Genomic DNA, 88,610 nt, shown 5'->3' with positions numbered 1-88,610 from the left:
CTACAACAACACTGTCAAAGACCTTTTTGCATTTTATTTACTTTTTTCCATCATCTTGCCTCTTGTTTGCGACAATTGTGCCGTAAACCCCGCAGAAAAGGGGGACTTTCTTGAAAAACAGAATCGGGTAAACATTGACAGGAATCCATAAATACATCACCTTGTCCCAGCAGAGTATTGAGATTCTATATAACAACAACATCGAATACGGCCGTATGTCGTCACGGATTCCGGAGCACTACGTGTGAAGAATAGATTCCACACACCTACTTTTATGGTTAATGCAGCACTCGGAGGCAGCCTTTCGATTCTCGCCCTTGGCGGAATCTATTTCTGGCTTTCCAGTAGTACCCCTATAGAAGAGCAGGTTACAAACCAATCAAAAGCAGCCTCTGTTGAAATGGGTAAAGATGGATCCATCATTGCCAATGCCAACACGCAAGAAATCACCGTTGCATCACCAGAAGTTGTCGCAACTCTAAAAACGGATTTGCTGACAAGTGAGTATATAGCTGTTGGGGCCGTTCCGACGGAAACTGCTGCTGATATACTGGAACCCAGTGATATCGAAAAGATGGTAACCGTTTCCCACGGTGATACACTCATGAGCTTGCTGGTTGCCGCAGGTGCAACCCGCTCTGAAGCACATGGTGCCATCACAGCCCTGACTGATGTCTATTCTCCACGGAAGATCAGACCCGGACTTGATATTGCCCTTACCTTCGCGCATCCATCAGACCCGACGGTTAAAAAGCCTGTGGTCGAAGAAAAAGAGCGTGATGTCGGACCTTTACGCGCTATGCAGTTTCAGCCAAGCGTTGAGCGCATTGTAAAAGTCAGCACCACCGAAGGCGAAGACAGTACATATATCGCGGAAGAAATCCAACGTCCCCTGACCATGAAGATGGCGCGTAGTGCAAACGAGATTACAAGTAGTCTCTATCTTGCAGCCACGAACGTTGACGTCCCCAACGACATCATGATCAAGATGATCAGGGCCTATAGCTTTGATGTCGATTTCCAGCGCGAGATTCAAAAGGGCGATAGCTTCGAGGTCGTTTACGAAGCCTACTACGATGAAGACGGTAATCTCGCTCGCACAGGTGACATGCTTTATGGCAAGCTGAACCTATCTGGCGACGATTTGCAGCTGTATCGATTCACGCCTTCTAGTGGCTTTACTGATTACTTTAACGAAAAAGGCCAGTCAGCAAAGAAAGCCCTGATGAGAACACCTGTCGATGGTGCGCGCCTTTCCAGCCGCTTTGGTAAACGCAAACATCCGGTTCTTGGCTATACCAAGATGCATAAAGGTGTGGATTTTGCAGCCCCGCGCGGCACACCAATTTATGCAGCCGGTGATGGCGTTATTCTTCGGGCGAACCGTTTTAGCAGTTTTGGTAACTACGTAAAAATTCGTCATCACAGCGGCTATGAAACAGCCTACGCCCACATGAAAGGCTTTGCGAAAGGGATTCGTAAATCCAAACGTGTCCGTCAGGGACAGGTAATCGGCTATGTCGGCACAACAGGTCGCTCTACCGGACCGCACCTTCACTACGAAGTGCTATTCAATGGTCGTCAGGTTAATCCACTGGGTGTGAAACTGCCCGCAGGTGAAAAGTTAAAGAAAGCTGACCTTAAGAAGTTCAAGGGTGAAAAAGCCAAGATCAATAAGATGATTAAAGATCTAAAACACCCCGCAGCTATTGCAAAGCTTGAAACAAACTGATCAGGATTCCTTATCCCAAAACAGAAAAGGACCGCTTGTTGGATCAAGCGGTCCTTTTTTATTCATTCCGTTAAAAGATCAAACGGATCAGAGAAACGGTAATATATTAGGTAACTCTATTAGGTAACTGCAAGCTTTCTGCCGTTGATTGTCAGCACGTCATCCTCAGCAGAAATATTTAACTGCTCGCCATCATGGATGGCTCCCTCCAGAAGCAATGAAGCTAATGGGTTCTGTAACTCACGCTGAATCACACGCTTAAGAGGACGCGCTCCATAAACAGGATCATAGCCTTTTTCTGCAAACCACTCAGTAGCTTCATCATCTAGTTTTGCCTTTATATCCCGGTCTGCCAAAAGCTTTTGCAGTCGGCCGAACTGAATATCAACAATAGAGCTCATGTGACGACGCTCCAAACGATGGAACAGAAGGACTTCGTCCAGACGGTTCAGGAATTCAGGCCGGAAAGAAGCGCGGACGACTTCCATCACCTGCTCACGAACAGCAGAACTGTCTTCGCCATCTGGTTGATTCGCCAAGACTTCCGATCCTAGATTAGAGGTCATGATGATCAAGGTATTGCTAAAATCAACCGTGCGTCCCTGCCCATCTGTCAAACGTCCGTCATCAAGTACTTGTAAAAGCACATTGAAAACATCCGGATGAGCTTTTTCAACCTCATCAAACAACACCACCTGATAAGGACGCCTGCGCACTGCTTCGGTTAAGGCACCACCCTCTTCATAACCAACGTATCCTGGCGGCGCACCAATCATGCGAGAGACAGCATGCTTTTCCATGTATTCTGACATATCCAGACGAACCATCGCCGTCTCGTCATCAAACAGGAATGATGCCAAAGTTTTCGTTAGCTCTGTTTTCCCGACGCCTGTCGGTCCCAAGAAAAGGAAAGAGCCAATAGGACGACTGGGATCCTGAAGACCAGATCTGGAACGTCGAACGGCATTAGAAATAGCAACAATCGCTTCATCCTGTCCGATTACACGTTTTCTAAGAAGATCTTCCATCTGAAGAAGCTTCTCTCTTTCACCTTCCAGCATCTTATCGACAGGAATACCTGTCCAACGGGAGACCACCCCAGCAATCGCATCTTCACGGACTTCTTCGTTCAGCATGTGACTATCACCAGCTTCTTCAGCCTGAACCAAAGCCCTTTCCAATTCGGGTAATCGCCCGTACTTCAACTCACCGGCTTTTTCCAAACGGCCATCTCGCTCAGCTTGTTCAAGTTCTATACGCGCCTGTTCAAGCTCTTCCTTGATCTTCTGCGCTCCAGCAAGCTTGTCTTTTTCCGATTTCCATTGGCTGGTAAGCGTGTTGCTTTTCTCTTCCAGTTCAGCAATTTCAAACTTTAACTTGTCGAGGCGATCTTTGGCGCCTTTATCGCTTTCTTTCTGCAGGGCCGACTGCTCGATCTTCAGCTGAATCAGCTTGCGATCCATCTCGTCAATCTCTTCCGGCTTGGAATCCACCTCCATCCGTAGGCGACTAGCCGCCTCGTCAACTAAATCAATCGCCTTATCCGGCAAGAATCGATCCGTTATGTAGCGATTCGAAAGTGAGGCCGCCGCAACCAGAGCCGAATCTGTAATTCGAACACCGTGGTGCAGTTCGTATTTCTCTTTCAATCCACGCAAAATCGAAATTGTATCTTCAACATTTGGTTCTTCAACAACAACGGACTGAAAGCGTCGCGCTAATGCTGCGTCCTTTTCAATATACTTACGGTATTCATCAAGGGTTGTAGCCCCCACACAATGCAGCTCTCCCCGTGCCAAAGCGGGTTTTAGCATATTGGAAGCATCCATTGCCCCATCTGTTTTCCCCGCACCAACCAGGGTATGAAGCTCATCAATAAAGACGATGATTTCCCCGCTTGCTTCGGTTACCTCTTGCAAAACAGCTTTCAAGCGCTCTTCAAATTCTCCGCGGTATTTCGCACCAGCGACCATTGCCCCCAGATCAAGTGACATAAGCTGCTTGTTCCTGAGGCTTTCGGGCACATCACCATTCACGATCCGAAGAGCAAGCCCTTCGATGATTGCCGTTTTACCAACACCAGGTTCACCAATCAGAACTGGATTATTCTTGGTACGTCTTGAAAGCACCTGAATTGTGCGACGAATCTCTTCCTCGCGCCCAATCACGGGATCAAGCTTTCCTTCCCGTGCCATGTTAGTCAGATCTTGTGCATACTTTTTCAAGGCCTCATAACTGTCTTCTGCAGAAGCAGATTGAGCAGTTCGTCCTTTGCGTAAATCATTTATGGCTGCATTGAGGTTTTGCGCCGTAAGGCCTGCACTTTTAAGAATTTTGCCGGATTCTGCCTCTTTGGATAGCGCGAGTGCAATTAAAAGCCGTTCGACAGTGACATAGTTATCACCGGCTTTTTTTGCGATCTGCTCTGCCTGTTCAAAGACACGTGCTGTTTCAGGTGCAAGATATACCTGTCCAACATCCTGGCCACTCACTTTTGGTAACTTCGCCAATGCACGGTCAATATCTTCCCGCGCCTTGGTCGGGTTTCCACCTGCAGCAGTGATTAGATTTGCAGCAAGACCCTCAGAATCGTCCAACATCACCTTAAGCATGTGTTCCGGTGTCAACCGCTGATGATCGCTACGATGCGCTAGTCCTTGCGCAGCCTGAATAAAACCTTGGGTTCTTTCAGTGTAACTATTTAAATTCATACTCTTAAAGCCCTCTCCGCTATGCCTGCATCTGCAGCACACAACCGTTGATGCCAATCCACCCATCACCCACAATAGTAGCATGATGGAACTCTGACGCTGATCAATATCACCCGTCACCCAATATATGTGCATCAGATCTGATGGATACAAGGATCTTCTTTTGGGATTTTTAAGAGATACATCCCTGAAATGGAAAGCTTTTTAAGCCACCCCATCGCATGAGCAGATTCGTTAAAACTAGACAAAAAAAACCCTGCCCGAAGGCAGGGTTGGGAAATCCCATAGTTACGTCAGGAGAGATGAGTACATACCCAGAAGGAGCACAAACCAATACGTTTTGGCGATATTCGCCGAAGAGGCTGTGTTGTCTTCCTCGGTAGGAACTACAAGAAGGAAGTTAGCTCACGAAAAAACATTATGCAACTGAAAATCATTCTCATTTAAAAAAATTTTTATTTATTTTCAGTTAGTAAATTCCCCACCTACTGTTTAATGATCATTATTCGCGACAATAATTGGCTTAAAAGCAGGGGGCAGATTGGTAAAACCATTAAAGGCTTGAAAAATAATCTATAGCCAACACAATAGAAAAAAATCGGGGAAAAAGATGTCTGCATTCATCAAATCAATCTACCGCTATCCTGTTAAGGGTCTTAGTGCGGAAGAACTGGACCAGGTAACGGTCAAAGCGAGTAAACTTTTTCCTTACGACAGACGATTCGCCATCGCTCATGGCACAACTGAATTCCCTGATGGCCCCACATGGCTTTCAAAAAAACACTTTGTGATGTTAGCAAAAAACCCAAAGCTCGCTCAGTTAACATCAGAATTTGACGAAAACACCGAAATACTCACTCTCTTGCGCAAAGGCAAAAGAGTATCCAGGGGAAAATTAACCGACCAAACCGGCTGCATGCTATTGGAACAGTTTCTGGCCAGTTTTCTTGAACCTGATGTTCGTGGCGCACCAAAGATCGTGGAAAACAATACCAATGCGTTTACAGACATTCCTGACTTACAGATTTCTCTTATTAACATCGAAAGTGTTAAAGATCTTGAGCGTGTTGTCAGAAATTCTGTTGACCCCATGCGGTTTAGAGGAAACCTCTACATCCAAGGACTTAAGGCATGGGAAGAAAATAACTGGATCGGGAAAGAAATCAGAGTTGGCGACATCACTCTGGCGATTAAATCCCACATCGGACGCTGTTCGGCTACCAATGTAAACCTGGATACAGCTGATGTTGATCTTAATATACCCAAAAGCCTCCAAGCAGGTTTCGGCCACAGAAATATGGGCATTTATGCCAGTGTGAAAACAGGTGGTCTTATACAAAAAAATGCACCAGTGACGATTGGCTAAGCGCAATCAAATCAACTGGTGCATAATATTATACTAAGCGAATGATAAAACAGTCAGACAGTTAAATCAAAACTAAGCTGTTTCGGTCGTGTCTTTTACAATCGGATTTTTACGAGGACGTCCTCTTGGGCGAGGCGTTTTCACTTCGCCAGTCTCGGTATCAGCCGTTTTCCGTGTACGAGTTCTCCGTTTTGGCTTCTCAGCAGGCGCCTCTTCTGTTCCTAAAGGCAACTCAACAACAGCAGGGGCTGCCTCAGCAGGAGCCTCATTTGTTTTAATCTCGAGCGGAGCCTTCTCTGAAGGCTTTGTTTCAGATTTGGTTTCGTCGGAAGCCTCATATCGAGGGCGACGTGTCCGGACTCTGCCTCTTGGTGCAGGCTTGGAACTTTCTTCTTCAGTCGCCGGACTTTCGTCATTCAATACGATTGCTGGCGGAACATCTGCTTCGTTCTCAGCAGAAATGTTCCCATCAACAGCTTTCCCATCATCATCCTGCGCATTTCGCGCACTTCTATTCCGGTAATTGTTATCAGGCTGATTATTACGGCCTGAATTAGGATCCGTTGAATCATTAATGACACGGAAATAATGTTCTGCAAACTGATAGAAGGATTCCGCGGCTACGCGATCTCCACCGACAGCAGCATCACGTGCCATCTGAAGATACTTTTCCTTTAACTGTGAGGCGTTTCCACGGATACGTCCCCCAGGTCCATTACTATCGAAGACACCATTACGTGATTGCTGTGGTTTCCGATTATTATTATTTGACCGGCCACGCGGGCGACGGTTCGAATTGTTTGAATTTTGCTGTCTCATCATTCGCAAGCTAAATTAAATGCTAAATCGTGGGTATCGACAAACGTCACGAGCTTTAAACCCTGACGACGTGTATATCAAATTGTCGGCAAATACCCCCGGGGCACCCCACGCCCCTGCTTATTGTTACACCGTAAAGCTATATCCCGAGCTTTCCAAGCCCTAAATGTGAATTTTATATTATTTATTAAATGCTTTTGCGTCCCACACAGGCTCTGGAGATCCCGCCAAGGTCCTTTTTTGGGGGATAAATCACAAGTCCGGCACCAGACATTAAAGCATTGATACCGTCGGCTTGTCCTTGCCCGGCCTCGATGACAAGCAAACCATCTTCGCCCAAGATTGCTTCAGCTTGAGGAATTAAATCTTCATAATCTTTCATCCCGTTATTGTCCGCAAAAAGAGCTAAGTCGGGGTCATAGTTTAAGACTTCAGGCGACAGAGCCATCTTTTCATCGAAGCCGATATAGGGAGGATTGGATATAATAATATCCCAATCACCCACCAATCCTTCACACCAATCCCCTGCTTGAAAGCTTACTCGGTCAGATAAACCAAGAGAAACAGCATTTTCTTTTGCGACGGCAAGTGCTTTGTCACTGATATCAACACCCAGCCCCTGAGCTGCACGAAACTCACTCAAGAGAGCAAGCAAAAGGCAACCTGTTCCAGTACCCAAATCAAGAATCTTAATTGCTTTTGTAGTATCCGGTACGCTTTCGAGAACAGCCTCGATGAGAGTTTCACTGTCCGGACGAGGATCCAACGTATCATGGGAAACCCTAAAATTAAGGCTCCAGAATTCTTTACGCCCTATGATCTTAGACACAGGTTCATGCTTTAATCTCTTATCAATCATCGACTGAAAATGATCGAACTCTTTATCATTCAGAACTTTCTCTGGATAGCCAAAGAGATAAGACGTTTCCTTAGAAATAGCCTCTGCGAGTAATAAGCGAACATCTAAGCGAGCGTTATCAATCCCTGCCGCAGATAACTGCGCACCTCCAAGCTGTAAGCAATCGGCAATCGTCTTAGGATTTTCCGCCATGGAAGAAGTCATTTTGAAAACTGATCAATCTTTTAAACGTGGACCAAGATCACTGTATTTCGGCAAGGCGTTCAGCCTGATCTTCAGCGATAAGTGCATTAATCACTTCATCAAGCGCTTCACCTGCAATTACCTTATCCAATTTATAAAGTGTCAGGTTAATCCTGTGATCCGTTACCCGACCTTGGGGGAAATTATAAGTTCTGATTCTTTCAGAACGATCACCACTCCCGACCTGTGACTTACGGTTTGCTGCCTGTTCTTGTTCCTGTTCCTGACGCTGATTATCATAAATCTGGGTCAACAACATTTTCATCGCCTGCTCTTTATTCTTATGCTGAGAGCGACCATCCTGACATTGAACAACAACACCCGTTGGAACGTGTGTTATACGCACAGCAGAATCCGTCGTATTAACATGCTGTCCACCAGCACCCTGTGCACGATAGGTATCAATACGCAAATCCGCCGGATTGATTTCAACATCAACTTCCTGCGCTTCAGGCATCACCGCAACTGTCGCCGCTGACGTATGAATACGCCCACCAGATTCAGTTACCGGCACCCGTTGAACTCGATGCACACCAGATTCAAATTTCAGATTAGAGAACACGCCTGTGCCGGTAATCAAGGCTGTCGCTTCCTTGACTCCACCAATTCCATTTTCTGAATAGTCCAACGCCTCAAAGCGCCAACCAGATGCTTCTGCATAACGTTGATACATTCTGAATAGCTCAGATGCAAAAAGGCCAGCTTCATCGCCACCGGTTCCGGCACGTACTTCGAGAATGGCATTACGCTCGCCGTCCAAATCTTTGGGAAGCAGCATAATTTGTACCTGTTGTTCCATCTCAGGTAACTTTTGCTTCAGCTCCAGGAATTCTTCCTGCGCAAGCTCACGCATTTCGGTATCCCCATCAGGATCACTTAACATCTCAGCCAAGTCAGCCATCTCAGTTTGCAGGGCACGCAGTTCCTGAACCGTCTCAACAACAGATGTTAGTTCGGATAATTCCCGTAATAGCTTGGTATATTCATTAGACCCAGGATCCTGATGAGTAGAAATAACCGCATTTAGTTCGTCATATCGGGCAACAACAGCATCTAGCTTTTCATCGAACTTCACGTTCAGTCCTCTTTTCCATCATTCTCTAAGAGTTCACAGCTTCCTGTGGACTCATCATTTTCTTTACCATTATCAGGTAGAGCAGTCTCTATACCAAAAAACCGATAAAGCAATTGTTCCAACTGCACATGTCCATCGGGGTCTTCCCTGGCAATCTCTTTTAAGACCACCTGAGGATTATGCAATAGCCGATTAATCAACAACCGGGTTGCAGCATCCGCATTTTCGCCAGCTTCAAGCAAAACGTGTGATCGTAGTGTTTCAAAATGTTTGCGAATAACGGCAATGGCAGGAACGGCCTGCCTTTCTGCTTTTGCCCGGATGAAAGCTTGCATTTCATCACCAAGCACCTTCCACGCCGCCATCATTGCAGCTTCGCGGTGAACTTTACCCTGCTTGGCGACGCTTTCAAGATCATCAAGATTATAGGAATAAGCGCCATCCAGATCATTCACATCCGGGGCAATATCCCGTGCGGCTGTGGTATCAATAAAGAAAACGGGTTTCCGCTTTCTTTTACGAAGAGCACCGCCAACATTCAGCGTTGAAAGAATGTGGTCACCACCGCCATATGCAGACAAAACAATGTCGCTTCTGAAAATCAGATCATCCAGCTGGTTCCAAGGACAAACCTCCCCTCCGAGGCGAAAGCTTGCCGTTTGACTGCGTCCGATTTTGGGGTGCGTGATGACAAGGTTACCAATACCGACGCCTTTGAATTCCTGACAGAGCAATTCCCCGACTTCACCACTACCGATTAAAGAAACCGTGCATCTTGTCAAATCACCATGAATACCGCGGGCAACCTGTAAGGCCGAAGATGCGAGAGAAATTGGTTGTTGCGCAATTGTCGTTTCAGTTCGGACACGCTTTGCAGAAACAAGGCTGGCATCAAATACGCTATCAAGAAAACTATCCGTTAACCCCAAGCTTTTAGAGACACGATGACATTCTTTCACCTGCCCTAAAATTTGCGGCTCTCCGACAATGAGACTATCCAGTGATGCCGCAACAGCAAAAAGGTGGCGTAAAGCATCAAATCCCGTGTGCTGATAGCTCTGTTTCTGAAATGTCTCCAGATCGACATTAGCTTCTTGCGCGATTATATTTTGATAAAAATCAATATCTTCGTTTCCGAGTTGGCCTAGAACAAAGTCAAATCGTTCACAGGTTGCAATCAAGACAACGCTTCGTTTGTCATCGCTCTTTAATTTATCAAGGATCGATGAATAATCCGGTTCTTCAACAAAAAGAGTATCGCGCAAACGTCGCCCTGCTGTCCTTGCGCTGACACCAATAATCGCCAGCTGATCAAACTGATCAGAGCGTTCGATCAAAGGGTGCTCAGGTATAAAGGGCGGAACTGAATTCATACGTTATCACGATTGTAAGCAAGAGAGGTCATTTTAGGCCTCTTTTGCCGGATCTGTACAGTTCAGCGATAAACCGTCAGCTTGTTAGCCAAAACATCAAGCTTAACAAGTTCTTGCTCACCGCTTGAAAGATCACGAAGCGTTACAGAATTCGCAGCCAGTTCATCATCCCCCATAATAATCGCAGCACAGGCATTTTGTTTATTAGCCCTGTTCAAACGCTTTTTAAGGTTGCCACTAAATCCAACTTCGACACGATATGCCGCATACCTGAGTTCATCAGCCAGAGTTTGCGCCCTTGCTTCTGCGGCTTCCCCCATAGGAATAATAACAACTGGCTTCGGCTCGGTGACCTGACGTGTCATCAACATAGCCAAACGCTCAATGCCCGAGGCCCAACCAACACCCGGGGTTGTTGGACCGCCCATGGTTTTGATCAATCCATCATAGCGACCACCGGCCAGAACAGTACCCTGAGCCCCTAGTGCCGACGTAGTAAATTCGAAAGCAGTGTGACAGTAATAATCCAACCCCCGTACAAGACGCGGGTTTATTTCATAAGAAATACCCAATGCATCCAGACCATTTTTGACCTGTGCAAAAAAATCTTTGCTCAAATCATTGAGATAGTCAGAGAAAACAGGCGCATCTACCACAAGCTTTTTATCACCTTCGTCTTTTGAATCCAGAATCCGCAGTGGGTTTTTCTCTAGTCGGCTCAGGCTATCTTCCGAAAGCTGATCTTTGAACGCAGAGAAGTATTCAATCAACGCGGTACGATAAGCCTGACGACTTTCAACATCCCCAAGTGTATTGAGCTCCAGCGTCGTATTCTCATAGACGCCAAGTTCTTTAAGAAAATGCACGCCAAGAGAAATAATCTCGACATCCCCTTGTGGCTTATCAACGCCCAGAAGTTCGACACCAGCCTGATGGAATTGTCTCTGTCTACCCTTTTGCGGGCGCTCATGGCGAAACATTGGGCCGCCATAAAAGAACTTAACGGGCAACTGTTGGCTTAGTCCGTTGGACATAAAAGCACGGGCAACACCTGCGGTATTTTCCGGGCGCAGTGTAATTTCATCCCCGCCCTTGGTGGCGAAGGTATACATCTCTTTGGTGACAACATCAGAAGTATCACCCAAGGTACGCTTGAAGACTTCTGTTTTTTCAAAAATAGGCGTAATAATTTCGTCGTACCCGAAACGATTGGCAATCTCGCGCCCGATATTCAACACTTCGCGATGTCGACGCATATCGTCGCCAAAAAGGTCATGCGTACCGCGAACAGGTTGCAGAGAAGACATCGTTAGGGTTCTCCTGAAAGAAACAAAAAAGAATATGGGTTAAGAATAACCGGAATGGTTATAGGGAATAGCCTTTTAAAAGTACATAGCCACGATAGCGAGCCACATACTTTTATAAAGGCTTTGTAGAGAAAATGATTAGTGACCCATCTGCTGTGGTGTTTCGCCCCGGGCAATTGCGTCTTCGATTTCCGCCGCCTTGGTTTCGATCATCCCCACTAAATGATCAACAATGCTTTTATCTTTCAGTCGATGGTCAGGCATACCAGCCACATAGATCTGATGGGTTCCTTTACCGCCACCAGTCAGACCAATATCGGTCATGGTTGCTTCGCCGGGGCCGTTAACCACACAGCCAATAACTGAAACAGTCATTGGTGTCGTAATGTGGCTCAGTCTTTCTTCCAAGACAGAAACCGTACTGATCACATCAAATTGCTGACGGGCACAGGACGGACAGGAAATAACATTCACTCCACGGTGTCTTAGGCCCAGAGATTTCAGAATATCAAAACCAACTTTAATTTCTTCAACCGGATCGGCAGACAGAGAAACACGCAACGTATCGCCGATACCCGACCACAAAAGACTTCCCAAACCAATAGACGATTTAATCGTTCCCGTGCGAAGACCGCCAGCCTCTGTGACACCAATATGCAATGGATAATCACACACTTCGCCTAATTGCATATAGGCAGCAACGGCCATGAAAACGTCTGAAGCTTTACAGGAGATTTTGAACTCTCTAAAATCAAGATCTTCCAGAATACGGATATGACCAAGGGCTGATTCCACCATAGCATCCGGACAGGGTTCGCCGAAACGATCCAATAAATGCTTTTCCAAAGATCCGGCATTCACACCGATACGCATGGAACAGCCATGATCTTTGGCAGCACTAACCACTTCCAGCACTTTTTCGCGCTTGCCAATGTTCCCCGGATTAATCCGTAAACATGCTGCACCAGATTCTGCGGCCTCTATCGCGCGTTTATAATGGAAATGAATATCTGCAACAATCGGCACTGAGACTTCTTTGACAATTTCCTTTAAAGCTCTGGACGATTCTTCATCCGGACAGGATACACGAACGATATCTGCCCCAGCTTCTTCCATTGCCTGAATCTGTTCAACAGTCGCTTTCACGTCTGTCGTCAAGGTGTTTGTCATTGATTGAACAGTAATGGGGGCGTCTCCGCCAACGGGAACATTACCAACCATTACCTGTCGTGATTTCCGGCGAACAATGTCTCGCCAAGGACGTATACTCATCAAACTCTCTCTGTGCCCTAAAAAAGCAAAGGAAACATGCGCTTTCTTGAACGATAATTCAAGCTGAAACCCCTTATGTGATACCACCTATTCAAACGCACAATAGTGACAGAAAAAAGAAAAGGCGCAGTTTCACAACTGCGCCTTTAAACCAAAAGTGAATAACCTTCTGAAACAGAATGTTTTTATTCTGCTGTAATTGACTCCAATAGTCCTTCTTCCGAAAGCACAATATCCCTTCGAACAGCCCCGAGAGAACCGAGTTTAGGCAGATCATTACCGTTCAATTTAATGGTGATACCACCGGCATTCCCCGTGGCCATGACCAAATCATCCCGTTTAGGCACATTATAAACCGATCCGGCTCTGAGAACTCGGCTGAAGATCGCCTCACCTGATCCATTCACAATATGCATCCATGTATCGCGTTCTGCGTGGATAGAGATCGGTGAATCCTCGACTTCATCACCAAAGACTTCCGGTTCTGGTGGTGGTGGTGGTGTTACAGCCGCCACTGATGTTTCGGCTGATACCTGATCAGCTTCGGACGTATTCTCATTCGCAATATCTTCAGATGTTAAATCTTCAGCCGCAATGTCTGAAACAGCCACATCCCCCTGCTCAGCATTCCCCGTTAAGGAGACTTCAGGCACTTCGGGAACCGTTTGCGGTTGTGTTTCAACTGCAACAGCCTCGGGAACTGTGGTGGTCGAGACTACTTCTGGTGTTTCTGGCACACTTTGGCTTTGAACTTCCGAAGCATCGTTCGTCACCGCTTCTTCTGAAGTTGAACTATCACTATCCTGAACGCTGTTAACTGATGCAGCATCAATGGTCGCTACACTACTTTCAACATCGCTATCGGCTTCAGAAGCGCTCTCTTCAGCAGTAGAAGCAACATCAACCGTGTCTGTTGCAGATACATTTTCATCAACAGGATCTTCAACTGCAGTATCCGCTTTATTCTCTGACAGGAAAGGGACCCATTCAGATATATCCACATCGAAACGGGATATTGCGGTCCATCCGCCATAAGCGACACCAAGCAGAACGATAGACATCAAAAGAATAGCCAACCCAGGAGTCTTGCTTTCTGGGACCGGCGTTGGAAAAACTAATTGCTTCCGATCACCATAATTTTGAACTTCCTGTTTGAACTGTCGAACAATTTCGTCTTTATCAAGGTTCAGATACCCCGCATAGGTCCGCACAAAACCATATGCATAGGTGTCTCCCGGTAAGCTGGCGAAATCGCCACGTTCAATCGCTTCCAGAAATACATATCTGATACGAAGAATATTCGCGACAGAACGCAAATCCTGTCCGCGTTTTTCCCGGCCAGTACGAAGGATTTCCGCAACAGTTATCGTTGGCTGGTTATTTTCCGAGGTATCTACCCCGGATGTATTTTCCCGTGATTCCGGCATCGCTTCCACAATCCCCTCCCTGCAAGCTGTGACCATCGCTTAGTATTAAGCGCTAGTCACCTGTGGCGCGTAGGGGAAAGTTGTAACAAATTCAGTAACAAACAACAAATAAATCTATTTTAAATCACAACGCTTGCCGTTTTGGCATAGTTCTCTAATTCACTACGAACACTGTGGTCCGGTCTCTCCAACAAGCCCGTTACGAACTGTTTGATGCTATCCACATCCAGCGAGCGCACCATTTTTTTAGCACCAGGCACCTGTTGTGCAGGCATCGATAGAGATTTAAAACCACATCCAATAAGCGCCATAGCTTCTATCGGCTGTCCCGCCATATCACCACAAAGGGACAGATCAACACCTGCCCGATGTGTTGTTTCTGCGATATTTTGCATCATTTTAAGTACGCCAGGATTCAATGCATCATATCGGCGTGCCAATCGCGTATTGCCTCGATCCGTAGCAAAAACAAACTGCAACAGATCATTACTACCAACAGAAAGAAAGTCGACCTCTTGGCATAGAGGAGCTAACTGCCAAATCAAGGCTGGAACTTCCAACATCGCTCCTACCCTTATTTTTTCAGGCAAGACACCACCAATGGTTTTCTCTCGTTCCAATTCTCTATCCAGCAGTGCACGCGCAGCTTTAAATTCTGCTGTTTCGGATATCATAGGAAACATCACATCAAGTCGACGTCCCGCACAGGCACGAATAAGAGCACGCAACTGCTGGCGTAACAAAGCCGGGCGATCAAGACCGATGCGAATAGCACGCCATCCCATAGCCGGGTTTTCCTCGGCCACGCTTGACCAATAAGGAAGAACTTTATCCCCCCCAACATCCAGTGTTCGGAAGACAACCGATTTTCCTTCGGCCCGGTCCATCGCCTTGCGATACAATTCGGCTTGTTCAGCGACATCTGGGAAAGACTTGCGCACCATAAAAGGGACTTCGGTCCGGTACAACCCAACACCATCTGCACCTGCGGCATGCATGTGCGGCAAATCCATCAACAAGCCAACATTAACATTCAGGGATATACGTTGGTTATCCAAGCTAATAGGGGCGAGTTCCTGGCCAGCAGAAACTTCTGCCCATCGGAGTTTCTTATCCTTAACACTCGTCCGTAAGGTCCTGAGTACATCATCTTTTGGACGCGCAAAGACTTGATCATGCGATGCATCAAGAACAACCATGTCTCCTTCACGAATGCGGGTCAATACATCCCGACACCGTCCAATAATGGGAAGCTCCAGGGCCTGAGCAACCAAAGCAACATGCGCTGTTGGAGAGCCTTCTTCCAGAACAACGCCTTTAAGACGATCCCAATCATAATCAAGAAGTTCCGCCGGACCAAGCGTACGCGCCAGAAGAATAAATTCATCAGGCAATTCGGGCTTGTCTTCGTCCAAATCAAGCAGGTGGTGCAAAAGACGATTGGCAAGATCATCCAAATCAGCCAGGCGTTCCCTCAGATAAGGATCGCTGATCTTGCTCATCCGTGAGCGGGTTTCATTTTGAATTTTCTGAACTGCAGCCTCTGCAGTCATTCCCCCGACACGAATTGCCTCGGTGATTTTACCGACCCACCCCCTGTCTTCAGCAAACATCCGATAGGTTTCAAGGACCTCGCGCTGTTCCCCCATCGCGGCAATATCGGTTCTGGTGAGCATCTCATCTATTGATGAGCGCATTCCCTTGACGGTTTGTTCCAGTCGTTCAACTTCTTCGTCGATATCATCAGCAATAATACGGTTGATGACGATACCACGGTTATGAAAAACCGCCTGACCTATACCCATGCCTTCGTTAAGGCAAAGACCTTTGATTCTATCAGGTTTCTCTAACTCTTCCTTCGAACTCTCAGCTTCAAGCGCCGAGACAGAAAGGGCCCCTCCTGCAATAAGCTCAGCCAGAACCATCGCGATTGTTTCCAGGGCTTCAACTTCTTCTTCATCGTAGTGGCGGTGGGTAACATTCTGAACAGCTATAACGCCCAGAACACGCCCGCTTCGCAGGATTGGCACCCCCAACATGGATTGGTAAGGCTCTTCACCTGTCTCAGGACGGTAGGCAAAATTAGGATGACGCGGCGCATCAGAAACAGCCATGGGCAAGGCCAGTGCAGCACACTGCCCGACGATACCTTCACCTTTGTGCAAACGTGTTTGATAAACGGCTTCGGGCTTCAGGCCCATAGTCGCCGCAAGTTCTAGATACTCACCGCGACGCATCACGTAGATAGAGCACACTTCTGCGTTCATATCCCGCGCAATCAGATTAACCGTTTGCGCCAGGCGTTCCTGATTGGTGGACTTGCCCTTCATCTGATCACGCAAGAGCTTCAACAAACGACGTGAACCACCCCAAGCCGATGTTTTGTCATTCTTGCCTGTCATCAGATCCAGCGTCCTCGCAACCAGTGAAAAATTCAGGTTCTTATAAATATTGGGTTATTAGCCCAGAGCCAATAGCCCGGCGCCAATAACCCAACAAAATAAATCCTATGTCGGTTTTAAAGTACTGCTTATCTATGAAAACCGATTACAGAATTAATACTATAATATTAATCTTCTGAATCAAGGCCGTATGCAGTGTGCAGGCTACGCAAAGCCAGCTCTGTATATTCTTCGGCAACCAATACAGAAATTTTAATTTCAGATGTCGAAATCACTTCGATGTTGATCCCCTTCTCAGCCAAGGCAGAGAACATTTTCTGGGCAACACCCGCATGAGAGCGCATACCAACACCAATAACAGAGATCTTAGCAACAGCGGGATCTGAATCCAGACTGTCATATTTCAATCCGTTGCTGCTGTCTTCCAGAACTTTAATAGCTCTATCCAGTTCGGCCTTGGCAACGGTAAAGGTCATGTCCGTGGTTTTTTTATCGGCAGATATATTTTGAACAATCATGTCCACATTAATCGCATTATCTGTCAAAGGACCAAAAATGCTTGCCGCAACACCCGGCGTATCTCTTACGCTACGGAGTGTAATTTTCGCTTCATCACGATTATAGGCGATGCCACTTACGATTGCCTGTTCCACGATTTCTTCCTCGTCTACAACTAAAGTTCCGGGCTTGTCTTCGAAGCTGGAAAGAACTTGAACGCGCACCCCGTGCTTCATGGCCATTTCGACCGAGCGGGTCTGCAAAACTTTTGCCCCCTGGGAAGCAAGCTCTAACATTTCCTCATAGGTGATCTTTTCCATCTTACGAGCTTTGGTCACAATACGAGGATCAGTCGTATAAATACCATCAACGTCCGTATAGATGTCGCAACGATCCGCTTTTAAAGCCGCCGCAATCGCCACCGCCGAAGTATCAGATCCACCACGGCCCAATGTGGAAATTCGACCATCAGGCCCAACACCTTGGAAACCGGCAAAGACAGCAACCTGACCTTCCCCAAAGCGACGAATAATATCGTCGACCTCAATTCGCTCAATACGGGCACTACCATGTGCCGCATTGGTCACAATCGGGCTTTGCCAACCAAGCCAGGACCGGGCATTAATTCCCATATCCTGTAACACGATAGAAAGTAAGCCTGATGTCACCTGCTCGCCAGATGATACAACTGTATCATACTCGCGCAGATCATAGAGCGAACCAGCATCTTGAACATAACTGACTAGCTGGTTGGTCACACCAGCCATTGCGGATACAACTACCGCAACCTCGTTTCCCGCCTCAACCTCTCGCTTAACACGCTTTGCAGCGTTGCGAATTCGGTCAAGATCAGCAACCGAGGTGCCACCGAATTTCATAACGACTCGGGCCATCGGAACTCATCCTGTGAGGAAAATATATATTTAATCGCACTGCCCCGAAAAACGACTTTCAAACGGTTGCTCTCTGGGCTCGACATATCCATACTCTGCACGGCACAGTGACGCAAGAAAATGCGTGCGAAAAACGAATGCAATCACACATGTAAAATGTAAAACAGTATAGATGTGTTGATAAATTTTTCGTCCCTTTATCCAGGTGACGACAACGAAGAAGATGGTAAGAAAACACAATGAACGCAGTTCAAGCTCCCGAAAAAGATGAAGCATCCGGCATCACCGTTGACCCGCAGGAAATATCAAAATTCGCAGCAATGGCAGATGAGTGGTGGGATCCTTTGGGCAAGTTCAAGCCGCTTCATCAGTTAAACCCCGTCCGCATTAGCTATATTCGCGATCACCTCGCAAAGAAACATGATCGCGACATCACGGGCCTCACCCCACTCAAAGGGCTTAGTATTCTAGACATTGGGTGTGGCGGCGGCTTGTTATCAGAACCACTTACACGGCTCGGAGCAAAAGTCACAAGTATCGACGCATCACATAGAAACATCGAAATCGCCCAAATCCATGCAGAAGAAAGCGGCCTTGAAATGGATTATCGCCATATGACAGCGGAAGAGCTTGTTGAACAAGGCGCTCAATTCGATGCGGTGATCAACATGGAAGTTATCGAGCACGTCGCAGATGTCGAAGCCTATAGTCGGGATTGCGCAGCTCTGGTAAAACCTGGTGGCACTATGTTTGGCTCGACTTTGAACCGCACCAAAAAATCATACCTTCTTGCTATTGTTGGCGCGGAATACCTGTTGCGCTGGGTTCCACGTGGCACCCATGAATGGAACAAATTTCTGCGCCCATCAGAATTTGTCGATCTGCTGCGTCGCAATGGGCTAGAGACTGAAGATTTGATGGGTATCGTTTACAACCCAATGCAGGATAAATGGCATCAGGATGCCAGAGACCTAGATGTGAACTACATGCTGATTGCCGAAAAGCCACAATAGAAATTCAATCGAAGTTCATTTAAAAATAAGCTTTCAGAATCGAAAATGTTAGATTTGGCGTTGAGAATAGTTGCTTACAGTTAGCGCTATCAAGCGTCGGCTTTTTGCTTCCAGGGAATCGATGAAAAAGCCACACCTTCGTCCTTCAGGCTTTTGGCATCTGCTTCACTGGCCTCGCCATAAATGTTTTTCTTATCTGATTCGCCGTAATGAATTTTTCGGGCTTCGTTGGCAAAATCTTTTCCGACATAGTCAAAATTACTCTCAATAGCTTTTTGTGCATCGGATAAAAACTTCTGAGCTTTGGCAAGTTCTGTTTTCGAAACCTGCTTCTTCTCACTATTGGCGAGACTGACATTCGGTGCCATCAAAGCTTTTTTGACTTCTTTAGAAGAACAGTTGGGGCACAGAACAATCCCCTTTTCGGATTGATCCTTAAAGGCTGCATTATCTTTAAACCAAGCTTCAAAAACGTGATCGTTTTCGCATTTCAAATCGAAAAGAATCATTCTAATCCTGCTTTATCCATACTTTTCCTCGTGCACGGGATATGGTTATGACCGATGAGATCTGCAATGGTCAAGCCTCTGATACCAGAAGTTATTGCCTTTAAAAGTATCTGCCAGTACTGAATATAACCAGTGCTCAATATAATACGATACTCTTTAACAGATTGTTTCACTGCATAGGCCCCAAAAGGGCATAGGATCAAAAGGGCAAAAGTTATGAGCGAACCATCTTCGTGGGTACTTAAACATGCAGGATATATTCCCGAAGATAGCGATGTGTTGGATCTTGCCTGTGGTGCAGGACGACATGCACGCCTTTTTTTAATGTCTGGGCACTACGTAACTGCAATCGATAAAGACACTAATGCCCTTAATGATCTTGAAAACTTTCCCGGGGTCGAGATTATTCAAACTGATCTGGAAGACGGCAGTCCCTTTCCTCTATTGAAGAAGAAATTTGGTGGTATCATTGTTACCAACTACCTTTATCGCCCTCTCCTGCCTCTACTCCCCGAGTTATTGGCAGCTGGTGGCGTTTTGATTTATGAGACATTCATGATCGGAAATGAAAAGTTCGGACGCCCCAAAAATCCAGATTTTCTTTTAAGACCTCAGGAACTTCTGGACCAATATCACCCAAGTCTAAGAGTTCAAAGCTACGAAGAAACAACGATCACAGAGCCTAACCCTGCCGTAGTTCAGCGTATCTGCGCTGTGAACGCCCACTAAGTTTCCTGTGAATTCGCGTGAATATAGAGGAGAGTTTGAATTCGAGAGAGAGAAAGAAACTGTTCGCTGCAATCTGCTACTAACTAGAACTTAACTCAGAGAAAACTCTCTATCGTGATGTATCGAAGGCACCATCTCTCGGGCTTGTTTCACCCGATCAAGGTCAATGTCAGCAACGACAATCCCGGGTTGATCACCTCCATCCGCAAGGATTTCCCCCCAAGGGGCAATAATAAGGGAATGACCATATGTTTCCCGCCCCTCGGCATGAACTCCACATTGGCCGGCTGCAATAACAAAGCAACCGTTTTCAATTGCCCGCGCCTTTAAGAGCGTATGCCAATGGGCTTCACCTGTGAATTTAGTAAACGCCGCCGGAGCCGTAAGAATCATTGCGCCTTTTTTAGCCTGAGCCCGGAACAGATAGGGGAAGCGAACATCATAGCAAATCCCCATCCCCAGTTCGCCCCAAGGTAATTTGGCAACAACAGCTTTTTCGCCCGGCTTAAAGGTCGCTGATTCCCGATAGGATTGACCATCGGGAATGACTACATCAAACATATGTATTTTGTCATATCGTGCCGCAATTTCCCCTTTTGGTGAAAAGAGAAGTGCGCGATTAGCAGCCCGCGTTTCTTCAGTACCAACAATCAAAGAACCAATGTGCAACCAGATCCCAAGCTCAGCAGCAAGTGCTGAAAAAGCCTTCACCGAAGGATGCTCACTTTCGGGTAATGCTTTTTCAAGTGTAAGCTTTTTATCAGGTTCCATCATCGTCGTACATTCAGGGGTTTGAATGTACTCAGCACCTAAGGCATGGGCCCGACGAATTAAATCACAAGCAGTTACCAGTGTTACTTCATCGTTCCGATCAGCCGTTAGTTGCACACAAGCTGCTTTGAATTTATTCAAGAGGCAATCCTGCTTTCCAATTTAGTGTCCAGTTTTCCAGCACTTTCCAGTGCCATCAGCTCATCACAGCCGCCAATATGTTCACCATCAATAAAAATTTGTGGTACAGACGTACGCCCACCAGCTTTCTCAATCATTTCTGGCTTACGGCGTGGTTCCATCATCACGTCGATCTCATTAAACGCAACACCTTTACTTTTCAGCAGCTTTTTTGCACGTACGCAGTAAGGGCAAAGCATACTGGAATAAACAACAACTTCAGCCATAAAGAACATTCCTAATTTCGCTGTGTTTACATAAAGCAGGTACTTCATAACGAAGCCTGCGAGTAACTCTATTTAGGGCACTTACTAACAAATTACAGTATCTGGCAATAAAATTTTACCGCTCTATCCCTATCACTCTTTTGTTACCCGGGCTAAAACGATGGCACTGACAGAGGCTACGCCACTCTTTTTAAGTACCCGAGCACACGCGTCCAAAGTCGCACCGGTAGTATAGACGTCATCGATCAAGATCACATTTTTCCCATCAACATCCTTTTCAAACTTCTTGTTCAGGACAAAAGCATTACGAACATTTCGCCAGCGCCCCGTCATCGAAAACTGCCCCTGTGAAGATGTGTTTTTTGTTCTAAGAAGTAAGCTGGGGACATGTCTTTTACGATGAAGCCGTGCCAAGCCGTGCGCCAATAAAGCCGACTGGTTGTATCGACGTCTCAATAAACGCCTTCGATGAAGAGGTACAGGTGCAATAATATCTGCATTACCCAACGTTTCATGACCACAGGATGACAACCATCGAGTAAAAAGAGCTGTTAAATGCGTTTTGTCGGCGTGTTTGAACCCGATGATCATATCTTTGCTGTGTACATTATAGATTAATGCTGCCCGACACTTGTCGAAAGATTTAGGCGAATGAAGACATTCTCCACAAAGCATTTCACCCCCATGGGACAGCTCAAACGGATAACCACATGAGTGACAACAAGTTCCGGAAATAAACGTCAGATCCTTCCAACAATCAGAACAAATACCCGTATTATCCCATATGGCATCACCACAGTTCCCACAAACGGGCGGAAATAGATAATTTATGCCTTTGGTTAAAAGGTTTGGCACCACTTCCTTCATCATACGCATAACGCTATGCTAATTGATCTGGTCATCAAGAAGCAATCTGCTATAACCAGAAAAATATCTCGTGCTTATTGGGTTCAGTCATGACCGACATTTATATTTTTGATCGTAAATCGGTAAATCAGCATCATAAACGCGCCAAAGCCCAAATCGAAAAGCATGATTTTCTCTTCAGGGAAATCGCTGATCGACTTGGTGATCGACTTATGGATATTGCCCGTGACTTCCCCAAAGCCCTTGATCTCGGCTCTAACCACCACATCCTAAAAGAAACTCTTGGTTCCAGAGGCGGAATACAAGATTTTACTACAGCTAAATTTTGCCCCGAAGAATACCCCAAGCTCTCAGAGTCAAAATCTTCGGCAAAAGACACCGAATCATCTAAGGCCATAGAAATCATAGCAGAGATAATACCTGTGGCCTCTCGATCTTATGACCTAATCATCAGTAATCTATGTCTTCACTGGGTCAACGATTTACCCGGAATTCTCCTTCAAGCACATCAATGCTTGAAAGCAGACGGGTTATTTATGGCTTCCATGATTGGCGGGGAAACTCTGAAAGAGTTACGTGCATGTCTTATGGAAGCAGAAATGGATATCCAAGGTGGTGTCAGCCCCAGAGTATCTCCGCTTATTGATGTCAAAGATGCAGGGGCTCTACTCCAACGAGCTGGTTTTGCCTTACCCGTTTCCGATTTCGACCGCCTAGAAGTCAGTTACGCCAACGCATTTGATTTAATGAAAGAATTACGGGGCATGGGTGAAACCAATGCCATTCATAACAGAACGAAAGCCTTCACCCGCAAGGAAACACTTTTAAGAGCGGCCCAACTTTATCAGGAGAAATTTTCAGATTCAGAAGGCAGAATTAATGCCACTTTTGATATTGTATATCTCGCAGGTTGGGCACCGCACACATCCCAACAAAAACCACTGAGGCCCGGTAGTGCAGTTGAACGTCTTTCAGATTTTTTGAATACTGAAGAAACCAAGCTTACTTAAAATCCAGGCGAACCTAAAACCCAAGCTTATTTGTAATTAGTTAGATCGCCTCACCAAGAAATGTTTCGACACCTCTTGGTTGGTCTGATGTAGCTGCATTTCTAAAGTAAATAAGAATATAAACCCGAATCGCTGCCGTCAGCGAAGAGTCTTCTTTTGCTTCGTCAATCTGTGTACAAAGCTCACCAATCGGACAGTTCTCGCGCACACAAATTTCAAAAAGCGCTTCCCACATATCCGGTTCCAGACGTAAAGAGGTTCTTCGCCCTTTCAACGTGATATTACGGTTTACCAGTGTCGACATTAACCCCAATTGCGTCAGTGTTTTGCACCCGGACGCACCCCTCAAAAAGATGCCTGTTATTCCCCTTGCAATCCAGAAATCAGACTCAATAATTAGCAAGCGAGACTCGTCACTGGAACTACGATGATAGAGTCTATAGTAAATCACGTAACAATGCCACCAAAGGCTCGTCCGCTGGTGGCATCGGATAATCACGTAATCGCACGGGACGGGCCCAAGCAAACTCCTGCCCCTCAAGTGCTGTAATATTCCCTTCCCAAATACGACACACAAATAATGGCATCAACAAGTGAAAATCATCATAGCTATGTGAGGCAAAAGCAATAGGAGCGAGACAGGACGACCGTGTGTCGATACCAAGTTCTTCTTTCAACTCGCGAACCAATGCCTGTTCCGGGGTTTCACCCGGATCAACTTTTCCCCCGGGAAATTCCCACAAACCAGCCATAGACTTGCCCTCAGGGCGCTGTGCAAGCAGAACCCGGCCATCACTATCAACCAAAGCCGCAGCGGCGACGAGCACAATAGGCTTGGCTGCCTCGTGCCTTTTTTCAGCGGCCCAACACCCCTGTTCTTCTTCAGAAGAATTCATAAAAATATTTCCTGAGACTTTTATTTGATTATCATATCCCGATTAAAATCGTGATTAACTGCGATAATCTGCATTGATTTCGATATAGCCGTGGGTCAAATCACAGGTCCAGACAGTCGCCTGTCCATCAGCAATACCCACATCAACAGCAATAGAGATCTCCTGACCCTTCATGTGTTTGGCCACAGGCTCCTCGTCAAACCCCTCGACCCGTTGGCCATCTTTTGCAATCGTAACGCCACCCATAGCAACGGAAAGCTTGTCGCGATCTGCTCGCTCACCCGACTTACCGACAGCCATGACAACCCGTCCCCAGTTGGCATCTTCGCCAGCAACAGCTGTTTTAACCAGAGGAGAGTTTGCGATGGCTAATCCAACACGACGTGCAGCCTGATCAGTTTCCGCCCCGGTTACAGCAATAGAAATAAACTTACTCGCGCCTTCACCATCCCGAACGACCTGATGTGCCAAATTCTTTAGGGCTTTATTCAAAGCCTGAATAAAATCAGCAAGTTCTGGTGCGTTAATATCGTTGTACAGTGTGTTCCCTGCTTTTCCTGTCGCACAGAGCAGGACGGTATCACTGGTCGAAGTGTCGCTATCAACTGTAATTGAATTAAACGATAAATCCGCGCCACTTGAGATTAAATTTTGAACCATCGCCGGAGACAAAGCTGCATCCGTCGCAACGAAACTTAACATAGTTGCCATATCAGGGGCAATCATTCCTGATCCTTTGGCAATACCATTAATAGTGACAACTTTACCGTCAATCTGAGTTTTGATTGTTGCCCCTTTGGCAAAAGTATCTGTCGTCATGATGGCTTCGGCAGCCCCCTGCCAGTTATTAGAACAGAGGTCTGTTTTCATATCCCCTAAAGCTGACGTTATTTTTTCATCGGGTAACGGTTCGCCAATAACACCTGTTGAAGCAACAAAGACTGCATTCTCAGGACATTTCAATTCTCTGGCTGTTGCCTCCACGGTCCGAGCAACAGATGCCGTTCCCAGTCGTCCGGTAAAGGCATTTGCATTACCAGAGTTAACAACAATCGCCCTTGCCTCTCCCGATTTCAAATGATCACGACAGCACTCAACAGGCGCAGAACAGGTAAGAGAACGCGTCAAAACGCCACCGATTGTTGTTCCTTTGTCAAAGCTCATCAAAAGAACATCCGTACGACCCTCGTATTTCACGCCGCAAGCTTTTGTAGACAGCTTCACCCCATCAATTTCGGGCATTTCCGGAAAACTCGACGGAGCGAGCGGAGATTTTTGAAGTTCCATTACACAAATCCTACCTATTACAGCCACAAACAGCCTTCATAAAAAAGCCCGGTTAAACCGGGCTTTTTTACATTATTCGCTGGCAGGTTTTTTTTCACCTTCTGGCTTTTCTTCATTTTCTGCCGGCGCGGCCTCTTCGGCCTCAGCACCAATTATTTCAATCTCTACCCCATTTTTGAGGTTCTCGACAATACTTTCATAGGCACTTCTTGAAAGTTCAGAACGAAGCTGACCATCGAGCTGTTCTTTTGTTGGTTGTTCAGAATCTCGTTCTGCATCAACTTTAATAACATGCCATCCAAATCTGGTTTGAACAGGCGCAATAGTATGTTCACCAACTTTCATGCCAAATGCAGCATCTGAGAAAGGCTTAACCATCTGCTCTGCTTGGAAGAAGCCTAAGTCGCCACCACCTGGACCACTTGGGCCGGTAGAATGTTCTTTGGCTAAAGTGGCAAAATCAGCGCCTTCATCAAGCTGTTTGATCAGATCTTTTCCAGTCTCTTCCTTTTCAACAAGAATGTGTCGGGCAGAAACTTCACGAACCGGAGGGTTTGCAATCAGATAGTCCTGATATGCTTTTTCAACGGCTTCGTCGGTGACTTCTTTCTCAAGAGCTCTGTTCAAGAAAATCTCAACCAGAATTCTCTCTTTAACGTCACGCACACGCTTTTGAACTTCAGGGTCATTTCCCAAACCGCTCGTTGTCGCTTCTTTTGTGATCAATTTCAAATCAACCACCTGTCCAACAAGCTCAGGTAAAATAAGATCGATCTGTTCCTGAGGGATGTTTGGAATGCTTTCAGCAAACTTCACAACTTCTGAGCGGCGAATTTCAACATCACCAACTTTGGCCATGACCGGATCATCTCCAGCAGGAGCATCTGATGCAACCTCAGCAGCCTGATCACCACCAAGGAAAGGTAGTGTTCCTCCTTTTATTCCATAGGAATAACCAGCATACGCTGCACCAGCGAGGGCAACGATACCAACAAGAGGAAAGATAATCTGTTTTGCAGACATATAGAGATAACTCCTTATTCATTACATTTGGAAGGTAGCCTTTTACGACCATTCCCTTTTAATCGATCAGCACCAAATCCCATGACTGTGTCAAGAGAAAGGCGATATGAACATTTTAATTAGTTCGCCAGTTAATCAGTTGGCCCATAATCAGTTAGCGGGAAAAACGGATATATCCGCATCTTTTCTTAAATCCCGAACCATACGCGTAACCAACTCACGACTTACTTGATCTTTGATTTCTGCGCGCATAGATTCGAAAGTAGGTTGTTTCACATCCCGCTTATCTTCCAGTTTGATGACATGCCAGCCAAAATCTGTAGCAACGGGTGCTTTTGTATAAGTTCCTGGTGCCAGAGAAAAAGCAGCTGACGCAAACTCGGGATCCATATCCTTCCGTTTGAACCACCCCAAGTCCCCACCCTTCTCAGCAGAAGGGCCTTTGGAAAACTTCTTTGCCAGTAAATGAAATTCAGCGCCATTATCCAAAGCAATAACCAAAGCCAGAGCTTCGTTCCGCGTTTCCACCAGGATATGGCGCGCCCGAATTTCTGCATTTACAACATTTTCTCTGAGCAAGGCAAAATACCTGTCTTTTAACATACTCTCGGTAATCATTTCGTCGAGCTGCTGTTCAAGATAGGCGTCCCGGATGATTTTCTCTTCCGCCAGAGCGAGCTTTCTTTTCACTTCTTCTTTTTCATCCATATCAGCATCGGCACCAGCATGTGCCAAAAGCTTCAGATCGATGGCACGATCAAGTAGGATCGGAAACATTGTTTCAAGCTGCCCCTGATACTGTTCAGGTAATTTTTTTGCAGCCTGCGTTATATCCTGCCAATAGATTTCATCGCCCTCGACAACAGCCACAACAGGGTTCTCCTGCGCCAAGCGGTCCAGTTCACCTTCGGTTTTGGTCAGGGATAATTTGTTTTTATCAACAGAAGCCGTTGGGATATTCTCTTGAGCATCGGTACCTGTTGGTGACGTTTTTTGTAAAACGGGCTCAGTTGATAAGTCTTCAACAACAATGCCGCTTTCAGGCTTTTTTTGCACCTCTTCGGTAAATCCGGGAGGTGGCGCCAGCCCGTCCCGTTCTTGCCCGGGAATGACTTCAACAACCGGAACTTCTTCAGAGGCGTCCTTAACTGGTTCAACTGGTGTTGCCTGAATTACAGGATCATTAATCGCTGGACCGTTATCTACTGGCGTGCTCTCGTCAGAATCAGGAACAACAACATTATTATCCTGTGTTGTTTCCGATGGTTTTTCTTTCTGAACGTCATTAATTCCAGGAACTTCGTCTTCATCATCTCCAAAGAGGAACTTCAAAAGCTTTCCACCACTTTCGCGTTGCTCTTTTTTCCAGTCTTCTTCTGCGTTCTGTTGTGCCGTACCCTCTTGCACGAAACCTGCCGCTATCAAGACAGTGGAAAAGATAATAACTTTACAAAAATTCATTTAAACTCTGGCTCCGGCTCAGAAGAAATAAAAAGTTCACTCTTACTACAACAAAGTCACTACAACCTAAAGCGAGTATCAATGAAATACACATATTCGATGATTACGGACTATCAAAGCAACGTTACTACGTTATTTTCCAGCAATTGAATCCAGCTTCACATTGACATCAGCCAGCCTGCGCCCTATGTCTCACATTGACTTTTTATAACCAAATCTTGAACTGCGTTTTCACGCAAGGGGTACTCAATGCTCGGTGCGCTTGTGAAGCGGATGTTTGGCTCTGCCAATGACCGTTACCTAAAAGGCCTTAACTCTATTGTCTTGTCTATCAACAGCTTTGAAGCAGAGCTGGAAAAACTGTCTGACGACGATATCAAAGGACAAACAGAAAAGTTTCGTAATCGCCTGAAGCAAGGAGAAACACTCGACGATATTTTGCCGGAAGCATTTGCGACCGTCCGTGAAGCATCTCGCAGAACTCTTGGTTTGAGACACTTTGACGTTCAGATGATGGGCGGTATCGTCCTTCATCGTGGCATGATCAGTGAAATGGCAACGGGTGAAGGTAAAACACTTGTTGCGACCTTGCCTGTTTACTTGAACGCAATCGAAGGCAAAGGTGTTCACGTCGTCACGGTCAACGATTACCTTGCCAAACGTGATGCCGAGTGGATGGGTCAAATCTATCGTTTTCTGGGGATGACCGTTGGCTGTGTATTCCCGGGTCAGGGCGAAGAAGAGCGTGCGTTTGCCTACAATTGTGACATTACCTATGCCACAAACAATGAACTCGGATTTGATTACCTTCGTGACAACATGAAGTTTGAAATCGACCAGATGGTTCAAAGAGAATTCAATTATGCCATCGTCGATGAAGTAGATTCAATCCTTATTGATGAAGCCAGAACACCGCTTATTATATCTGGCCCCGCAGAAAACTCATCAGAGAGCTATATTACGATAAACAAATATGTGCCTTTACTAACAGAAGAGCACTATGAACTTGATGAGAAGACACGTTCTGTAACATTGACTGACGAGGGTGTTGACTTCATAGAGAAAAAGCTCATGGATGATGGAGTCATGCAAGGCTCTCTTTATGAGATCGAAAATGTCAGCACACTGCACCACATCAATCAGGCCCTGAAAGCGCACAAACTATTCCAGCGCGATAAAGATTACATCGTCAAAGACAATAAAGTTGTTATCATTGACGAATTCACGGGTCGCATGATGGAAGGGCGTCGTTTCTCAGAAGGCCTGCATCAGGCACTTGAAGCGAAAGAAAACGCTGAGATCCAAAACGAAAATCAGACGTTAGCATCGATCACCTTCCAGAATTACTTCCGACTTTACCCCAAATTGGCCGGGATGACTGGTACAGCGATGACAGAAGCGGAAGAATTTTCGGCTATCTACTCGCTTGACGTTATTTCCATGACAACCAACCTACCTTGCATTCGTATTGACCATGATGATGAAGTCTATCGCACAGGTCAGGAACGTGATGCGGCAATTATCAAGCAGATCAAAGAATGCCACGAACGCCAGCAACCTGTCCTCGTTGGTACGGTTACGATTGAGAAATCAGAATACCTTGCTACTTTGCTCCAAAAAGAGAAAATTGAGCACAAGGTTCTAAACGCACGTTACCACGAACAAGAAGCCATGATTGTTGCACAGGCGGGCTCACCTGGTGCCGTAACAATTGCAACAAACATGGCGGGTCGCGGAACAGACATTAAACTGGGCGGTAACGAAGAGATGCGCATAGAGCATGAAACGCTCGGCATATCTGACGAAACCCAGAAGCAAGCTAAAGCCGCTAAAATATCCGCAGAAGTAGCTGTGAACAAAGAGATTGTGAATAAGGCTGGCGGCCTGTTTATGATCGGTAGTGAACGCCATGAAAGCCGTCGTATCGACAATCAGCTTCGCGGACGTTCCGGTCGACAATCAGATCCCGGTGCGTCCAAATTCTTCCTCAGCCTCGAAGATGACCTGATGCGTATCTTTGGATCTGAACGTATGGATTCAATGCTCCAGAAGCTCGGTCTTGAAGATGGTGAAGCTATTATTCATCCATGGGTGAATAAAGCGCTGGAAAAAGCACAGAAAAAAGTTGAAGCCAGAAACTTTGAAATTCGTAAGAACATCCTCAAATTTGATGATGTGATGAATGATCAGCGTAAGGTTATTTACGAACAACGCAAAGAAGTTATGTCCGCAGAAGAAGTTAAGGACACCGTGGCTTCCATGCGTCATGAGGTTCTCGAAGACCTTGTGACACGGACAATTCCAGCTAATGCCTATGCTGAACAATGGGAATTGGATAGCCTGCACGAAGAGTGTATGCGCCTTGTTGCCATGGATCTGCCCGTTAAAGATTGGGCGGAAGAAGAAGGTATCGCCGATCAGGAAATTCTGGATCGCATTCTTCAAGCCAGTAACGAGAAAATGGCCGCAAAGACGGCTAATTACGGCCCGGATGTAATGCGTTCGCTTGAAAAACAGTTGCTCCTTATGGTCCTCGACAAGCAATGGAAAGAGCATCTGCTGTCCCTTGATCACCTTAAACAAGCTGTTGGCTTGCGTGCTTACGGGCAGAAAAATCCGCTTGATGAGTACAAGCGTGAAGCTTTTGAAATGTTTGAATCTATGCTCGATTCTGTACGTGATGAGCTAACAATGCTGATGCATCGCTTCGAACTACAAACACCGGAAAATGCAACAGTGCCACGCCAAGAGCAAGAGATGCACGAGTCCAGACAGGACCCGGCACAGACAACTGGCTCAACAACAGTGCAGGCAAAAGAGTTTGATCAAAACGATCCTTCTACCTGGGGGAAAACCAGCCGTAACGCGGCATGTCCATGTGGATCAGGCAAAAAATACAAACATTGCCATGGAAAATTAAACTAAAACTAAGCTAGTCGATTAAACGATTTAACTCATAAATAAAGGCGGCTCTTTGGCCGCCTTTATTATTTTCGAGTACTCTGCCACCTACAGAAAATCAGAATTTCCCATCATAGGACTCACGCTCTATATGAGCAGCAATCAAGGTAAATTTTTCACCCACAAAAGCCGTACTCAAGGCTGTTTGCAATTCTTCACGATTTCGAGCATTGATACCAACGCCCCCCATGGCATTGGCCAAGGCCGCAAAATCAGTGCCACCAAAATCCACAGCAAGGTTTTCCCTGCCACTTCCGCGCTGCTTCAATTCAATCAAAGCAAGCGATGCATCCACAAAGACAACGACTACAACAGGCAATTTCAAATCTCTCAGCGTCGATAACTCACCGAGAATCATCTCTAGCCCTGCGTCGCCGGTAAAAGCAACCACAGGCAAATCAGGTGATGCAACTTTAGCCCCCATAGCTAAGGGCAAAGCACAGCCCATCGTGCATAAACCGCTGGATTGAATAAGAGTATGGGGCTCCCGACAGATCCATTGCTGACTTTGCAAAATTCTATGAGCCCCAGAATCCACTGACGCAAGCCCATGATCAGGCAAAGCCTTACGTACTTCATCGACAATGGCAGATGGTCCCCACTCTTCGTCCCGGGGGAATGCAGCGACAATCTCTTCTTTAGCCTTCGCAAAATCACCATTACCCCAAACAGCACCAAGTTCCAATCCCTGATCTAGGGCCTGTAGCGCAGGAGCCAAAGAACCGACAAAGGTACAGCTAGCCCGATGCATACCATGCAAATTCGACTCAAGCGTAAATTCGGCAATAAACTGTCTTTCAGGTTGCCAGACATCCTGCCACCCATGGCGCATTTCAATTGGGTCATAACCAATCAAAAGAATGCAATCACTTTTCTCGATCAAGGGCAGAACTGTCTTATCTGCTTTCGGGGAAAGTCCCGCACCACCAAGAGAAAGAGGGTGATCATCAGGAACAACTCCTTTCGCCTTATAGGTAGCAACAGATGGAATACCATGTTTGAGAAGGAAGTCTTTTACGTCCGCCTCACAACCCTCGCTAAGGATCTCCAACCCTAAAACCGCCAAAGGTCTTTCTGACTTGGATAAACACTCTCTCAGGTCGGCAAAGTCGGCATTCTCGGCAGGCACTGTTGGCAGATACTTCGGTTGCCATAATTTAGGAATCGCACTCTGTACTTTAGCGGCTAAAGAAATCGGCACATCAATGTGCACGGGTCCGGGACGGCCTGACTGTGCCAAAGACAAGGCTTTATCGACAACACGGTCAACCGCCCCATCCACGAGGGTAAAGCTGCCCTTCACGACAGGTTCCAGTGCCTTGCTGTGATCAAAAACCTGATGAGTGTAGCTTGCCATATCATACTCATCGACCCGTCCCGTCAAAAAGATCAACGGCACTCGATCCTGATGTGCATTAGCAATAACGTTAAAAGCATTGGCCATGCCCGGTCCCAGCGTCGCAAAAAGAACGCCTGGCGCACCCGTGCGATGATAGGTTCCTTCAGCCATAAAGCCTGCACCATTTTCATGCTTGGTTAGGACGATCTCAAGGCCTGCGCGATCAAGTGCATGCATGACACTTAAAACTTCGCCACCCGGTATGCCAAATGCATGGCGGCACCCCGCATCAAAAAGGCGTTGGGCAAGAATATCAGCGGTCGTCAAGCTCATGGTGGCTTCTCTCAAATTAATCATTACACACAACACTAACTACTCCCTCCTAAGAGAGAGTTACTTAAAACCAGATGTTTAGCTGTATATTAGCCCTTAAACTTTAAAGCTTGGGACTATGCTCAACAACTGATCGAAGATCGTCTATGGAAGATTTACCAGAAGAACGAGCTACATAGCCATCCCTTGTCTGGGGAAACTTACGATTTAACAAATCAGAAGCGATCACATTTCTGAGAACCTGTGCCGTTCCCCCACCAATAGTAAACATACGCGCATCACGGACCATGCGTTCCACCGGATTGCGTCTGGAATAACCAGCAGCACCATGCATCTGTAACGCATTATTTGTCACAGTAACGGCCATTTCAGACGTAAAGAGCTTTGCCTGTGCAGCCTTCGTTTTGTCCGGGAAACCTTCCCCGGAAACCGCTTCATTTATCAACGCTCTTGCCGCACTAATTTGTACAGACATATCAGCAAGCATCCATTGTAACCCCTGAAACTCGCAGATCGGGCGGCCAAATTGTTCTCGATTTTGAATGAAATCTTCGGCCTGTTCGTAGGCCCCAACCGCAATCCCAAGTGCAACCGCAGCAGCCCCGACACGCTGTCCGTTATAGGCCGTCATTAAATCACCAAAGCCTTTACGAAGGCCGGAAGGAGGTTGCAACATCATATCAGATGGTACGTGTAGATCTTTCAAATGAACTTCGGTTTCGGGAATTCCTCGCAATCCCATCGTTGGCTCTCGCCGTCCTATTGACAGCCCTTCAGCACCTGGTTCGCCCCGCACCACAAGAAAACTAGCAATACCTTGCGGTTCTTCGTCTTCATAGACACGTGCAAAGATAAGGTGTAGTCGCGAAACGCCTCCACCGGTAATCCAGTGTTTTGTACCGTTTAGGACATAGCCATTACCCACTTTATCAGCACGCGTGGTCATTTCAGTGGCTGCCGAACCACTTTCAGGCTCAGTAATACAAATCGCAGGTTTGTCACCATCAAGCACCAGCTCCGCAGCAAGCTTCTTCTGCTTTTCCGTGCCATAGGCCATAATTGCGCCGATGGCCCCCATGTTTGCTTCAACGGCGATGCGCCCTGTGACACCACAAGCCTTGGCGACTTCTTCGACCAACACGACAGCTTCCCGATAACCTGCCCCGGCACCACCGTAAGCCTTGGGAATTGTCATCCCCATGAAACCAGCATCCCGTAAAGCAAAGCAATTTTCCCAGGGATACATCTCAGCAGAATCAATTGATGCAGCCCGAGGCGTAAAAACGTCCTGTGCCAAACTTCGGGCACGCTGCCGAATATCTTCAATCGTAAACAGACGAGATTTCTCTGTCTTATCAGAAGCTTCCGAAGCATCTAGTCGATCAAGATTTGCTAGCATTTAGTTTCTCCATTTGGCCTCATCAGGCAACAGGACATGTGTTATTCACAGATTTTATTATCTCGCGCTTGCCTTCTTCAAATCAAACGAATTAAAATAACTTCTTACTTCAATTATTTTGATGTTATTTATGGGTATTCGCCAACTACGCACTTTGATAGAAATTTCTGAAACCGGTAGCTTTCAGGCCGCAGCAGAAAAGCTGGGTTTAACCCATTCAGCCATCAGCATGCAGATAAAATCGTTGGAGGATGAATTACAGACCGAGCTTTTTGATCGGACGCGACGCCCCCCTGACCTTAACCCAACGGGCCTTCGATTGTTGGGAAAGGCCCAGGAAATTATCAACCTATATGATTCCTTATCAGAAGCAGGATCCAAAGCCGGCGATCTATCTGGCCTTTTGAGATTAGGAGCCATCCCCAGCGCAACATCGTCCTTTTTACCAGAGGTCCTTGCTCGACTTGGACAAGAACATCCACGCTTGCATGTACGGCTAGAAAGTGGATTGAGTACAGAACTAACTCGTGAGCTGATACAGGGAAAGCTGGATTGCATCATTATCACCGAGGTTCAACGTCTGGACGAAGCATTGAAATCAACAAAGCTGAGGGAAGAACGCCTTGTTGTTATTGCCCAGAAAAATATTGAAAATGAAAAGATCGCCAAAACTAAAGATGGTGACATCGCACTCTTAAGCCAACTTCCCTTTGTACGTTTCAATCATCTGACAGGCGTTGGTCGCGTTATCGAACAGAGCCTCAAAAACAGAGGTGCAAATTTAAGAGAGGCCATGGAACTTGATTCCCTGGAAGCGATCCAGCGCATGGTGGCAAAGGGGCTTGGTGCTGCGATTGTGCCCGAAAACAGCCTCGAAAACAGAACAAATTTGCTGGTTCGTCCCTTTGGAAAACCAAGCTCAACACGAATAGTCTCCCTTGTTGAGAAACATCGCGGGCAACGCCCGGATCTGACAGGTATTCTCGCAACAACACTAAAAGAAGTCCTGAGCACCTAATTCAAAAAATCGGTACCAAGTCATTATAATAAATGGACCTACTAGAACAAAAAATTGGCCCTATCCTGCGATATGTAATCATCGACTTTAAAAGATTACATCAGGAAAGATGAAATAAAGCGCAATAATGCGTATGGAGCCAAAGAAAATGTCCCCGGATACAGCCGCGACGACACCGAATCTACAAACCAAACCCAGTGTTTGCCCTCTCGACTGCCCAGATACCTGTAGTCTGTCCGTCGTTACAGACGGAAAACATATCATTCAGGTCCGCGGATCTGATGCGAACCCATACACCGCTGGCGCCATCTGCAAAAAAGTATCCAATTACTACCCTGATTTCATCCATGGAGAAGGCCGTTTAACACAACCTCTTTTGCGAACTGGCCCCAGAGGGTCATTGGAATATAAGGCCATTAGCTGGGAAGAAGCCTTTGACCATATATACAACGGCATAAACTCTGCCATTGGAAAGTATGGCCCTCAATCCGTGCTCCCCCTCAACTATTCAGGTCCTCACGGGCAGCTCGCTGGCGGATCGATGGATTATCGCTTCTTTCATAAATTAGGCGCAACCCAACTCGACAGAGGCCCTCTTTGTGGGGCAGTGCGGGGAACCGCTTACACCAGCCTATTCGGCAGTGCCCCCGGCATGGAACCGGAACAAGCGGGTAAATCTGATCTGATTGTTGTTGCAAGTAATAACGTTACGGTTTCCAACCTACACTTAGCAAGGATCATTAAAGCTGCCAAAAAGAATGGCGCAAAGCTGATCGTTATTGATCCAAAGAAAATCAAGATTGCCGAACAGGCCGATCTCTATATTCAGATCAAACCAGGCACCGATATCGTTCTCTTTTTAGCATTGGCTGCTGAACTGGAAAAGTGTTCAGCACTAGACACCGATTTCATCAATCGCTGGGTCTATGGAATAGAAGAATATCTACAGGCCGCAAAAAAATACTCCTTGGACGATGCCGCAAGAATTTGCGAAGTCCCCTTGGAACAAATCCAAGAGTTTTTGAGCACTTACACCGCAGCGAACAATGTTTCCATGTCGGTTGGTAACGGTGCAGAACGCGGACATTCAGGCGGATCTTCTATCCGTGCGGCAATGGCCCTACAAGTTATAACAGGAAACATGGGCCGGGCCGGGGCTGGTGTCATTGCCAAACAAGGCTTCGCATTTCCAGCCACTCCAAACAAACTCAGACGCCCGGATCTGATGCCCGAAGGGGTCAGAATGCTCAATATTGTCGATGTTGCCAAACACATACTAGACGATAATCTGGCGCCACCGATCAAAGCGGTCTTTATCTATAACCACAATCCGGTTTGTACCCATCCGGATCAAAATAGAATGCGCCGGGCTCTCAGTCGGGAAGATGTTTTTATCGTCGGATGTGATGTCGTGATGAACGACAGCATGACCTATGCTGATATTATTCTACCAGCATCAAGCCATTTCGAGTCTCCGGATATCTATGCCGCCTATGGTCAGGCCCATCTTCAAAGAGCTGAACCTGTTATCCCTGCTGTGGGGAACTCTCTGCCCAATACCGAAATTTTCCGGCGGCTGGCTGCGCGGTTTGGATTTAACGACGACCTCTTTAAAACAGATGATTATCAACTGATGGATGAAGCCTACGATCCCAAAGCACCACAGATGAAGGGCCTTCGCCCCAGTGAAGTACCTCTTGATCGATCTTTGCCCATGCTGGCTGAAAACGATCAGGAACTTATCATGTGCAAAACAGTCTTTCCGGCAACAAAAACAGGCAAAATAGAGCTCTACTCTGAAGATATGGAACAACAGTTTGGATACGGTCTTCCCCGTTATGAAGAAGTCACACAGAACCTTCCCTTTGCCTTGATCTCCCCGTCATCCAGTAAGCGGACAAACGCAACCTTTGGTGGTCACAAAGACTCAATCGCCATAGAGCAACTTGAAATTCACCCCCAAGATGCTCAGGCAAAGGGGATTACCAATAATTCAAAGGTCAGAATATGGAATGCCTTGGGGGAAGTTATTCTCTTGGCCAAAGTTACCGACAAGGTCAAACCCGGCGTTTTCTATTCGCCGAAAGGAACCTGGCTAAAGTCCAGTGATTCCAAGCAGACCGTAAATGCCTTGATCAATTCTGAGATACGAACAGATATCATGTCCGGCGCCTGTTATAACGATACTTTCGTTGACATCGCTCCGGCTTAAAATTTTTCCATAAATCAAGCTCTTCCAACCACAAAAAAGGCCGCTGCAAAGCGGCCTTTAACGTAATCATCTTCAAGTATCAGAGACCTTTTTGGCCCATCTCCAAGAATTTATCCCGGCGCTTCTGGCGAAGCTCAGCCCCACCGAACTGAGATAGTTCTTGCAGATGCTTTTCGATGCTATCGCCCAACGCGGTCATGCATACGTCTTTTGCACGATGCGCACCGCCCATTGGCTCCGCAATAATTTCATCAATAACACCAAGTGTTGCCAGATCTTGAGCTGTCAGTTTAAGAGCTTCGGCAGCTTCTTTGGCCTGATCCCCAGAACGCCAAAGAATTGAAGCACATCCTTCAGGTGAAATTACTGAATAGATTGAGTGTTCAAGCATTAGCACTGTGTTTGCAGCAGCCAAGGCAATCGCTCCTCCAGATCCACCTTCGCCGATAACAGCAGAAACAAGTGGAACCTTAATCGCAAGGCATTTTTCGATACTCCGCGCAATCGCTTCGGACTGGCCGCGCTCTTCCGCGCCAACACCAGGATAGGCACCGGCCGTATCAACCAAAGTGATGACAGGAAGGTCAAAGCGCTCTGCCATGTCCATTAAACGTTGCGCTTTACGATAGCCTTCTGGACGTGCCATGCCAAAATTGTGCTTCACGCGACTGTGCATGTCAGCGCCTTTTTCCTGACCAATCACAACAACGGATTGACCACGAAAACGCCCTAAGCCACCCAGAATGGCGAAATCTTCGGCAAACGCCCGATCCCCTGCCAAGGGTGTATAGTCTTCGATTAACGCCTCGATATAGTCCTTGCAATGAGGACGATCAGGATGGCGTGCAACAAGTGTTTTTTGCCACGGGCTCAGCTTAGCGTAAGTTTGGCGCAACAGCTTGTCAGCCTTCGCTTCCAACTTGGAAACTTCTTCAGCAATGTTCACATCACTGCTGCTGTCAGACAGGTGCCGCAAGCCTTCAATTTTACCAGCAAGCTCAGCAATCGGTTTTTCGAAATCTAGGAAATTTTGCATAAGGCGTTGTCTATCACATCGTGAAAATCAGTCAACAAATATAGTCGTCGCATAGTACCTTTCAAGCGTACAATTTCAAGTTTTAGCTTTATTTTGATTACATGAAGTGTTCCCTGCCCAGCATGGCTAAGAGCCATAATAAAAAAGGCCGGCTATTTTTGAAGCCGGCCTACACAAAAAAATCAACCTTTGTTATCAAGTATTAACCATCAGACACAGCATCCGCCTGGGCAATCTCTTTTGCTTTTTCAACCATTACACTTGCCTGACGAATAGAGGCAATATCAATCAACCGTCCATCTAAAGAAACGGCACCTTTGCCTTCACGTTGCGCCTGTTCCATGGCTTCGAGAATACGATTGGCTTTATTCACTTCTGCTTCTGATGGGCTGTTCACCTCATTCGCAATCCCAATCTGGTTTGGATGTATGGCCCACTTTCCTTCACAGCCGAGAATTGTCGCTCTGTTTGCCTGGGCGCGATATCCTTCCGGATCAGAAAAATCGCCAAAAGGGCCATCAATAGCACGAAGACCGTTCGCACGTGCAGCAACAACCATCCGTGCTATCGCATAATGCCACATATCTCCCCAGTGAAAATCTCTCGGTGTATCACCATCGATATCCGTTAAAACACCATACATCGGATTGGGTCCACCGATACCTGTCGTCCTGGCTTTTGTTGATGCCGCATAGTCCGCGACACCAAAATGCAGACTTTCATTCCGTTTCGAAGCTGCAGCGATTTCATGGATATTTTGCATGCCGAGAGCCGTTTCAATAATCATTTCAAAACCAACGACTTTCTTGCGCCCTTTGGCTGTTTCAACCTGGGTACAAAGCATATCAAGTGCATAGATATCCGCCGCGGTTCCTACCTTGGGAATCATGAACAGATCCAGTCTATCGCCAGCCTGTTCAAGCACATCAATCACATCCCGATACATATAGGGCGTATCCAGACCATTAACACGAACCGACAGAGTTTTATTCCCCCAATCGATATCGTTTATCGCCTCAATAACATTTTTACGCGCCTGTTCTTTATCATCTGGCGCAACGGCATCTTCCAAATCCAAAAAAATCACATCGGCTTTGGATGCTGCCGCTTTTTCAAACAATACGGGATTACTTCCCGGTACAGCCAGCTCACTACGATTGAGGCGTGAAGTGGTTTCTTCTGGAATTGTAAAGCTCATGTCTTACTCCCTGGGGTTCCGGTTAGCTTTTAAAGGACAGCCAACTCTTATTGTGCACCGCAACATAAACTGTGCTCTCACAAATTAATTCTGTCAACCTCAAGAAAAAATTTGTCTTGTAGAGAAGTACGCAAACACCGCTAGGAAACCATCACAGGTTAAGAAAAGAACCTCGTAGCTCTGATGATTTTCAATTGAGCGAGAGATCAGGGTTTTGGGGACAAAGGATGCTTTTCAAACACAAACTTTTGCAAACGCTCTTGCAAAACATGTGTATAGATCTGTGTTGTTGAAATATCTGAATGGCCTAGCATTTTTTGAACAGACCTCAAATCAGCACCGTTTTCCAACAAATGAGTAGCAAACGCGTGGCGTAAAACGTGTGGAGACACCTTGGACGGCATGACCCCGCCCTGTATCGCCAACTCTTTCAGAAGCTGGCCGACGCGATGGCGTGTCAGGTAACCACTCTTCCCCCGTGAAGGGAAAACCCATCCCGCATCTTTGGTCTTATCCCGCTCCAAATTAGGTAGAAAGTTGTTCCTGACCAGAAGATACCGATCCAATGCCTCACGTGCCTGGGGACTAAGCGGCACAAGCCGTTCTTTGTTCCCCTTACCCATTACAGTCAAAATACGCGGGTCACGCTGTGTTTGTGATACCTTCAAAGACACGAGCTCACTTACTCGCATCCCTGTAGCATAGAGCAATTCGATCAAAGCACACAGACGCAGGCCTTCGTCTGTGGAATTTTCTTGCGCAGCTTTTAGCAGCGCATCTGTATCTTCAACAGAAAGAAACTTTGGCAAAGATTGCGCCATACGTGGAGAGCTGATTTCCGCAATAGGGTTATCTTGCCTGATCCCTTCTTCCATAAGGAATAGATAGAACTGCTTCAAAGAAGACAAATGACGTGCCTGTGTTCGGGCACTAAGGCCTTCTGTAGTAAGATCAGCCAAATAGTTGCGAATATCCGACGCCTCAACATCTGTCAGTTCTTTTCGACCTCCTGACAAGAAGTCCTCAAAACGCTCCAGATCTCGCGCGTAAGATTCCAACGTATTCTGACTGGCACCGCGTTCTGCAGACATCATTTCCAGAAAGATGGGAATTCGGGATGAGCTAATCATCAATCATCTGCCATCAATCACCAGGCATCAATTGCCCACATGAATCAAATACCGCTGAGAACAGTAGCTTCAATTGCCAGTGAGCGAGCCTCAGTTTGCAAACCAACAGAATAGAGTGCTTCAACAACGCTCCCAAGCGCAAGGCTGTGCGTATTACCTGGCCCCTGTTCACCCAGGATGATCAGACTAAGCAAAACAACTTCAGCAAGGCGTCCCCCATTCTGCGCATCTTTTAATGCATAGAGCAAAGCAGCTGATGGCGCTAAACCTGGTGAGGCAATTTCCATAGAAGCAAGCTCTCCCCAACTCAAACGGGTTTCCTCGCCCAATGCCTGCATACAGGATCTTAACATTACCAACTGTTGGTTCAGGACTTCAGGTCCCAGGCCGCTTTGAGCAGATGCCCATCCTTTTAAGGTTCCGTATCTTTCACCACCTTCCATTCCAGAAAGTCGAGCGTACGGCCAAAGGGAGGTCAAATTTGCTGCAGCGGTTTCTTCGCTCAACATATATTGACGCGCCAAAAGCAGCCATGCATTAGCCCGTTCGTATTGTCCTGCCAGATAAAGTATTCGCCCAGCAGGTAATGCAAACCATGTCAGATCGGCAGAGTGCGGAATCTCAGCTACCAGGTCGGCAACAACGCGTGACATCAGAATACCCATGCCATCTGTCTCTGCCTGATCAAGAGCAGCTTTCACAATCTCGGCTCTTGCAGCAGGTACAGTCTGTAATTGTGTAGCCTGAAGGAATAAAGCACGTAATTCCGGGCCTTCGTGTTTTATTTGCCCACCAACAACACCATCAAGCTCAGCCGGTTCAAAAGCGTAACGACTATAAAGATCAACCAGAGCATTAGGAGACAGAGCACCGCTTCTTACAGCAACTTCAGCAGCATAAACACGTCTATCCAAAGGGTAGCTTTCTGTCGAGATCAAAGCTCTGCGAACTCCTGGATCGAGAAAATCATCAAGATCAGCAGGAAGTTGAGTTGCTGAAAGCGCAGCCAGCGCCCAGTGAATGGGTTCAACACGCCCAGCACTTTTGCCGGATAATTTGATGTTTGCACCAGACGCAGCAAGAGCAAGTTCTTCAAAAAGCGGGTCTGTTGCGTCACCTGTTTCTCTCAGTAAATCCAAACCTAAAAGAGCCTGATCAACTTGTTTTTGCAGAAAGTGGCAATAGACCATACCACGTGTCCAATAGCTGTCCTTACCTGTGGCGGACATTCCCTGAATAACCTGACAGGCATCACCATTTTTTCCGGTCATCAAAAGACTGTCGCTTCGATAACGCGCCTGTTGTTCGCTATCGGAACGTGTCGGTATACGTTGAAACAGATTATCAAGTTCAGTGTAAGCACCAAGCTCAGCCAACTTTTCCAGGCGAAGGGACAGAAGGCTTTGTTCACTCTGCAGAGGCTTATCATCCAATGGGCGTCCGGCACTCGATAACAACAGTCTCTTTGCCAGATTGTTTCCAACCGCAGAATGATAGCTCACAGGCATTTGCGTAATCAGGGCAAAAACGTCCTGCAACGAGCTCTGCCGCCACATGTCATACCCAAATCCACCTTGCCCGAGGCTAAGGGTTCCGATGCTGTCCAAATCGAGACCACCGAGACTATCAACCTGTATCCCGCCAGAGCTAATCGGCGAGGCAGGAGTCTCGGTTAAAGGTTCTCCTGTTATCGATTGGTTTGTTGTCGGTTGCTGCGGGATCAATTGCGTCTGGGCATAGGCGGAAGTGCCGCCCCCGGCAAAAAGAGCCGCCATGGAAAGCCTTAAGACAGTTCCCACGAGTGCAGATTTAGATAACTGAAACGACATCTTATTTGGTGAGGCGATCATTGGGAATGACCTTTTCCACATTGGCAGAAGGCGCGGGAATATCCCACGTCAAAAGGAAAACTCCCCCTGCGAGTAAAGCACCGATCAGGATAACAAAGACAAAAAGGCCGAATTTCTTCATGGAGCGTAAGCTTTACTCTATCTGTTTGGGTCAATAAGCTATTCATAACACCATATATCTATCACTAGAGTATGGCGAGATTGGGACAGTCTAAAACCCGGTTTTGTATCTGTAAACAATCTGTTGAGGTCCGCCCCCTTTTATTTGGCACCTCAATGGGCTGACAGTCCCTCTGTATGACCATCAACCGTCAAAACCTGACCTGAAATTTTATTTCCCTTCGGGGAGGACGCAAAGAGAATCATATTTGCAATATCTAGGGGTGAAACAAAAGTCCTCATGGATGTCTGTTTTTCAAACTGTCCACGCACCACATCAGCAGAAATATTTTGCGCCTGAGCAGATGCCTCAATCACCCGATCCATGCGCGGACCAGACACAGATCCCGGGGCAATTGCATTGACTCTAATGCCATAGGGTCCAAGCTCCATCGCCATTGTCTTGGTAATACCAACGACAGCCCATTTTGCCGCGGCATAAGGTGTTCGATAAGGAAAACCGAACAATCCTCCGGTCGAAGACAAGTTAAATATTGAACCGCTTTTTTGTTTTTTCATCAAGGGGATGGCTTCACGGGAAAAGAGAAACTGCGAATCAATATTTACAGAAATGCACTTTTGCCAAGCACCATAGTCCAGTGTTTCCAGCTCGCCTGTCGGTCCAGCAATGCCAGCATTATTAACCAACACATCCAAGCCATTGAAAGTTGCTTTCAATTCAGCAAACAAGGCCTTCACACCTTGCTCGTCCGTGACATCAAGTAAGCTTTTCGTTAGTTGCCCAACAGTCTCTGAACTCTTCTCGAAAGGAAAATCATCCAACGCCTTTTGATCAATATCACAAACGTGGACATCAGCCCCTTCACGAAGGAAAGCCTCGGCTGTCGCTCGACCAAGTCCAGCGCCCCCTGCCGTAATCAGCACACGATACCCCTGAAGATTTAAGTCCATCCCACAAGTCCTTCCAAGCTCTATCTCCTAAAAATAACCTTAGAGAACCAAAAGAAATGCACCATACATCTTTACTGAATTTAGATACAATATACGTCAGAAAAGTGTCTCTAACCTTCACAACCAGCCAATGCTTTAACAATAAACCGGGCCATTGCCCTAGCTGAACAAGCGCGACTTGAATAGGCCGCGACATAAGTACTTAAATCAGGATAAGATCTCAGTTCATAATCACTTCGAAGAGCACAAACAACCATCTTACCTTTGGTAATTTCGATAAGTTTACTCAATCGTTCTTCTTGAAGATCAACGTCATAATCCATACCGGGAAGCGGATAATCTTCGCTCACACCAATTACGATATCCTCCTTATCTATACTTTGCTCTCCAGCAAGAAGACCTTGAAAATCTATCTCTGATAAAATTTCGATATCTACAGAGGTATTTTTGAGTTCTTCGCATAGCACATCAAAAGCCGCCTGCGGATCATTAGGTCCGATACCACGCGTACTAACGACCATTTGATGTGCCTCAGCACCACTAAGGCCAATCAGCTTCACTTTGCTTTTAAACGCGTCCTTAAAAGGAATAAGGTTGTCTCGGTCACGAACAACACGAATAGCTTTTTCTGCGGCAAGATCAGCAAGATTACGATGTTTTTCAGTTGAGATATCGCTGAAGTCCGTTTCGCTGCGTCTTGTATTCCTTGCCAGTTGAATCCGGAGGCAAAAAATTCTCTCCAAAGCATTTTCAACAATATCAAGTGCAAGGTCACCTTCCTCAACGGCCTGTAGCACACCGTCAATAGTCGCCATCTGCTTGGCGACATAATTTGCTGCATCGTGCTCGTAATGCTCTTCTGACAGCATGATAATATCGCAACCAGCTTTCAGGGCCAAAATAGCAGATTGAGCCGGGTCATAGTTCTTTCGCATCCCCCACATATTCATACTGTCCGTTACAATCACACCCTGAAAACCCATTTGCTCACGCAATAAGTCATTCATAATTTTCGGGGAAAGAGTTGCGGGAAAATCAGGATCAATTTGTGGAAAGTTAATGTGTGAGGTCATAATCATTGGCAATCCGGCATCGATCGCTGCCTGAAAAGGAACAAGATCCTGATCTTGTAAATACACCAGACTTCTGTCAACTGTTGGCAGTAGCCGATGACTATCCTCACTTGTATCGCCATGTCCGGGAAAATGTTTGCCACAACATACGATGTGATTCTTCAAAGCACCTTCAACTGCTGCTTTGACATGTCGGGCAACCCTGTCACGATCTTCGCCAAACGAACGCGTTCCAATGATCGGATTATCAGGATTACTGTTAATATCAGCACAGGGTGACAAGATTACATTATACCCGCACGCCATCATTTCCCGTGCGTAAACACCATAAATTTCGCGCGTGAGAGACCTATCATCCGCCGATCCCAAAGCCAAATTTCCCGGACCAGTCGTGGTTTCGGATACAGCAACGCCCCATGCACCTTCCTGATCCACGCCAAAAATCAACGGTAGATCCAGTCTTGTTGAACTTGCCGTATCTTGCAGGGTTTTTGTCAAGTTCTTAGCTTCAGATACTGTTTCAGCATTATCCTGCGAGATGTAAAATCCAGATACATAACGCTCCTGAACAAGCTGCTTGGCATAGATGAGATCTTTGCCCCCAAATGCCAACATAAAAAGCTGACCGACCTTTTGTTCCAGCGTAAGCTTCGCTATTAACCCACGCGCATCCGCACGTGCATTTCCCATTACACACATTATCCTTTTACCTTCTATTTTTGCGGCCTGATATTTTTACGGTCAGAACAAACTAAAAGCGCAAAATGCCCTGCCACAAACACATGCAAAACAGTGCTTTAACACACCTAATCAAGCTGCCCGCTTTGCTCCGGTGATCAACCCAACAAGATCATCTGGCGTTATATCCTCAATCCGTACATTTGCTGCAGCACGTCCATGACGCAAAACCACTGCACGGTGGCAAACCTCCATAACATGTTGAATATTATGACTGATCAAAAGCACAGAGATACCTTGTGAACTAATCAACTTGATCAGGTTATTCACTTGAGCTGCCTGTTCGACCCCCAGTGCTGCCGTTGGCTCATCCATAATCACAATATCTGCCCCCCAATTCACAGCACGGGCAATAGATACTGCTTGACGTTGTCCACCGGACAGATTTTTGATTTCTTCCCTGAAAGACGGAATTCGGGAATTAAGGCGCTTCAAAGCAATTTCGCTTTGGCGGCTCATCTCTTTATGGTTCAACCATCCGAAAAACTTCAAAATAGGATTGGATGAAAGAATTTCGCGGTTCAAAAATAAGTTTTTTGAGACATCAAAGTTCGGAATAACAGCCAGGTCCTGAAATACCGTTTCGATACCTTGATCCCGTGCATCCTGCGGCGATTTGATATCGACTTCCTGTCCATTAATCAGAATCTCGCCCTTATCCTGAGGATGCACCCCGGATATACAACGAACCAACGTCGATTTACCGGCACCGTTATCGCCAAGAAGCCCAACAACTTCGCCCTTAAGGATCGAAAAACTCACCCCCTTCAAGGCTTGTACACCGCCAAAGGATTTGTGAACTTCTCTCACTTCCAGGGCATTATCCGGCACATGATATTCAGCAGTCATCTTCTGTCCTCCTTAACACCAATGGCCACAGCCACAATCAGAATAAGGCCCCTTGCAATGATCTGCTCGTTTGTCGAGAAGCCCCATAAAATCAGACCATTATTGATAACACCCATAAGCCATGAGCCAACCACAGCCCCAGCAACGGATGCACGTCCACCAAAAAGGCTTGTGCCGCCAATCGCGACTGCAGCAATAACTGTCAGAAGATCTGCCTCTCCAAGACTATATCTCGCCCCATGCAACCGTCCGGCATAGAGCATTCCGGCCATAGCAGCGGCTCCGCCAGCAATAACCATTGCTGTAATTTTGACTTTCACAACATTGATGCCCAAAGCACGGGATGCCGTCGGGTTCCCGCCTACGGCCAACAGATGACTGCCAAACCTGGTTTTAGAGAGAAATATCCACCCCAGAATAAGCGCCAGCAAGGTCCAGATAAACATAACCGACACTGGGCCAAAGCTTCCCGAACCAAAGATATAGGTGAAACTATCGTTCGTAATCGGAATTGATTCAAGATTGGTTAGTACACGCGCAACCCCCGAAATTACGCCCATTGATCCGAGCGTAATAAGCAGTGAAGACACTTTGAGCCATTCGGTAAGGACGCCATTGATTAATCCAACAAGCAATCCCGAACTCAAGCCCGCGAACACAGCCACAGGCCACGGCACCACATCTACGAGTAATCCACAGACAAGCGCAGACAAAGCCACAACAGATCCGACGGAAAGATCAATGTGTCCCACAGCCAAAGCAAATGTCATCCCCACCGCCATAACGGTGATGGGCGTTGTCTGGCGTATGATGTTCATAAAGTTTGGCGTCGACAGAAATGCCGTTTCAGACAGAACGACGGCAAAAAACGCAATCACAAGTATCAACGCGTAATAGACAAAATACTCGCGGTTAAGAATTTTATGAAACACCGGAGATCGTGTTTCAGACAGAAAAGTCATATCAATACCTTAGCTAAGGCCTCATAAATTCAAAGTAACAAAGATAATCACCAAAGAAGCAATGCTTTGTCGCTCACCCCTTATCAACCAGAGAATTATATCGAAAAGATCTGAAAGATAAAAAGAGAGGAATGGACAATGATATCATCACCCATTCCCCAGAGGATAAGTGATCTTTAACGATAAGCGGTTTCGCAACTACTGCCCTTCAACTACTGTAGGGCGTCACTTAATTTTTTTGGGATCGGACGGCGCAAAGATTTCTCCCAGGTTATAGCCAGGTTGTCTTTGGTCACCTTGTCATAGCCAACCACAGAAAACGCAGGAGACTCTTTGTCCAAAAGCCCATAAACACCGAGCATTGCCATCGCTTGGCCGATTTCATAAGGCCTGTCGGCAACCGTACCATACATGTTACCCTGCTTGATCATGTCCAACGCATTGTTTTGCCCCAGATCGTGCGTGATAACCTTGACATCACTCCGGCCCTGCGCTCGCAATGCTTCAATCACACCTTCAGCAGCAACATCCCAGGCAACATAAATCCCCTTGAGGTCAGGGTTCTGTAGAACCATTGCTGAGGCCAGTTCAAATGTTTGTCCTTCTTCGGTGAAGCCTTTTTCCGAAACAATCTCTACATCTGCATGCTTTTCCTGAATAGCAGTTCGAAAAGCATTGTCTCGATTATTGGTGATGAAATAACTGGCGTCATGATAAATGAAACCGATCTTGCCAGCACCGCCAATTGCATCGCTCATCATTTCAGCCGCAGCAACACCCATACCGTACATATCGTCGGTCACTATGCCAGTATATTCAACATTGGGTTTATAGCCTGCAATTGGATTAGAAAGCAGAACAAGTTCAGTTCCCTTATCCACAGCCGGCTTGAACGCTGCGCCGCCACTTACCGGATCAACAACCAGTGTCAGAATAATATCTGGGTTCAAGGCAAGGACATTTTCAACATCACTCGCCTGTCGTGCGGAATCAAATTGCGCATCCGTTGTCGCAACAACCTCAATGCCCAATTCTTCAAACTTTGCCTTCGCCCCCTCTGTAACAGCATTAACCCAATCACCCGAAGCATGCCAGACTAGTGCAGCCTTGTAGTTCTTGCCTTTAATCGCAGCGACTTCATCTGAAGTAACCGCGATATTACTTGCGGGTTGGGCGGGATTTCCATTTGGACCTTCAGGTGATTTTGCTAAATCAATCCTTTCAAGTGGTCCTGCCTGTGCTGCTGAAATACCAACGGTAATCCCCGCTGCAAGTAAAGAAGTCCAAGTTAAAACTTTAATTTCTTTCACACCAAACACGTTCAGTCTCCCATTTGCTTATTATTTGTTTCATTTAATGGTATTAGAAAATTTATATTTGTCAAATATTTTGACTAATCATTATTAACCAAACAATATCAATAAATTAAAGTTTTAAATTTGCTATTGTCATTTTACTCAGTAGATTGAAACAATCATTTTACAAACAAGGCATTTAGCTTCATGCCCCCAAAAGGGACCAATCTAGAACAGACAAAAGCACACAACCTACGCCTGGCTTTAAGTGAAATACTTTCCAGTGATGAAATCTCGCGCGCAGATATTGCCAAGCGTACTGGCCTAACACGCCAGACGATTTCTAACTTGGTCGAAAAACTCCTTGAAACAGGCTTGGTAACAGAAGGCAATTACAAAAAAGGTGGTACCGGAAAACCATCACGGATACTCCAAATATCATCGTCAGCGGCCTTTAGTATCGGCATTCGGATTGAGATCAACAAAATCGCCATCAGCCTTGTCAATTTGTCCGGAAAATTAATTCATTCCGAGCAGATTAGCGCGACATACTCTACCGATGAAGACATCATTCGCCTGATCGAGCCGCTTTGTCTTGATGTATTAAGAGAAACCAATACTGATATCAAACGCGTGCTGGGCATCGGAATCATCATGGCTGAGAATGATGATAGAAATCATCATCACGCCAAAAGTGATATTGTGACAGATCCCAAAAAAATTGCCGAACTTCTATACAAAGAGCTGGATATACCTACTTTTCTTGAAACCGCCGCCGCTGCCGCTGCGCTGGCAGAGTTTCTACAAGGAAGCGCCCGTAATTTCAGAAACTTCATCTACCTTTTTATCGGACCAGACTTATCAGCTGGTCTGATGGTTGATGGTAAAATATATGGCGGCAGATCAGCCCGCGCGGGGTCTATCGGACATCTTGTCGTCAATATTAATGGACCAATTTGCACCTGTGGAAATCCCGGGTGTCTTAACGGTTATATATCACTGGAATCATTGGCAACATATATACAAAAACGGGATAAAACACCCTGTGATCCCTATGATATTTTTACAAATATCACCCCAAACGATCCAAGAATTATCTCCTGGCTTGAACAACAAGCAGAATATTTCCGGGTAGGTATAAACTCGCTGGAAAATCTATACGATCCCGAAACCATTATTCTGGGCGGCGACTGTCCTGATTGGTTTCTTGAAGCTGTTATTCGTCTATCCAGACCTTTTATGCGCTCTATTAGCGAGAGGGGTGAGCGTGATCTACCGCGTGTGATCAAATCACCCCACGCCGATCAGATGGTACAAAAAGGAGCTGCAACCCTGCCAATACATGCCGCGCTTGGGGAGGAAAATGCTGCCTACAAGTCTCAAGCACAGTTTGGTACCTCCTATCAGCGACTTTCAGAATTGTTAGGCCATTACATTAACGAGAAGTAATCTTTTCAGCTAAAACATGCCGCCAAAACTGATAAAGATCAGAATTCATACTTAATTCTGTCCCTCAGCATTCTTTTCCTTTTGTTTCAGCGAAATCCTTTCTATAGGCTAGCTTCAAGTGATTAATGTGAATCGGTAAAAGGTACGATGTCATCAAACGGGAACTTTACTCCCCCCAAAACTGTTGTTCTCGTTGGTTTAATGGGCGCAGGAAAAACATGTATAGGCAAAAAGCTGGCGCAGACTTTGAAATTGCCTTTTGTAGATGCTGATGTCGAAATAGAGAAAGCTGCAGGCTGCACAATTTCTGAAATCTTCGAAGAACATGGCGAAGTCTATTTCCGTGATAGAGAACGACTGGTTATTCAACGTCTGTTGGAAGGCCCCGTTCAAATTCTGTCAACGGGTGGAGGTGCCTTCATGGACGAACTCACCAGAAGCACCATAACCGAAAAAGGTATCTCGCTTTGGCTACGCGCTGATTTGGATATCCTTGTTGAGCGGACATCACGTCGCAACCACCGCCCTCTTCTTCGCAATGGTAATCATCGCGAGATACTATCTCGGCTAATCAAAGAACGTTATCCTATCTATGAACAAGCAGATATCACGACTGAATCGGAAGAAGGTTCCGCAGATCTTACGACACGCAATGCCCTGCTCGGACTTCAGAATTTTTGCCACGCTTCATAGCAGTAGAATAAATTAAACGTGGAACGTGTCAGTAACAAACCAATACGAAGCCCAAACAAAGACCGAATAAAATGAACAAAGAAACCTACGAGCGACTAACACTTGATTTAGAAGATCGCAGCTACGACATTCTCGTCGGCGAAAATTTAGTCACAAATGCAGGTTCGCTTGTTCGCCCTTTCATAAAACAGGACCGTACGTTCATCATTACAGATGAAAACGTTGCCCGACACCACTTGCCCACACTGGAAGCGGCTCTTAGATCGAAAAACATCGAAAGCCACGCTCTGATTTTACCCTTTGGCGAACAAACCAAAAGTTTTGCTCAGCTAGATCGCGTAATCGACTTCCTCCTTAAGCACAATATTGACAGAAAATCCACGCTCATAGCTTTTGGCGGCGGCGTGATCGGTGATTTGGCGGGCTTTGCCGCAGCTGTTGTAATGCGTGGCATTGATTTCATACAAATCCCAACCACCTTGTTATCTCAAGTAGATAGCTCTGTAGGTGGGAAAACAGGTATTAACACTGCCCGCGGGAAAAATCTGGTTGGAAGTTTTCATCAACCAAAACTCGTTCTTGCAGATACAAGTCTGCTTGAAACCTTGCCAAACAGAGAGCTTCTTGCCGGCTATGCAGAAGTTGTGAAATACGGCCTAATCAATGACCCACAGTTTTTTGATTGGCTAGAAGACAAGGCTCACAAAATTATCGCCGGGGACATTTCCGCCAGAACACATGCCGTGTTAGTTTCCTGTGCAGCAAAGGCCAAGATCGTCGCACTGGATGAAAAAGAATCTGGAGCACGGGGATTACTTAATTTGGGACATACTTTTGGCCATGCTTTGGAAGCTGAAGCGGGATATAATGGGTCTTTGCTTCACGGCGAAGCCATCTCTATCGGTATGGTTATGGCGCACGACTTATCTGCGGAACTAGGTCTATGTTCAGAGCAGGATGCCCAAACTGTTCGCGCGCACTTTAAAAATATTGGTCTCCCAATATCAACAGATTATGTATCCTCTAATGCCTTGGGCGGAAAAAAGCTTGAAGTTTCTCGCCTGATGGATCACATGAGCAGAGATAAAAAAGTAAGTAACGGACGCCTGACCTTTGTTATGACAAAAGGTATTGGTCAGGCTTATCTGGATAACGCGGTGGACATGGCAGTCGTTTCTGATTTTATGAAACGCTTTATTGCCTAAACGTATCATTCCGCCTTATTCACAACCCCTGAAAGGGCCATGGAAACAGAGTTAATTCTCGCTATTAGTGCCATTGTGGTACTACTCGCAATCTCCGCCTTCTTTTCCGGTGCAGAGACTTCGATGACAGCGTCTTCAAAGCCACGCATGCATACTCTTGAGCAAAGTGGCGATAAGAAAGCACAGATTGTAAACAAACTTTGGTCAGCAAAGGAACATCTGATCGGTTCAATCTTGCTAGGCAACAACCTCGTGAACATTCTGGCTTCTGCATTGGCAACATCAGTGTTCCTGAAACTATTCGGGGAGACCGGTGTTATCTATGCGACTTTGACCATGACCGCACTTGTCCTTGTTTTTGCCGAGGTTCTTCCAAAAACCTATGCCCTGAGACACTCTGACAAAGCCGCCTTGGCATCGGCCCCGATTTTACGCCCAATCGTCTTCATTTTTGGCCCCGTTGCCCTCGCAGTTGAGAGCATTGTTAAAGTTATTTTGGCAATTTTCACGCGCTCAGATACCGCAGATGAAATGAACGAATTTGCCGAAGAAGAGTTGCGAGGCGCGATTGATCTCCACGAAGGCGAAGGTGAAGAAGTACGTCACGAACGCGAGATGCTCAGATCAATTCTGGATTTGGATGACGTTGAAGTTGATGAAATTATGACCCATCGACAGGATGTAAATTCAAGCGACATTGATCAATCACCCGCCCAGGTGATTGAAGACGTGCTGTCTAGCTCTTATACCAGAATTCCATTGTGGCAAGACAAACCCGATAACATTGTCGGTGTTTTACATGCGAAAGCACTTCTACGCGCAATTCGCGCCCATGATGGCGAACTTGATCGAGAGACTCTGATTTCAATCGCCAGTAAACCATGGTTCATCCCTGAATCGACAAGCCTATTGGCACAGCTTCATGCTTTCCGTGATCGTCATGCACATTTTGCCATCGTTGTCGACGAATACGGTGAAATGCAGGGGATTGTCACGCTCGAAGACATTCTGGAAGAAATTGTCGGCGATATTACTGACGAACACGACATCGATATCGAAGGCGTCCAAACGGTGACCGATAATGAATTTATTATCAACGGAACCGTAACCATCAGGGACTTAAACAGACAGTTTGAATGGAGATTGCCCGACGACGAGGCCGCAACATTGGCAGGACTAATTTTACACGAAGCACGTCAAATTCCTAAAGTAGGACAGGCCTTTGTCTTCCATGATATGAGGTTCGAAATTCTGGACCGCAAACGTCACCAGATTACGTCAATACGCGTATCCCCAATACACGAATAAGATACCGGTATAGATTATCTATAACAGCAGAGGTCAGTACATATGCCCTTATCCCAGGCAGTCGAACGAAAGCACCTTCATCAACGCCGTTATGACTTTCAGGGATTTGAGCGTGAAGATGATCTATGGGATATTGAAGGACGCATTACTGACGTTAAGTCCTATGCTTTTAAGAATCAGTTCAGAGGAACCATTGAATCTGGAGAAGCCCTCCACGACATGTGGATCCGTCTAACGGTTGATATCAATTTTGTTGTGCAAGACATAGAGGCTTGTATCGATGATAGCCCCTATTCAATCTGTCCTTCAATAGCTCCAAACTTTAAAAAAATTATTGGTTTGAAAGTTGGTCCGGGATGGCGGGCTGCCATTCGCCGCGCTGTTGGTGGAACAGAAGGCTGCACACATCTTGTCGAAATGCTGGGCGCAATGGCAACCGTTACGTTTCAGACCCTTTACCCCGCAATGATAAAACATCAGGCGAAAATAAAAGAAAACACAACGGCAGAAGAAAACTCACAAAAACGCCCCGGCATTATAGATACCTGCCACGCCTATAGCTCTGATGGAGAGATTGTGCAGCATGAGTGGCCGGACTTTTATACTGGCACCACGTAGCTATACCGGCCAGAAATCACGATTATTTATTCTTTGATATTGTTGGATATTGCGACGCAGGGATTGGCTTCCAGCCTCTTTTTTCCTGAGCCGCTGTTCTGAAATAAGAAAGTGTGAAAACCCGGATTGCAGCTGTTAAACTGGATTGAACTCGCCTTCCTTCGACAAGGTTACAAACCTCGTTCAGCGCAAGGCCTTCTCGTTCGCAAATCTCGTTCAGTCCACGCCACATCATTGGCTCTAAACGTAATGACGTACGCCGCCCAAGAACCGTTACATTCTTCAACACCAACCCATTTTTTCCGGTCAATCGCATCATCTCCTTTTGAAGATCTCGTCGACTTTGCGAAAGAAATGACACAGAATCATTGTCTTTCGCCATTCAGAAAACACCTTTACCCGTAGAATTTATCTCTGCAGAGGTGTTCGCCTTGATCTGCAAAGCGTGAATTGTCGATGCAAGCTCTTCTTTTAACAACTCATGAACCATTCGCTGTCTGTTAACCCGATTAACACCCGCAAACTTTTCAGAAACAATTTCAACTGAAAAATGGCTTTCCCCGCCTTCGCGATACCCTGCATGGCCTATGTGATGATGCGAATCATCTGTTACCACAAGATGAGAAGGCGATAATTCTTCCCGCAATCGCGCGTCAATTGTTTCTGTCATTCCCATGGTACTGCACCCTATTACCCATAGATATCAACTTGATAATGCCAGTATAGTACCTATCAATACACAACATTTTCAATGTAATTTAGAAAATTACCTTTAAAATGACGTTAATTCACGATAATTTCACGCCACAATTTTCTGCTGTCCCCCAGTCGAACAAGGCCATTTCTAATCATCACTCCACGATAGAATATAAGCATACAAAGCCTTTGGTCTTAATTATTTCATAAGGCTGGTACTTGTATCAGGACGTAATAAACACCATAATTCCGGTATGAAAAAATCAATGCACGATGCTTCACTACAAACACCTTGGGACCCGGCAGAAATGAAAAACTGCTGCGAGGCCGAAGGATGTGAGAATGCCGGGGAATATCGAGCGCCAAAATCCAGGATTAAATTAAACAGCTACTATTGGTTTTGTCTCGACCACGTCCGGAAATACAACACAGCCTGGAACTATTGTAAGGATATGGACGTCACTGATGTTGATCGATTGCGACGGCAGGATGCTGTCTGGGGAAAACCAACCTGGCCGTTGAACGGCGCGGGTAAAGAAAATTATGCAAAAAAATTGGATGATTTAGGTAAAGCATGGCGATCTTTTACCGGGCATGAGAACAAGCACTCAGAACAGACCCAAAAATTTATGCCTGAAGAAGAACGAAAAGCGCTTCGTGTATTGGGACTCGAAACAATAGAATCCTTAAAACAAATCAAGAAATGCTATCTGGCACTGGCAAAAGAACTACACCCGGACACTAATGGTGGCGCAAAAGGAGCAGAAGATCGGCTCAAAAAGGTCAATCAGGCCTATAGCCTTTTAAAAAACAGCATTTTTATAAAAGAAACACTTCAAGAAACCGATCTGACGTCCTAGTGTAACGTCCGAGAAATAATAACACCCTAACAGCAGTATGGATGCGACGATGTCCTCTAAAGTAATTGGCCATGGCGAAATGATCATGGGCGGCCCCGATACAACAGTTTCAGCACGCGAAGCTTTTGGCATAGACAGTGATATGCAGGTACCTGCATTCAGTACACGTAACGAATACGTTCCAGAAGAAGATCCAACCTACCAGTTTGATCAAGATACAACACTGGCACTCCTCGCGGGGTTTGCCTTTAATCGTCGTGTGATGATTCAAGGCTATCACGGAACAGGTAAATCAACCCATATTGAACAGGTTGCATCCCGCCTGAACTGGCCCTGTATTCGCGTAAACCTGGATAGTCACATAAGCCGTATTGATCTTGTTGGTAAAGACGCCATTGTCCTGAAAGAAGGCAAGCAGGTCACCGAATTTCGCGAAGGCTTGATGCCTTGGGCATTACAGCGCCCCGTTGCTCTGGTTTTTGATGAATATGATGCTGGTCGTCCCGATGTCATGTTTGTTATTCAGCGTATTCTAGAGGTCGAAGGACGTCTGACCCTTCTTGATCAGAATCGTGTCATTACCCCTCATTCATCATTCAGACTGTTTTCAACCGCCAATACCGTTGGTCTGGGTGATACAACGGGCCTCTACCACGGCACGCAGCAGCTCAACCAAGGTCAGATGGATAGATGGAACATCGTTTCCACTCTGAATTATCTTCCGCACAAAGATGAAATGAATATCGTTCTGGCTAAACATCCGGAATATGACACAGAAGAAGATCGTGATCTCATCGCAAACATGGTCTCTTTGGCTGATCTAACCCGGAGCGGCTTTATCAATGGCGATATTTCTACCCTTATGAGCCCGCGTACTGTTCTGTCATGGGCCGAGAATGCCAAGATCTTTGATAATATTGATTTTGCTTTCCGCCTCACCTTCCTGAACAAGTGTGATGAAATGGAACGACCACTCGTGGCTGAATACTTCCAAAGATGCTTTGGACGCGAGTTAGTAGATGGCAGTGAAAGATCTTCGTCGTAACCGACGAGGACCAAGACGGTAAGTAGCAGGTATGAGTAAAGCTGAAACGCCTTTAGAACAATTTAAGCGCGCCACATCTTCCACAGTCAGGGCTATGGCAAAGAAAAGTGACCTCAGTGTCGTTTTCTCCGCCAATGGTCGCGGCTTGAATGGTGATGAGTTGAGGCTTCCCATACCTGCGAAAGATTTACCCGCTAACGATGTACAGCGTATACGCGGGCGTGCAGATTCAACATCACTTCGCCTACGATATCACGATGCAAAAACCCACCAAAAATTGAAACCGTCTGATAGTCAGGCTGCAGCTATCTTTGATTCCGTCGAACAGGCACGCTGCGAGGCTCTTGGCATGTCACGTATGGAAGGTGTTGCCCAAAACCTCGAGGCCCTTCACGAAGACATTCTTGATCAGATGGGATACGGGAACGCTGTTACTTCAGATGATGTTCCCCTGAACGAAGCTATGGCTGTGTTGGCCCGTGAAGCCCTGACAGGTAGAGGTCTAGAGAAAACATCTGCCAAAATAGCTGAAATCTGGCGCCCCAACCTCAGTCAGGAAATTTTCGAGACTCTTGATGGCTTAGGTGAGCACGTCACAGATCAGGCGCAGTTTGCACGAGCGTTACAAGATCTTCTCGGTCAATTGGATTTTGATGTCGAAGATAGTGAAGAATCAGAAACGGAAGAACAAGACGACCAAGATCAGCTAGACGATACATCTGAAGATCAGGATCAGCAACAGACCTCGGAACAATCAGCGCCCATGGAAGCCGAAAGTAGCGACCAGGGTGATGCCGAAGGAGCACCTGATGACGGTGGTGAAAGCGACGGGCAACAAATGGACGGGCAAGGACAAGATTCAGCTGGTTCTCCCGACCAACAACCAGAATTTGACTCAAACCATAATTTTTCCGCTGTTCACGGCTATACATCTTTCACGACACAGTTCGACGAAATTATCGAAGCACAGGATCTGTGTGAAGATGAAGAATTATCCCGCCTCAGGGAACTGTTAGATAAACAGCTCTCCCATCTTCAGGGTGTTATATCCAAACTGGCGAACCGTTTGCAACGACGTTTGATGGCTCAGCAAACAAGGAACTGGGAATTTAATCTGGAAGAAGGTTTGCTAGATACGGCACGCTTGACCCGCGTTGTAACAAACCCCATGCATTCCCTTAGCTTTAAACAGGAAAGCGACACCGAGTTTAAAGACACTGTTGTAACGCTGCTCATCGACAATTCCGGTTCCATGCGTGGTCGTCCTATCACCATTGCTGCAATGAGTGCTGATATTCTGGCCAGAACACTGGAACGTTGCGGTGTTAAAGTCGAAATCTTGGGCTTTACCACAAAAATGTGGAAAGGCGGACAATCTCGTGAGCGTTGGATTGAGCAAGGAAAACCCGGTAGTCCAGGCCGTTTAAACGATCTTCGACATATCATTTACAAAAAAGCTGATGCCCCGATGCGCCGCGCCAGAAAAAACCTCGGTTTGATGCTGCGCGAAGGTATCCTGAAGGAAAACATTGATGGTGAAGCACTGTTGTGGGCTCACAGTCGTTTACTCGCCAGAACAGAGCACAGGCGCATTCTTATGGTTATTTCCGATGGCGCCCCAGTGGATGATTCGACACTATCCGTAAACAGTGGCAGTTATCTGGAAGATCATTTACGTGAAGCCATTGATCTCATCGAAAAGCGATCGCCAGTTGAACTTCTTGCCATTGGTATTGGGCATGATGTCACCCGGTACTACAAGCGCGCTGTCACAATCAGTGACGCAGAGCAGCTCGGTGGCATCATGATGGAAAAACTGGCAGAACTGTTTGCTGAAAGTCCAAGAGGAAAAGACAACCCTTTGGAAAACATGAAACGCTAAGCCTTTCATCACTCGTTCAAATTTGTTTCTTTAACCCCGCAGCTTACATCAAGCTTGCGGGGTTATTTTTAAGAATGATTCGCAAACACACTTGACACTTATCAATCACAGCACTATTAGTTGCGAATGATTTTCAGTATCGGTTTTAATGATAGTGCCTGACAACTTAAAAAATACGCAAGACTCCATGGATGATGCGAGCAATCGCTCTGGTCAAATGCCACGGGTTTCAGCAGAAACTTTGATGCAAAATACCAGAGAAATTGTCATTGAATACCAAGGTAGCGATTACCGTCTTCGCATTACTTCAAACAACAAACTGATACTTACGAAATAATCTCGTCTCTCGGGTGCAAAGAGAGATCGCCAGCCAGCTCGCCACCTTGTCTGAAAGACATATCAAGCCAGCCAGCCAGCAATGTTACTGCAACATTCCCCGGTTTGGTTTTTTGATAAGGTGCGTGATCCGTGCAATATATTTCTTACAAAGGGCTCTTGCTTGCAAGCGCGGCTCTGACTCTTCTATCTACGCCCCTAAAGGCTCAAGATAATACTTCTGCGAACAGTGACAATACGGAAACGACTGTCACGGATCAGCAGCCAGTATTTACCTTTGATACGATTTCTGTAACTGCTTCGCGTGATGAAAAACTTGCCATCGACAGTCCGGCCTCAATCTCAATTGTCACAGAAGAAGAGATTGAGCGTCGCCAAGCTGAAACCGTGCACGACCTCCTTAAGGATTTACCAAGTGTCGAATTAGAAGGCGGCACACGAAATACCGTTATAAAACCATCCATACGTGGTCTAGGTGGGCAACGGGTTGTCACACGCATCGATGGGGCTCGTCAAAATTTTAACTCTGGTCATAAAGGTGGTTTGTTTATTGATCCAGCCTTACTAAAACAGGTCGAAGTTCTTCGTGGACCAGCATCAACAATCCATGGAACAGGAGCATTAGGGGGCGTTGTTGCCTTCGAAACAAAAAGTGCTGACGACTTTCTGGAAGCTGGCGAGAAATATGGTGCCCAAATCTCAACTGGCTTTAGTACAGTGGATAATGGCGTCCATGGCAACATAACAGGTTACGCTCGTCCACTAGAGAATATTGACCTCATGGCGAGCGTGACGCGACGGAAAACCGACGACTATGATGCAGGCGATGGCAAAAAAAGAGCCTATACAGATGATGATTTGGTTTCAGGTCTCATCAAAGGCGGCATTGATATTACCGACTTCCATCGTATCGGTCTTTCATACAGACTATATCGTGACGATCATAATCTTCCCGCCACACCCGATGGATTAAGCACCTCTTCAATTGTCGAACGCGAAAGTAAAGAAGACAGCTTTGTTTTAGATTACAGTTACGACAATCCAGACAATCAGTGGTTTGATAGCTCTATTAAAGCTTATTACGACGTCACAGACATTGATGAAGTTAGAATTTCAGACGGACGCCACCAAGAACGAACCTTGGAAACATTGGGTTTAGAAGGTTTCAACACATCCCATCTAGACTTTCATGACAACGCTCAGTTAGCCGTAACTATTGGCGGAGAGATCTTCCACGACACGCAAGAGGGCGAAAGTAATGGCGCAGATATTGGCGGATATCCTGATGCTGAGCGAAACATCTACGGTGTTTACCTAGATAATACTCTAACCCTTTTCGAAGATCTCGAACTAACGGCTGGTCTTAGGTATGACTCCTATTCTCTCGAAGCCGACGGACAACAAGATTCAGACGAGACATCAACCTCTCCCCGCTTTGCTGTCAGTTATCAAGTATTGCCATTCTTGCAGCCATACGTGAGTTACGCAGAAGCTTTTAGAGCTCCCTCGTTAGGTGAAACCTACGCTTCAGGATTACACTTTCCTGGCGGCGGACCTATTCCAAATAACTTCTTTGTTGCAAACCCTAACTTAAAACCTGAAACGGCAAAAACATGGGAAGTTGGAGCAAACATTAAACATGACGGTCTTTTCCGTAGCGACGATGCACTACGGGCCAAAGTTTCATACTTTAGAAATAACGTAGATGATTTTATCGAACTTGATGTTGATGTTGCTGGCGGAACCACAACAAGCAGCAACGTAACAAAAGCAAGAATACAAGGTTTCGAAGCCGAAATTCACTATGAAACACCAACCGTTTACGGGTCGCTTAGTGGCTCGAGAATTCGTGGTAAGAATTCGGACACTTCGGAACCGCTATCCGGTATTGCTGGAGACAAGGCAGCCTTAATGCTGGGTTATCATTTCCAGGACATCGGCCTTGATCTTGGTGGTCGTGTCCTTGCTGTTCGCGATCAAGAGCGCGTACCCAATGGAAGTGATGAAATCGACGGCTATGCCACCTTTGATGTCTTCAGTACCTGGGATGCCAACGACTATGTTCCGGGGCTAAGAATCAACGCAGGTATCGATAATATTCTCGATAAAAATTATCGGCGCGGAGCCGCCGTTCTGGATGAACCCGGGCGTAACTTCAAAGTTACAGCAAGCTTGAAATTCTAGGGAAGAGTGTCATGCAGGGGATAGCAGTGATTAGGTGGACCATCAGTTGTACAGTTGCACTTGCCCTGCATCTGGGCGGACTGTTTTGGTCCGGAAAAATCCTGCCCCCTGCTTCGGCAACGTCATCGAGGAATCTGGCGATAAACTCAAACGATCAACGCTCTGTTTCTTTGGCGACAGTTAGCTTTCAAAATCCTTCATCCTCTCCTATAGAACAAAGAGCAACACTCCATCCCGCTATAGTTCCTGATACAAAGTTGGACGTGCCAGTTACAAATAGTACTGAACAGCCACAACCGATTATAGAGATAAAAGAACAGTCCAAAACAATTTCCCCAGAAGAACTTGCTCTAACAGAACTTCTTCCGAAAACAGAGACACCTTCGGAAGAGAAGATTGCACAGGACAACCCGCCTACACCGCCAAAAGTCGTGCGGGTTAAAGCTGTTATTCCACCGAAACCAAAACCCAAGCCTAAGGTTCCTTTGAAAGTTGCAGCACAGGGAACGCCTATAAAGACTCCCGGAAAACCACATCTCCCGACAAAGTCTGATAACACAACGAAATCAAGTGCCCCGCCTGAAGTCACTCCTCCCCCTTCGCCAACGGCTCCAGTAACAACAAAACCAACGAAAAAACATACCCAGATACAACAGGCAAATATAGCAACAGCGGGTGAGGTGCAAAACAAGACCAAGAGTCAATCCAGCTCTTTGAACGAACAAGGCTTGAACCAGGCAGGCCAGGGCCAAAAGCGACTGTCCAACAATCAAATCGCTTCGCTTACGTACAATGATTTACCCCTGCTCACACAACCGTCTTTTTCGCGCCCACCGCGCCCGCCAGAGTATCCGCAACGGGCGAAGCGCAAGAAGTTGCAAGGCAACGTTGTGCTCAGAGCAAAAATAGATCGAAGCGGTATCGTTCAGGAAATTCACATCTGGCGTTCATCCGGCCATCGATTACTCGACAAAGCAGCACAAAAAGCCATGCGCGAATGGCGTTTCATCCCAGCGCGTCAAGGTGGTATTACGACGGCCTCATGGGTCGAGTTTCCTATTGATTTTTCTATTAGATAACAAGATTACGAATTCAGGAGCATGATCATGCACACCACTCCATCCGTTAAATACAGAACACCATTAGAAGCATGGAAAGACCTAAGCGCCGGAACAGCAAAAGGTTATACTCGTGACATTGCCCGCGCGATGAATATTACAGAGGGGCAACTTGTTGCTGCTGGTGTTGGTGATAACGTCATCCGTCTTGAAGCCGAATGGGGACAGCTTATTCAAGAACTCGGTTCTCTTGGAGAAGTAAAAATCATTACCCGCAATGAACATGCTGTACATGAGAAGGTTGGCTTCTTTGATAAAATAAGTGCGAAAGGGCCTATGGGTATCGTCTTGAACCGCGAAATTGATCTCAGGTTATTTTTGACAAAATGGGCATTTGGTTTTGCAATCACAACAAAGACCAGCAAAGGTAAGCGAAGAAGCTTCCAGTTCTTTGATCATGAAGGTACGGCAATTCACAAAATCTTTCTGACAGAGAATTCTCATTCAGATGCTTATGAAACACTTATTAATCGCTATAAGGCAACGGAACAATCTTCTGAACTTCAGCTGGAAAGTTACGACCAAGCTGATGCCCCGGTTGCAGATGATACAATTGATCTTGAAGCTTTGAAAGGCGGATGGGCAGCACTCAAGGACGTGCACCAGTTCCACGGTCTGCTAAGAAAACACAACTGCGATCGCCACCAGAGCTTCAGATTGATTGGCAAAGAATTCGCCGAAAAACTAACTCCTGCTGCCTTGCAAGAAGTGCTGGAACAATCCGTTGCCAACAAAATTTCCGTCATGGTTTTTGTCGGCAATAAAGGCTGCATTCAAATCCACACAGGCCATATTGAAAAAGTTAAAGAAATGGGACCTTGGATCAACATCCTTGATCCCGGTTTTAATCTGCACCTTAGACAAGACCATATTGCAGAAATCTGGCTCGTCAGAAAGCCAACCAAGGACGGCATTATAACCACTCTCGAAATTTTCAATGACAAACAAGAAAGTTTCGCCCTGCTATGCGGAGAACGCGAAATGGGTCAGCCAGAAAACACTGCCTGGCAAAATATGATCGAAAGTCTTGAACGCCACACAACAGTTTCAGCAGCAGCAGAATAGTTGGTAGAAAACAGCAAAAATGGATAGAGATACCCCCATGTCCTTTAACCCTGCGTACCTACCAAGGTCTTATAAAACGATAGTGGCATTTCTGATTTGTCTCCTGATCGCTATGAGCAGCACTCAGACAAAGGCAGATGCGAACCGGATCATTACACTTGGTGGTCCGGTTACAGAAATCGTCTACGCACTTGAAGCAGGAGACAAAATTGTCGCGACAGATACAACCAGCAAGTATCCTGCGGATGTTCTCGCTCTGCCTAAAGTCGGATATATGCGACAACTTTCTGCAGAAGGCCTTTTGAGCCTGAAGCCTGACTTGATCCTTGCTTTGGAAGGATCTGGTCCTTCACATGTATTGGAAACCATTCAGGCCGCCGGCATCAAAGTTGTCGAAATACCGGAACTGATCAACACTGCATCGATTGTTACAGGCATTGATCTAATAGCCGCTCAAACCAATAAACAAGCACTGGGGAAATCACTCAGCACAACCATATCAACGCAACTTCAGAAGCAATATACAGAAGTCAAAGATTTACCCGAAAAACCCTCTGTTCTTTTCCTCCTCAATACCGGTCACGGCGGCCCTATGACTGCAGGAGGAAACACAGCTATAGATACAATCATCACCTATGCTGGCGCAAAAAACATCGCTGCTGATTTACAGAGTTTCAAGCCATTGGCCAGCGAATACATTCTTGGCAACAACCCCGATTATATCCTGATGTCAAAGAGATCTCTCGACATAGGCGGAGGCATCAAATCTCTCCAGAAAGATCCTCTTTTGGGAAAGCTGTCTGCAGTAAAGAATGGTCGCATCGTTACACTGGATGGCACGCTTCTTTTTGGGCTGGGACCAAGAACTATAGACGCTGTGGAGACCCTGTCGTCTCAGATCAACAAGCAAAAGCTGTGAATAAAAAATGGCCCAAACCTTGACAGCCGCACCAATTCGGCGACAACAAACAAACCTTAAAAAGTCCTACTACATTTTAGGAGGGCTCTTTCTACTTCTTATCCTTTCCTCAATCATATCTCTAGGTATTGGGGGCGTTGCTATTTCCCCGCTATCAAATCTTGAACACTTTGCTGCATACATTGGCCTGAGCGAAAGTAAATTGGAATTGCACCAAGTACTAGTCATCGAATCAATTCGCCTTCCACGGATTATTCTCGGACTTGTTATCGGGGCGTCCTTGGGTCTTTCCGGCGCCGTTTTGCAAAGCCTGTTTCGTAACCCCTTGGCTGATCCAGGCCTAATCGGTGTTTCCTCCGGCGCCGCATTAGCTGTGGTTTCCATTATCGTACTGGGTGATACATTCTTTGCTGCTTTTTTAGAACTGACCCGCAATTTTGCCCTACCTGTTGCCGCCTTTATCGGAAGCCTGCTAACCACAGCATTAATTTACCAGCTATCCAGACGTGACGGCCTCACGGATGTTGCCATGATGGTGTTGATGGGCATTGCGGTAAATGCAATTGTTGGATCCCTCATAGGATTACTAACTTACTTAGCCGATGATACGGAGTTAAGGTCCCTGACCTTCTGGTCGATGGGAAGCCTCGCCGGAGCAGGACAAACCACATGGCCTTCTATTTCGGTTATGATTATTGCCTCGCTTTTTCTGCTGAAACTTTCCAGCCCTCTCAATCTCTTTTTGCTCGGCGAAGCCGAAGCTCATCATCTCGGCATTCCAACGGAACGCGTCAAGCAACAGGCCGCTATTGCCGCCGCTTGCGCGACGGGTGCCGCGGTTGCTGCAGCAGGTATGATTGGCTTTATTGGCTTGATAGCCCCGCATCTCTCCCGCTTGATTGGTGGTGCTGATAATCGTTTTGTTTTACCCGCTGCTGCATTGATTGGGGCAAACCTCATTGTTATTGCCGATACGATCGCCCGCATTATTGTATTACCAGCCGAGCTTCCTATCGGACTGGTCACTAGCTTTATTGGCGGCCCTTTCTTCTTCGCCCTCCTGTTCCGTGAATTCAAAAAGAGGCGCATGTGACTCTCAAAGCCACCGCAATTGATATAGAGATCAGTTCAGTCAAACTATTACAGAACGTTTCCATTGAATTAACCCCGGGAAAACTTTTGGGTGTCTTGGGGCCTAATGGTGCCGGAAAATCAACTTTACTTAAAGTGTTGTCAGGGGATCTTACGCCAACAAATGGCACAATTACTCTTGATGATATTCCCCTTCATAAATGGGCAAGTATTGAACTCGCCAAGCGGCGTGCCGTTATGCCACAAGCATCGCAGTTGGCTTTTCCTTTTTCTGCACGTGATGTGGTAAGCATGGGGCGATGGCCTTTCGAAAAGCTATGCACACCTTTTATCAACAGGCTCGCGGTAGAAAAAGCCATGAGCCTTGCCGATATAAAACACCTCGCTGATCGTCCCTACCCTGTCTTGTCGGGTGGTGAAAAACAACGCGTGCAACTCGCGAGAGCCTTAACCCAGAGCATAGGCCTAACAGGAGATACCGAAACAAAATTCCTGTTACTGGATGAACCAACTGCAGGTTTGGATATTGCGCATCAACATGCTGTTCTAGCCGCAGCAAAAAAACAGTGTAAAGAGCGGAATACGGCAGGCCTAGCTATTCTCCACGATTTGAACCAAGCTGCTCAATACTGCGATTCCATTGCAATTATTTCGAACGGAACATTAATCTCTAACGGCCCAACGCTTGAGGTCATGGAGCCTGAACTTTTATCTGACATTTTTAGCTGTAGTATATCCAGATCAATAGACAGTGCGTCTTCAACCCCTGTATTTATTTCTACAATCTAACAAAGAATTTACATACAAGTTTGAGTTTTATGGTTAAATTCCAAGGCGTATTCTATGGATTATGAAAACAAGTTTGACCATCAAGAACCTCACTATTTTTTAAAAAGAAAAGATATTTTATCTGTTCTAGATGATTTTTCCTTAAATCATATTCGAGATATAGAATATTTGTCCGGTGGTTACAGTAACATAAATGTAAAATTTTCTACTAAAGATAAACAACCTTTAGTATTGAGAATCTCTAACAAAAGCCAACGTCAATTTGAAACTGAAATCGCCATTTTAAAAGCCGTAAAAAATAAAATTATCGTGCCAACCGTATATGATTACAAAATTAATCATTCACTATTGAACAGACATGTTGCTATTTTAGAATTCTTGCCTGGTACTCCCTTAAATACCGTTGAAGCAAGTTTAGCGCCTGAAGATATTAAAATTATAGCTCAGCAATTGGGAAAAATCCTTGCAGAAATACATAAATTTTCTTTCGATAAATCTGGATTTCTTGGGAAAAAATTCAATGTCGTTGATCCCTTTATTAGTTTTCACGAAAGTTGCTACAATTACTTTGAGAATTATTTAGAAAACAAACTTTTGATACAGCGAATTGGAGTAGAAGAATTACAGAGATTAAGATCTTTAATACTAAAAAATGATAGTAAAATTCGTAAGCTAACCAACGTATCATCACTTGTTCATTCTGATTTTAATCAGAAGAATATTTTAGTCGATAAACGAAGTAAAAAATGGGAAATCACTGGCATTTTAGATTGGGAGTTTTCTTTTTCCGGTTCTCCTCTTATTGATTTTGGGAATTTTTTTCGATTTGAAAGAGAAATGCACAAAGATTATAAGCCTGTACTTATCAAATCTTATAGACAGCATGATGGCTGTTTAAAGTTGGATTGGCAACAATCAGCCAAAATTTTAGATTTATTATCATTACTAGAATTCCTTACAAGAAAAGGAAATTATCCAAAAACCTTCACAACGGCTAAAACAGCTATATCTTCGACAATATCTGATCTTCTCTAGAAAATTTGCCTTACAAAAGTCACAGCCTCTTCACCCTAAGTTCATAAAGAATGTTTAATAATTCTCATGAAAGTAGGAAAGATAGTACTGAGACTGACATGATTATCAGAGCCCTATTTACCATAACTATCATAGCCATTAGTTTGTTGGGGTATACGGCTTATCTAGATAGAAATCTCGACGTTATAGAAGCCGCTAAAATTCCCCTCACCATCAAAGCTGTTCCTGTACCTGACCAACAGTTAGCAGTTAGAACAACTGAGTTAAATGAAACTCCCTCTCTCCATTGGCGTGGCGGTATCAAAATTAGTTCCCCCCATAAACGCTTCGGCGGCTTGTCAGGGTTGGAGGTTTCATCAGACGGACGCTCTCTCTTAGCTATTGGAGACAAGGGCCTCTGGTTTACCGGACGCTTGAATTACGATTTAAACGGTAATCTTTTATCCCTCACAAACGGCTTGCTCTCAACAATGAGGGGAACAAAAGGTCAAAACCTGATTCGCAAAAAGGATCGGGATAGTGAATCAATTGCGCTGGCAGATAATGGAGCTGTTTATGTGAGCTTTGAGCGCGATCACCGCATTCTTGAATATTCAGCACCTTTAGCCACAACAACAGGGGCAATCCTTCTTCCGCGTGAATTCACAGATATTGCCTCTAATAACCGTGGTATCGAAGCTCTGGCTTGGCTTGGCGGTGATTGTCTTCTCGCCATTCCCGAACGAACGACAACGTCAAAACAAGAGAAGGTCATAGAAGCCTATCTATGGCATCAACAGAGTTGGGACAAACTTTACCTTGAACCCAATAAAAATTACCTCCCCACGGGATTAAGCAGTACACCGCAGGGTGATTTATTATTACTGGAGAGAGTGTTTTCCTTCTTAGGTGGCTTCAAAACCAGCTTGAGATTCTTTCCTGCATCAGAAATTCAAACTGCGTTATCCATGCCAGACTATGTAATGCGGGGAGATATACTCGCAACATTCGAAGGAGCACAGTCTATCGACAATATGGAAGGGATTAGTAGTCGGGTCGGAACAAATGGCGAAACCCTCATCTATCTCTTATCAGATGACAATCTCAGCTTTGCGCAGGATACGTTATTATTAATGTTCGAATTGCAAAAACAAAGAAAGCCCGCTGGCCAAAGCACAGCGGGCTGTTCTAAGAATAAGACTGCTTATTCAGCAGCTTTGGAAACCAAAGCTTTCTGAACGCGCTTCTTCATATCCCGAGCTTTTTTACCCAGTTTATCAGATGGTGTTGACAGCAAGAATGCGTCAAGACCGCCGCGCTTTTCGATGGTGCGGATAGCTGCAGTGGAAAGACGGAATTGAACAGTCTGACCAAGAGCATCGCTCAACATCGAAGTCTTTTGAAGATTTGGCAGGAAGCGACGCCGTGTTCTATTCTTAGCGTGGCTCACATTGTTGCCAGTCTGTACCTCTTTGCCGGTAAAGTCACAACGGCGTGCCATGGTTTTAATCCCGTAAACTCGATGAAAATAAAAATTTAATGCCGATACGTCGGCTCGGCGCGAGTTTTAGGACACAGTCGCCTTAGGGTCAAGACAAAACCACGATTCATTGAAAGATTCGTCACGAATCTGTTAAAACCACTCGTTTACAGCGTTTTATTAGTTCGCCTCAGGCTTTAAGAAAAATATTGAGCAGCTTTCGAGCGGCTGTAGCGGGCGCAATCTTACCTGAAATCACATCGGATTCCACCTTTTCAAGTGCCTTATCAATCTCTGGTTTATCCTTAAACGCGAAAACCAGGGATTCTTTAATCTCACTCCACATCCATGAAACAGCCTGTTTCACCCGCTTGTCAGGTATCTCGTTACTTTCCCAAAGCTTGGTTCGGAACTCTTCTATCGCAGACCAAATTTCGGCAATACCTTCATCATGCAAGGCAGAACACTTCTTAACCCTAGGCTTCCAATTCGGGCTGGAAGGACGCATCAGCCCCAAAGCCGCATGGTATTCTGCTGCGGCACGATTTGCTGCCGGCGCAAGATCCCCATCAGCTTTGTTGACCACAACCATGTCAGCCAGTTCCATAATACCCTTCTTAATGCCTTGCAGTTCATCACCGCCACTGGGTAGCAACAAAAGCAAAAACATATCAACCATTTCAGAAACAGCCGTTTCGGATTGTCCAACGCCCACAGTTTCAACAAGAATGACATCAAAACCCGCGGCTTCACACAACAGCATTGCTTCCCGGGTTCGCCGCGCAACCCCGCCAAGTGTTGCCCCGGCTGGAGAAGGACGAATAAAAGCTGTCTGTTGCCGGGACAGAATCTCCATTCGGGTCTTATCCCCGAGGATAGAGCCCCCCGTCCGCTGTGAAGACGGATCAATGGCCAAAACGGCAACGCGAAACCCTTTATTTATTAAATGCATGCCAAAAGATTCAATAAAGGTCGATTTACCAACGCCTGGAACACCAGAAATACCAATTCGAATGGACTTCCCGCTCAGGGGTAAGATTTGCTCCAACAAAAGATCGGCATCTTCCCTATGATCAGCCCGAGTTGATTCAATAAGGGTGATTGCCTGTGCCAAAGCCCGACGCTGTCCATCAGCAATACCCGCAACCAATTTCGCAATCTTATCGCTATCTTTCGCCATAACGTCGTTTTACCTACACTATCTCACCAACCACATCATCTTGCCCTGCTACCTTTTCAACCTCGGCAACCTTCTGAGCAACTTCCAACTGACGGCGCCACATTTCTGCATAATGACCTTCTTTTTCAAGTAATTCGCTATGTGTCCCACGTTCTTCAATCCGGCCTTGCTCAAGGACAATAATTTCATCGGCATCAACTACCGTAGAAAGGCGGTGGGCAATTACCAATGTTGTCCTATCTTTGGACACGTCATTCAGACTCGCCTGAATTTCCTGTTCCGTGCGGCTGTCCAATGCAGATGTTGCTTCGTCAAACAACATGATTGCCGGATTTTTAAGGACTGTTCTGGCAATGGCAACGCGTTGCTTTTCACCTCCTGATAGTTTCAACCCGCGCTCTCCGACGATGGAATCATACCCATCCGGCAATGACAGAACAAAATCATGAATTTTGGCAAGCTTCGCAGCGGCTTCAACCTCTTCCCGCGTAGCATCAGGTCGCCCATAGGCGATGTTGTAGAGAATTGTGTCGTTAAATAACACGGTGTCTTGCGGAACAATCCCGATAGCCTGACGAAGAGATCCTTGTTTGACTTTAGCTATATTCTGTCCATCAATCAGAACTTCACCAGCATCCAGATCGTAAAAGCGGAAAAGCAGGCGACTGATAGTTGATTTACCCGCACCGCTAGATCCTACGATTGCCAGTTTTTTACCCGCAGGAACGGTAAAGCTAACGCCCTTTAAAATAGGTCGTCGTTCGTCATACCCAAACTGGCAATCTTTGAATTGAATTTCTGCACCACTGACAATCAGGTCTTTCGCATCCAGCTCATCCTTTATCTCAAGGTCTTTGTGGAGCAGTTCGAACATGGTATGCATATCAATAAGCGCCTGACGAATTTCCCGATAAACAAATCCCAGAAAATTAAGTGGCATTGCGAGCTGTAACAAGTAGGCATTGACCATAACAAAGTCACCAACTGTCATCGCACCATTTGCAACACCATAAGCAGACATGATCATCATCAGGCTGGCCCCGAGTGAAATAACACCGGATTGGACAATATTCAGACTGGAAAGACTTGTTCGGCTGCGAATAGCCGCTTTTTCATAAGCCGCCAGACCGCGATCATAACGCTTGGTTTCATGCTCTTCATTACCAAAATACTTAACTGTTTCAAAGTTTAAGAGACTATCAACAGCTTTGGTATTAGCATCATTATCAGCCGCGTTCATATCCCGACGCAAAGTAATGCGCCATTCAGTAATGCGGAGCGTCAGGAAGATATAAGCCAGAATTGTCACAAGCGGGACAACTGCAAAACGCCAGTCGAACAAAAACCAGAGTAGAATACAGACAACCGTGATTTCAATAAGCGTCGGGATAACATTGAACATCAAGAAGGTGAGCATAAACTCGATCCCCTTGGTTCCCCGATCAATCGCGCGGGTAACCCCCCCCGTTCTTCGTTCGATATGGAACCGCAAGGAAAGTGAATGCAAATGCCGGAAGGTAACCAGGGCCACACTGCGGATCGCATTCTGCACAACCTTGGCAAACAAACCTTCACGAATGTTATCAAAAGCAATCGCCCCAATCCGGGCCATCCCGTAGGCAACTAAAAGACCAAGCGGAACAACAATCAACGTTGGGTCATCGATACTCAACGCATCGACCGCACCTCTTAGAATATAAGGTACAGACACATTTGTAAGCTTTGCAAAAATCAGAAGCCCAAAACAAAAGATAATTCGCGCCTTAAGATCAAAGCGGCCCACAGGCCAAAAATATGGCAGCAGTGTTTTTAGGGTATCCAGTTGGCTGTTCTCACCATCTGGCTGAGGAACATCTTCACGCATCCGGCGCATGTATCATCACTCCATACGACCAATGGAACGTGCAAGCAAGACATAGAGCTTTCCAACATCTGCAGTCATAAAGGTCGCAGAAAGGACGTCTTCACTATCACATTCACGGGCCTGAGACATCAGGTTATCAAACTGATCCAGATAGCGATTCACCTGATTTCTGAAGGTCTGATTCGTCTCAAAATAACGTTTAACTTCACGTGTATCGTAAAGATCTTTTTTCTTTAGAATGGACCGTGCAAAAATCGAACGGTCCCCCTTGTGATATCGTTTCCAATATTCTTCAGGCAAGTCCTCGTCCAAAATTTTATTCAGATCGATGGCCGAAGAGTTGAGATCATCAATAAGAAGTGTCGCCCCACGCAAGAAAGCATCCCGCTTGTTCGCCGAACGATCTTCCCGTAATTTCAAAGCCTGACGTGTCGCTTCTTCCGAAGCATGCGCCAAATCGCGGGCCTGCTGTCCAAAAGCATCCGCAAGCGAAGAAACCTTTCCATGCAATTCTGTGACTTTATTACTGTCCCGAGAAAACGTCTCACTCAGCTTTTCTGCACTTTTAAGGGCGCCGTCCGCAGATCCTTTCAAACTAGATGCAGCTTTTTCGGCGCGAACACCAATATCCTCAACCTGCTTCAGGGATTCTTCTGCCAAGATCGCAAGCTTCTCTCTTTGCTGATCAACATGGTCCTTCAAGGTATCTGCTGTTTGACGAGATTCGTCTGATGCCTTGCTCAATGCTTCGGTACGCGCATCCAGCGACGTACGAACATCTTCCAAAAGAGTACTGAAATCATCGGAAAGTGTTTTGAAAGCATCCAGTTCTTCGTGCACACCATGGCGGAGGTCTTGCACGGCCTGATTAGCAGCACTTGATCCATCAGCAAGCGCCAGTGTCTGAAGCTGGAATACCTTGGCCACTTCAGTGGTGTGGCGCACAGCCTTATCAGCGGCAAGCTCCATAAGCCTTGTCTGGTCCTTAAGCGCCTTGGATGTCTCTTCAACATTCTCCTGTGCACTTTTACTTACCAGTCCGATCTCACGGGTATGTTCGCTCAAGCCCCCCATCACAACGTCCGCTAAATCACTAAGTCGTTCAGATGATTCCTCCAAACTCGCAATTCCCGGACGTATTTTCTCTGCCGCCGCGACCAAGGTATCTTGCGCCTGTGCCGTTGCCTCCGTCAGTCGAGAAGCTTCTTCTCGACCAGCAAGAGAGACGGCTTCCCCTAAATCTCTTGTTACCTGTGTCAGGTTATCAGCAACTTCCTTGCCGCTCTTATCAAGTTCACCCGCCTGTACCCTAAAGCGTTCGTTCATTTCGCCAGCACGTAAAGCAACGTCCGCGAAAAGCTCTCGAACTTCTTCTGCATCTTTGCGCATTGCATCAGACAACGAGACAGCTTTGTAACCTATTTCAGCAACCAGTTGTTCCATCGCCTGATTTTCACCGGACAGTCTTTCACCAAGTTCCGATACTTTGGCTCCAGCACCCTCGAGTAGTTGCTCAACATCCCCGATACGATCTTTGATCAAGCCTTTGAATTTTTCGCCCTCAGCATCAATCGTATCCTGAACATGTCTTAAGGTTTCAAGATCTTGTTTGAGGCTTTCGCGCATGGTTTCGCTACAAACTTCCGCTGTCGTACCAGCCGCAGCCATATCCTCAGCCTGTTGCTTTAACATTTCGCTGGCATCTTCGGTTCGGCCAATTGTGCGCTCCACAGCTTCGTCCAGAACATCGACAGAATCACGCAAGGTTTTGCTGATTGTCTCGGCCATAACTTCGCTACGAACACCAGAACTTTCCAAGGCAGTTACCTGCTCCTTAACTGCTTCCCGCGCGTTTTCCAGGCTGGAATGAATTGAATTGTGGACATCTTCAAGTGAACTCTGCTGCGTGACCAGTGTCTCCTGAATTTGTTCTGTTTGTGAAGAAGCCCGAATCGCAACGCCCGTAAGCTGCTTTGTTTGTTCTTTAAACGCGTTAATCAGGCCAGTCAGACGCTTTTCAACTTCACCCGAGGCACTATTAAGGCTCTCAGCCTGTTCTTGCAGTTGGCGCGTGATATCTTTGACCCGGGTATTCTCTTCTGCATCCGGATAGGTGAGTTTATCCAACTTCGCCAAAAGTTTACGGGTTTCATTGGAAAGCGCGGCACCTCTGAGAATAAAAAGCAGTATGGCCCACAACAGAACGAGCGGCAATGTGATACCAGCAAGTACTTGCCCCTGTTCCTGGGGCACCATGCTTTCTATCACATCCAGACCAACCTGGTTCTTAAAATACTGGTAGCAAACCCACAGCCACGCCCCTGATGTTGCCACCCCGAACAGCGCCAAAGCCTTTGTGATCCAGGTATGACCTGACATCCCCTCACTCCCTGTTTAATCACGATTTACGATCGCCTGAGAGAGATAATACGGCAGGAAAGTCCTATAGTCCAAGAAAGACCATTAAGATCAGGGCCTTCTTGGACATTTTTTTATCAATTAGCTTCTTTTATTCAATAAGCCGATGATTTCCTGTGCTGCCAAGGGGATATTGCTTCCCGGCCCATACACAGCAGAAACACCCGCTTGTTTCAGGGCATCATAATCCTGCGCAGGGATAACGCCGCCACAAATAACAAGAATATCATCTGCTTTTTGGCGTTTCAGTTCGGCGATCAATTGCGGTACCAGTGTCTTGTGACCAGCGGCCTGTGTCGAAATACCAATAACATGAACGTCATTTTCAACTGCCTGTTGCGCCCCTTCTTCCGGTGTTTGGAAAAGAGGACCGACATCAACATCAAAACCAATATCGGCAAAGGCCGTCGCAATGACTTTTGCGCCGCGATCATGCCCGTCTTGTCCCAACTTCACGACAAGCATTCTGGGGCGACGACCTTCCTGTTCAGCAAAAGCATCAACTTCACCCTGAATACGCGCGAAATCATCATCGCCCTCATATGCAGATCCATACACGCCAGAAATACTCCTATTTACAGCACGATGACGACCATACACCTTTTCCAGTGCATCTGAAATTTCTCCCACCGTGGCCCTCAACCGTGTTGCCTGAACAGCAAGATCAAGCAGATTACCAGAACCATCTTCGGCAGCCTTCGTCAAAGCATCAAGAGCTTCATCGCAGGCTTTGCTATCTCGCGTTTTACGGATCTCATTCAAGCGTTCGATCTGCTGTTCCCGAACCGCCGTATTATCAATATCAAGAATCTCGATATCATCTTCTTTTTCAAGACGATACTTATTAACGCCAACAACCGTCTCTTCACCACGGTCGATACGCGCCTGCTTCTTCGCTGCAGACTCCTCGATCCGAAGTTTAGGCATCCCGGATTCAACCGCCTTGGTCATTCCGCCTATTTCTTCAACTTCGTCGATAATTTTACGGGCTTCTTCAATCAGGCTTGCGGTCAGGCTCTCGACATAATAACTACCGGCAAGCGGATCGACGACCTTGGTGATGCCTGCTTCTTCCTGCAAGATCAGCTGTGTATTACGTGCGATCCGCGCGGAAAAATCCGTTGGCAATGCCACTGCCTCGTCCAAAGCATTGGTATGAAGTGATTGCGTTCCTCCCAAAGCAGCAGCCATGGCTTCCACTGTTGTCCGGATAACGTTATTATAAGGGTCCTGTTCGGTTAAAGAGACACCCGAGGTTTGACAGTGTGTCCGAAGCATCAAGGATTTAACATCCTTGGGATCGAACATCTTTTTCATATAGTGCGACCACAAAAAACGTGCCGCCCGAAGCTTGGAAGCTTCCATAAAAAAATTCATGCCAATCGCAAAGAAAAAACTAAGCCGTGGCGCAAAAGCATCCACATCCAGGCCTTTTGACATCGCGGTACGTACATATTCCAAGCCATCCGCAATCGTAAAGGCAAGCTCTTGTACGCAAGTAGATCCTGCTTCCTGCATATGGTAGCCGGAAATAGAAATCGAATTAAAGCGCGGCATATTCTTGGCCGTGTAGCCAATAATGTCGGACACAATACGCATAGAAGGCGTCGGAGGGAAAATATAGGTGTTTCGCACCATAAATTCTTTGAGAACATCATTCTGAATTGTCCCCGAAAGCTGATCTGGCTTAACGCCCTGTTCCTCAGCGGCAACAATATAGCCCGCAAGCACGGGCAAAACAGCGCCATTCATTGTCATGGAAACCGACATTTTGTCCAGGGGAATGCCATCAAAAAGGATTTTCATATCCTCGACAGAATCAATCGCAACACCCGCTTTACCGACATCGCCAACGACGCGAGGGTGATCAGAGTCATACCCTCTGTGGGTTGCTAAATCGAAAGCGACAGAAAGGCCCTTTTGCCCTGCGGCAAGATTCCGCTGGTAAAAAGCATTGGACTCTTCAGCAGTCGAAAACCCGGCATACTGACGCACAGTCCATGGGCGTGCTGCATACATACTGCCACGAGGGCCACGTAAAAATGGCGCAAAGCCCGGCATTGTCCCCATGATATCGAGATCTTCAATATCTTCTTCCGTATAGATCGGTTTGACAACAATACCTTCGGGAGTTTCCCAATTCAGGCTATCGCTTTTCTTTCCACGAAGTTCTTTTTCAACAAGCCCCTCCCAGTCCGCGATTGTTTTTTTGGGAAAATCAGACATTCAACGTCCCTCCTAGCTTTCAGGATCTCGCCCCGGCTTTTATTATTATCGTTGCTCTCATCATTGAATATCTATCCTAGTGACAGATATTTCTAAAACGGATTTTTATTGCAGCGCAATATAACCTGCTTTTACACAACAAGTCTATGCCCTGAGAAAAGCCTAATAAAGCAGAGCCAATCCAGCAAAATTGCAGATGTGAAGTTTTTTACAAAGAATCTGCGACAGAAATCATGCCTTGTAACGTTATACTTCTACCAAGATGCATTGCGGAGGATGATCCCGAGGAATGAAGAAGATGCATAACGGCCCAATCTACCGAACACCCCCGACAGAGTCATTTGATTTAACTAGGCTGGAACAGCGGTGCTTCTAATAAGCGCCCCCCCAAAATAGACTAGGGCTAAAGCTGGAATGAAAATCACAAAGACCCTAAACTCTATAGAATTTTATCTTACCACTTAAATATAGGCATGGCAGCGACTGGATACTGTTCATAACGGTTACAAAGACCAGCAAGCTTCAACATATCAGTTGGAGAACTTAGACCATTGAGGTCATCAGAATGAATTCCGCCCGCAATAAACAAGCCATGAATACCTGCTGCATTTGCCCCTGTAATATCTGTGCGTAGGGAATCACCCACAGCAAGCACCCGTGATCCATCTTCTATCCCAACGAGTTTCATGCATTCCTTATAGATATCCTGATAAGGTTTCCCATGATATTGCACTTCACCGCCCATATCCTCGTAATGATGAGCCACAGCACCAGCACACAATTCACGCTTCCCCCCTCTAATAACTTCCAAGTCAGGGTTAGCACACACCATTGGCAGTTTCTTCTCAAGCGCAGGCTTTAACAAGTAATCGTATCGTTCGACCTTATCTTCCGGATCCCAAATTCCGGTCAACATAATGAAATCGGCGCTCTCAATATTATCAACAAAAGTAAAATCTAGACCTTCTTTCATCCCAAGATCTCTCTCGGGGCCGATCAGATAAGCATTTTGTCCAAGCTTCTGATAAAAAGGCAAGGTCCGTTCTTTCAGATTTCGCCAGGTAACTTCACCTGATGAGAGAACAGCATCAGCAAGCTCCCGGGCAATACCCAGCTCTTCATTCCGAGCAGCCACCGACTCAGCGCGCCGGGGAGCATTGGACAGAATAACAACCCTTTTTCCGGCCTCTCTCAGTTTTTGCAGTGCATTCACAGCATCAGGAAAAGCCTCTAGGCCATCATGCATCACGCCCCAGAGATCAATAACAAACCCATCATAATCATCAATGATTTCGGAAACCCCTGATAAAAGCGGGATCGTGCGAGGTGTGGCTGACATAGAACGTTCCTGCAAGATATCTGTTTTAAAATAATGAAGGTTCTTGTGCCACAGGCACCATGACTTGCAAAGCATTAGTCACAGCTTCAACAAGGTACTTTTGCTTATTACAAAATTTTCAGATGCAAACGCCTCCATTCTGATTGGATTACCTCTATGGCTTTGCAGGTCTGGGCTCCCCAAAAAGATATCCCTGTCCATAGGCAACATCCTGATCAAGAACTTGTACAAGAGCATCTTCAGTTTCAATTTTTTCAACAACCAATTCAATAGGAAGACTGCGCAGGTCGTTTAAAAATTTCTTGGTTTTGCCTCTATCCTCGGAAAAGAGCCAACTTTCCAGTTTGAGGAAACGCACACGTCCCGCGGCCAGTGCCTTTAAGTCCATATCCAGCGTCCGCATACGATCAAGTGACAAACGACAGCCATGCCCCACCAGGCGCTCTAAACTCAACAACTCGCTGGCTTTTAAGTTCAAGAACTCGTCTTGCGCAACTTCAATAATCAAATGCGGTGCAATTTCAATGTTCCCTCGCACGAAATCAACGAAATCATCAAAGAAATCATGATCCTTTAATGTGTGAGACGATAAGTTGACAAAGAAAGAAACATCTTCACCCGAACGAATAATTTTTCGAATGATCTGCACACAACGGAACAAAAGCATATTATCGATGGCAGTGATTAGCCCTGCCCGTGTTGCGATAGAAACGTACTGCCCAGGCTCAATCATCTGTCCGTGAGAGGTTCTCAGGCGCGAGAAACACTCATAGAACTTTCTTTTCCGCTGAGGCAACGCCACAACTGGCTGTAGAAACATATCAATCCGGTCATCGCGCAATGATCGTCTTACAATGGATAAAACTTCCGTTTCACTTAAATCGCTTAAAACAGAAACCTGTTCTTTTGTAACCTTTGCTTTTTGTCCTGCACGCAAAGCGCGCTCATTCCTGAAATCATCCAGAAAATCGCTTTTCACAACCTGCTGCTTTTGCCGAACGACCTCTTTCTTTTCCGGTTCATCAAACTGAGAGCTTTCTTCGTCGTCAAACAGCCCAAGAAACGGGTCTGTTAATCTAGGCATAAGCGTTTTGAGTAGGTTTACCTCGGACAAGGCATCATTAATGATGTTTTGCTCTTCACTTAATTTGCTTGATTGACCTGCCGCCTCAAAAGCTTCGGCCATTCCCTTTATCTCTCGACGTGTCCAAGAAATTCGGTCTCGCAAAACGGCTTGGTTATGATGAAGCGTTTCAAGCTTTGCTATTGTATCTTCATCATTTGCCCGACGCGTAGTTATTTCATGCAAGACCACACCGGCCAGAAAAATCCATAAACCGAGCAACATAGCGCCGCCTGTATGCAAATCAGGAATATAGTTTGGTCCAAAGAGAACTGCAATAAGCGCGAGGCCGCAGTATATTGTGATAAAGAATAAGTGGTGTAGCAGAGGCATAAATTTTGTTTCGACTAAAGATAACGAATAAGATAATCAATGACACAAGGTTCTTGAGAGAGACTTAACAAAGCACTCATAATCTGACAGATTTCAAATATCTTTTCCAACTATATAGATGGTCTATCTGACATGACGGTTAAAATCCTGCACAATTCTCGCTGTAGCAAATCTCGTGAAACCCTTAAAATAATTGAAGAGCAAGGGCACGACGTCACAATCATTGAGTACCTAAAAGGATCAATCACAGAAGTCCAACTAATGGATATTTTAAAACAACTAGACCTAAATCCTCGTGATCTACTGAGAAAAGGTGAAGAAATTTATAAAGAGCTCAGTCTTTCAAATACGAACTTAAGCAACGAAGAACTTATCAAAACCATGATAAAGCATCCGATACTTATCGAACGTCCAATTGTGACAAGTCCGAAGGGTGCCAGAATTGGCAGACCCCCAGAATCTGTATTGGATATACTATAGATATAGAAGATTTATCTGTGGTCTGCGCCAACGGCTTCGGCGACAGAGCTAAAACCATCTTGCTGGAGTAAAACAACCAACTCTTTAAGGATCTGAGGGATAAGAGGTGGCCCGTCATAGATCAGCGCAGAGTACAACTGTACCAATGAAGCACCCGCTCTTATTTTTGCATAAGCCTGTCTGCCACTGGCAACTCCACCAACGCCGATCAAAGGAATTTTGCCTCCTGTTAATCGATACATATCCCTCAAAACTTCTGTAGATGCATCAAACAGCGGTGCGCCACTCAGACCACCGATCTCTGCACGATGTTCGCTTTTGAGGCTTTCAGGGCGCTCGATTGTTGTGTTTGTCACTGTTAAACCATCCAAGGAAAGATCTAACGCAACTGCAGCGATGTCTTGTTTATCTTCCTCGGTTAGATCCGGTGCAATCTTCAAAACAAGTGGGGGAGCATTGTCACCAAGTGTAACCGCCAAGACTTCTTGCACCCCAGAAATTAAAACTTCAAGCTCTTCTCGTCCCTGTAATGCACGTAATCCCGGCGTATTCGGTGAGGATACATTAATCACCATATAATCGGCATAAGACGCAAGTTTGCGGGCACCCTTTTGATAATCCTCAAGAGCAACTTCTGTGTTTTTATTTTTCCCGAGATTCACACCAAGTAATCCGGAAAGTTTTTTCTGCCGCAGCTTTGCCAACCTCTTTTCAGCCGCATCCATTCCACCGTTATTAAATCCCATACGATTTATAACAGCTTGGTCCTCAGACAGGCGAAATACTCTGGGTTTAGGGTTACCCGGTTGGGCCAATGGTGTAATGGAACCAACTTCAGTAAAGCCCAATCCCTGATCAAGTATTGCTTTAACAGCATCAACATTTTTATCAAAGCCCGCAGCCAAACCCAGAGGATTTGAGAACTCAAGCCCCCAGAGATTGGTTTTAAGAATTGGATCAACAATAGGTTTTTGAGATGGCACAAGACCATGCTTCAGACACCACAAGGTAAAATTATGCGCCCTTTCTGGCGACAGAAGCCGAATACAAGGACCAATGATATTAAAGCTGTTCACAAAATTCTCCTGCGATCGTATCTAGCTTGCGACGCGAGGGAAGTAGCATAGCTACCTCGAAGCCGCCACCCTAGATACTGTCATAAAGCCTTATACTGCCATTGATAATGAATTCATCACCACAGTAGGATTATTCGGACAACCAGCTGGGGAAATCATGTGCCCCCTCATCAGTAAGGTTTAACGTTGCGGTTCTAGTAACAGCAGTTAATGACAAATCGCCATATAAATGAGGAAAGAGCACCCCACCTCGGGAAGGTTCCCACTTCAAGGTTTCACCTAGTAGTGTTGAATCAACTTCCAGCAAAACAAGGCCATCCTGACCAGCCCGATGTTTCGCCACGGAACCATGAACCTGGCCGCGCCCGGAAAAATGAATAAAACCATCTGCTTTATCTTGTGAAGATCCAGAATACCTTCCCAACTCTTGTGCCTCGTCCCATTCCTCAAGCTTACAGACGTGATATATATATCGTTCAGTCATGACACTATCTTCTCAATCCAATCATTTAATTGCGAATAGCATTGCATTTTGCAAAAACAATTCACACCAAATGCCGCAAAATGCAACATCTCAAATATGATAACAACTTATAATTTCATTCTACTCAAGCTTAAACCCGCAGTTTACAAAGGATTCTAATCAATCTTAAGTCGCATCAATCCGCAGAAAAACTATCAAAAGAACTCGCAACCCGCAGAAACCCTTAGTTTCCACGAGACATCCTCAGAATTACATTTAAAAAGCTTCATCATTAATATTTTTATTCCGATTTGAATCAATAGGTTAGAACAAAGTAAATTTCAAAATCGCAATAACAAAACAAACTGGCACGCTCCCTGCAATACATCTTATCAGGAAGTCTATTGCGAGCTAGACAACCTAGTATAAAGGAGAAAACCATGGCTTACCAAAACATGACAGCGAGCACCATCGGCAGTAGAGCACTGGCAACTGCTCTAGACGCCGTATCAGCCATGGGACAATCAAATCAGTCAATGATTTCGACTTCTCCAAAAACAGCGATTTTCAATGTAGGATCGCCACAAAACGACTTAGGCGAAGAAAATATTCGGCAACTCTTCGTTTCTATGATTGAGGCAGAACAGTAACCCCCTCACGTTCTCAATCATCTAAGTCGCTAAGGACTGTCTTTAGCCTGTATAAGACAGCCTAATGGCGGGAAGGTAACTTCCCGCCATTTCTTTTTTCCAACATTTAAATAACAACATCAACAAGGCAGAAAATAGATATACCCTAACGGTATATGCTGCCAATCCTCGTCATAAAATTTCGCTTGGCGAAACAGCTTTCCATTCACCTGGCTGTAAATTTCCAAGCATCAGATTACCAATTGATTCACGGACCAATCGTAATGTCGGAAAGCCAACTGCAGCTGTCATTCGTCTAACCTGACGATTTTTGCCTTCAGTCAAAGAAATACGTATCCAGGCGGTCGGTATATTCTTTCGCTCTCGAATAGGCGGTGTTCTGGGCGGTAGCTTTGGTTCAAATTTCAATAACTCCACCTGACAGGGCTTTGTTTTATACCCTTTAATTAGCACACCACTTCTTAATTGCGACAAAGCCTCTTCGTTCGGGGTATTTTCCACCTGTACAAGATAGCTGCGTGGATGACCATTTTTGGGATGAATCAGGCGGTCAATAAAGGGGCCATCGTTACTTAAGAACAACAAGCCTTCACTGTCTCTATCTAAACGTCCCGCAGCATAAACACCACGTGGCAAATCAACTTCCCGAAGTGTTCGCTGCCCCGCTTCACCTGTAAACTGGCTCAGAACATCGTATGGCTTGTACAAAGCAATATACATGGGAGTTGGCTGATCAAAAGTAGATCGAGAGGAGTTAGGTTTGAGATTTTCATTCTTTTTAACACGCGCCCCTCCTCTCCCTTTTTTCTCCATGGAAGATTTACAAGGCGCTCTCTTGCCAGAACGTATGTTTACTTTCTTTTGAGCCATAATGAATATCTACTGTAACAAATGCTTACAGTCACGTTTCAATTAAGCGACGCCCAAATCAAAACCAATGAGTGTCAAATATAAGTTTTTGATCCTATTCTTTGCAAAATTGAGGTATAATTCCCATAGAGTACTGGAGTCACGTTGCATAACAACAACTAAACAGGTGACCGTACAATGCTTAAACATGAAGATATATGGCGAGCCATCGATAGCTTAGCCGCACAAAATTCGCTATCGCCATCTGGTCTGGCACGAAAAGCTGGCTTGGATCCGACAACTTTCAATAAAAGCAAACGTATAACTCAAAAGAATAAACAACGATGGCCCAGTACAGAATCTATCGCAAAAATTCTTGCCGCAACCGATTCAACACTGGCTGAATTTGTTAATCTCGTGGGCGAAGAGAGCGCGGGATTATTAGCCAAAAAGATTCCAGTTCAGGATTTACTTCAAGCCTCTTCAATAGGGCAGTTTGACCATAACGGTCATCCAGTAGGAGAAACATGGGACGAGGCTCTTTTCGCCCGTGTAGATGATATAAATGCTTTTGGCCTGGAAATTACGGGTAATAGTTATCAACCTGTTTACAATAACGGTGACCTATTGATCGTTTCTCCAAACGCAGACCTAAGACGGGGTGATCGAATTGCGCTTATGACGATTAATCATGAAATCTTGATCAAAGAACTTGTCAGAAACAGTCCGTTGAAGGCAGAACTAAAGGGCCTGGCTGCCTCACACCAGAACACAACGATCATGACGCAAGATATTATCTGGATTGCACGCATTCTTTGGGCAAGTCAATAAAATTGATTGCGCCAAACGATTTTAAACACCTGTATTTAACCAAACAACAATCGTAATTTTTACCTTTTTTAAAGGCTTTAGCGTCATATTATAGTAACGAGCGATGTCCTTATTTATCGCTTAAAGCGTAAAAATTAACACAATTTAGAGGCACGCAGTATGGCTAAACTGGACATGGATGGTCCCCATAAACTGGATGAGAAAATTATTCTCAAAGAAATAATCCAACCAATGCCCGGTTCCTTTGCACTTGGACATCTTGGCTCGGACCGAAGTTTTGAAGTCCTGTATGTAGGCTATGCCGAAAAAACTGTTCAGGAAACGTTGCTTCACTGCCTCAAAAAACGCGTCGGACAAGGCGGGTTAATGGACAAGTTAACTGGCAAGAACCAGATCAACGCCTTCAAATACAGCTATGCGAACTCGCTAGAAGCCTGCTTTCAAAAAACCTGTAAAAATTTCCATGACTTCGGCGGAGCTAAAAAATTAAATAACAAAGATCATCCCAAACCACCAAAGGGATCTGATTGGGTTTGCAACAAATGTACAGAAGAATTAACCGCTAACTTTAAAGTTAAAGCGGGATAGCACCCAAAGCCGCATTTTTCTGGAAGCAAACTTATTTGAGACAAAAAAGCCCGGATCAAAATCCGGGCTTTCTAGTTTGTGCTTTAAAAAGTTTATACTGACAGATCTTCTCCAGCCAAAGCTCGCTCAACCAACTTGATACTCTCACCCAAACCATAAAGCGCAAAGAATGTTCCCATCCGAGGACCTTGGGATTGACCAAGCAAGACTTCGTATAAACACTTGAACCAATCGCGCAGATTATCGAACTCGTATTTTTTACCAATGGTATAAACTTCGGTCTGAATATCCTCTGCACTTGTTCCCGCTGGCAGCCCCTTCAAGACAGATAGAAGATCTTCCAGCGCCTTGACTTCTTTACCTTCTGGTCCGCGATACTGAAGCTTTGGTTTAACAAAATCCTGATAATAGCGAACGGCGAAACCTACCAGCTTATCAAGGAAAGGCGTACTTTCAGGCGAAGCTTCCGGCGCGTATTGCTTGATAAAGCCCCACAGGCGATCTGCATCATTCGCATTACAAACACTTGCAAGATTCAACAAAATGCCAAACGAAAGTGATGTCTGCTCAGAAGGCACGTTCCCTGTGTGGATATGCCAAGCAGGGTTTTCAAAAAGCTTGCTTTCATCCTGCTCCCCGACTTTTCCTTTAAAAGTGATGTAGTCATCGACAGTCCGGGGGATTACATCAAAGTAAAGCTTCTTAGCGGTCCTTGGCTTGTTATACATAAACAAAGCCAAGCTTTCTTGTGGCGCATATGTCAGCCACTCTTCCATGGAAAGGCCGTTGCCTTTTGATTTAGAGATTTTTTGCCCCTGCTCATCCAGGAAAAGCTCGTAGGTAAAAGTCTCAGGTCCTTTGTATCCCAGAACTTTCTGGATCTTCTTACCCAACTTGACCGAATCAATCAGATCTTTACCTGACATTTCATAATCAACATCCAGCGCATATTGACGCATTGCCCAGTCTGGTTTCCACTGAAGTTTGCAATGTCCACCCGTTACAGGAACCTCTACCAGATTCCCATCTTCATCACGGAAAGAAATTGTTCCTGCATCCACATTGGTTTCTTCAACAGGCACCTGAAGTACTTTCCCTGTCTTAGGGCAAATCGGCATGAAAGGACTGTAAGTCGCTTGACGCTCCTTACCCAGTGTCGGCAACATCACATCCATGATCTTGCCGTAGTTGGCTAGGATTTCCAATAAGGCCTTATCGAATTGGCCTGACTTATATATCTCTGTGGCGGACAGGAAATCATACTGGAAACCAAAGCTGTCCAGGAACTGTCTCAGACGTGCATTATTATGATGTCCAAGGCTTTCATGCTCCTCAAAAGGATCTGGCACCTTTGATAGGGGTTGCCCTATGTTTGCAGCCAGCATCTCTTTGTTTGGTAAATTATCCGGTACTTTGCGGAACCCGTCGAGATCGTCAGAGAAACAGAAAAGTTTGGTTGGAATATCGCATAGCTGCTCAAAAGCATTACGCACCATTGTCGTACGGGCGACTTCACCAAAAGTGCCGATGTGCGGCAACCCTGATGGGCCATAGCCTGTCTGGAACAGCACGTACCCCTTCTCGGGCGTCTTCCCACCGATACGAGCCAATACTTTGCGCGCTTCTTCAAACGGCCATGCTTTTGCCTGCATAGCGAGTTCCTGGTGGTTAGACATGGTTTCAATCCCTCAAGGGTGTAATGTTAATTCAATGAAAGTTAATTCTGACTCTATGCAACAACAGATCAGTGATGGGGAAATTAGGCGCAGGAAAGCCCGACGTCAACTATAGTCGTTTGACTTAATTTTTACTCAAAGCATGAAGATCGCCGACACGAACGATGAAACAACAACCAGCAAGGGTTAAGTCATGCAATCATAAAAGCCATAACAGAGCCTGATATTTCATAAATCACAACAAATGTTCGCCGCTTGTTCTTTTTCAATAGCCATTATTGGCCCCCGCTTTTATAAGAAGACTACGAAAGCCCTCTGGAGCCAACGAAATTCGTCTGACAAAATTTAGGTAGAGCATAAGGCCATAAAAGACAAAAAACCAAATCCAAAAGACGAGATATAACACCAAAACCATGACGTTCAAGATATGACACAGGAAACCCCAACAGCAAAACAGACCACGATCAGCCAAGCTGACGCGATTATGATGCCCAAGGCCCCCTTGCTGCTGTCCGGATTACGTTTTTCTGTCTGGATCAGTCCCGATGGTGAAGTCGAAAGACTACCCAACAGTGAGGCTGCACGCCGTGTTACTCTTGAACCACCAATGGTTTGTCATGCAAAATCTACAGCACAAAGACTGGGAATAGACCCTTTCCCAGCCTATGACGTTCTTGAACTAATCGCCTTTGTCCGCCCCGCAGCAGCTTGCACACCCACACCACGGGGTCTCGCCGCCTTTATTGCCGCACCGGAACCCACATCAATCGAAGCCGCAGCAATACTTCTTCACCAAACATCCGAACTTCTTTTACGTGAACAGGCGTCCAAAGGCAGACAATACGATCCTTATGCTGCGGATATCGCCAGAACGATGATGATGGCTGGTTGGCTTTGGGGTCCAGCAATTCTATCCGCGATGCACGAAGAAGATTTACATTCACCTGCCTTAAAACCTGGTCGTGGGGTCCGTGTCTGGGAGCGTCTTGAAGAATGGAGCGACCATGCCCCGGAAGATCCGCCGAGACACCAATCAGTTAAACCAGAAGAGGCAAGACGTCGTCTCTCTGAACTGCTCGGCGAAGATGCAGAAGTCCGCCCTCAACAGGTCGATTATTCCGCTGCTGTTTCCGGTGCTTTTGCACCAAGAGACGTTTCCGGCGAACCAAACATTGTCCTGGCTGAAGCCGGAACTGGTGTTGGGAAAACTTTGGGGTACATTGCACCAGCGAGTCTTTGGTCAGAAAAAAATGGCGCACCCATTTGGATATCCACCTTTACCCGAAATCTGCAAACTCAAATAGACAGCGAACTGAACAGACTTTTCCCGGAACGACGCGAGAAATCAAAACGCGTGGTTATCCGTAAAGGTCGCGAAAACTATCTTTGTCTTCTGAATCTCGAAGAAGCCTCTCAAGCTTTGATGACCAAACCGCATGATGCCATCGCCATCGGTCTCATGGTCAGGTGGGCATCACGCAGCAGAAATGGTGATATGGTCGGGGGCGATTTTCCCGGCTGGTTGGCTGATTTAGTTGGGAAAAACAGAACCCTAGGCCTTACAGATCGACGGGGGGAATGCATCTATTCAGGCTGTCCTCACTACAGCCGCTGTTATATCGAGCGCAATATTCGCAAAGCCAAACGGGCAAATATCGTTGTCGCCAACCACGCCCTTGTCATGATTCAAGCTGCCATGGGCGGCGGGCGGGATGAAGGTTCCCTCCCCAGCCATTATGTTTTCGACGAAGGCCATCATCTGTTTGATGCTGCAGACAGTGCTTTTTCTGCTCACCTGACAGCGCAGGAGAGCCAAGAACTGCGCCGTTGGATTTCCGGTGTGGAAACGGGATCAACCCGTTCTGCAAGTAGGGCTCGCGGCCTAAAAAAGCGACTGGAAGATTTAATCGCTACAGATGACAGGACCCGTGATCTGGTCAACGAAACCGTGCAAGCTGCAAGACATCTGACGGGTGACGGCTGGGTAAACCGTATGGAAGATAATCTTCCTACTGGCCCGATGGAGACGTTTCTTTGCCGTCTAAGAGAACAGGTTTATGCCCGTACAGACCATGAAAACTCTCCCTATAGCCTGGAAGCCGAGACCAAACCAACCATTCCCGGCCTTATCGAATCTTCGATTGAACTGCGCTCTGCCCTCGAAGAACTTTTGGAGCCAATTAAAAACCTGCGACGTCGCCTTGAACAGCGTCTTGATAATGAATCAGACGAGTTAGACAGCGACACCCGCCGAAGAATCGAAGCCGCCTGTAAAAGCCTGGAACAGCGTGGCAGCAATCAGGTTCAAGCATGGATCGCCATGCTCAGTGCATTGGAAGAAGAGATTCCAGAAGACTTCACCGATTGGCTTTCTGTCGAACGTGCTGGCGGAAAAGATCTCGACGTCGGCCTACACAGACACTGGATTGATCCGACAAAACCGCTGGCAAATACGTTACTATCTCAGGCCCACGGCACTGTCATAACATCGGCAACCCTGACCGAGGGAAGCGGAAATGAAGAAGGCGATTGGATTGGCGCAGAACGACGTAGTGGTGCGTCCTTCGTTCCCGGCATACCGACGAGAGCCCGATTTAAATCCCCCTATGATTATATAAATCAGACCCGTGTCTTTATCGTCAACGATGTTCGCAAAGACGATATGGATCAAGTTTCTGCCGCATATCGTGAATTATTTCTGGCCTCACAAGGTGGTGCACTCGGGCTTTTCACCGCCATATCCCGCCTCAAAGCCGTTCATCAAAAAATGGGCCCGGAACTCGATCGCGCAGGCTTGACGCTCTATAGCCAACACGTCGATAACCTAGACACATCAACACTCATCGATATTTTCAGAGCAGAAAGAAATTCATCACTGCTCGGAACAGATGCTGTTCGTGATGGTGTAGATGTGCCCGGCGATTCGCTGCGCCTGATTGTGTTTGATCGCGTTCCTTGGCCACGACCAACCATTCAACACCGTGCCCGTAAAGAGCACTTTGGCGGCAATAGGTACAATGACAGTCAGACAAGATTAAAACTAAAACAGGCATATGGGCGCCTCATCAGGCGTGAAAATGATCGTGGCATATTCGTCCTTTTGGATCCCATGATGCCAACAAGACTCCAAAATGCCTTTCCTGAAGGTGTATCAATACAAAAGATCGGATTGGCAGACACAGTTTCCCAAGTTAGAGAATTCTTTACAACACCCCCAAAATAACCTGAAAACATACTATCTTCGTTGGTAAAAATAGAGACGAAGTACTTCATTTTATTTCAAAGTAGAAATTTCTACTTTTTTTGCTTGCAAAAGCAAAAGAGGAAGAATAAACCTCACTCCGGAT

74 protein-coding genes are annotated in these 88,610 nt (G+C 46.0%); 30 read left to right on the top strand and 44 right to left on the bottom strand.

Features of this window, described 5'->3' with window-relative positions; all coding sequences use genetic code 11:
* Positions 1-244 precede the first annotated feature (244 nt).
* Positions 245-1,732 (top strand): M23 family metallopeptidase, encoded by a 1,488-nt coding sequence (locus WH96_RS17670; protein ID WP_218045083.1) that lies wholly within the window; start codon positions 245-247, stop codon positions 1,730-1,732.
* 119 nt (positions 1,733-1,851) lie between these two features.
* On the opposite strand, the gene clpB is transcribed toward WH96_RS17670, so the two are convergent.
* Positions 1,852-4,443 (bottom strand): ATP-dependent chaperone ClpB, encoded by a 2,592-nt coding sequence (clpB, locus tag WH96_RS17665; RefSeq protein ID WP_047765542.1) that lies wholly within the window; start codon positions 4,441-4,443, stop codon positions 1,852-1,854.
* 610 nt (positions 4,444-5,053) lie between these two features.
* Between clpB and WH96_RS17660 the strand changes: the two genes are divergently transcribed.
* A complete protein-coding gene (locus tag WH96_RS17660; protein ID WP_047765541.1) occupies positions 5,054-5,809 on the top strand; it encodes an MOSC domain-containing protein in 756 nt (251 codons plus the stop codon).
* 72 nt (positions 5,810-5,881) lie between these two features.
* Here the strand turns inward: WH96_RS17660 and WH96_RS21555 are convergent, their stop codons facing one another.
* From WH96_RS21555 to WH96_RS17615, 9 genes are all read right to left on the bottom strand, one after another.
* Positions 5,882-6,628: a DUF4167 domain-containing protein gene (locus WH96_RS21555; protein WP_204248234.1), complete on the bottom strand. Its 747-nt coding sequence runs from the start codon at positions 6,626-6,628 to the stop codon at positions 5,882-5,884.
* Positions 6,629-6,815: 187 nt separating this feature from the next.
* Positions 6,816-7,679, bottom strand: a complete 864-nt coding sequence (gene prmC, locus WH96_RS17650) for a peptide chain release factor N(5)-glutamine methyltransferase (RefSeq protein WP_047765540.1) — start codon at positions 7,677-7,679, stop codon at positions 6,816-6,818.
* A gap of 49 nt (positions 7,680-7,728) precedes the next feature.
* Positions 7,729-8,805 (bottom strand): peptide chain release factor 1, encoded by a 1,077-nt coding sequence (prfA, locus tag WH96_RS17645; protein ID WP_047765539.1) that lies wholly within the window; start codon positions 8,803-8,805, stop codon positions 7,729-7,731.
* Positions 8,806-8,807: 2 nt separating this feature from the next.
* Positions 8,808-10,178, bottom strand: a complete 1,371-nt coding sequence (hemA, locus tag WH96_RS17640) for a glutamyl-tRNA reductase (protein WP_053006114.1) — start codon at positions 10,176-10,178, stop codon at positions 8,808-8,810.
* A gap of 62 nt (positions 10,179-10,240) precedes the next feature.
* The gene (hisS, locus tag WH96_RS17635; protein WP_047765538.1) at positions 10,241-11,485 is read right to left on the bottom strand and encodes a histidine--tRNA ligase; all 1,245 of its coding nucleotides are present in this window, start codon (positions 11,483-11,485) and stop codon (positions 10,241-10,243) included.
* A gap of 138 nt (positions 11,486-11,623) precedes the next feature.
* A complete protein-coding gene (gene ispG / locus WH96_RS17630) occupies positions 11,624-12,757 on the bottom strand; it encodes a flavodoxin-dependent (E)-4-hydroxy-3-methylbut-2-enyl-diphosphate synthase (RefSeq protein WP_047765537.1) in 1,134 nt (377 codons plus the stop codon).
* Positions 12,758-12,942: 185 nt separating this feature from the next.
* On the bottom strand, positions 12,943-14,184 hold the full coding sequence (locus WH96_RS21550) for a helix-turn-helix domain-containing protein (RefSeq protein WP_162200168.1): 1,242 nt from the start codon (positions 14,182-14,184) through the stop codon (positions 12,943-12,945).
* Positions 14,185-14,303: 119 nt separating this feature from the next.
* Positions 14,304-16,586, bottom strand: a complete 2,283-nt coding sequence (ptsP, locus tag WH96_RS17620) for a phosphoenolpyruvate--protein phosphotransferase (RefSeq protein ID WP_047765536.1) — start codon at positions 16,584-16,586, stop codon at positions 14,304-14,306.
* A gap of 167 nt (positions 16,587-16,753) precedes the next feature.
* Positions 16,754-17,977, bottom strand: a complete 1,224-nt coding sequence (locus tag WH96_RS17615; RefSeq protein ID WP_047765535.1) for an aspartate kinase — start codon at positions 17,975-17,977, stop codon at positions 16,754-16,756.
* Positions 17,978-18,216: 239 nt separating this feature from the next.
* Between WH96_RS17615 and ubiG the strand changes: the two genes are divergently transcribed.
* Positions 18,217-18,990 carry a bifunctional 2-polyprenyl-6-hydroxyphenol methylase/3-demethylubiquinol 3-O-methyltransferase UbiG gene (gene ubiG / locus WH96_RS17610; protein WP_047765534.1) on the top strand — a complete coding sequence of 258 codons (774 nt, stop codon included), beginning with the start codon at positions 18,217-18,219 and terminating at the stop codon, positions 18,988-18,990.
* Positions 18,991-19,079: 89 nt separating this feature from the next.
* Here the strand turns inward: ubiG and WH96_RS17605 are convergent, their stop codons facing one another.
* On the bottom strand, positions 19,080-19,499 hold the full coding sequence (locus WH96_RS17605) for a DUF1178 family protein (protein ID WP_047765533.1): 420 nt from the start codon (positions 19,497-19,499) through the stop codon (positions 19,080-19,082).
* 216 nt (positions 19,500-19,715) lie between these two features.
* On the opposite strand from WH96_RS17605, the gene WH96_RS17600 reads away from it, so the two are divergent.
* Positions 19,716-20,228, top strand: coding sequence for a class I SAM-dependent methyltransferase (locus tag WH96_RS17600; protein WP_047765532.1), 513 nt, complete (start codon positions 19,716-19,718; stop codon positions 20,226-20,228).
* Positions 20,229-20,318: 90 nt separating this feature from the next.
* Here WH96_RS17600 and WH96_RS17595 read toward each other — a convergent pair whose 3' ends face one another.
* The 3 genes from WH96_RS17595 to WH96_RS17585 all read right to left on the bottom strand — a co-directional run bounded on the left by WH96_RS17595 (position 20,319) and on the right by WH96_RS17585 (position 22,282).
* Positions 20,319-21,140: a carbon-nitrogen hydrolase family protein gene (locus WH96_RS17595; RefSeq protein WP_053006112.1), complete on the bottom strand. Its 822-nt coding sequence runs from the start codon at positions 21,138-21,140 to the stop codon at positions 20,319-20,321.
* A complete protein-coding gene (gene grxC, locus WH96_RS17590; protein ID WP_047765531.1) occupies positions 21,137-21,406 on the bottom strand; it encodes a glutaredoxin 3 in 270 nt (89 codons plus the stop codon). The genes WH96_RS17595 and grxC overlap by 4 nt, the downstream gene beginning before the upstream one ends.
* 132 nt (positions 21,407-21,538) lie before the next feature.
* Complete coding sequence (locus WH96_RS17585) at positions 21,539-22,282, bottom strand: ComF family protein (protein WP_082130566.1); 744 nt, start codon at positions 22,280-22,282, stop codon at positions 21,539-21,541.
* An 80-nt stretch (positions 22,283-22,362) separates the two neighbouring features.
* On the opposite strand from WH96_RS17585, the gene WH96_RS17580 reads away from it, so the two are divergent.
* A complete protein-coding gene (locus WH96_RS17580) occupies positions 22,363-23,283 on the top strand; it encodes a methyltransferase domain-containing protein (protein WP_047765530.1) in 921 nt (306 codons plus the stop codon).
* 40 nt (positions 23,284-23,323) lie between these two features.
* Here WH96_RS17580 and WH96_RS17575 read toward each other — a convergent pair whose 3' ends face one another.
* The 5 genes from WH96_RS17575 to WH96_RS21545 all read right to left on the bottom strand — a co-directional run bounded on the left by WH96_RS17575 (position 23,324) and on the right by WH96_RS21545 (position 27,950).
* The gene (locus WH96_RS17575; RefSeq protein ID WP_162200167.1) at positions 23,324-23,686 is read right to left on the bottom strand and encodes a ribbon-helix-helix domain-containing protein; all 363 of its coding nucleotides are present in this window, start codon (positions 23,684-23,686) and stop codon (positions 23,324-23,326) included.
* 34 nt (positions 23,687-23,720) lie between these two features.
* Complete coding sequence (mutT, locus tag WH96_RS17570; protein ID WP_082130565.1) at positions 23,721-24,179, bottom strand: 8-oxo-dGTP diphosphatase MutT; 459 nt, start codon at positions 24,177-24,179, stop codon at positions 23,721-23,723.
* A gap of 54 nt (positions 24,180-24,233) precedes the next feature.
* On the bottom strand, positions 24,234-25,466 hold the full coding sequence (argJ, locus tag WH96_RS17565) for a bifunctional glutamate N-acetyltransferase/amino-acid acetyltransferase ArgJ (protein WP_047765528.1): 1,233 nt from the start codon (positions 25,464-25,466) through the stop codon (positions 24,234-24,236).
* A 72-nt stretch (positions 25,467-25,538) separates the two neighbouring features.
* Positions 25,539-26,489: a peptidylprolyl isomerase gene (locus WH96_RS17560; protein WP_053006110.1), complete on the bottom strand. Its 951-nt coding sequence runs from the start codon at positions 26,487-26,489 to the stop codon at positions 25,539-25,541.
* Positions 26,490-26,639: 150 nt separating this feature from the next.
* Positions 26,640-27,950 carry a peptidylprolyl isomerase gene (locus WH96_RS21545; RefSeq protein ID WP_053006109.1) on the bottom strand — a complete coding sequence of 437 codons (1,311 nt, stop codon included), beginning with the start codon at positions 27,948-27,950 and terminating at the stop codon, positions 26,640-26,642.
* A 249-nt stretch (positions 27,951-28,199) separates the two neighbouring features.
* On the opposite strand from WH96_RS21545, the gene secA reads away from it, so the two are divergent.
* Positions 28,200-30,875: a preprotein translocase subunit SecA gene (secA, locus tag WH96_RS17550; protein ID WP_047765527.1), complete on the top strand. Its 2,676-nt coding sequence runs from the start codon at positions 28,200-28,202 to the stop codon at positions 30,873-30,875.
* 94 nt (positions 30,876-30,969) lie between these two features.
* Here the strand turns inward: secA and WH96_RS17545 are convergent, their stop codons facing one another.
* Both WH96_RS17545 and acdA read right to left on the bottom strand, forming a co-directional pair.
* The gene (locus WH96_RS17545; protein WP_047765555.1) at positions 30,970-32,583 is read right to left on the bottom strand and encodes a thiamine pyrophosphate-binding protein; all 1,614 of its coding nucleotides are present in this window, start codon (positions 32,581-32,583) and stop codon (positions 30,970-30,972) included.
* 103 nt (positions 32,584-32,686) lie between these two features.
* Positions 32,687-33,982: a 3-sulfinopropanoyl-CoA desulfinase gene (gene acdA / locus WH96_RS17540; protein ID WP_082130564.1), complete on the bottom strand. Its 1,296-nt coding sequence runs from the start codon at positions 33,980-33,982 to the stop codon at positions 32,687-32,689.
* A 130-nt stretch (positions 33,983-34,112) separates the two neighbouring features.
* Between acdA and WH96_RS17535 the strand changes: the two genes are divergently transcribed.
* Complete coding sequence (locus WH96_RS17535) at positions 34,113-35,000, top strand: LysR family transcriptional regulator (protein ID WP_047765526.1); 888 nt, start codon at positions 34,113-34,115, stop codon at positions 34,998-35,000.
* Positions 35,001-35,148: 148 nt separating this feature from the next.
* Positions 35,149-37,212 (top strand): molybdopterin-containing oxidoreductase family protein, encoded by a 2,064-nt coding sequence (locus tag WH96_RS17530; protein ID WP_047765553.1) that lies wholly within the window; start codon positions 35,149-35,151, stop codon positions 37,210-37,212.
* A gap of 79 nt (positions 37,213-37,291) precedes the next feature.
* Here the strand turns inward: WH96_RS17530 and WH96_RS17525 are convergent, their stop codons facing one another.
* From WH96_RS17525 to WH96_RS17485, 10 genes are all read right to left on the bottom strand, one after another.
* The gene (locus WH96_RS17525) at positions 37,292-38,248 is read right to left on the bottom strand and encodes an acetyl-CoA carboxylase carboxyltransferase subunit alpha (RefSeq protein WP_047765525.1); all 957 of its coding nucleotides are present in this window, start codon (positions 38,246-38,248) and stop codon (positions 37,292-37,294) included.
* 202 nt (positions 38,249-38,450) lie between these two features.
* On the bottom strand, positions 38,451-39,446 hold the full coding sequence (locus tag WH96_RS17520) for an HpcH/HpaI aldolase/citrate lyase family protein (RefSeq protein WP_047765524.1): 996 nt from the start codon (positions 39,444-39,446) through the stop codon (positions 38,451-38,453).
* Between the two features lie 206 nt (positions 39,447-39,652).
* Entirely contained in the window at positions 39,653-40,576 is a 924-nt protein-coding gene (gene xerD, locus WH96_RS17515) for a site-specific tyrosine recombinase XerD (RefSeq protein WP_047765523.1), read from the bottom strand.
* A 44-nt stretch (positions 40,577-40,620) separates the two neighbouring features.
* Entirely contained in the window at positions 40,621-42,426 is a 1,806-nt protein-coding gene (locus WH96_RS17510) for a hypothetical protein (RefSeq protein ID WP_156176849.1), read from the bottom strand.
* Complete coding sequence (locus WH96_RS22365) at positions 42,407-42,547, bottom strand: hypothetical protein (RefSeq protein WP_162937909.1); 141 nt, start codon at positions 42,545-42,547, stop codon at positions 42,407-42,409. The genes WH96_RS17510 and WH96_RS22365 overlap by 20 nt, the downstream gene beginning before the upstream one ends.
* Before the next feature lie 152 nt (positions 42,548-42,699).
* Positions 42,700-43,497: an SDR family oxidoreductase gene (locus WH96_RS17505; RefSeq protein ID WP_047765521.1), complete on the bottom strand. Its 798-nt coding sequence runs from the start codon at positions 43,495-43,497 to the stop codon at positions 42,700-42,702.
* A gap of 110 nt (positions 43,498-43,607) precedes the next feature.
* Complete coding sequence (locus WH96_RS17500; RefSeq protein ID WP_047765520.1) at positions 43,608-45,260, bottom strand: glycoside hydrolase family 3 protein; 1,653 nt, start codon at positions 45,258-45,260, stop codon at positions 43,608-43,610.
* A 120-nt stretch (positions 45,261-45,380) separates the two neighbouring features.
* On the bottom strand, positions 45,381-46,157 hold the full coding sequence (locus WH96_RS17495) for an ATP-binding cassette domain-containing protein (protein WP_047765519.1): 777 nt from the start codon (positions 46,155-46,157) through the stop codon (positions 45,381-45,383).
* Entirely contained in the window at positions 46,154-47,119 is a 966-nt protein-coding gene (locus WH96_RS17490; RefSeq protein ID WP_047765518.1) for an ABC transporter permease, read from the bottom strand. Before WH96_RS17490 ends, WH96_RS17495 begins: the two co-directional genes overlap by 4 nt.
* 212 nt (positions 47,120-47,331) lie before the next feature.
* Complete coding sequence (locus tag WH96_RS17485) at positions 47,332-48,438, bottom strand: substrate-binding domain-containing protein (protein WP_218045082.1); 1,107 nt, start codon at positions 48,436-48,438, stop codon at positions 47,332-47,334.
* A gap of 183 nt (positions 48,439-48,621) precedes the next feature.
* Here WH96_RS17485 and WH96_RS17480 point away from each other — a divergent pair, with 183 nt between their 5' ends.
* From WH96_RS17480 to WH96_RS17460, 5 genes are all read left to right on the top strand, one after another.
* A complete protein-coding gene (locus WH96_RS17480; protein WP_047765517.1) occupies positions 48,622-49,863 on the top strand; it encodes an ROK family transcriptional regulator in 1,242 nt (413 codons plus the stop codon).
* Between the two features lie 147 nt (positions 49,864-50,010).
* Entirely contained in the window at positions 50,011-50,556 is a 546-nt protein-coding gene (locus WH96_RS17475) for a shikimate kinase (RefSeq protein WP_047765516.1), read from the top strand.
* 71 nt (positions 50,557-50,627) lie between these two features.
* Complete coding sequence (gene aroB / locus WH96_RS17470; protein ID WP_047765515.1) at positions 50,628-51,761, top strand: 3-dehydroquinate synthase; 1,134 nt, start codon at positions 50,628-50,630, stop codon at positions 51,759-51,761.
* A 39-nt stretch (positions 51,762-51,800) separates the two neighbouring features.
* Positions 51,801-53,069 (top strand): HlyC/CorC family transporter, encoded by a 1,269-nt coding sequence (locus WH96_RS17465; protein ID WP_047765514.1) that lies wholly within the window; start codon positions 51,801-51,803, stop codon positions 53,067-53,069.
* Between the two features lie 42 nt (positions 53,070-53,111).
* Complete coding sequence (locus WH96_RS17460) at positions 53,112-53,687, top strand: DUF2889 domain-containing protein (RefSeq protein WP_047765513.1); 576 nt, start codon at positions 53,112-53,114, stop codon at positions 53,685-53,687.
* Positions 53,688-53,709: 22 nt separating this feature from the next.
* Here the strand turns inward: WH96_RS17460 and WH96_RS17455 are convergent, their stop codons facing one another.
* Both WH96_RS17455 and WH96_RS17450 read right to left on the bottom strand, forming a co-directional pair.
* Entirely contained in the window at positions 53,710-54,069 is a 360-nt protein-coding gene (locus WH96_RS17455) for a ribbon-helix-helix domain-containing protein (RefSeq protein WP_053006107.1), read from the bottom strand.
* Positions 54,070-54,363: a BolA family protein gene (locus WH96_RS17450; RefSeq protein WP_047765512.1), complete on the bottom strand. Its 294-nt coding sequence runs from the start codon at positions 54,361-54,363 to the stop codon at positions 54,070-54,072.
* A gap of 286 nt (positions 54,364-54,649) precedes the next feature.
* On the opposite strand from WH96_RS17450, the gene WH96_RS17445 reads away from it, so the two are divergent.
* The 12 genes from WH96_RS17445 (at position 54,650) to WH96_RS17390 (ending at position 67,925) form a co-directional block, all read left to right on the top strand.
* Positions 54,650-55,243: a J domain-containing protein gene (locus tag WH96_RS17445; RefSeq protein ID WP_047765550.1), complete on the top strand. Its 594-nt coding sequence runs from the start codon at positions 54,650-54,652 to the stop codon at positions 55,241-55,243.
* A 49-nt stretch (positions 55,244-55,292) separates the two neighbouring features.
* A complete protein-coding gene (gene cobS / locus WH96_RS17440) occupies positions 55,293-56,288 on the top strand; it encodes a cobaltochelatase subunit CobS (RefSeq protein WP_047765549.1) in 996 nt (331 codons plus the stop codon).
* Between the two features lie 31 nt (positions 56,289-56,319).
* Complete coding sequence (gene cobT, locus WH96_RS17435) at positions 56,320-58,170, top strand: cobaltochelatase subunit CobT (protein WP_047765511.1); 1,851 nt, start codon at positions 56,320-56,322, stop codon at positions 58,168-58,170.
* Between the two features lie 154 nt (positions 58,171-58,324).
* Entirely contained in the window at positions 58,325-58,507 is a 183-nt protein-coding gene (hemP, locus tag WH96_RS17430; RefSeq protein ID WP_245629507.1) for a hemin uptake protein HemP, read from the top strand.
* A gap of 131 nt (positions 58,508-58,638) precedes the next feature.
* Positions 58,639-60,690: a TonB-dependent hemoglobin/transferrin/lactoferrin family receptor gene (locus tag WH96_RS17425; RefSeq protein ID WP_047765509.1), complete on the top strand. Its 2,052-nt coding sequence runs from the start codon at positions 58,639-58,641 to the stop codon at positions 60,688-60,690.
* 26 nt (positions 60,691-60,716) lie between these two features.
* On the top strand, positions 60,717-61,769 hold the full coding sequence (locus WH96_RS17420; protein ID WP_162200166.1) for an energy transducer TonB: 1,053 nt from the start codon (positions 60,717-60,719) through the stop codon (positions 61,767-61,769).
* 27 nt (positions 61,770-61,796) lie between these two features.
* Complete coding sequence (locus tag WH96_RS17415; protein ID WP_047765507.1) at positions 61,797-62,873, top strand: hemin-degrading factor; 1,077 nt, start codon at positions 61,797-61,799, stop codon at positions 62,871-62,873.
* A gap of 19 nt (positions 62,874-62,892) precedes the next feature.
* The gene (locus tag WH96_RS17410; RefSeq protein ID WP_082130561.1) at positions 62,893-63,792 is read left to right on the top strand and encodes a heme/hemin ABC transporter substrate-binding protein; all 900 of its coding nucleotides are present in this window, start codon (positions 62,893-62,895) and stop codon (positions 63,790-63,792) included.
* A gap of 7 nt (positions 63,793-63,799) precedes the next feature.
* The gene (locus WH96_RS17405; protein WP_156176847.1) at positions 63,800-64,885 is read left to right on the top strand and encodes a FecCD family ABC transporter permease; all 1,086 of its coding nucleotides are present in this window, start codon (positions 63,800-63,802) and stop codon (positions 64,883-64,885) included.
* The gene (locus tag WH96_RS17400) at positions 64,882-65,673 is read left to right on the top strand and encodes a heme ABC transporter ATP-binding protein (protein ID WP_053006100.1); all 792 of its coding nucleotides are present in this window, start codon (positions 64,882-64,884) and stop codon (positions 65,671-65,673) included. The genes WH96_RS17405 and WH96_RS17400 overlap by 4 nt, the downstream gene beginning before the upstream one ends.
* A 54-nt stretch (positions 65,674-65,727) precedes the next feature.
* Positions 65,728-66,708, top strand: a complete 981-nt coding sequence (locus tag WH96_RS17395) for a phosphotransferase family protein (RefSeq protein WP_047765505.1) — start codon at positions 65,728-65,730, stop codon at positions 66,706-66,708.
* Between the two features lie 98 nt (positions 66,709-66,806).
* The gene (locus WH96_RS17390; protein ID WP_047765504.1) at positions 66,807-67,925 is read left to right on the top strand and encodes an esterase-like activity of phytase family protein; all 1,119 of its coding nucleotides are present in this window, start codon (positions 66,807-66,809) and stop codon (positions 67,923-67,925) included.
* Here WH96_RS17390 and rpmB read toward each other — a convergent pair.
* The 7 genes from rpmB to WH96_RS21540 form a co-directional block, all read right to left on the bottom strand.
* On the bottom strand, positions 67,892-68,188 hold the full coding sequence (gene rpmB / locus WH96_RS17385) for a 50S ribosomal protein L28 (RefSeq protein ID WP_047765503.1): 297 nt from the start codon (positions 68,186-68,188) through the stop codon (positions 67,892-67,894). The two genes, WH96_RS17390 and rpmB, sit on opposite strands and share 34 nt — an antisense overlap.
* A 169-nt stretch (positions 68,189-68,357) precedes the next feature.
* Positions 68,358-69,347 carry a methylmalonyl Co-A mutase-associated GTPase MeaB gene (gene meaB / locus WH96_RS17380; RefSeq protein ID WP_047765502.1) on the bottom strand — a complete coding sequence of 330 codons (990 nt, stop codon included), beginning with the start codon at positions 69,345-69,347 and terminating at the stop codon, positions 68,358-68,360.
* A gap of 13 nt (positions 69,348-69,360) precedes the next feature.
* Complete coding sequence (locus tag WH96_RS17375; protein ID WP_047765501.1) at positions 69,361-71,220, bottom strand: ABCB family ABC transporter ATP-binding protein/permease; 1,860 nt, start codon at positions 71,218-71,220, stop codon at positions 69,361-69,363.
* A 6-nt stretch (positions 71,221-71,226) separates the two neighbouring features.
* Complete coding sequence (locus tag WH96_RS17370) at positions 71,227-73,590, bottom strand: coiled-coil domain-containing protein (RefSeq protein WP_047765500.1); 2,364 nt, start codon at positions 73,588-73,590, stop codon at positions 71,227-71,229.
* A gap of 120 nt (positions 73,591-73,710) precedes the next feature.
* Positions 73,711-75,855 (bottom strand): methylmalonyl-CoA mutase, encoded by a 2,145-nt coding sequence (gene scpA, locus WH96_RS17365; RefSeq protein WP_047765499.1) that lies wholly within the window; start codon positions 75,853-75,855, stop codon positions 73,711-73,713.
* A gap of 454 nt (positions 75,856-76,309) precedes the next feature.
* The gene (locus WH96_RS17360) at positions 76,310-77,194 is read right to left on the bottom strand and encodes a TIGR01459 family HAD-type hydrolase (protein WP_047765498.1); all 885 of its coding nucleotides are present in this window, start codon (positions 77,192-77,194) and stop codon (positions 76,310-76,312) included.
* Between the two features lie 154 nt (positions 77,195-77,348).
* Positions 77,349-78,650, bottom strand: coding sequence for an EAL domain-containing protein (locus tag WH96_RS21540; RefSeq protein WP_053006098.1), 1,302 nt, complete (start codon positions 78,648-78,650; stop codon positions 77,349-77,351).
* Positions 78,651-78,782: 132 nt separating this feature from the next.
* Between WH96_RS21540 and arsC the strand changes: the two genes are divergently transcribed.
* Positions 78,783-79,130: an arsenate reductase (glutaredoxin) gene (arsC, locus tag WH96_RS17350; RefSeq protein ID WP_047765497.1), complete on the top strand. Its 348-nt coding sequence runs from the start codon at positions 78,783-78,785 to the stop codon at positions 79,128-79,130.
* A gap of 11 nt (positions 79,131-79,141) precedes the next feature.
* On the opposite strand, the gene WH96_RS17345 is transcribed toward arsC, so the two are convergent.
* Together WH96_RS17345 and WH96_RS17340 are read right to left on the bottom strand one after the other, a co-directional pair.
* A complete protein-coding gene (locus tag WH96_RS17345) occupies positions 79,142-80,206 on the bottom strand; it encodes a quinone-dependent dihydroorotate dehydrogenase (RefSeq protein WP_047765496.1) in 1,065 nt (354 codons plus the stop codon).
* A gap of 130 nt (positions 80,207-80,336) precedes the next feature.
* On the bottom strand, positions 80,337-80,690 hold the full coding sequence (locus WH96_RS17340; RefSeq protein ID WP_047765495.1) for a DUF952 domain-containing protein: 354 nt from the start codon (positions 80,688-80,690) through the stop codon (positions 80,337-80,339).
* 419 nt (positions 80,691-81,109) lie between these two features.
* On the opposite strand from WH96_RS17340, the gene WH96_RS17335 reads away from it, so the two are divergent.
* A complete protein-coding gene (locus WH96_RS17335) occupies positions 81,110-81,319 on the top strand; it encodes a hypothetical protein (RefSeq protein ID WP_047765494.1) in 210 nt (69 codons plus the stop codon).
* Between the two features lie 171 nt (positions 81,320-81,490).
* Here WH96_RS17335 and WH96_RS17330 read toward each other — a convergent pair whose 3' ends face one another.
* The gene (locus tag WH96_RS17330) at positions 81,491-82,039 is read right to left on the bottom strand and encodes a pseudouridine synthase (protein ID WP_047765545.1); all 549 of its coding nucleotides are present in this window, start codon (positions 82,037-82,039) and stop codon (positions 81,491-81,493) included.
* 327 nt (positions 82,040-82,366) lie between these two features.
* On the opposite strand from WH96_RS17330, the gene WH96_RS17325 reads away from it, so the two are divergent.
* Together WH96_RS17325 and WH96_RS17320 are read left to right on the top strand one after the other, a co-directional pair.
* Complete coding sequence (locus WH96_RS17325; protein WP_047765493.1) at positions 82,367-82,999, top strand: S24 family peptidase; 633 nt, start codon at positions 82,367-82,369, stop codon at positions 82,997-82,999.
* 159 nt (positions 83,000-83,158) lie between these two features.
* Positions 83,159-83,587, top strand: coding sequence for a hypothetical protein (locus WH96_RS17320; protein WP_047765492.1), 429 nt, complete (start codon positions 83,159-83,161; stop codon positions 83,585-83,587).
* A gap of 92 nt (positions 83,588-83,679) precedes the next feature.
* On the opposite strand, the gene WH96_RS17315 is transcribed toward WH96_RS17320, so the two are convergent.
* Complete coding sequence (locus tag WH96_RS17315; RefSeq protein ID WP_047765491.1) at positions 83,680-85,263, bottom strand: lysine--tRNA ligase; 1,584 nt, start codon at positions 85,261-85,263, stop codon at positions 83,680-83,682.
* Positions 85,264-85,690: 427 nt separating this feature from the next.
* On the opposite strand from WH96_RS17315, the gene WH96_RS17310 reads away from it, so the two are divergent.
* Positions 85,691-88,486: an ATP-dependent DNA helicase gene (locus WH96_RS17310; protein WP_053006096.1), complete on the top strand. Its 2,796-nt coding sequence runs from the start codon at positions 85,691-85,693 to the stop codon at positions 88,484-88,486.
* Positions 88,487-88,610: the final 124 nt, after the last annotated feature.

This window comes from Kiloniella spongiae (assembly GCF_001026905.1).
GTDB classification, from domain to species: domain Bacteria; phylum Pseudomonadota; class Alphaproteobacteria; order Kiloniellales; family Kiloniellaceae; genus Kiloniella; species Kiloniella spongiae.
This window is presented reverse-complemented; position numbering and strand designations above follow the sequence as displayed.

Coding starts and splice junctions, on each gene's coding strand:
- aroB (WP_047765515.1), top strand. CDS start 50,628: ATGAACAAAGAAACCTACGAGCGACTAACACTTGATTTAGAAGATCGC.
- WH96_RS17520 (WP_047765524.1), bottom strand. CDS start 39,446: ATGAGCTTTACAATTCCAGAAGAAACCACTTCACGCCTCAATCGTAGT.
- WH96_RS17505 (WP_047765521.1), bottom strand. CDS start 43,497: ATGGACTTAAATCTTCAGGGGTATCGTGTGCTGATTACGGCAGGGGGC.
- xerD (WP_047765523.1), bottom strand. CDS start 40,576: ATGATTAGCTCATCCCGAATTCCCATCTTTCTGGAAATGATGTCTGCA.
- WH96_RS17500 (WP_047765520.1), bottom strand. CDS start 45,260: ATGGGAAATGCACGTGCGGATGCGCGTGGGTTAATAGCGAAGCTTACG.
- WH96_RS17495 (WP_047765519.1), bottom strand. CDS start 46,157: ATGACTGCTGAATATCATGTGCCGGATAATGCCCTGGAAGTGAGAGAA.
- WH96_RS17580 (WP_047765530.1), top strand. CDS start 22,363: ATGACCGACATTTATATTTTTGATCGTAAATCGGTAAATCAGCATCAT.
- WH96_RS21555 (WP_204248234.1), bottom strand. CDS start 6,628: ATGAGACAGCAAAATTCAAACAATTCGAACCGTCGCCCGCGTGGCCGG.
- WH96_RS21540 (WP_053006098.1), bottom strand. CDS start 78,650: ATGCCTCTGCTACACCACTTATTCTTTATCACAATATACTGCGGCCTC.
- ptsP (WP_047765536.1), bottom strand. CDS start 16,586: ATGACAGGCAAGAATGACAAAACATCGGCTTGGGGTGGTTCACGTCGT.
- WH96_RS17325 (WP_047765493.1), top strand. CDS start 82,367: ATGCTTAAACATGAAGATATATGGCGAGCCATCGATAGCTTAGCCGCA.
- cobS (WP_047765549.1), top strand. CDS start 55,293: ATGTCCTCTAAAGTAATTGGCCATGGCGAAATGATCATGGGCGGCCCC.
- WH96_RS17415 (WP_047765507.1), top strand. CDS start 61,797: ATGCACACCACTCCATCCGTTAAATACAGAACACCATTAGAAGCATGG.
- WH96_RS17490 (WP_047765518.1), bottom strand. CDS start 47,119: ATGACTTTTCTGTCTGAAACACGATCTCCGGTGTTTCATAAAATTCTT.
- WH96_RS17320 (WP_047765492.1), top strand. CDS start 83,159: ATGGCTAAACTGGACATGGATGGTCCCCATAAACTGGATGAGAAAATT.
- WH96_RS17460 (WP_047765513.1), top strand. CDS start 53,112: ATGCCCTTATCCCAGGCAGTCGAACGAAAGCACCTTCATCAACGCCGT.
- WH96_RS17395 (WP_047765505.1), top strand. CDS start 65,728: ATGGATTATGAAAACAAGTTTGACCATCAAGAACCTCACTATTTTTTA.
- WH96_RS17560 (WP_053006110.1), bottom strand. CDS start 26,489: ATGTCTGCAAAACAGATTATCTTTCCTCTTGTTGGTATCGTTGCCCTC.
- hemA (WP_053006114.1), bottom strand. CDS start 10,178: ATGAATTCAGTTCCGCCCTTTATACCTGAGCACCCTTTGATCGAACGC.
- prmC (WP_047765540.1), bottom strand. CDS start 7,679: ATGGCGGAAAATCCTAAGACGATTGCCGATTGCTTACAGCTTGGAGGT.
- WH96_RS17330 (WP_047765545.1), bottom strand. CDS start 82,039: ATGTATATTGCTTTGTACAAGCCATACGATGTTCTGAGCCAGTTTACA.
- WH96_RS17455 (WP_053006107.1), bottom strand. CDS start 54,069: ATGGCGAAAGACAATGATTCTGTGTCATTTCTTTCGCAAAGTCGACGA.
- WH96_RS21545 (WP_053006109.1), bottom strand. CDS start 27,950: ATGAATTTTTGTAAAGTTATTATCTTTTCCACTGTCTTGATAGCGGCA.
- WH96_RS17530 (WP_047765553.1), top strand. CDS start 35,149: ATGTCCCCGGATACAGCCGCGACGACACCGAATCTACAAACCAAACCC.
- WH96_RS22365 (WP_162937909.1), bottom strand. CDS start 42,547: ATGAAGAAATTCGGCCTTTTTGTCTTTGTTATCCTGATCGGTGCTTTA.
- WH96_RS17310 (WP_053006096.1), top strand. CDS start 85,691: ATGACACAGGAAACCCCAACAGCAAAACAGACCACGATCAGCCAAGCT.
- WH96_RS17450 (WP_047765512.1), bottom strand. CDS start 54,363: ATGGGAATGACAGAAACAATTGACGCGCGATTGCGGGAAGAATTATCG.
- WH96_RS17410 (WP_082130561.1), top strand. CDS start 62,893: ATGGATAGAGATACCCCCATGTCCTTTAACCCTGCGTACCTACCAAGG.
- WH96_RS17340 (WP_047765495.1), bottom strand. CDS start 80,690: ATGACTGAACGATATATATATCACGTCTGTAAGCTTGAGGAATGGGAC.
- WH96_RS17660 (WP_047765541.1), top strand. CDS start 5,054: ATGTCTGCATTCATCAAATCAATCTACCGCTATCCTGTTAAGGGTCTT.
- ispG (WP_047765537.1), bottom strand. CDS start 12,757: ATGAGTATACGTCCTTGGCGAGACATTGTTCGCCGGAAATCACGACAG.
- WH96_RS17375 (WP_047765501.1), bottom strand. CDS start 71,220: ATGCGCCGGATGCGTGAAGATGTTCCTCAGCCAGATGGTGAGAACAGC.
- WH96_RS17510 (WP_156176849.1), bottom strand. CDS start 42,426: ATGATCGCCTCACCAAATAAGATGTCGTTTCAGTTATCTAAATCTGCA.
- WH96_RS17335 (WP_047765494.1), top strand. CDS start 81,110: ATGGCTTACCAAAACATGACAGCGAGCACCATCGGCAGTAGAGCACTG.
- WH96_RS21550 (WP_162200168.1), bottom strand. CDS start 14,184: ATGCCGGAATCACGGGAAAATACATCCGGGGTAGATACCTCGGAAAAT.
- WH96_RS17360 (WP_047765498.1), bottom strand. CDS start 77,194: ATGTCAGCCACACCTCGCACGATCCCGCTTTTATCAGGGGTTTCCGAA.
- WH96_RS17600 (WP_047765532.1), top strand. CDS start 19,716: ATGAGCGAACCATCTTCGTGGGTACTTAAACATGCAGGATATATTCCC.
- acdA (WP_082130564.1), bottom strand. CDS start 33,982: ATGCTAGCAAATCTTGATCGACTAGATGCTTCGGAAGCTTCTGATAAG.
- WH96_RS17545 (WP_047765555.1), bottom strand. CDS start 32,583: ATGAGCTTGACGACCGCTGATATTCTTGCCCAACGCCTTTTTGATGCG.
- clpB (WP_047765542.1), bottom strand. CDS start 4,443: ATGAATTTAAATAGTTACACTGAAAGAACCCAAGGTTTTATTCAGGCT.
- WH96_RS17605 (WP_047765533.1), bottom strand. CDS start 19,499: ATGATTCTTTTCGATTTGAAATGCGAAAACGATCACGTTTTTGAAGCT.
- WH96_RS17370 (WP_047765500.1), bottom strand. CDS start 73,590: ATGTCAGGTCATACCTGGATCACAAAGGCTTTGGCGCTGTTCGGGGTG.
- WH96_RS17445 (WP_047765550.1), top strand. CDS start 54,650: ATGCACGATGCTTCACTACAAACACCTTGGGACCCGGCAGAAATGAAA.
- WH96_RS17475 (WP_047765516.1), top strand. CDS start 50,011: ATGTCATCAAACGGGAACTTTACTCCCCCCAAAACTGTTGTTCTCGTT.
- WH96_RS17390 (WP_047765504.1), top strand. CDS start 66,807: ATGATTATCAGAGCCCTATTTACCATAACTATCATAGCCATTAGTTTG.
- WH96_RS17615 (WP_047765535.1), bottom strand. CDS start 17,977: ATGGCCCGAGTCGTTATGAAATTCGGTGGCACCTCGGTTGCTGATCTT.
- argJ (WP_047765528.1), bottom strand. CDS start 25,466: ATGGAACTTCAAAAATCTCCGCTCGCTCCGTCGAGTTTTCCGGAAATG.
- WH96_RS17535 (WP_047765526.1), top strand. CDS start 34,113: ATGGGTATTCGCCAACTACGCACTTTGATAGAAATTTCTGAAACCGGT.
- WH96_RS17315 (WP_047765491.1), bottom strand. CDS start 85,263: ATGTCTAACCACCAGGAACTCGCTATGCAGGCAAAAGCATGGCCGTTT.
- scpA (WP_047765499.1), bottom strand. CDS start 75,855: ATGTCTGATTTTCCCAAAAAAACAATCGCGGACTGGGAGGGGCTTGTT.
- WH96_RS17525 (WP_047765525.1), bottom strand. CDS start 38,248: ATGCAAAATTTCCTAGATTTCGAAAAACCGATTGCTGAGCTTGCTGGT.
- grxC (WP_047765531.1), bottom strand. CDS start 21,406: ATGGCTGAAGTTGTTGTTTATTCCAGTATGCTTTGCCCTTACTGCGTA.
- WH96_RS17465 (WP_047765514.1), top strand. CDS start 51,801: ATGGAAACAGAGTTAATTCTCGCTATTAGTGCCATTGTGGTACTACTC.
- meaB (WP_047765502.1), bottom strand. CDS start 69,347: ATGGCGAAAGATAGCGATAAGATTGCGAAATTGGTTGCGGGTATTGCT.
- WH96_RS17405 (WP_156176847.1), top strand. CDS start 63,800: ATGGCCCAAACCTTGACAGCCGCACCAATTCGGCGACAACAAACAAAC.
- WH96_RS17480 (WP_047765517.1), top strand. CDS start 48,622: ATGCCCCCAAAAGGGACCAATCTAGAACAGACAAAAGCACACAACCTA.
- secA (WP_047765527.1), top strand. CDS start 28,200: ATGCTCGGTGCGCTTGTGAAGCGGATGTTTGGCTCTGCCAATGACCGT.
- arsC (WP_047765497.1), top strand. CDS start 78,783: ATGACGGTTAAAATCCTGCACAATTCTCGCTGTAGCAAATCTCGTGAA.
- mutT (WP_082130565.1), bottom strand. CDS start 24,179: ATGAATTCTTCTGAAGAAGAACAGGGGTGTTGGGCCGCTGAAAAAAGG.
- hisS (WP_047765538.1), bottom strand. CDS start 11,485: ATGTCTTCTCTGCAACCTGTTCGCGGTACGCATGACCTTTTTGGCGAC.
- rpmB (WP_047765503.1), bottom strand. CDS start 68,188: ATGGCACGCCGTTGTGACTTTACCGGCAAAGAGGTACAGACTGGCAAC.
- WH96_RS17585 (WP_082130566.1), bottom strand. CDS start 22,282: ATGCGTATGATGAAGGAAGTGGTGCCAAACCTTTTAACCAAAGGCATA.
- ubiG (WP_047765534.1), top strand. CDS start 18,217: ATGAACGCAGTTCAAGCTCCCGAAAAAGATGAAGCATCCGGCATCACC.
- cobT (WP_047765511.1), top strand. CDS start 56,320: ATGAGTAAAGCTGAAACGCCTTTAGAACAATTTAAGCGCGCCACATCT.